The sequence below is a fragment of the Kineosporia babensis genome (assembly GCF_021129305.1).
GTDB lineage: Bacteria > Actinomycetota > Actinomycetes > Actinomycetales > Kineosporiaceae > Kineosporia > Kineosporia babensis.
Genome location: NZ_JAJOMB010000005.1, coordinates 1 through 115,343, shown reverse-complemented (window position 1 = coordinate 115,343; position 115,343 = coordinate 1). Strand labels below are relative to the sequence as shown.

98 protein-coding genes and 1 pseudogene (1 of these 99 running past the window's edge) are annotated in these 115,343 nt (G+C 70.4%); 69 read left to right on the top strand and 30 right to left on the bottom strand.

Translation table 11 applies throughout. The features are described 5' to 3' along the window. The 6 genes from LR394_RS11515 to LR394_RS11490 form a co-directional block, all read right to left on the bottom strand. Positions 1-41: the 5' end (the start) of a CpaF family protein gene (locus tag LR394_RS11515; protein WP_231440814.1), read on the bottom strand. The gene continues 1,348 nt to the left of window position 1, outside the view; 41 of the gene's 1,389 nt are visible here — the first part of the coding sequence; it begins with the start codon at positions 39-41; the stop codon falls past the left edge of the window. Continuing rightward, positions 38-1,201, bottom strand: coding sequence for an AAA family ATPase (locus tag LR394_RS11510; protein ID WP_231440812.1), 1,164 nt, complete (start codon positions 1,199-1,201; stop codon positions 38-40). The genes LR394_RS11515 and LR394_RS11510 overlap by 4 nt, the downstream gene beginning before the upstream one ends. Beyond that, positions 1,201-1,884, bottom strand: coding sequence for a Flp pilus assembly protein CpaB (cpaB, locus tag LR394_RS11505; RefSeq protein ID WP_231440810.1), 684 nt, complete (start codon positions 1,882-1,884; stop codon positions 1,201-1,203). Before cpaB ends, LR394_RS11510 begins: the two co-directional genes overlap by 1 nt. 130 nt (positions 1,885-2,014) lie before the next feature. Beyond that, positions 2,015-3,661 carry a TadE/TadG family type IV pilus assembly protein gene (locus tag LR394_RS11500; protein ID WP_231440808.1) on the bottom strand — a complete coding sequence of 549 codons (1,647 nt, stop codon included), beginning with the start codon at positions 3,659-3,661 and terminating at the stop codon, positions 2,015-2,017. After that, the gene (locus LR394_RS11495) at positions 3,661-4,149 is read right to left on the bottom strand and encodes a TadE/TadG family type IV pilus assembly protein (protein WP_231440806.1); all 489 of its coding nucleotides are present in this window, start codon (positions 4,147-4,149) and stop codon (positions 3,661-3,663) included. Before LR394_RS11495 ends, LR394_RS11500 begins: the two co-directional genes overlap by 1 nt. A 206-nt stretch (positions 4,150-4,355) precedes the next feature. Then, positions 4,356-6,140: an AMP-dependent synthetase/ligase gene (locus tag LR394_RS11490; RefSeq protein WP_231440804.1), complete on the bottom strand. Its 1,785-nt coding sequence runs from the start codon at positions 6,138-6,140 to the stop codon at positions 4,356-4,358. 211 nt (positions 6,141-6,351) lie between these two features. Between LR394_RS11490 and LR394_RS11485 the strand changes: the two genes are divergently transcribed. The 7 genes from LR394_RS11485 to LR394_RS11455 all read left to right on the top strand — a co-directional run bounded on the left by LR394_RS11485 (position 6,352) and on the right by LR394_RS11455 (position 11,606). Next, positions 6,352-6,762: a hypothetical protein gene (locus tag LR394_RS11485; protein WP_231440802.1), complete on the top strand. Its 411-nt coding sequence runs from the start codon at positions 6,352-6,354 to the stop codon at positions 6,760-6,762. A 126-nt stretch (positions 6,763-6,888) separates the two neighbouring features. Then, on the top strand, positions 6,889-7,335 hold the full coding sequence (locus LR394_RS11480; RefSeq protein WP_231440800.1) for an SRPBCC family protein: 447 nt from the start codon (positions 6,889-6,891) through the stop codon (positions 7,333-7,335). 2 nt (positions 7,336-7,337) lie between these two features. After that, positions 7,338-8,546, top strand: a complete 1,209-nt coding sequence (locus tag LR394_RS11475) for an ArsA family ATPase (protein ID WP_231440798.1) — start codon at positions 7,338-7,340, stop codon at positions 8,544-8,546. Next, positions 8,546-8,896 carry a hypothetical protein gene (locus LR394_RS11470; RefSeq protein ID WP_231440796.1) on the top strand — a complete coding sequence of 117 codons (351 nt, stop codon included), beginning with the start codon at positions 8,546-8,548 and terminating at the stop codon, positions 8,894-8,896. Before LR394_RS11475 ends, LR394_RS11470 begins: the two co-directional genes overlap by 1 nt. 91 nt (positions 8,897-8,987) lie before the next feature. Beyond that, complete coding sequence (locus tag LR394_RS11465; protein WP_231440795.1) at positions 8,988-9,935, top strand: ROK family glucokinase; 948 nt, start codon at positions 8,988-8,990, stop codon at positions 9,933-9,935. After that, on the top strand, positions 9,932-10,915 hold the full coding sequence (locus tag LR394_RS11460; RefSeq protein WP_231440793.1) for an ROK family glucokinase: 984 nt from the start codon (positions 9,932-9,934) through the stop codon (positions 10,913-10,915). Before LR394_RS11465 ends, LR394_RS11460 begins: the two co-directional genes overlap by 4 nt. Before the next feature lies 1 nt (position 10,916). Continuing rightward, the gene (locus LR394_RS11455) at positions 10,917-11,606 is read left to right on the top strand and encodes an endonuclease/exonuclease/phosphatase family protein (protein WP_231440791.1); all 690 of its coding nucleotides are present in this window, start codon (positions 10,917-10,919) and stop codon (positions 11,604-11,606) included. Here LR394_RS11455 and LR394_RS11450 read toward each other — a convergent pair. Next, positions 11,603-12,232 (bottom strand): hypothetical protein, encoded by a 630-nt coding sequence (locus tag LR394_RS11450; RefSeq protein ID WP_231440789.1) that lies wholly within the window; start codon positions 12,230-12,232, stop codon positions 11,603-11,605. The genes LR394_RS11455 and LR394_RS11450 overlap by 4 nt on opposite strands. After that, the gene (locus tag LR394_RS11445; protein ID WP_231440787.1) at positions 12,229-13,011 is read right to left on the bottom strand and encodes an alpha/beta hydrolase; all 783 of its coding nucleotides are present in this window, start codon (positions 13,009-13,011) and stop codon (positions 12,229-12,231) included. Before LR394_RS11445 ends, LR394_RS11450 begins: the two co-directional genes overlap by 4 nt. Positions 13,012-13,319: 308 nt before the next feature. On the opposite strand from LR394_RS11445, the gene LR394_RS11440 reads away from it, so the two are divergent. The 3 genes from LR394_RS11440 to LR394_RS11430 all read left to right on the top strand — a co-directional run bounded on the left by LR394_RS11440 (position 13,320) and on the right by LR394_RS11430 (position 16,751). Then, a complete protein-coding gene (locus LR394_RS11440; protein WP_231440785.1) occupies positions 13,320-14,180 on the top strand; it encodes a lysophospholipid acyltransferase family protein in 861 nt (286 codons plus the stop codon). Positions 14,181-14,325: 145 nt separating this feature from the next. Next, a complete protein-coding gene (locus LR394_RS11435; protein ID WP_407937033.1) occupies positions 14,326-15,693 on the top strand; it encodes a class II 3-deoxy-7-phosphoheptulonate synthase in 1,368 nt (455 codons plus the stop codon). Next, on the top strand, positions 15,690-16,751 hold the full coding sequence (locus LR394_RS11430) for a threonine aldolase family protein (protein WP_231440781.1): 1,062 nt from the start codon (positions 15,690-15,692) through the stop codon (positions 16,749-16,751). Before LR394_RS11435 ends, LR394_RS11430 begins: the two co-directional genes overlap by 4 nt. Before the next feature lie 401 nt (positions 16,752-17,152). Here the strand turns inward: LR394_RS11430 and LR394_RS11425 are convergent, their stop codons facing one another. The 3 genes from LR394_RS11425 to LR394_RS11415 form a co-directional block, all read right to left on the bottom strand. Next, positions 17,153-17,662 (bottom strand): GNAT family N-acetyltransferase, encoded by a 510-nt coding sequence (locus tag LR394_RS11425; RefSeq protein ID WP_231440779.1) that lies wholly within the window; start codon positions 17,660-17,662, stop codon positions 17,153-17,155. A gap of 5 nt (positions 17,663-17,667) precedes the next feature. After that, the gene (locus LR394_RS11420; protein ID WP_231441361.1) at positions 17,668-19,881 is read right to left on the bottom strand and encodes a Stk1 family PASTA domain-containing Ser/Thr kinase; all 2,214 of its coding nucleotides are present in this window, start codon (positions 19,879-19,881) and stop codon (positions 17,668-17,670) included. A 104-nt stretch (positions 19,882-19,985) separates the two neighbouring features. Further along, entirely contained in the window at positions 19,986-21,200 is a 1,215-nt protein-coding gene (locus LR394_RS11415) for a LysM peptidoglycan-binding domain-containing protein (protein WP_231440777.1), read from the bottom strand. A 261-nt stretch (positions 21,201-21,461) separates the two neighbouring features. Here LR394_RS11415 and LR394_RS42875 point away from each other — a divergent pair, with 261 nt between their 5' ends. Further along, entirely contained in the window at positions 21,462-21,776 is a 315-nt protein-coding gene (locus LR394_RS42875; RefSeq protein WP_407937032.1) for an Rv2175c family DNA-binding protein, read from the top strand. Here the strand turns inward: LR394_RS42875 and LR394_RS11405 are convergent. The 5 genes from LR394_RS11405 to LR394_RS11385 form a co-directional block, all read right to left on the bottom strand. Continuing rightward, positions 21,773-22,714 carry a phytoene/squalene synthase family protein gene (locus LR394_RS11405; protein ID WP_231440773.1) on the bottom strand — a complete coding sequence of 314 codons (942 nt, stop codon included), beginning with the start codon at positions 22,712-22,714 and terminating at the stop codon, positions 21,773-21,775. The genes LR394_RS42875 and LR394_RS11405 overlap by 4 nt on opposite strands. 63 nt (positions 22,715-22,777) lie before the next feature. Further along, positions 22,778-24,358: a polysaccharide pyruvyl transferase family protein gene (locus tag LR394_RS11400; protein WP_231440771.1), complete on the bottom strand. Its 1,581-nt coding sequence runs from the start codon at positions 24,356-24,358 to the stop codon at positions 22,778-22,780. Continuing rightward, on the bottom strand, positions 24,355-25,818 hold the full coding sequence (locus tag LR394_RS11395; protein ID WP_231440769.1) for a hypothetical protein: 1,464 nt from the start codon (positions 25,816-25,818) through the stop codon (positions 24,355-24,357). Before LR394_RS11395 ends, LR394_RS11400 begins: the two co-directional genes overlap by 4 nt. A 164-nt stretch (positions 25,819-25,982) precedes the next feature. Beyond that, positions 25,983-27,554 carry a phytoene desaturase family protein gene (gene crtI, locus LR394_RS11390; protein ID WP_231440767.1) on the bottom strand — a complete coding sequence of 524 codons (1,572 nt, stop codon included), beginning with the start codon at positions 27,552-27,554 and terminating at the stop codon, positions 25,983-25,985. A 5-nt stretch (positions 27,555-27,559) separates the two neighbouring features. Further along, positions 27,560-28,681, bottom strand: a complete 1,122-nt coding sequence (locus LR394_RS11385) for a polyprenyl synthetase family protein (RefSeq protein WP_231440765.1) — start codon at positions 28,679-28,681, stop codon at positions 27,560-27,562. Between the two features lie 255 nt (positions 28,682-28,936). Between LR394_RS11385 and metF the strand changes: the two genes are divergently transcribed. The 3 genes from metF to LR394_RS11370 all read left to right on the top strand — a co-directional run bounded on the left by metF (position 28,937) and on the right by LR394_RS11370 (position 31,573). Next, a complete protein-coding gene (gene metF, locus LR394_RS11380; RefSeq protein WP_231440763.1) occupies positions 28,937-29,842 on the top strand; it encodes a methylenetetrahydrofolate reductase [NAD(P)H] in 906 nt (301 codons plus the stop codon). 125 nt (positions 29,843-29,967) lie between these two features. Further along, complete coding sequence (locus LR394_RS11375; protein ID WP_231440761.1) at positions 29,968-30,609, top strand: CDP-alcohol phosphatidyltransferase family protein; 642 nt, start codon at positions 29,968-29,970, stop codon at positions 30,607-30,609. 91 nt (positions 30,610-30,700) lie between these two features. After that, positions 30,701-31,573: an RpnC/YadD family protein gene (locus LR394_RS11370; protein WP_231440759.1), complete on the top strand. Its 873-nt coding sequence runs from the start codon at positions 30,701-30,703 to the stop codon at positions 31,571-31,573. Positions 31,574-31,633: 60 nt separating this feature from the next. On the opposite strand, the gene LR394_RS11365 is transcribed toward LR394_RS11370, so the two are convergent. The 4 genes from LR394_RS11365 to LR394_RS11350 all read right to left on the bottom strand — a co-directional run bounded on the left by LR394_RS11365 (position 31,634) and on the right by LR394_RS11350 (position 36,218). After that, positions 31,634-33,133: a phytoene desaturase family protein gene (locus LR394_RS11365; RefSeq protein ID WP_231440757.1), complete on the bottom strand. Its 1,500-nt coding sequence runs from the start codon at positions 33,131-33,133 to the stop codon at positions 31,634-31,636. Between the two features lie 3 nt (positions 33,134-33,136). After that, entirely contained in the window at positions 33,137-34,222 is a 1,086-nt protein-coding gene (locus tag LR394_RS11360) for a glycosyltransferase (RefSeq protein ID WP_231440755.1), read from the bottom strand. Positions 34,223-34,398: 176 nt separating this feature from the next. Beyond that, positions 34,399-35,298, bottom strand: a complete 900-nt coding sequence (locus LR394_RS11355) for a carotenoid biosynthesis protein (protein ID WP_231440753.1) — start codon at positions 35,296-35,298, stop codon at positions 34,399-34,401. A 149-nt stretch (positions 35,299-35,447) separates the two neighbouring features. Next, complete coding sequence (locus LR394_RS11350; RefSeq protein WP_231440751.1) at positions 35,448-36,218, bottom strand: monooxygenase; 771 nt, start codon at positions 36,216-36,218, stop codon at positions 35,448-35,450. Between the two features lie 154 nt (positions 36,219-36,372). Here LR394_RS11350 and LR394_RS11345 point away from each other — a divergent pair, with 154 nt between their 5' ends. From LR394_RS11345 to LR394_RS11320, 6 genes are all read left to right on the top strand, one after another. After that, positions 36,373-37,341: an o-succinylbenzoate synthase gene (locus LR394_RS11345; protein WP_407937031.1), complete on the top strand. Its 969-nt coding sequence runs from the start codon at positions 36,373-36,375 to the stop codon at positions 37,339-37,341. 444 nt (positions 37,342-37,785) lie between these two features. Next, positions 37,786-38,388, top strand: a complete 603-nt coding sequence (locus LR394_RS11340) for a DUF6504 family protein (protein ID WP_231440747.1) — start codon at positions 37,786-37,788, stop codon at positions 38,386-38,388. 381 nt (positions 38,389-38,769) lie between these two features. Then, positions 38,770-39,204, top strand: a complete 435-nt coding sequence (locus tag LR394_RS11335; RefSeq protein WP_231440745.1) for an SAV_6107 family HEPN domain-containing protein — start codon at positions 38,770-38,772, stop codon at positions 39,202-39,204. Positions 39,205-39,211: 7 nt separating this feature from the next. Beyond that, positions 39,212-44,338: a DNA polymerase III subunit alpha gene (locus LR394_RS11330; RefSeq protein ID WP_231440743.1), complete on the top strand. Its 5,127-nt coding sequence runs from the start codon at positions 39,212-39,214 to the stop codon at positions 44,336-44,338. Next, positions 44,335-45,690, top strand: a complete 1,356-nt coding sequence (dinB, locus tag LR394_RS11325) for a DNA polymerase IV (RefSeq protein ID WP_231440740.1) — start codon at positions 44,335-44,337, stop codon at positions 45,688-45,690. Before LR394_RS11330 ends, dinB begins: the two co-directional genes overlap by 4 nt. Before the next feature lie 73 nt (positions 45,691-45,763). Continuing rightward, positions 45,764-46,153 (top strand): DUF3040 domain-containing protein, encoded by a 390-nt coding sequence (locus LR394_RS11320; protein ID WP_231440731.1) that lies wholly within the window; start codon positions 45,764-45,766, stop codon positions 46,151-46,153. Between the two features lie 628 nt (positions 46,154-46,781). Here the strand turns inward: LR394_RS11320 and LR394_RS11315 are convergent. Genes LR394_RS11315 through LR394_RS11305 form a run of 3 tightly spaced genes read right to left on the bottom strand, consistent with a single transcriptional unit; the run spans position 46,782 to position 51,504 of the window. Beyond that, entirely contained in the window at positions 46,782-49,151 is a 2,370-nt protein-coding gene (locus tag LR394_RS11315) for a transglutaminase family protein (protein WP_231440729.1), read from the bottom strand. Beyond that, positions 49,148-50,521: a DUF58 domain-containing protein gene (locus LR394_RS11310; RefSeq protein ID WP_231440727.1), complete on the bottom strand. Its 1,374-nt coding sequence runs from the start codon at positions 50,519-50,521 to the stop codon at positions 49,148-49,150. Before LR394_RS11310 ends, LR394_RS11315 begins: the two co-directional genes overlap by 4 nt. Further along, complete coding sequence (locus LR394_RS11305) at positions 50,518-51,504, bottom strand: AAA family ATPase (RefSeq protein WP_231441359.1); 987 nt, start codon at positions 51,502-51,504, stop codon at positions 50,518-50,520. Before LR394_RS11305 ends, LR394_RS11310 begins: the two co-directional genes overlap by 4 nt. A 652-nt stretch (positions 51,505-52,156) precedes the next feature. On the opposite strand from LR394_RS11305, the gene mraZ reads away from it, so the two are divergent. The 21 genes from mraZ (at position 52,157) to LR394_RS11200 (ending at position 76,896) form a co-directional block, all read left to right on the top strand. Next, a complete protein-coding gene (mraZ, locus tag LR394_RS11300) occupies positions 52,157-52,588 on the top strand; it encodes a division/cell wall cluster transcriptional repressor MraZ (protein WP_231440725.1) in 432 nt (143 codons plus the stop codon). 540 nt (positions 52,589-53,128) lie between these two features. Continuing rightward, positions 53,129-54,178, top strand: a complete 1,050-nt coding sequence (rsmH, locus tag LR394_RS11295; RefSeq protein ID WP_407937030.1) for a 16S rRNA (cytosine(1402)-N(4))-methyltransferase RsmH — start codon at positions 53,129-53,131, stop codon at positions 54,176-54,178. Next, positions 54,175-54,666: a hypothetical protein gene (locus LR394_RS11290; protein ID WP_231440720.1), complete on the top strand. Its 492-nt coding sequence runs from the start codon at positions 54,175-54,177 to the stop codon at positions 54,664-54,666. Before rsmH ends, LR394_RS11290 begins: the two co-directional genes overlap by 4 nt. A 107-nt stretch (positions 54,667-54,773) precedes the next feature. Continuing rightward, positions 54,774-56,792 carry a peptidoglycan D,D-transpeptidase FtsI family protein gene (locus tag LR394_RS11285; protein WP_231440718.1) on the top strand — a complete coding sequence of 673 codons (2,019 nt, stop codon included), beginning with the start codon at positions 54,774-54,776 and terminating at the stop codon, positions 56,790-56,792. 32 nt (positions 56,793-56,824) lie between these two features. Next, complete coding sequence (locus LR394_RS11280) at positions 56,825-58,405, top strand: UDP-N-acetylmuramoyl-L-alanyl-D-glutamate--2,6-diaminopimelate ligase (RefSeq protein ID WP_231440717.1); 1,581 nt, start codon at positions 56,825-56,827, stop codon at positions 58,403-58,405. A 183-nt stretch (positions 58,406-58,588) separates the two neighbouring features. Then, positions 58,589-59,674, top strand: a complete 1,086-nt coding sequence (gene mraY, locus LR394_RS11275; protein WP_231440715.1) for a phospho-N-acetylmuramoyl-pentapeptide-transferase — start codon at positions 58,589-58,591, stop codon at positions 59,672-59,674. After that, entirely contained in the window at positions 59,671-61,101 is a 1,431-nt protein-coding gene (gene murD, locus LR394_RS11270; RefSeq protein ID WP_231440713.1) for a UDP-N-acetylmuramoyl-L-alanine--D-glutamate ligase, read from the top strand. The genes mraY and murD overlap by 4 nt, the downstream gene beginning before the upstream one ends. Then, positions 61,098-62,360 (top strand): putative lipid II flippase FtsW, encoded by a 1,263-nt coding sequence (ftsW, locus tag LR394_RS11265; RefSeq protein ID WP_231440711.1) that lies wholly within the window; start codon positions 61,098-61,100, stop codon positions 62,358-62,360. The genes murD and ftsW overlap by 4 nt, the downstream gene beginning before the upstream one ends. A gap of 2 nt (positions 62,361-62,362) precedes the next feature. Continuing rightward, on the top strand, positions 62,363-63,448 hold the full coding sequence (gene murG / locus LR394_RS11260) for an undecaprenyldiphospho-muramoylpentapeptide beta-N-acetylglucosaminyltransferase (protein WP_407937029.1): 1,086 nt from the start codon (positions 62,363-62,365) through the stop codon (positions 63,446-63,448). 8 nt (positions 63,449-63,456) lie between these two features. After that, complete coding sequence (gene murC / locus LR394_RS11255; protein WP_231440708.1) at positions 63,457-64,992, top strand: UDP-N-acetylmuramate--L-alanine ligase; 1,536 nt, start codon at positions 63,457-63,459, stop codon at positions 64,990-64,992. 176 nt (positions 64,993-65,168) lie between these two features. Beyond that, a complete protein-coding gene (locus LR394_RS11250; RefSeq protein ID WP_231440706.1) occupies positions 65,169-66,041 on the top strand; it encodes a cell division protein FtsQ/DivIB in 873 nt (290 codons plus the stop codon). A 202-nt stretch (positions 66,042-66,243) separates the two neighbouring features. Further along, positions 66,244-67,644, top strand: a complete 1,401-nt coding sequence (gene ftsZ / locus LR394_RS11245) for a cell division protein FtsZ (RefSeq protein ID WP_231440704.1) — start codon at positions 66,244-66,246, stop codon at positions 67,642-67,644. A 399-nt stretch (positions 67,645-68,043) separates the two neighbouring features. Next, entirely contained in the window at positions 68,044-68,538 is a 495-nt protein-coding gene (locus LR394_RS11240; protein WP_231440703.1) for a cell division protein SepF, read from the top strand. A 473-nt stretch (positions 68,539-69,011) separates the two neighbouring features. Next, complete coding sequence (locus tag LR394_RS11235) at positions 69,012-69,293, top strand: YggT family protein (RefSeq protein ID WP_231440701.1); 282 nt, start codon at positions 69,012-69,014, stop codon at positions 69,291-69,293. A gap of 170 nt (positions 69,294-69,463) precedes the next feature. Beyond that, positions 69,464-70,231, top strand: a complete 768-nt coding sequence (locus LR394_RS11230; RefSeq protein WP_231440699.1) for a DivIVA domain-containing protein — start codon at positions 69,464-69,466, stop codon at positions 70,229-70,231. 140 nt (positions 70,232-70,371) lie between these two features. Continuing rightward, the gene (locus LR394_RS42870) at positions 70,372-70,884 is read left to right on the top strand and encodes a TraR/DksA family transcriptional regulator (RefSeq protein ID WP_231440698.1); all 513 of its coding nucleotides are present in this window, start codon (positions 70,372-70,374) and stop codon (positions 70,882-70,884) included. A 40-nt stretch (positions 70,885-70,924) separates the two neighbouring features. Continuing rightward, positions 70,925-71,524, top strand: coding sequence for a signal peptidase II (gene lspA, locus LR394_RS11220; protein ID WP_231440696.1), 600 nt, complete (start codon positions 70,925-70,927; stop codon positions 71,522-71,524). Continuing rightward, complete coding sequence (locus LR394_RS11215) at positions 71,517-72,446, top strand: RluA family pseudouridine synthase (protein ID WP_231440692.1); 930 nt, start codon at positions 71,517-71,519, stop codon at positions 72,444-72,446. Before lspA ends, LR394_RS11215 begins: the two co-directional genes overlap by 8 nt. 152 nt (positions 72,447-72,598) lie before the next feature. Further along, complete coding sequence (gene dnaE, locus LR394_RS11210) at positions 72,599-76,159, top strand: DNA polymerase III subunit alpha (protein WP_231440689.1); 3,561 nt, start codon at positions 72,599-72,601, stop codon at positions 76,157-76,159. After that, positions 76,156-76,446, top strand: coding sequence for a DUF6300 family protein (locus tag LR394_RS11205; protein ID WP_231440687.1), 291 nt, complete (start codon positions 76,156-76,158; stop codon positions 76,444-76,446). The genes dnaE and LR394_RS11205 overlap by 4 nt, the downstream gene beginning before the upstream one ends. A gap of 3 nt (positions 76,447-76,449) precedes the next feature. After that, a complete protein-coding gene (locus tag LR394_RS11200; RefSeq protein ID WP_231440686.1) occupies positions 76,450-76,896 on the top strand; it encodes a hypothetical protein in 447 nt (148 codons plus the stop codon). Here the strand turns inward: LR394_RS11200 and LR394_RS11195 are convergent. Further along, a complete protein-coding gene (locus LR394_RS11195) occupies positions 76,889-78,331 on the bottom strand; it encodes a helix-turn-helix domain-containing protein (RefSeq protein WP_231440684.1) in 1,443 nt (480 codons plus the stop codon). The genes LR394_RS11200 and LR394_RS11195 overlap by 8 nt on opposite strands. Before the next feature lie 73 nt (positions 78,332-78,404). Between LR394_RS11195 and LR394_RS11190 the strand changes: the two genes are divergently transcribed. Beyond that, on the top strand, positions 78,405-79,205 hold the full coding sequence (locus LR394_RS11190) for a siderophore-interacting protein (protein ID WP_231440682.1): 801 nt from the start codon (positions 78,405-78,407) through the stop codon (positions 79,203-79,205). Here the strand turns inward: LR394_RS11190 and ybaK are convergent. Continuing rightward, entirely contained in the window at positions 79,202-79,720 is a 519-nt protein-coding gene (gene ybaK, locus LR394_RS11185; protein WP_231440680.1) for a Cys-tRNA(Pro) deacylase, read from the bottom strand. The genes LR394_RS11190 and ybaK overlap by 4 nt on opposite strands. A 210-nt stretch (positions 79,721-79,930) precedes the next feature. Continuing rightward, positions 79,931-80,584: an LON peptidase substrate-binding domain-containing protein gene (locus tag LR394_RS11180; protein ID WP_231440678.1), complete on the bottom strand. Its 654-nt coding sequence runs from the start codon at positions 80,582-80,584 to the stop codon at positions 79,931-79,933. Positions 80,585-80,674: 90 nt separating this feature from the next. Here LR394_RS11180 and hisD point away from each other — a divergent pair, with 90 nt between their 5' ends. Both hisD and LR394_RS11170 read left to right on the top strand, forming a co-directional pair. After that, entirely contained in the window at positions 80,675-82,000 is a 1,326-nt protein-coding gene (gene hisD, locus LR394_RS11175; RefSeq protein ID WP_231440676.1) for a histidinol dehydrogenase, read from the top strand. After that, positions 82,000-82,518 (top strand): DUF1697 domain-containing protein, encoded by a 519-nt coding sequence (locus tag LR394_RS11170; protein ID WP_231440674.1) that lies wholly within the window; start codon positions 82,000-82,002, stop codon positions 82,516-82,518. Before hisD ends, LR394_RS11170 begins: the two co-directional genes overlap by 1 nt. On the opposite strand, the gene LR394_RS11165 is transcribed toward LR394_RS11170, so the two are convergent. Both LR394_RS11165 and LR394_RS11160 read right to left on the bottom strand, forming a co-directional pair. Further along, positions 82,495-83,073: a TetR/AcrR family transcriptional regulator gene (locus LR394_RS11165; protein ID WP_231440673.1), complete on the bottom strand. Its 579-nt coding sequence runs from the start codon at positions 83,071-83,073 to the stop codon at positions 82,495-82,497. The two genes, LR394_RS11170 and LR394_RS11165, sit on opposite strands and share 24 nt — an antisense overlap. A gap of 82 nt (positions 83,074-83,155) precedes the next feature. Then, on the bottom strand, positions 83,156-84,052 hold the full coding sequence (locus LR394_RS11160) for a hypothetical protein (RefSeq protein WP_231440670.1): 897 nt from the start codon (positions 84,050-84,052) through the stop codon (positions 83,156-83,158). Between the two features lie 178 nt (positions 84,053-84,230). On the opposite strand from LR394_RS11160, the gene LR394_RS11155 reads away from it, so the two are divergent. Then, positions 84,231-85,367: a histidinol-phosphate transaminase gene (locus tag LR394_RS11155; RefSeq protein WP_231440667.1), complete on the top strand. Its 1,137-nt coding sequence runs from the start codon at positions 84,231-84,233 to the stop codon at positions 85,365-85,367. 97 nt (positions 85,368-85,464) lie between these two features. Beyond that, entirely contained in the window at positions 85,465-86,064 is a 600-nt protein-coding gene (gene hisB / locus LR394_RS11150; protein WP_231440665.1) for an imidazoleglycerol-phosphate dehydratase HisB, read from the top strand. 1 nt (position 86,065) lies between these two features. Here the strand turns inward: hisB and LR394_RS11145 are convergent, their stop codons facing one another. After that, on the bottom strand, positions 86,066-87,004 hold the full coding sequence (locus LR394_RS11145) for a LysR family transcriptional regulator (RefSeq protein WP_231440663.1): 939 nt from the start codon (positions 87,002-87,004) through the stop codon (positions 86,066-86,068). 94 nt (positions 87,005-87,098) lie between these two features. On the opposite strand from LR394_RS11145, the gene LR394_RS11140 reads away from it, so the two are divergent. From LR394_RS11140 to LR394_RS11110, 7 genes are all read left to right on the top strand, one after another. Next, a complete protein-coding gene (locus tag LR394_RS11140) occupies positions 87,099-87,794 on the top strand; it encodes a succinate dehydrogenase cytochrome b subunit (RefSeq protein WP_231440661.1) in 696 nt (231 codons plus the stop codon). Between the two features lies 1 nt (position 87,795). Next, positions 87,796-89,775 (top strand): fumarate reductase/succinate dehydrogenase flavoprotein subunit, encoded by a 1,980-nt coding sequence (locus LR394_RS11135; RefSeq protein ID WP_231440659.1) that lies wholly within the window; start codon positions 87,796-87,798, stop codon positions 89,773-89,775. Between the two features lie 19 nt (positions 89,776-89,794). Next, positions 89,795-90,544, top strand: coding sequence for a succinate dehydrogenase/fumarate reductase iron-sulfur subunit (locus LR394_RS11130; protein WP_231440657.1), 750 nt, complete (start codon positions 89,795-89,797; stop codon positions 90,542-90,544). Between the two features lie 60 nt (positions 90,545-90,604). Next, positions 90,605-91,252 (top strand): imidazole glycerol phosphate synthase subunit HisH, encoded by a 648-nt coding sequence (gene hisH, locus LR394_RS11125; protein WP_231440655.1) that lies wholly within the window; start codon positions 90,605-90,607, stop codon positions 91,250-91,252. Positions 91,253-91,696: 444 nt separating this feature from the next. Next, positions 91,697-92,452, top strand: a complete 756-nt coding sequence (gene priA / locus LR394_RS11120) for a bifunctional 1-(5-phosphoribosyl)-5-((5-phosphoribosylamino)methylideneamino)imidazole-4-carboxamide isomerase/phosphoribosylanthranilate isomerase PriA (RefSeq protein ID WP_231440653.1) — start codon at positions 91,697-91,699, stop codon at positions 92,450-92,452. After that, on the top strand, positions 92,449-93,201 hold the full coding sequence (locus tag LR394_RS11115; protein ID WP_231440651.1) for an SseB family protein: 753 nt from the start codon (positions 92,449-92,451) through the stop codon (positions 93,199-93,201). Before priA ends, LR394_RS11115 begins: the two co-directional genes overlap by 4 nt. A gap of 83 nt (positions 93,202-93,284) precedes the next feature. Next, positions 93,285-95,966: an ATP-binding protein gene (locus tag LR394_RS11110; RefSeq protein WP_231440649.1), complete on the top strand. Its 2,682-nt coding sequence runs from the start codon at positions 93,285-93,287 to the stop codon at positions 95,964-95,966. Here the strand turns inward: LR394_RS11110 and LR394_RS11105 are convergent. Continuing rightward, entirely contained in the window at positions 95,944-97,005 is a 1,062-nt protein-coding gene (locus LR394_RS11105; protein ID WP_407937028.1) for a class I SAM-dependent methyltransferase, read from the bottom strand. The genes LR394_RS11110 and LR394_RS11105 overlap by 23 nt on opposite strands. Positions 97,006-97,484: 479 nt before the next feature. Between LR394_RS11105 and infC the strand changes: the two are divergent. The 16 genes and pseudogenes from infC to tyrS all read left to right on the top strand — a co-directional run. Continuing rightward, positions 97,485-98,111: pseudogene (gene infC / locus LR394_RS43600) on the top strand (translation initiation factor IF-3); the annotation flags it as partial. Between the two features lie 780 nt (positions 98,112-98,891). Then, the gene (gene rpmI, locus LR394_RS11095; protein ID WP_231440645.1) at positions 98,892-99,086 is read left to right on the top strand and encodes a 50S ribosomal protein L35; all 195 of its coding nucleotides are present in this window, start codon (positions 98,892-98,894) and stop codon (positions 99,084-99,086) included. Positions 99,087-99,153: 67 nt separating this feature from the next. Then, positions 99,154-99,534 (top strand): 50S ribosomal protein L20, encoded by a 381-nt coding sequence (rplT, locus tag LR394_RS11090; RefSeq protein WP_231440644.1) that lies wholly within the window; start codon positions 99,154-99,156, stop codon positions 99,532-99,534. Between the two features lie 47 nt (positions 99,535-99,581). Then, on the top strand, positions 99,582-100,580 hold the full coding sequence (locus LR394_RS11085; RefSeq protein WP_231440642.1) for a TrmH family RNA methyltransferase: 999 nt from the start codon (positions 99,582-99,584) through the stop codon (positions 100,578-100,580). Between the two features lie 102 nt (positions 100,581-100,682). After that, complete coding sequence (gene pheS, locus LR394_RS11080; RefSeq protein WP_231440640.1) at positions 100,683-101,771, top strand: phenylalanine--tRNA ligase subunit alpha; 1,089 nt, start codon at positions 100,683-100,685, stop codon at positions 101,769-101,771. Then, positions 101,771-104,284 carry a phenylalanine--tRNA ligase subunit beta gene (pheT, locus tag LR394_RS11075; protein ID WP_231440638.1) on the top strand — a complete coding sequence of 838 codons (2,514 nt, stop codon included), beginning with the start codon at positions 101,771-101,773 and terminating at the stop codon, positions 104,282-104,284. The genes pheS and pheT overlap by 1 nt, the downstream gene beginning before the upstream one ends. A gap of 201 nt (positions 104,285-104,485) precedes the next feature. Further along, positions 104,486-105,532 carry an N-acetyl-gamma-glutamyl-phosphate reductase gene (argC, locus tag LR394_RS11070; protein WP_231440636.1) on the top strand — a complete coding sequence of 349 codons (1,047 nt, stop codon included), beginning with the start codon at positions 104,486-104,488 and terminating at the stop codon, positions 105,530-105,532. A 16-nt stretch (positions 105,533-105,548) separates the two neighbouring features. Beyond that, positions 105,549-105,938: an ACT domain-containing protein gene (locus tag LR394_RS11065; protein WP_231440635.1), complete on the top strand. Its 390-nt coding sequence runs from the start codon at positions 105,549-105,551 to the stop codon at positions 105,936-105,938. Positions 105,939-105,964: 26 nt separating this feature from the next. Further along, positions 105,965-107,119, top strand: coding sequence for a bifunctional glutamate N-acetyltransferase/amino-acid acetyltransferase ArgJ (gene argJ / locus LR394_RS11060; RefSeq protein WP_231440633.1), 1,155 nt, complete (start codon positions 105,965-105,967; stop codon positions 107,117-107,119). Continuing rightward, the gene (gene argB / locus LR394_RS11055; protein WP_231440631.1) at positions 107,116-108,024 is read left to right on the top strand and encodes an acetylglutamate kinase; all 909 of its coding nucleotides are present in this window, start codon (positions 107,116-107,118) and stop codon (positions 108,022-108,024) included. The genes argJ and argB overlap by 4 nt, the downstream gene beginning before the upstream one ends. Beyond that, positions 108,021-109,253 carry an acetylornithine transaminase gene (locus tag LR394_RS11050; RefSeq protein WP_231440629.1) on the top strand — a complete coding sequence of 411 codons (1,233 nt, stop codon included), beginning with the start codon at positions 108,021-108,023 and terminating at the stop codon, positions 109,251-109,253. Before argB ends, LR394_RS11050 begins: the two co-directional genes overlap by 4 nt. After that, the gene (gene argF, locus LR394_RS11045) at positions 109,250-110,191 is read left to right on the top strand and encodes an ornithine carbamoyltransferase (protein ID WP_231440627.1); all 942 of its coding nucleotides are present in this window, start codon (positions 109,250-109,252) and stop codon (positions 110,189-110,191) included. Before LR394_RS11050 ends, argF begins: the two co-directional genes overlap by 4 nt. Beyond that, positions 110,188-110,703, top strand: coding sequence for an arginine repressor (locus LR394_RS11040; protein ID WP_231440624.1), 516 nt, complete (start codon positions 110,188-110,190; stop codon positions 110,701-110,703). The genes argF and LR394_RS11040 overlap by 4 nt, the downstream gene beginning before the upstream one ends. A gap of 48 nt (positions 110,704-110,751) precedes the next feature. Then, complete coding sequence (argH, locus tag LR394_RS11035; RefSeq protein ID WP_231440622.1) at positions 110,752-112,182, top strand: argininosuccinate lyase; 1,431 nt, start codon at positions 110,752-110,754, stop codon at positions 112,180-112,182. Positions 112,183-112,524: 342 nt separating this feature from the next. Beyond that, entirely contained in the window at positions 112,525-113,166 is a 642-nt protein-coding gene (locus LR394_RS11030; protein ID WP_231440620.1) for a DNA-3-methyladenine glycosylase, read from the top strand. A 31-nt stretch (positions 113,167-113,197) separates the two neighbouring features. Beyond that, the gene (gene tyrS / locus LR394_RS11025; protein WP_269328993.1) at positions 113,198-114,523 is read left to right on the top strand and encodes a tyrosine--tRNA ligase; all 1,326 of its coding nucleotides are present in this window, start codon (positions 113,198-113,200) and stop codon (positions 114,521-114,523) included. Positions 114,524-115,343 lie beyond the last annotated feature (820 nt).

Below are 115,343 nucleotides of genomic sequence, written 5' to 3'. Positions count from 1 at the left end.
CGCTCCAGCCGGGCCTGGGCGAGGCGGTCGGCCAGGCTCACGGCCGGAACCTCCGCCTCACCCGGCGCGGCCGGGCCAGATCGGGCCCGAGGCCGAGCACCTCGCTGCGGGCGAACTGCGTGATGCCCTCGCTGACCGGGTGCCGCGGGTCGTCCAGAACGATCGGCACCCCCCGGTTCACCGAACTCGGCACGTCCCGCGAGCTGGGCACCAGCCCGGCCAGCGGCATCAGCGCGGTCTTGGCCACCTCGGCGTGGCTGATCCCGACCCGGGCGTCGCTGCGGTTCAGCACCAGCCGCAGTCGCTCCTGCGGGCAGCCCAGCTCCAGCAGGGTCTCCACGGTGATCTTCAGGGTCTTCAGCGCCGGGACGTCCGGGGTGACCACCAGGGTGATCAGGTCGGAGACGTCCAGGGCGGCCAGCACCTGGTCGTCGAAGGCCGCGGCGGTGTCCACCACGACGTAGTCGAACTCCGCGCGCAGCACGTCCAGCAGGTGCGAGATCAGCCGGGGACTGACGGATTCGGCAACGCTGGGCTCGGTCGGGGCGACGATCGCGCTGAGCCCGGCCGAGTGCTGGGTCAGCAGGGCGGTCACTGCGGACGCGTCGATCTCACCGCCCAGCGGCACGGCGTCGGCGATGGTGTGCGCGGGGAAGAGTTGCATGGCGATGGCCACGTCGCCGAACGCCAGGTCCAGGTCGACGATGCAGACCTGCCGCTGGCCGTGGTCGGCCAGGACGGCGGCGAGGTTGACCGCCAGCATGGTCTTGCCGGAGCCTCCCTTGGCGGCGAACACGGTCAGCACCCGGCCACGCCGAGCGGGGGAGGGCGCCGCGGGCTCGGCTGAGGCGGCCCGGCCCAGGCTGCGTTTCAGTTCGGCCCGTAGCTGCAGGGGATCCTGGTGGTCGATCACAGCTGCCAGCCGGGTGCGCAGCGCTTCCTGCAGCAGGGGAGTGGTGATCTCCCGGCGCACCAGAATCACCTCTACCCCCGGCCGCTGCGTGCGTACCAGGCGCGTCACGTCGAACGCGGCCCGCTCGTCCAGGTCCGGCCCGAGCACCAGGGTGTCCTCGTCCGACATCTGGCCGAGATGCTCGTGCAGGTCCGCAACCTCGCTGAGCACCGTTCCCGCGCCGCCCGTCTCCACACAGAGCGCGGCCCCGACCGGCGGGTGCGGATCGAAGAAGACGGCCGCCCCCATCAGCGGCCCGCCGTGACGTCGCCGCTGGGGATGAGCGCGAAGTACATCGGCTGCTGCTGCATCTGCACCCGCATCAGGACCTCGGCCTGCTCCTGCGGCACCGACAGCCCGACCACGGCCTGGGGTACCGCGGGGGAGCCGACCCGGTGCTGCCCGTCCGGGCCGGGAGCCCCGGAGTCCTCCAGCGTGGCGCCGATCGAGATCACCCGGGCCTGCCGGACGATCTGCTGCACCTTCTCCTTCTTCAGGGTGAAGACCCTTACCTGCGAACCCACTCCGAGCAGACTCACCGCCCGGTTCGGGTCGGCCAGCTGCACGTTCACCCCAAGCTCGCCGGCCCGGACTGCGGCCGGGAGGTCGACGTCGGCCCCGGGCCGGCTCAGCACCCGCTCGTCGACGGTCGCCCCGGCCAGGATGCCGGCCACCGCTCGGCGGCCGATCACCGTGTCGAGACCGGTTGCGGTGGTGCCCGGTTGGTCGTCGGCCCGCATCGGCCGGGTGTGCACGTCCTCGGCCGTGATCGTCTCGCCCGCCGCGATCTCTCGGGTGGCCACCACGAATGTGCCCAGCGCCTGGCCCTGGGTGGCCCGGCTGTCGGCCCCGCGCACGTAGAGCGCGACGATCGCGGTGCCGGCCGCGGCCAGCAGGACCGAGCCGATCAGCGCCAGCGTGCGTCGTCCCATTGCGGTGCCGTCCTTGTCGAAAGTGGTTTCCCGGCCAGCCTGAGCTCCACCGAGGCCGGCGTGAGAAGTGTCTTTCGCACACCGCCAGGATGGCATTCTGTCGCATGTCGACTGCGCAGAGTGTTCGTTGTTATCCGATCGCTACATCGGGGGTCAGTACGGCTTCGCGGGGCATGTCGCTGCCCAGGAACGGCCCGACCACGGCCGAGCCGGACACCACGGCCGGCAGGTAACCGGGATCGACGACGTAGCCCTCGAGTCCGGTGAATCGGCCGTTCTCCCACAGCAGCCCCCGGTCCGGGCTGTCCGAGTCGATCCAGACGTACCGGAAAGAGGCGATGCGATAACCGTTCCCGTCGCCGAACGGTTCGTCCTCGATCACCGGCAGCACGGCCAGGCGGTGGCTGCGCACCGCGGCCGAGGTGATCCAGCCCTGCTCGTCCGGGGTGGCCGGTTTTCCTTGTTGCAGGAGTGTTTTGAGAGGTAGTCCGGAGCTGCCCGCGGAAAGTGGGTCGAGGAGATGCGGACTTTCGAACAGGTCGGTGGCGTCGATGGCGTATCCGTTGCTGTGGTGCACCCCGTTGCCCGTGCTGCCGATCAGCCGGCCGGTGCGGTGGCCGGACGATTCGAGCAGGCCCTTGCGCAGGGCCTCGGGAAAGTCGTTCGGCGGGGCGAGGTTCAGGCACCAGCTGGTCCGGGCGAAGATCTGTCCGGCGCAGTCCTTGGTCTGATCCCGGTCGGCCAGCAGATTCACCTCTGGCCCGGTGCGCACGTTCCGTTCAAGTGCGGCGGTTGGGTCGCCGGTGTCCTTGCGGGCCAGTTGTGCTACCCCGGGCGAATTTTCGCAGGGGAGGTCTGGTGCTCCCGGGGAGTAGGTGCTCGCGTAGGTCAATGAGAGGACGTTGGTGGTGAACGAGGAGGCACGGAGGAACCTTCCGGTCGCCCAGACTTCCAGCGTCGAGCCGGCCGATCCGGGTGGCAGGGTGAGGCGGTACGTCCGGTGTCTGGTGCGGGAGACAGACAGGGGAGTGACGGAGCCGTCGGCCGTCTTCAGATGGAATTTGATGTTGCGCAGAACCCGCCAGCGATTGGTAGTGCGCAAACCAAAGGACGCGTCTGCTCCCGTTTCCGGGAGACCCTGCGGAAATGCGGTGTTGAGCTTGAGCCGGACGGGACCATCGGGTGGCGGGTTCACCGATCCTGGGTCACGGACGCAGAACCGGCCCGCCGCCACGTCTTCTTGGGTGAGGGCGAACGGCAACAGGCCGGAGCCCAGCGGCGTGCCGATCCGGGCCGAGGCCGAGGCCTGGATCCGGGCCTGGCCGAAACCCAGCAGACCGGCCAGACCGAACTGCACGCTCGCGGGCGGCAGCCGCACGCGCAGGGCCTGACCAGGGGTGGACAGGCTGGAGACAGCATCGGCGCGGCTCACCTGGCCGTCGGAGTCGGTATCCGCGTAGAAGGTGAGCTCGCCGTTGCCGGGGTTGCCGTCGGTCCACTGCGCCGCATCGGTGCTGCACAGTTCCCCTTCCTCCTCGCCGGATGCACAGACCGCCGCGAGTGAGGTGGTGAGCTGGTCGATCGCGCCTTCCGGACCGGTGATCGTGGGCAGTCCCCGGGCCCCGGCCAGGGCCAGCCGGTCGGCCAGCGCCTGCAGATCGTTCTGCCGCAGGTAGGCCTGCCCGAGATCGACGGCCAGCGCGGCGATCCCGAGCAGGAACGTGGAGATGGCCAGGGTTGTCACGATCGTCACCACGCCGGCATCGCTGCGGCGCATCAGCCCGGGCTCGAGGCGGAGGCGCCGATCGGCAGGCAGCCGGCCAGGCCGGAGCTGAGCACGCCCTGCACGGCCGTGGTGGAACTGCGGGTGATCGTGTCCGGGAAGGGGACCAGGGGGATGCCGAGGTCGAAAGGCCGGTAGGTGGCGGTGATCCGGACCTGACCGAGCACCCGCTGCGGTGCTGAGGTGACCTGGCCGTCGGAGCCCAGCCACTCCAGCTTGGCGTCGGTGACCTCGGCCGGGCTGATCCCGTTCTGGCTGACCGCGGTGCCGAGCAGCCGGTCGAAGTCGGTGCAGTCGCCGATCCCGGTGGAGGCGCCGCGACTGACCTCGGTGAGCGCGGCGCCGAACGACTGGAGCTGGAACAGGCCGTACCCGTACTGGATCACGCCGAACAGGAACAGCATCAGCAGCGGCAGGACCAGCGCGAACTCGACGGCGACGGCCCCGCCGTCCGCCCCGCGCCCGGGATCGGCCGAACCCACCGTGATCCTCCCAGCAGCAAAGACATCTGCGGCCACCGGAAGCGGTGCTCACTGTGCGCACCCACCCGGTGTCGCACAGTCTGCACCATCTACGGATCAGTCAGGACCGCCGGAGCGGATCGACCGGTTTCCCCCACCACGAGCGCGACCGGGACGGACCGCACCGGTGCGCAGAAACGTCCCCAATTCCGCTCTTGAAGGTCTGCTCAGCTGTACAGCTTCTCCACCTCGGCGGCGTAGTCCTTCAGGATCACCGAACGCTTCAGGCTCTGCTTGGGCGTCAGATGCCCTGACTGCTCGGTGAAGTCGATGCTCAGCACGTCGAACTTGCGCACCGACTCGGCCCGGCTGACCAGGGTGTTGGCCTTGTCCACGGCGGTCTGCAGCTCGGCCCGCACCTCGGGGTCGGCGGCCGCGGTGCGCACGTCCATCGCCGGCTTGCCGCGGTTGGCCAGCCAGGTCGGCAGCATCTCGGCGTCCAGCGTGATCAGCGCGGCCACGAACGGTTTCTGGTCGCCGACCACGATGCACTGCGAGATCAGCGGGTGCCCGCGCATGCCGTCCTCCAGCACCGCCGGGATCACGTTCTTGCCGTTGGCGGTGACCAGGATCTCCTTCTTGCGCCCGGTGATCGACAGGAACCCGTCGTCGTCCAGCGAGCCCAGGTCCCCGGTGGCGAACCAGCCGTCGTGCAGCGCCTCGGCGGTGGCCTCGGGGTTGTTGGCGTACCCCCGCATCACGCCGACGCCGTAGGCCTCGATCTCGCCGTCCGCGTCGATCCGCACGCCCATGCCCTGCAACGGCCGGCCGACCGTACCGATCCGGTTGACCGCCAGGGTGTTGCAGCTGACCGGGGCGGTGGTCTCGGTCAGACCCCAGCCCTCCAGCACCGGCAGGCCGACCCCGCGGAAGAAGTGGCTCAGGTCTTTACCCAGCGGGGCGCCGCCGGAGACCGACGCGCGCAGCCGCCCACCCGTGGCGGTCCGCAGCTTGGCGTAGACCAGCCGGTCGAACACGGCGTGCTGAAGCTTCAGGGCCACGCCCGGACCGCCGGCGTCCAGCGCATGGCTGTACTGGACGGCCACCTGCGCGGCGCGGGCGAAGATCTTGCCCCGCCCGCCCGCCATCGCCTTGGCCTCGGCGCCGTTGTAGATCTTCTCGAACACCCGGGGCACGGCCAGCAGGAAGGTGGGCTTGAAGCTGTCCAGGTCGGCCAGCAGGTTCGTGGTGGTCGGGGTGTGCCCCAGGACCGAGCCGTTCACGATGCACAGCGCCTGGATGTAGCGCGCGAAAACGTGCGCCAGCGGCAGGAAGAGCAGAGTGCTGGCCTGGTCGTTCACCAGATCGCCGAAGCCCACCCCGGCGGAGCGGGCGCCGGCCACGAAGTTGCTGTGGGTGAGCTCGCAGCCCTTGGGCCGGCCGGTGGTGCCCGAGGTGTAGATCAGCGTGGCCACCGAGTCGCCCTGGGCGATCGCCCGGCGCTCGTGGATCTCCTCGTCGCCGATCTCGGCGCCCAGCTCGGCCAGCGTCGCCACCGCGCCGTCGTCGATGGTCAGGACCTCGCGCAGAGCGCTCAGCTCGCCCCGGATCTGGCCGATCGTCTCGCGGTGGGCGGCGGTCTCCACGACGATCGCCACGGCCTGGGAGTCGGCCAGGATCCAGCGGGCCTGCTCGGCCGAGGAGGTCTCGTACACCGGCACCGAGATCCCGCCGGCGAACCAGACGGCCACGTCCAGCAACGTCCACTCGTAACGGGTGCGGGCCATCAGGGCGACCCGGTCACCGGGCTGCACGCCCAGCGAGACCAGGCCCTTGGCGGTGGCCACCACCTCACCGAGGAACTCGGCCGCGGTGACGTCCTGCCAGCCGGCCGGGACCGGCCTCCGGAACGAGACGTGGTGGGGCCGGTTCTCGGCATTGGCCACCACGATGTCGCAGAGGCTCTCCTCGGCGTCGAGGGGAAAAGACCTGGGGACGATGATCTCGCGCACGAGTGCGAGCCTATGCTGGAGAGCGGATAAAACCGAGCGATCGGTCACAGTCGTGATGACCGGGTGGCGCAAAAACGGTGAAAAGCAGGGAAAATCCTCGAAAGTTGCGGTTGGCAACGATTGCCTGAGGCATTTTCCGCCTCACCCGTACGGCGCAGACCCTCACCCGGACGGCTCAAGGCCTTACGGATCCGGGCCGACAACCAGGGTCGTGACCCCACCTCCTCCGCAGAAGGCCGGCGGCTCACTGCGCTGCCGTCAGTGCGGTGCGCGCCTGAGCAGCGGCGACGAGTGGTGCTCGCTCTGCCTTACCCCCACCTCCGAACCGGAGCCTGAACCTGAACCCGTGGTCCAGGCGCCGAGCGAAACACCTCAGGGCCGGCATGCCCGGGCGGCGGACCCGCGTGATGCGGCCGCGGTCGAGGCGCGGGCCCAGGAGATGCTGGCCGGACTGGCCGCCGACGAGGCCGCCGTCACCGATCGCTCAGTGTTCGCGGTGATCAAGGCGCACTTGGCGCTTGGGCAGTTACCGGGGGGACGTTACGCCGTGGCCTTCGGGGCGACGCTGCTTCTTCTCGTTCTGTTGATGGGCGGGCTCACCGCGCTGGGGATGCTGCTGTGAATCCGGCCGCCGCGCTGGGGTGGAGCGGACGGACGCGGCGTCTGGTGCCGTAGGGGGTAGCCGGTAACGTTCGGCAGGTACCCCCTTACGCGAGACCCGCCCGAGCAGAGCCAGAGAGAGGCCCCCATGGCCGACCAGACCGAGTCGAGCGTCGTCATCGACTCCGCACCGGGCACCGTGCTCGACGTGATCGCCGACTTCGAGCGCTATCCGCAGTGGGCCGGGGCGGTGAAAGAGGCCACGGTGCTGGAGGAGCAGGCCGACGGCCGGGCCGCCCGGGTGCAGTTCACCCTTGACGCCGGAGCGGTCCGCGACACCTACTCCCTGGACTACACCTGGGACTTCGCCGACGACAGCACCGGCCAGCTCTCCTGGCAGCTGGGCGAGTCCGGGGTGATGCGGACGATGGACGGCAGTTACCGGCTGGCCTCCAGCGGGACCGGCACCAAGGTCACCTACACCCTGGCCATCGACCTGCGGATCCCGATGCTGGGGATGCTGCGGCGCAAGGCCGAGAAGACGATCATCGACACCGCCCTCACCGAGCTGAAGAAGCGCGCGGAGCAGCGCTGAGCATGCCCCGGCTCGTGCTGCTCACCGGCAAGGGCGGGGTGGGCAAGACCACCACGGCGGCCGCGACGGCGCTGCATGCAGCCGGGCAGGGGCGCAAAGTCCTTGTCGTTTCGGTGGATCCGGCGCACTCGCTGGGCGATGTGCTGGGTGTCTCGTTGGGGCCGGAGCCGGTCGAGGTGGGCGCCGGGCTCTGGGCGCTGCAGGCGGATCCGGCACTGACCGTGGCCCGGGCCTGGGCTCCGGTGCGTGAGCTGGCTCAGGACGCGCTGGAAGAGCTGGGCGTGGATCCGCTGGCGGCGGAGGATCTGACCGGGCTGCCAGGGCTGGACGATGTGTTCGCGTTGCTCTGTGTTCGCGACCAGGTGCGGGACGGGCCCTGGGATCTCGTGGTGGTGGACTGTTCGCCGTCGGCCCAGGCTTTTCGGCTCCTGTCGGCTCCGGATGTGCTGGGTCGGTTGCTGGAGCGCCTGTTGCCGATGGAGCGTCGGATCGGGCGTTTGCTGGACGAGGGGCGCGCGGCAGATCCCCTGGTGGCGGCGGTTGACCGGCTGAGCTCGGAATTGGCCACGGTGGGCACAATGTTGGCTGATCCTCTGGCTTCGGTACGGCTGGTGCTGACGCCGGAGGCGGCGGTGCTGGCGGGGACGCGGCGGCTCTACACGGCGCTGACCATGGGTGGGTTTGCGGTGGACGCGGTGGTGGTCAATCGGGTCATGCCAACTGTCGGGGCTCAATGGGAGACGTTTGTGCGCGAGCCAGCCACAACGTCTGCCATTGATTGGTTGCGTGAGCGAGAACGCTCGCAGGGGGCAGCGCTGGCCGAGATTGCCGAGTCATTCGCGCCGACGCCCGTCCTGCAGGCCGTTGACGTGGCGGGCGAACCGCGCGGGGTAGAACGACTGAGCGATCTGGGAGCGGAGATCTACGGCACGGATGTCGTCGAACCTCCCGCCGAAGTTCCGGCTTTCGAGGTCGAGCACACCGCTGGCAGCTTCACACTGCGCCTACGGATGCCGTTCGCCCAGCGCTCCGGACTGGATCTGGGCCGGCGAGGAGATGATCTGGTGGTGACCGTGGATGGCTACCGCCGGGTGATCTCGCTCCCCAGCGTCCTACGCCGCTGCGAGGTTTCCGGCGCCCGACTGCGCGACGGCGTCCTGGCTGTGGAATTCATGCCTGACCCCGCCGAGTTCCCCTCCCGGTGGCTCTGATGGAACACCACCGTCATCTCGACCCCGCGGCGCTCGCTGCCGGGTTGCCGAAGGAATGGGCCGAAGACGCTCGTCTTGCTTTGACCGCGCTGCAAGAAGCGCTCACCGCCGAGGAAGACGGTTCCTCCTGTCCGGTCTGCGTGGGCGTAGCGGCCGTCTGTGACCATGGGCCGGTCTTGCTCGACCGGGTCGCCGAAATGGCCTCCGGGCTGGCTCGGACGCTCCGGGAAATGGCGCCCGAGAACCAGGACGAGTCGGATGTCTCTGGGATTGAGGACCATAGCCGGGGTACCGCGCCGACCCGTCGCCCGCCGCCGCCCACTACGGTTCCGATCAACGTCTCGGACTGAAGCGCTCCCGGCCGGCCCGGAAGGCGCTCGACGGACGTAGCACTGACGAACGTCCCAACCAGGGACACAGAGGGGTAAGGGGATCCGCGCAGTGGAACTCACCATCGGGGTAGACGTTGGCGGCACCAAGATCGCCGCTGGTGTGGTTGACGCCGAAGGGCGGATTCTCGAGCGCCTGCGCGTGCCGACTCCCGAGACCGTCGACCAGATCGACGGGAGCATCGCCGAGGCCGTCGAGAAGCTGCTCAGCGCCCACACCGGCCAGATCTCGGCGGTAGGCGTGGCAGCTGCGGGGTTCGTCAACGAGCACCGCACCACCGTGCGCTTCGCCCCGAACATCGCCTGGCGCGAGCACCCCCTGGCCGATGCCGTAGGTAAGCGCGTCCAGCTGCCGGTGATCGTCGAGAACGACGCCAACGCCGCTGCCTGGGCCGAATACCGGTTCGGCGCCGGACAGGACGTCTCCGACGCCGTCACGGTCACCGTCGGCACCGGGGTAGGCGGCGGCATCGTCTTGGACGGGCAGCTGTTGCGGGGGGCCTTCGGCATCGCCGCGGAGATCGGCCACCTGAGGGTTGTGCCCAAGGGCCGTCCCTGCGGCTGCGGCCAGCTCGGCTGCTGGGAGCAGTACGCCTCCGGCCGTGCTCTGGTCCGCTCTGCCCGCGACCTGGCGATCAGCGACCCGGAGGCCGCCGAGCCGCTGCTGCAGGCCGCCGGGGGCAAGGTCGACCGACTGGTCGGCAGCATGATCACTGAGGTCGCGCTGGCCGGAGACCCCGCCGCGGTAGGCCTGTTCGCCGAACTCGGCCGCTGGCTCGGTGAGGGCGTGGCGTCGCTGGCCAACCTGCTCGACCCGGCCGTCGTGGTGATCGGCGGGGGTGTGGCCGACGCCGGTGACCTGCTGCTGCAGCCCGCGCGCGAGGCCTTCGCCAGCCATCTCTCCGGTGGGGCCAACCGCCCGCACCTGGAACTGCGCCTGGCCCAGATGGGCAACGACGCGGGCATCATCGGCGCCGCGGACCTGGCCCGGACGCGATGACCGCTTCCGGCCCTTCCGGCCTGGCCATCGGTGTGGACATCGGTGGCACCAAGGTCGCGGCCGGGGTGGTGGACCCCAGCGGCGCGGTGATCGCCCGGGCCCGCCGGGCCACCCCGTCGCGGCACGCCTCGGCCCGGGTGGTCGAGGCCACCATCGCCGAGGTGGTGGACGAGCTGCGCCAGGGCCGCGAGATCGTCGGGGTCGGGATCGGCGCGGCCGGTTTCGTCGACGCCGACCGCGCCCGGGTGCTCTTCGCCCCGCACCTGGCCTGGCGTAACGAGCCGCTGCGGGACGGCGTGGCGGCGGCCGTCGGGCTGCCGGTGATCGTCGAGAACGACGCCAACGCGGCGGCCTGGGCGGAGTGGCGGTTCGGGGCCGGGCGGGCCGAGTCACGGCTGGTGATGGTCACGCTCGGGACCGGGATCGGCGGCGGGATCGTCACCGACGGGGTGATCCAGCGCGGCCGCTACGGCATGGCCGGCGAGTTCGGGCACATGGTCGTGGTGCCGGACGGCCGGCGCTGCGAGTGCGGCAACCGGGGCTGCCTGGAGCAGTACGCCTCGGGCAACGTCCTGGGGCGCGAGGCCCGGGAGATGGCGGCGGCCGGTTCACCGGTCACCGTGCCGCTCGTGCAACGGGTCAAAGGCGATCACTCGGCGCTGGTCGGGCCGCTGATCACCGAGGCCGCGATGGACGGGGACCCGGCCGCGGTGGAGCTGTTCCACGAGGTCGGGCACTGGCTCGGGATCGGCCTGGCCAACCTGGCGGCGGCCCTGGACCCCGGGCTGTTCGTGATCGGCGGCGGGGTCTCGGACGCGGGCGATCTGCTGCTCGCCCCGGCCCGCGAGTCGTTCCGGCGCACGCTGACCGGGCGCGGGTTCCGTCCGTTCGCCTCGATCGTCAAGGCCGCCCTGGGGCCGGAGGCCGGTCTGGTCGGGGCGGCCGACCTGGCCCGAAGACAAGCCGCCCAGGAGATCTGAGATGCAGTCCCGGATCAGGGTGCTGAGCTGGAACATCCGGCATCTGCAGGGCGATCCGCTGGCCGTGCACCGGGTGGTCCGGGCGGCCGCGCCGGACGTGTTCTGTCTGCAGGAAGGCCCGCGGGTCCCGGGTTCGCACCGCCAGTTCGAGCGGCTGGCCCGGGCCTGCGGGCTGCACCATCTGGCCGGGGGCCGCTCGGCCGGCAGCAACGCGATGTTCGTTTCCGGGCGGATGCAGACCAAGGACGTGGCCGCGTTCACCTTCCCGCTGGGCCACTGGCGGGACAACCGGCGCGGCGCCGTTCTGGCCACGGTGCAGCCGGTGAGTGGCGGCCCGGCGCTGCGGATCGCCTCGGTGCACCTGCCGCTGGACCAGGCGCAGCGGCTGGCCCACGTGCGCACGCTGAGCCGCCAGCTGGGCGACTTCGGGCTGCCCGCGGTGCTGGCCGGCGATCTGAACGAGGCCCCCGGCGGGGCGTCCTGGCAAGCACTCGAGCCGCTGGTGGCCGACCCCGCTCCCGATGCGCCGGTGACCTTCTCGACGATCAACCCGCGCCGGCGGATCGACGCGATCCTCGTCGGGCGGGGGATCGAGGTGCTGGAATACGGCACCTGGGCACCGAGCCCGGCCGACGCCCGGCTGGCCAGTGACCACCTGCCGGTGGTCGCCGAACTGCGGGTGGTTGGTTAGATCACGGCGCCGTCGTCGTCCTCGTCGTCGCGGTGCTTGGGCATCCGGGCGACCAGGGTGACGAAGCCGCCGGCGAAGGCGGCCAGCGCGATCAGGATGAACAGCTGCGGCGGGCGCCAGATCAGCACCGACATCAGCATGAACAGCGGGCCGCCGATCACCGCGGCCCAGGCCAGCCGGCCGATCAGGTCACCGCGGGGCAGTGGCGGCGGCTCGGGCGGCTCGTACCCCTGCGGCTCGGGCTCAGCGGTGGGGGAGTAGTCCCGCGGGCCGGCGCTGCGCAGTTCCTCGGGCAGGTCGTCCGGGTCGTACTCGTCCAGCGGGCCCCGCGCCCCCGCGCCGCTGGGTACCGGCTCGTCACCGGCGAACTCCCAGTCGTTGCCCCACTCCGAGCCGCGCATCCGGCCCGGAGAAGGGGCGGCGTCCGGATCCTCGTCCTCGTAGTGCCGGCGGGCCTCGGCCGCCTCTTCCGGGGTGGGCCAGGCCGCGGCCGGCTCGTCACCCCAGTTGGCCACGATCGCCGCGAAGGTGGCGTCGATGTCCAGCCGGTCCGGCTCGTCTGGCTTGCCCTTGTGCTCGGCGTCGGTGTCGGGGTCCCGGTCCGGCGGGTCGCCTGCCGTCGTCATCGTGTTCTCCCGGCCGTGCCGACCGCCGGGGGCGCACCGGCCAGGTCGGTGAGGAAGCCCAGACTGCGCCGCAGGATCGCGCCGGCGTCGTTGTCGATCGTCGCCACGTGATAACTGTCTCGCAGGATCACCTCGTCGGCGCGGGAAGAGGTCACCCGGTCGAGGATGAGAGCACTGCTGCTGGCCGGCACGACGTGGTCCTCGGTTGAGCGGAAGAGCAGCACGGGCTGGCTCACCGCGGGCAGGTCCGCGACCACCGTGCGGTAGCCACGCAGCATCGAGTGTAAGGCGTGGGACGGGATCCGGTGATAGGCATCCTCGCTCACGCCGGGCCGTTTCACGTCGTTGCCGACCGGCGGTAGCCAGGGCACGACCCAGCGCAGCACCGGCAGCGCGAACAGGCCCCGGGCCTCCACCCGGACCGCCGGGTTGACGAGAATCACTCCGTCCACCCCGGACGGGTGTTTCTGGGCCAGGGCAAGGGCCAGGGCGCCGCCCATCGAGAGCCCGGCGACGACCACTACCCGGCACCGGGCGCGCAGTTCCCGGTAGGCGCCCTCGGCCTCGGCCAGCCAGTCCAGCCAGCCGGTGCGGGCCAGGTCGCGCACCGCGGTGCCGTGTCCGGGCAGCCGGGGCAGGCGCACCGTGAAACCCGCTGTGGCCAGGCCTTCGGCCCAGCTCCGCAGGCTGCTCGGGTTGCCGGTGAAGCCGTGCAGGAGCAGGACCCCGACGTCGTCGCCGTCCCGGGCGAAGGGCTCGGCTCCCGGGCGGACGGTCACGGCGGCTCCTGGTCCTCGGCGGCCAGCGGTGGGACTCCAGCGCCATCGTTACACGCCGCCGGGCAGTTATCGAGCGGAACTTCCGAATCCGGTCCAGGACGCACGCGACCGTTCACGTCAAGTCCGGCACGCCCACCGACTCCTCGGCGGTTCGCGGTCGTTTGCGGATGAACCGGACGCCCGGATGGTGCATCTTGGCGGTCGGGCCGCCGACAATGGATAGTGTGCGCGTCGGCCGCGCGGTGTTGGTGGCGGCCTCACAATCATTTCTGTTGCGCACCTGTGCGCGCGCGGTCAAGGAGGTGTCGATGCTCTACTGGCTGCTGCGGCGCATTCTGCTCGGACCACTCATCCGAGTGCTGTACAAGCCGTGGGTGAAAGGCCTGGAGAACATCCCGACGAAGGGCCCGGCCATCCTGGCCAGCAATCACCTGTCGTTCTCGGACCACTTCTTCCTACCGCTGCACGTGGACCGGAAGATCACCTTCCTGGCGAAGGCCGAGTACTTCAACGGCCGCGGGATCAAGGGCTGGCTGACCGCCTCGTTCTTCCGTGGCGTCGGGCAGATCCCGATCGAGCGCTCCGGCGGCCGGGCGTCCGAGGCGGCACTGCGGACCGGCATGAAGGTGCTGGACAAGGGTGAGCTGCTGGGCATCTACCCGGAGGGCACCCGCTCGCCGGACGGCCGGCTCTACCGCGGCCGCACCGGGGTGGCCCGGATGGCGCTGGAGTCCGGGATCCCGGTCATCCCGGTCGCGATGATCTCCACCTTCGAGGTGCAGCCGCCCGGCCGGCTGATCCCCCGCCTGCTGCCCAAGGGCCAGGTCGGCGTGGTGATCGGCGAGCCGCTGGACTTCTCCCGCTACGAGGGGATGAGCACCGACCGGTTCGTGCTGCGCTCGGTCACCGACGAGATCATGTACCAGCTCATGGTGCTGTCCAACCAGGAGTACGTGGACATCTACGCGGCCACCATGAAGGAGCGCCTGGCCTCGGCCCGGCGCAGCGGTGCGGAGACCGGGCTGCCGTCCGGGCACGCCGAGCTGTCGGTGACGCCCGGTGGGCACGCCGCCACCCCGTCGCCGGCCGGTGAGTCCGACGCGGTCAGCCCGGCCGAGGCGGACCCGGACAAGGGCAAGAAGAAAGCAGAGGACGGGGACGCGGCCTGAGTCGCCTCCTTCGGGCCCGGTACGTGGTTGCGTACCGGGCCCGCGCTTTGTCTGCCGGTCCGCGCGATCCGGCGGAAAGGGCTTGCGCAGTGCCCGTACTCTTGTCGTCGTGAGCGCCCCACTGCATCCCATCACCAGTGCCGATCTGTACCCGACGAGCACTCCGGACACGGCTGCCGCTGCTCTCGAGGCCGGTCTCGACCTGTGGCGGGACAAGCCCGCCGCGCAGCAGCCGGAGTGGCCGGACAAGGCCCAGCTGGAGGCCGTGGTGACCGAGCTCGCCTCGGTACCGCCGCTGGTCTTTGCGGGGGAGTGCGACCTGCTGCGCGGTCAGCTGGCCGCCGCCGCGCGGGGTGAGGCGTTTCTGCTCCAGGGCGGTGACTGCGCCGAGACCTTCGCCGAGGCCACGGCCGACCGGATCCGCAACAAGATCAAGACGATGCTGCAGATGGCCGTCGTCCTGACCTACGGCGCGAGCATGCCGGTGATCAAGCTGGGCCGGATGGCCGGGCAGTACTCCAAGCCGCGCAGCAGCACCACCGAGACCCGGCAGGGCGTCACGCTGCCCGCCTACCGGGGCGACGCGATCAACGGCTTCCCGTTCGACGAGGCCTCGCGCGTGCCCGACCCGCAGCGGCTGCTGAAGGCGTACCACACCTCCAGTTCCACCCTGAACCTGATCCGGGCGTTCACCAAGGGCGGCTTCGCCGACCTGCGCCAGGTGCACGAGTGGAACCGGGGCTTCGTGGCCAGCCCGGCCAACGCCCGCTACGAGGCGATCGCCCGGGACATCGACCGGGCGATGAAGTTCATGATCGCGGCCGGCGGCGACTCCGACGCGCTGCGCACCGTCGACTTCTGGTCCAGCCACGAGGGTCTGCTGCTGGACTACGAGCGCGCCCTGACCCGGATCGACTCGCGCACCGGCTCGCCGTACAACGTCTCCGGCCACTTCATCTGGATCGGTGAGCGCACCCGTCAGCTCGACGGCGCGCACGTCGACCTGATGTCCCGGGTGCGCAACCCGATCGGCGTCAAGATCGGTCCCAAGACCACCCCGGACGACCTGATGGCACTGGTCGACAAGCTCGACCCGGAGCGCGAGCCGGGCCGGCTGACCCTGGTCAGCCGGATGGGCGCGGGCAAGATCCGGGAGAACCTGCCCGCCCTGGCCGAGACCACGAAGCGGGAGGGCCTGCCGGCCCTGTGGATCTGCGACCCGATGCACGGCAACACCTTCGAGTCCGCGTCCGGCTACAAGACCCGCCGGTTCGACGACGTGATGGACGAGGTGCGCGGCTTCTTCGAGGTGCACAACGCGGTCGGGACCATCCCCGGTGGCCTGCACGTCGAGCTGACCGGTGACGACGTCACCGAGTGCCTGGGCGGCGCCGAGCACATCGACGACGCCGACCTGGCCACCCGCTACGAGACGCTGTGCGACCCGCGGCTGAACCACCAGCAGTCGCTGGAGATGGCCTACCTCGTCACCGAGATGCTGACCGGCCGATGAGCCCGGCCGGTTCCCCGGTGGTGGACCTGCGCAGCGACACGCTGACCAGGCCCACCCCGGGCATGCTGGAGGCGATGGTCACCGCCGAGGTCGGCGACGACGTCTACGGCGAGGACCCGGAGATCAACGCCCTCGAGGCCGAGGTCGCGGCGCTGTTCGGGCACGAGGCGGCGCTGTTCTGCCCGACCGGCTCGATGTCGAACGTGCTCGGGGTGCGCTCGCTGGTGCCGGCCGGCCAGGAGATCATCTGCGACTCCCTGGCCCACATCGTGCGCGCCGAGCTGGGTTCGCATGCGATGGTCGGTCAGGTCACCACCCGGACCTGGTCGTCCGAGCGCGGTGCCGTCGAGGCCGACGCGGCGCTGGCGATGGCGGTACCCGACGCCGGGCCGTACTTCGTCTCCACCGCGGCGATCGCGATCGAGGACACGCACAACTTCGGCGGCGGCACGGTGCAGGCGCCGGACGAGCTGCGCCGGTTGCGCGCCGGGGCTCAGGCCCTGGGGCTGTCGGTGCACCTGGACGGCGCCCGGTTGTGGAACGCGCACGTCGTCACCGGGGTCTCGTTCCAGGAGTACGGCTCGTTCGCGGACACGATCTCGGTCTGCCTGTCCAAGGGGCTGGGCGCGCCGGTCGGCTCGGTGCTGGTCAGCAGCGCCGAACGGATCGCCGAGGCCCGGATCTGGCGTAAGCGGCTGGGCGGCGGCATGCGCCAGGCCGGGGTGCTGGCCGCGGCCGGACGCTACGCGCTCAAGCACAACATCGAGCGCCTGGCCACCGACCACCAGCACGCCCAGTCGATCGCGGTGGCCCTCGCCGGGGTGGACTCCTCAATCGTCGAGCCCGAGCTGGTGCAGACCAACATCGTGGCCACCACCTGGCCCTCCGCCGCGGCGGCGAAAGCCTTCATCGCCGGGTGCACGGCGGCCGGGATCCGAGTTGGGGCGGTCGGCTCACGCGTGGTCCGGCTGGTGACCCATCTGGACATCGACGAGGCCTTGGCGGGGCGAGCGGTCGACGAATTGCCGGTCATCGCCAAGCAGGCCCTCACCGCCTGACGCTCTGCTCACTGCGCCGTGCCCCTCGTGGGGTGCGGCGCAGTTCTGCGTTTGGCCCGGGTCTGGCGGGCATCCTGCGGCGGCTGTCGATGCTCGGTGCGCGCGGCTGTTGGCACTGCCCATGTTCGAGCATGCCCGCTGGGAAGCCAGTTGGATGTTGCGGTGCAGCTGAATGTTGCAGTGCGCGGCTGGATGTCGCACCTGGCGGCGCTTGGTCGCAGTTGAAAGCTTTCGAAGGGCTGATTTTTGCGACTTCGGGCCGCGAGTTGCGACTTCGGGCCGCGAGGTGCGACATCCAGCCGCGAGGTGCGACATGGGCCGCGAGGTGCGGCAAGGCAGACTTGGGCGGGCCAGGCGGGCCAGGCGGGGAGCGTGGGCCAGGTGGGGAGCGCGGAGCGTGGTCAGTCGTGGCGCAGGCGGCTGTACTGGACCAGGTCGTGCCACTCGCCGCTGCGGAACTGGGCGCCGCGCAGGATGCCCTCACGGGTGAAGCCGGCCTTCTCCAGCGCCCGCTGGGCCGGCCGGTTCGTCACGTCGGTGCTCGCCTCGATCCGGTTGACCGTGGTGTGCCCGAAGAGCCAGGCGCAGGCCAGGCGGGGCGCGGCCGATCCGACCCCCTTTCCACGGGCCGCCGGGGCCAGGGCGATCCCCAGATTCAGGGCCTGACTGCCGCGGTTCGGGCCGTAGTGCACCGGATGCCAGCCGATCGTGCCCACCGGCTCGGCCTCTAGGCAGACCATCAGCAGTCCGTCGTCCTCACTGAGCAGTCCGTTGACCTCCCAGCGCTCGCGGTAGGAGTTCTGCCGCCGGATCATCGGCAGGAAGTCGCCGTAGACCGACTCGTGCTCCGGGTCGTTGCGCCAGCGGCCGAGGAGATCAAGGTCCTGCGCGCCGACGGCGCGCAGGCTCACGTCCTCTACCAAATCTTGATCACGATCTCGGTGCCGAGGTCGACCAGGCCGGAGTTCGGGGACTGCTCCTGCACGTGGTCGGCGAAGGGGTTGTAGCGCTCCTCCTTCACCCGCAGACCCAGACCCTCGAGCGTGGCCCGGGCCTGATCCTTGTGCTGGCCCTGGACGTTCGGCACCTCGACCTGCGGCGGCTGCTTGACCACGTACAGCTTCACCGTGCTGCCCTTGGCCACCTGCTGGCCGGTCGCCGCCGGATCCTGCGCGGTGACCGTGCCCGGAGCCGGTCCACCCTGCTGGTATTCCTGCTCCTCGACCTCCACGGTCAGCCCGCGGCTCTCGATCAGCGGCCGGGCCTGGTCGATGTGCTGGCCCACCACGTTGTCCAGCTGCACCGGCTCGATGCCCTTGCTGATCACCAGCTTGACCTCGCGGCCGGGGGAGACCTCGTTCTCGGCCTTGGGGGCGGTGGAGATGATCTTGCCCTCTTCCACATCGGCGCTGAACTTCTCCGACGTCTCGCCCACCTCCAGCCCGGCCGCCTCGAGCTCGGCGGTGGCCTCCTCGAGCGTCTTGCCCTTCAGCGCCGGCACCGCCACCATCTCGGGGCCCTTGCTGACGATCAGGGTGACCGTCCCGTCCTTCTTGACGTCGTCCCCGCCGGCCGGGTTGGAGCCCATCACCGTGCCGTTGGCGACGTCGGCGCTGAACTGCTCCTCCACCTTGCCCTCGAGGCCCTGCAGGGCGACCACACGCTGGGCGTCGGCCACGGGCATACCGGTGACCGAGGGGGTGCGGATGTACGAGCCCGGACCGCCGGTGAACCACCAGATGCCGGTGAAGACCACCGCCAGCACCAGCAGCACGGCGATCAGCGCGGTGATCGCGGTCCGGCGGCCGTTGCTGAAGAAGCCCGGCGGCGGCTCCTCCTCGTCGTGCACCCGCAGACGCGGGACCATCGACTCCTTGCTGGCCAGCCGGCCTTCCCGCCGCGACATGGCGCGGGTGGGCTGCGGACCGGTGGCCGGAGCCGGGGCCGGGCCGGGCTGGTACAGCGCCGTGGCCTGCTGATCCGTCGCCGGCGGGAAGAAGGCGGTGGCCTGCTCGTCCGTGACCGGCTGGTAGAGAGCGGTGGCCTGGTCGTCGCTGTGGTTCGGGTGCGACAGGGCCAGACCGGCGCTGTTCGGGGTGACGATCCGGGTGGGCCCGGCCGGGCTCAGGTCGGGCATGTCGGCCCGGGAGTAGACCGCGGTGGCGTTGATCGCCGCGGCGGGGGCGACCGCGCCCATCTCCTGCGTGCTGTCACCCATCGCCAGGGTCTGGGCGCTGCGCAGGTCGTCGGCGTCGGCGGCACGCTCGTCGAGCAGGTGCGCGGGCACCGAGGCCCGGGCCATCCGCACCTCGGTCAGGGCGGCGTCGCAGGTGGGCGGCCGGTTGTCCGGGTTCGGGTCGGTCAGCCGCCGGACCAGCGCGTCGAACGCGTCGGTGAGGTTGGGCGCGATCGAGCTGGGGGTGGGGACCCGTTCGTAAACATGCCGGTAGGCGACCTGCACCGGGTCCTCGCCGGTGTAGGGCTGACGGCCGGTGAGCAGCTCGAACAGGATGATGCCGGCCGCGTACACGTCGGCCCGGGCGTCGGCGTGCCCGTTGGCCACCAGCTCCGGGGGCAGGTAGGCGACGGTGCCGAGCAGTTCGTCGGTGGCGGCGCTGGCGATCGGCGCGGTGACCGCGGCGGCCAGGCCGAAGTCGGCGACCTTGATCCGGCCGTCGTCGGTGAGGATGACGTTCTCGGGCTTGACGTCGCGGTGCACGAAACCGGCCCGGTGAGCGGCGCCCAGCCCGCTGAGCACCGGCTCCAGCACCGAGACGCTCTCGCGCGGGGTGAGCGCACCGCGCTGCGACAGCACGTCGCGCAGCGTGCGCCCCGGCAGGTACTCCATGGCCAGGTACAGCACCCCGGACGTCTCGTCGGTGCCCTGGTCGAACACGCCGACCACGTTGGGGTGCGAGAGCTTCGCCGCCGACCGCGCCTCACGCACGAACCGGGAGACGAACTCGGGGTCGTCGGCCAGGTTGTCGTGCATGACCTTGAGAGCGACTTCCCGGTCGAGTCGCCGGTCAACCGCGAGGTAGACCGTTGCCATTCCACCGCGAGCGATCCGGGACCGGACCAGGTACCGCCCGTCGACCAGCCGGCCGACCAGTGGATCCTGGAGAGTCATGTCCACGATCGGCAGTCTAAGGCCGACCGAGAGGGCTCAGTCCACATACCGGGCGAACCTCAGGTCACAGGTGTATCGCAGACTGCCGGCGGCAGAATCTGTCATCAGCGGAAACGCAGTTTGAGCGTGCGGACGGTGGCCACGTAGCGCCGGGTGTCGGGAAAGGTGCCGTGCCGGCGCACCGAGGCCAGGCCCTGGTAGTAGCCGGCCAGGGCGGTCTGCTCGTCGGTGCGGTGCCCCAGCGCCAGCAACAGCACCACGCCCGCGGTGATGTTGTCCTTGGTGTCGAGCAGGTCCAGCGGGCGCCCGAGCAGCTCCCCGGCCCAGGCCCCGGCCGAGGGCAGCAGCTGCATCACGCCGATCGCGTTGGCCGGGGAGACCAGACGCTGGTCGAATCCGGACTCCATCGAGGCCACCGCCACCGCGAGGGCCGGATCCAGGCCGAAGTGCACGGCGGTTGCCCGGACCAGCCCTCGTACGGTGGCCCGATCGGGCACATCGGCGCGTTTGAGCGCATCCCGGTTGGTCACCGCGGCCCGGGTGACGGCGGCCGGATAGGAGCGGCGCGGCAGGTCGCCGGCCGGAATCACCTCGCCGCGGCGGGTTCTGCGCCGACGGGCGGCCTGTTCGCGGGTGGTGTCCGGCGACTCGAGCCGTCTTCGCCGGGCGGAGGGGGAGTCGGGCGCGAGCGCCGGCAGGCGGATCAGTTGCCCGGCCTTCAGGGTGGCCCCGGGGCGCATGCCGTTTGCGGCCAGTACCGCGCGCCCTGAACAGCCGGCCACCCGTGCCACGCTCTCCAGGTCATCCCCGGTCTTGACCCGGTAGGACAGTACGGGTGCACCGCTGGTGTCCACCGGGTGCAGCCCGGTCGCGGCTGCGCGCCTGCGGGCCAGGCTGCTCTCGTCCGGATCGGCGGCCACCAGCGCATCGAAGAGGACGCGCAGGCCAGCGGTGCGCAGAGCCGCAGTGGGCGCAAGCGGCGCAGCGGCCAGATGCGGAATGGAGTCCGGTGTGGTGCCGGGGCGGCCAAGCAGCACCAGGGGAGGCGTGGGTTGCGCCGGAGGCTGACCGACGATCGACGTCAGCCGGGTGCGACGCAGCAGCAACTGAATCCCCGGGCCCGGGCGCTGGGCGCGATGCCGGGCGGCGGCCGGGAGGACAACCGGTGGCGTCGCAGGGGCGACGCGCGAGACGTCCTCTGGTGTGAAAGCTCTTGAGACCGACGACGGGATCACCCCGGGGGCGCGCTCAGGAACCTGGGGCGAGGGTCGGGGCGCAGCGGCGGGGACGCCGAGAAAAGCTGCGTTGGGGTCGGTCATGAGCCGGGGCGTCCTCTCGGGTGTTGTCCTGCCCGGTGCTACGTCTGCTGCGTCCTCTGCGCTGGAACGGGCGGTGAAGCCGGTCCACCAGGGCACATTGTGCAACAGAGGGTAGGTGATTGGCGACGACCGGTGACATGGGCATGTCTTCGCCTGCCTCGAGGGCACCGGACGTGGCACTCTGGCCCGGTGTCAGACACACCCCAGGAAAACAACGACGTACTCAGCCACGGCCCCGAAGGCGAACGGGTCTGGCTTCCGCTGCCCGACGTGGCCGAACTGATCGGCACGGACTTCGGCAAGGTCCGCCGCATGCTGCAGGAGCGGGTCCTGATCGGGATGCGCCGCGGGGAGCGCAAGATCATGTGCGTGCCCGAGGAACTGATCAAGGACGGGGCCCCGCTGCCCGACCTGCAGGGCACACTGGTCGTGCTGGCCGACTCCGGCTACTCCGACGAAGAGGCGCTGCGCTGGCTCTTCACCGAGGACGACTACCCCGGCACTCCGGTCGACGCGCTGCGCTCCGGCCACCGCAAGACCGAGGTGCGGCGCCGGGCGCAGGCTCTCGCCTTCTAGACCCGCTCGGGGTCCTCCACCGGCAGCGCCACCTGCTGGTCCGCCTTCCGGGCCTTCTTGGCCCGGCGGGCGGCCGGCAGCGCCACCGAGAGCCGGCGCGGCAGCGACACCGAGGCCCGCCGGGTGAGCACCTGGTAGTCGATCTGCTCGACCGCGTCCAGGATCTCGCCGTACAGGGTGAACGCGGTGCGCATGCAGTCCTGCGAGGTCGGGTGCAGCATCGCGATCCCCGGCTCGGCGAAGGCGTAAAGCCGCCGGGTGCGCTCGATCTCGAACTTCAGCAGCTCGCGGATCATCGGCGTGACCACCCGGGCGTTCAGCGCCTCACGGGTCACCCCGAAGCTGTCCAGGTCCTCCTGCGGCAGGTAGACCCGGCCGCGCTGCAGGTCCTCACCCACGTCGCGGATGAAGTTCGACATCTGGAAGGCCTCACCCAGGGCCCGGGCCCGGGCGGTGGCCTCCGGGGTCTGCGGCTCCAGGATCGGCAGCATCTGCAGGCCGATCACCGCCGCCGACCCGTACATGTACTGCTCCAGGTCGGCGTACGTCTGGTAGCCGGTGATCGTGGCGTCCATCTGCATGGACTCCAGGAACGCCTCGATGTGGGTGCGCGGGATCGACCAGCGCCGCACGGTGTGCAGGGTGGCCACCGCGGCCGGGTCCTGCGGCACCGGGCCCCCGGACAGCGCCTCCAGGAACTCGTTGCCCCAGGCCTGCAGCGCGGCCGGGTCGGGCGCGGTCAGCGAGTCCACGAACTCGTCGGCGGAGCGGGCGAAGGCGTACAGCGCCCAGACGTACGGCCGCTTGGCCGGGGGCAGCAGCATCGACGCCAAGTAGTACGTCTTGCCGTGCTCGGCGTTCACCTTGCGGCACGCCTCGTAGGCCGCGCGCAGCTTCTGGTCGCCGATCTTCGCGGCATCCAGCGCCTGTTCGGTCATCCGTGGCATCCGTACCTCACCTGCCTCATCATTCCCCCGTGATCACTGTGGAGACTAACCGCCTCAGCCCCGCGGCACGACCCGCAACGGCTCGGGCAAGGAGGCGAGATTCTCCAGGGTGACCTGGAAGAGCCGCTGCTGCAGGCCGTCGATGTCGGCCACCACGGCGGCCCGGTCGTCCAGGATCTCGCCGGTCACCTCGCCCAGCCGGGCGGCCAGGTCGGGCTCGTCGACCGCGACCCCCCACTGCGGCCGCTCGATGTCGGCCAGGAAGTAGGTGAGCTTGGGGTGCGAGACCAGGCTGACGATCGGGGTGCCGCAGCCGAACGGGATCATCCCGGCGTGCCCCCGCATCCCGACCACCAGGGACGCCCGGCGGTAGGTGCTGTGGATCTGGGCCACCGTCATGTCGTACATCGGGATCACCGGCAGGCTCAGCCCGTGCTCGCGGCGCAGATCCACCACGAAGTTCTCGTCGTCCACGCAGTGCGCCGCGTACTGCACCTCGGCCCCGCGCCTGCGGGTGACCAGGATCCAGTCGCGCAGCCCGGTCAGGAACCGGCCGTAGCCGTCCCCGAAGCGCCGGTCGGAACGGTCGTAGGCGCAGTTCAGCAGGACCGGCCCGAACTCGCCCAGATCGCCGGGAATCTCCCAGGCCGGCCCGCCGAGCCGGGAGATCACCGTGGTCGGGCAGGGCTGCCAGCTGACCTTCTCGGCCAGTTCGGCGGGCAGCATCTCGCGCACCCGCTCGATCGAGCCGGAGTTGCGCAGCCCGACGAACGAGGCCTTCTCGACCAGGGTCCGCAGCGCCCCGGAGAACCGGTCGCCGTGGAAACCCTGACCCTGGAACGTGTTGTAGCCGACCGCCCAGACCACCAGCGGCACCCGGATCCGGCGCAGCATCTCGTCCGGCACGTTCCACTGCCAGCCCGAGTTACCGTTCGGTGCGGTGTCCGGCAGGAACAGGCCACCGCCGCCGAGCACCAGCCCGTCGCCGGCGTTCACCTCGGCCAGCCGCTGCTCGTCGAACAGCTGGTGCACGTGCACGTCCCACCAGCGCGGGAACGACTGCGGCTTCTTCAGCGCGCTCTTGGACAGCCCGGTGCGGGGTCTCGGTTCGTACTCCAGGTCGAAGCCCCGCCGCACCGAGTCGACCAGGCCCAGGTCACCGGCGTTGCCGTGCGGGTCGGCGTGAAAGGCCGCGTGCGCCACCATCCCGCTGGTGTCACCCAGCGCGTTGGCCGCCGTCTCGGCCCTTTCGTTGCGGCGCAGCTGGATCCGGTTGCCCCGGCTGGACGGGTCGAGAGCCAGGCCCTCCAGCGCGTAGTCCCGCCCGCGCACGTGGTCGTGCCGGACCCAGGCGATCTCGGAGAGCTTGGCCAGCGCGTTCGGGGCCTGCCCGGGGTCGATCGCGGCCAGCAGCAGGTGCGCGTTCGCCGCCTGGTAGTCCGAGACCGCGGCCAGGCAGAGACCGGCCTCCAGATGCAGCTGGGCCGGGACCTCGGCCGGCAGTTCGGCCCGCACCAGGTCGGCGGCCTCGGCGAACCGGCCCGCCTTGCGCAGCCGGCTCAGCCGGGTCCCCAGCGGGACCTCTTCCTCCACGGTGACCGGCTGCTCCAGGTCCTCGGCGGCGGGGGTGCTCATCGGACTCCGATCGCGTGCTCGTCGAGCCGTTCCAGTCGGGGGTTCAGCCAGGACCTCTCGGCGGCGCCGAAGTCCTCCTCGGGATGGAAACCGACCAGGTCGACGCGCTCGCACACGGCCAGCAGGTCGAGCAGCCGGATCAGCTGGTACGCGTCGCTGACCTCGTCCGTCGCCGGTTCCGAGGGATCGGCGTCGGCGATCAGGGCGGCGGTCTCACCGGGCTGGGGCGCGGCCGCCACCGGGTGCCGCAAGGGCCGGCGCAGCACCTTCTCGGCCACCGCGTGCTGCTTGCCGGGGACCAGGCGGGTGCGCAGCCCGGTGACCCAGTCACGCGGGTCGTCGGCCAGGATCAGCCGCAGCCAGGCCTGGACGTCCCAGCCGTCGATCGCGTCGTGCTGGATGACCTGCAGGTCGGTCCGGCTGCCGGCGTCGGCCGGGACGTTGCCCGAGGGCCCGAAGCGGACCACCACGTCGTACTCGTCCACCCGCTCGCCCAGGCCGGCGTCCAGCAGCCGGTGCCGCAACGGGGTGACCAGGCAGACCTTGCTGCCGGCGAGGCGCTGGCGCAGGTCGTTCAGCCGCAGCACGAGGAGTTCGCGAGCGTTGTCCTCGGTCAGCGGGGCAGGCTTCAGCCGGGCGTGACGCCGCCAGCGCACCGCCCCGTGCAGGACGTCCTGCAGATCCGGCCGGGCCAGCTCGGCCACCGGCAGCGCGGCCAGGGCCACGGCCAGCTTGGCCACCGCATCGTCCAGAACCCGCCGCGGGGTGGGCTGTTCGAGCATCTGCAGGGCCAGCGCGCCCTCGGCCGGCAGCGGGGCCCTGGCCTTGGTCGCGGTCCGGAGCGCGATGGCCAGCCGCAGCCGCCGGTCGTCGCGCTCGGTCAGCGCCTGGACCCGCTCGATCACGCCGAGCCGGTTGTTGTGGGTGATGTTCAGGTAGGACTGGTGGGCGTGGATCGCGGTGGGCAGATCACCGGTGTTCTCGGCCGCCAGGGCCCGCTGCCGCCAGGACGCGCGCGAGCCCGGCCGGGAGGCCAGGATCACCCCGGTGATCGCCACGCTCAGCCCGGGGGCCTTCGCCTTGGCCGCCTCCCCGCAGCTCAGCAGCTGCTCGACCATGCCGGGCAGCGCATCGGCCCAGGCCCGTTCGCCGGAGACGATCGCGGCCGAGCCGGGGCCGTTCATCACGGTCTGCACCTGCGCGGCGATCTGGTCGAGCTGCTCGCGCACCTCGGCCGGCAGGTCCGGCCAGGCGCCGGACTCGGTCCAGGCCGCCACCGCGGCCAGGAACGGGGCGTTCAGCTGCTCGGCGACGTGTTCCTGCAGCGCCCTGATCTCCGCCTGTTCGCGGGCGATCCGGGCGGCCTCGAGCTGGGCGGCCCGGCGTTCGGCCTGGGCCTCGGCCCGGGCCTGGCCGATCGCACGGGGCGTGAGGCTCTCGAGCTTGCCGAGGAGGTTCATCGGCGACCTCCGGAACGGGTCTGGAAGGGGCAGGCAGGCGGGCGCACACGCTGAGCGTACCGGTGTGGCCGAGTGGCTACGTGCGGTAGTACTTTTGGACGAGGGGACGCCCGCCGGCCGGCTTGGTCCCGATATCGGGACCAGGACTTCAACGTGCTGAGCCTTCAGCGCCAGGCCCGGGACGCGTACACCGGGTCCGGCCCGGTGATCCGCTCGGCCGCCAGCCGCCCGGAGACCAGAACCATCGGCACCCCGACGCCGGGCTGCGTCCCCGATCCGGTGAACACCACGTTCTCGCCCCACAGGTTGCCCGGCCGGAACGGGCCGGTCTGGAAGAACGAGTGGGCCGCCGCGAAAGGTGCCCCCCGTTCCATCCCGCGCTCGGCCCACTCGAGGGGAGTGGTGACGTCCTCAACCTCGATCGCGTCGCCGAAACCCGGGTAACCACGCGCGTCCAGCATCGACAGCACGTGCTCGCGGTACACCGGCCCGACCCGCTTCCAGTCGATCGGGGCGTCCAGGTTCGGGGTCGGGAACAACACGTAGTGGATGTGCCGGTTCGCCGGGGCGAGCCGGGCGTCCGAGATCGTCGGGTTGCTGACCAGGAACGACGGGTCGCTCATCAGCCGGCCCGAGGTCAGTTCCTCGAACGTGCCCTTCCAGGAGCCGCCGAAGTGCACGTTGTGGTGTGCTGCCCCCGCCCAGTTCTGCCGGGTGCCGGCCAGCATCAGGTAGCAGGAGGGGGAGTACTTCAGCCTGCGCACCCGCAGCGGGGTCTTGCCCAGCAGGTCACGGTAGGCCACCGGCAGGTCGGGGTTGAGCACCACGACGTCGGCGGGAATGCGCTCGCCCCCGGCGGTGATCACGGCGACCGCCCGGCCGCCCTTGTGCTCGACCTTGGTGACCTCGGTGCCGTACCGGAACTCGACCCCGTGCTTCTGAGCGGCGGCGGCCATCGCGTTGGGCACCGCGGCCATACCCCCGGCTGTGGTGAATACCCCGGCCACCGAGTCCATGTAGGCGATCACCGAGTACAGCGCCATTGCGTCGTACGGGGAGAGCCCGGCGTACAGCGCCTGGAACGAGTAGATCCGCTGGGTGCGGTCGTCCTTCAGGTACTGGGCCACCTTCGGCGCCATCCGGCGGAACCCGCCGATCGCGGCCAGCTTGGCCAGGTTCACGGTGAGCAGGTCCAGCGGGGAGTCGATGTTGCGGTCGATGAAGTCCCGCATCTCGTACTTGTACAGCCGGGAGACGAACTGCACGTAGCGCTGGAAGCCGGCCGCCTCGTCCGGGCCGATCTTGGTCTCGATCTCGTCGGTCATCCGGGCGACGTCGGCGTGCACGTCGATCGTGGTGCCGTCGGCGAAGCTGGTCCGGTACAGCGGGTCGATCGGGCGCAGGTTGAGCCAGTCGGCCATGTCCTCGCCGAGCGCGTCGAAACAGTCCGCGATCAGGTCGGGCATGGTCAGCACGGTCGGGCCCGGGTCGAACCGGTACTCGCCGTTGCCGCCGGGGGCGGGGATCGAGCGCACCGCGGCCCGGCCCCCGGGCACCAGATCACGTTCCAGGACGATCACCTGACGCCCGGAGCGGGCCAGGCGCATCGCCGCGGACAGCCCGGCCAGGCCGGCCCCGACGATGACCACGGTGTCGGTGGGGCCGGTGACAGTCCGCGGGCTCTTGCGCCCGGCCAGCAGGGCGGCGGGGGCCAGGCGCTGGGAAATTGCAGGCATCCGGTTCACTGCACCCGATCGGTAGCGGCCACCAGCAGTCCGGTGAGCACCTCGCGGGCGGGGCCCTCGGCCAGATCGGCGCCGGCCAGGGCGGCCTCGGCCCGGTCGATCGCCGCGCCGATCATCTTCTCGATCTCGGTGTCCGCGCCGGTGGCGACGATGATCTCGCGCAGCGTCTGCACCCCGTCCTGGTCCAGGTCCGGGTTGCCCAGCAGCCGGTGCACCGTCTCGGCCTGGGCCGGGGTGCTGTGCTGCAGGGTGCGGCCGATCAGCACGGTGCGCTTGCCCTCACGCAGGTCGTCGCCGGCCGGCTTGCCGGTGGTGGCCGGGTCGCCGAACACCCCCAGCACGTCGTCGCGCAGCTGGAAGGCCTCGCCGGTGGCCAGGCCGAACTCGGAGTAGACGGCCAGCAGCTTGTCGTCGGCCCCGGCCGCGCTCGCGCCGATCAGCAGCGGGTGCTCGACCGAGTACTTCGCGCTCTTGAACTTGATCACCCGCAGCGCCCGGTCCACCAGGGCCAGCGGATCGGCCTGGGGGGCGACCTGGCTGAGCACGTCCAGGTACTGCCCGCCGAGCAGTTCGGTGCGCATCCGGTCGAACATCGGCCGGGCCCGGCCCAGCTGCTCGGCGCTCAGGCCGCTGGCCGAGAACAGCTCCTCGGTCCAGACCAGACACAGGTCGCCGGTGAGCACCGCGCCGGCCAGCCCGAACGCCGCCTCGTCGCCCTGCCAGGACTGCTGGGAGTGCAGCGCCTCGAACTGCTTGTGCACCGCGGGCATCCCGCGCCGCAGGTCGGAGGCGTCGATCAGGTCGTCGTGGATCAGCGCGGCGGCCTGGAAGAGCTCCAGCGCGGCGGCGGCGTTGACCGCGGCCTGGCTGTTCTCCCCGCCCGCGCCGCGCCAGCCCCAGTACAGGAAGGCAGGCCGCAGGCGCTTGCCCGCGCTGGTCATCGACGTGATCCGGTCGACTATCTGGACGCACTCGGGGGCGACCTCGGCGAGCGCGGCGGAACGCAGCAGAAGGAACTCCTGCAGGGTCGTGTCGACCCGTTCCCGCAGACTCTCCGCCTGGAGGGGGTGGCGGGGGTGGCCTCGGTCGAGTCCCGTTACCGGGGCGAGCGACGTCATGCTGTCGGGACCTCGTTTCGTTCCTGCTGACGACCCGTCGTCACGGGTTCGCGGGGGCCGGCCGTCCGACGGCCGGGCACCCACCCTCTCAGGTCCGGTGAGCGGTTGCCCGTCGGTAGGGCCGAGCGACCGTGACCGGGGACCGTTTGACACTGGTTCCTCCTGCTTCGCACTGGTGACATGGCCGGGTGTTCCGGTCCGGGTTCGGGGCCGAGGCCACCACGGATTGGTCCGGGTGACCCCTAAACTCTTCGTATGCCTCAGGACCGACCGGCGCTGCACGAGCAGCTGCACGAACTCATCGCGACGAAGCGTCCTTCGATCTCGTTCGAGTTCTTCCCGCCGAAGACCGACGAGGCCGAGGCGATTCTCTGGCAGTCGATCCGCCGCCTCGAGCCGCTGAACCCGACCTTCGTCTCGGTCACCTACGGCGCCGGGGGTTCCAGCCGGGACCGCACCACCCGGGTCACCCAGCGCATCGCGCAGGACACCACGCTGACCCCGATGGCCCACCTGACCTGCGTCGGCGCGAGCACGGCGGAGCTGCGGGCGGTGGTCGCCGACTACGCGGCCGCCGGGGTCAAGAACGTCCTGGTGGTCCGGGGGGATCCGGCGGGCGGGCCGCGGGCGGAGTGGGTGCAGCACCCGGGCGGCCCGCGCTACGCGCTCGAGCTGGTCAAGCTGGTGCGTGAGCTGGGCAACTTCAGTGTCGGGGTGGCTGCCTTCCCCGACATCCACCCGGCCAGCGCCGACCTGGAGGCCGACGCCCGGGTGCTGGCGATGAAGGCCGAGGCGGGCGCGCAGTTCGCGATCACCCAGATGTTCTTCCGGCCGGAGACGTATTTCGAGCTGGTCGAGCGGGCGGCCGCGCTGGGCTGCACGATGCCGATCATTCCGGGGATCATGCCGGTCACGAACGTGCGCCAGGTCGAGCGGATCGCCGAACTGACCGGGGTGGCCCTGCCCGCCGAGGTGGTGCAGCGGTTGCATGCGGTGGCCGACGAGCCGGCGGCGGTGCGGCAGGTGGGCGTGGAGATCGCCACCGAGCTGAGCCAGGAACTGCTCGACGGCGGGGCGCCCGGGCTGCACTTCATCACGATGAACCGCTCCACGGCGACGCTCGAGGTCGCGGATGCCCTGGGGCTCACGGCGCGGGTCTGAGGAGTTCCCACGGGTTTGAAATGGCAGACGTTGTGGTCGGCTTCGGTCTGACCGCGTGGGTTCGTAGGTTCAAATGGCAGACGTCGGTGGTGGGCGTTCGCTGGTGACCGAGGGTTCGGTTCTCGATGAGTGAGCCCAAGGGCGACTTCGACGACTGGTCCGCGCTGCACGGCAACGCCGCTGCGACCGGGCTGGTCGGCGGCTGGCTGCGGTTCGTCTACTTCCTGGCCAAACCCCTGGTCCGGCTGGGCATCCCACCGAACGCCATCACTCTGGGCGGGCTGGCGGTGGGAGTTGCAGCTGTGTGGCCCGCGAGCGCAGGCGCCCGCTGGCCGTTGCTGGCTGCCGCGCTGATCGGCTTGTCGGCGCTGCTCGATGGGCTGGACGGAGCGGTTGCCGTTCTGGCGCAGCGAGTTTCTCGGTTGGGCGGACGTCTGGACCGGGTGTGCGACCGGGTGACGGAAGTATGTTTCGCGGCCTGTCTCTGGCTGGCCGGTGGTTCGCTGCTCTGGTGCCTGGCCGGGGGGATTGCCGGCTTGCTGCACGAGAGCGTCCGGTCGTGGGCGCGGGCTCGGGGGATGACCTCGATCGGGGTTGTCACGGTCTCCGAACGTCCTACTCGGGTGCTCGTTTCGGCGATGTTCGTGCTGTCCGCGGGGGTCTATCCCGAGTCCGCCCCGGATTGGGCGCTCGTGGGCGGCGTGGTGCTGACGGTGACCGGCGCGCTGGGGCTGCTGCAGTTACTGGTGGTCGTCCGGCGTTCTTAGGGCCTGTCCTGGGCCTGTGGATAGTGGGCTTTGCCCACAGGGCCGACCGCTGAGCTGATTCTGCGGGTCCGCTTCGGCCAGTGTCGGTTTCGTGAAGAAGGAACCCGATCGGCCCGGCCCGATCTACGACCGGGTGATGCGTCGCCTCGTCGAAGGTGATCTCCCGGCCTTCTGCGACTGGCTCGAAGTGAAGTGGGACATCGCGCCCAGGGTCCTGCCCGGCACCTTTCCGGCCGAGTCGCTCACCGCCGACCTGATGGCCAGGATCGGGCCGAAACACATGCTGCACGTCGAATACATGCGCCGCCCCACCCCAGACGTGGGCGGCCGGATGGTGGCCTACCGAGCTCAGGTCATGCGTCGGTATCCGGGGACGCAGCTCACCCAGGTCGCGATCGTCCTGGGTGAGGGAAGGCTTCAGTCGCCCGATGACCCGAAGAACGGATTCCAGCTCGGCCTTCGCACGATCTACCTGCGCGAGGCTGACCCGGACCGGCTCATTGCGGTGCCTGACCTCGCACCCCTGGCAGTGCTTGCCCGCGGCAGCGAGGGTGAGCGGAGCCGGCGGTTCGCCGACACGATCGAGCTGATCCGGAAGCAGCCTGAGGAACGGCAGGGCGGTCTCTACGAAGCCGCCGTGACGCTGGCCGGGATTACGCTCAGTCGCACTACCATCGACAACATCGGGAAGGAGCTGGGTGTGAGCATCGACGAGGTCGTGCACTTCTACGAGGGCACCGAGGTCGGCCGGGCGTTGCAGGAGCGGGGGCGCAGCCAGGGCCGTGAGGAGGGGGTGGCGCAGACTCTGATGGTGCTGCTCACCGGCCGCTTCGGGGATCGGCCCGGGCTGGTGGACCTGGCTGAGGAACTGGCCCGGGTGGGTTCGGTCGAGGCGGTGATCCGGGCGATCGGTACGGCCGAGACGCCGGACGATGTTGCTCTGGCGGTTCTGGGCCGGAGGTGATCTGACGTCGGGGGACCACACGGTGATTGAGTCGCCGAAGTTCGGCGGGTTTTGTGCTGCTCAGGCCTTGCCTACGAGATCGGCGACGATGGCGGCCGACAACCCGACCAGGGGTAGCCCGCCGCCCGGGTGCGATGATCCGCCGACCAGGAAGAGCCCGGGAATCGGGCTGCGGTTGGCCGGGCGCAGGAAGGCGGAGCGAGCACCGTTGCTGCTGGAGCCGTAGATCGCGCCTCCGGTCGAGCGGGTGTCGCGCTCCAGGTCGGCCGGGGTTCGGATCTCCTTCCAGAGCAGGCGTTCGCGCACGTCCAGGCCGCGGCGGGCCATGATGTCGAGGATCTTCGTGGCGTAGGACTCGGCGAGATCGGGGGCGTCCCAGTTCATCCCTGTGGCCGGGTCGTGACGAGGGGCGTTGACGAGGACGAACCAGGCCTCGTGATCATTGTCGGGGCGCAGTTGCGGATCGTCGGGCGCGCTGATGTACACGGTGGGATCCGTTACCGGTGCAGGGGTTCCGGCCTGAGCGCCGGTGCCGAAGACGTGGTCGAACTCGGCGTCATAGTCGCCGGGGAAGAGCACGGTGTGATGCCTCAGACCGGGGGTGCGCCCGCGCAACGCCAGAAGCATGACGAATCCGGACAGCGAGGGCGCTGCCTTGTCAATGACCCGGCGGCCTCCGCGGCCCTCGGGGCCGGGCAGCAGATCCCGGTAGAGATGGGCGGCTTCGACGCCGGACACGACGACGTCGGCCGGCAGCACCTCGCCACTTTCCAGCCGGACACCTTCGACCTTGGGATCGGCCAGCACCTTCGCGACCGGTTCCGAGGTCCGGATCTTGACGCCGTGCGAGAGCGCTCGGTCGGTGATGGCGGCGCCGAGCTGCCACAGCCCACCAGGGATGTACCAGGCGCCGAAAGAGTGCTCCACGAAAGGGATCGTGGCGAGCGCGGCCGGAGCCCGGCGAGGATCGGAACCGGTGTAGGTGGCGTAGCGATCCAGGAACATGCGTTGCTCGGGTGCGCTCAGGTACTTGCGGCCGAGCCCGCGAAGACTGAGCCAGGGCGCGACGGTGCGGACGTCGGCCGGGTTGCGGGCCAGGCCGAGCAGCGTGCGGACACCGTTCAGCGGTGACTCGAGAAACGGGTCACGGGTCAGGTCCCAGATCTGGGCGGCCCGGCGATGGAAGGCCGTCCAGTCCTGCCCGGCCTTGGCACCGAGCGCCGCGGACCAGGCGCGGGAGACCCCGGCCGGGCCGTCGTTCGGAATGTCGAGTTCGAGGCCGCTCGGGAACCGGTAGTGGCAGGTCGGATCGAGCGGAACCAGTTCGAGTTCGGTCTCCAGCGGCTTACCGGTCTTCAGGAACAGGTCCCGGTAGACGGCGGGCAGGGTGAGCAGACTGGGGCCGGTGTCGAAGCCGAAACCGTCGCGGCGCAGGAGCCCGAGCTTGCCCCCGACCTGCGCGGCCTGTTCGAGCACGGTGACCTGATGACCCAGCGCCCCGAGCCGGGCCGCGGCCGAGAGCCCGCCGAGGCCGGCCCCGACCACGATGATCCTGGCCACGTGTCAGCGCCCCTGAGCCGGGCCGGTGGGGTCCACCACGGCGGCCCCGATCGGCCTGCCCCGCCAGGTCAGCTGCCCGCGGCTGCGGGCGTTGACGGACCGGGCGACCAGCCAGCCGAACACCGCGATCGAGGCCGGGTGCGCGAAAGCGTCGGGCAGGGAACGGCCACCGGTGCGCTCGGCCACCAGGTAACGACCGAGCACCCCGGCCAGGTAGCCGCTGAGGCCGGTGAGCGAACCGGTGAGCGCGGCCACCGGGGGAACCAGGTAGACCACCCCGAGCCCGGCGACCACGGCACCGGCGCCGGCCTTGGAGCCGAAGGCCGACCAGAGCGACTTGGCGTAACCGTTGCTCAGCTGCGGCCAGTCGCCGTACATCCGGCAGACCGCGAGCTGCGTGCCGTCGACCACGCCACCCTTGCCGCCGGCGGCCTTCACCGCCCGCAGCAGAGCGATGTCTTCCAGCACCGCGCCGCGCACGGACTGCGCGGAATGCCCACCGCTGTTGCGGTAGGCATCGGCGTCGACCACCAGGAACTGGCCGTTCGCGGCGCTCAGGCTGGGCTTCGGCGAACGCTCGGCCAGATTCAGCGGCAGCGTGGTGAGCCAGGACCACTGCAGCAGAGGCTGGACCAGACGCTCGCCGGCGCTGACGGTGAGCTGCCGAGGGTAGGGCGAGACCAGTTGCAGCTGAGAAGTTCTGAGCAGGTCTACGGCGGCGGCCAGGGCGTGCGGCGCGAACCGGACGTCGGCATCCACGAAGACGAGTACCGATCCGGTGGCGGCCTGCGCCCCGGTGGCACAGGCGTGGGGCTTGCCCAGCCACCCGGCCGTAGGTTCGCCGGCCTCGATCAGCCGGACCCGGGGATCACCGGCGGCGGTCTGGCGCACGACTTCGGCCGTACCGTCGGTGGAACCGTCGTCGATGACGAGGATCTCCAGGTCGGGCACCCGGATCTGGTCGAGCAGAGAAGCCAGGCCGGGCGCGACCCGATCGGCCTCGTTCCGGACCGGGAGCAGCACGGTGACGCGTTCGCCGATCTCGGCCGGATCATGGCTGGGCCGGCGCAGAGCCCGCAGATTCAGCACGGAATGGATGGTCAGCCCGACCGCGGCCAGGCTTCCGGTGCGGACCAGTCCACGCCAGATGCGAGCGGCTGCTCCCCGTTCAGGGTGAGCTGTGTCCCGCCTGCGCCGGGCTGCTTCTCGGCCCGAACGTCCGGATCGTGCATCTGCCCGCATGGCTGCCGCGTTCCCCCGTCCGGTCACCGTTCCCCACCGTTCTGCGCCGATGCTGCGCCTACACCGTCCGGATCGTCCTGACCGCCCGGGGCCGGCCCGGAGGCGGCAGCGAGCGCATCCTGTTCCGCTCTGGTGGCCGCGGCCAGCCGACGCAGATAGGGGAGCACGGTGAGGCCCATCACCAGCCCGCCGTACAACGCCACCCAAGGACGTCCGAAGAACACCAGATTGCCTACCGCCGAACCGATCCAGGTCCAGGCCAGCACCGCGGCCGCAGGCCACTCCCAGTCGGCCCGGCGGGTGGGGCGGACCGGCAGCGCCCGGTCCAGTGCCGCGATCATCACCAGCGAGACCAGCACCCAGCCCGCATAGTTGGTCAGCGGGATGCCGGGAACACCGGGCAGGTTCGGCGTCGGATCGGCGAAACGCCAGGCGTCCTGGGCAATCATCTGCGGGTCGAGGTACAGGTCCCACGAAGCCAGGGTGATCCCGCCGAACAGGATCGTGCGCAACCGGTTCGGGGTGCCGTCGGCGCCGGTGGCCAGCCTCCGCCCGAGAAGGAGCGCGGGGTAGGCGATCATCGTCCAGGCGATCGGCACCAGCACCGGTACGCCGACGAGCTGCAGGCCCAGCCGCTCGGTGTAGAGGTACTCACCGAACGGGTAGCCGGTCTTCACGCCGACTGTCTCGGCCAGCAGCCCGATCCCACCGGCCACCAGGAACAGCACCATCGCCCGCGGGATGTTCCAGCGCAGGGCCGCGTGCAGCAGCCCGGCCGAGGTCAGCAGCAGCACGCTGATCACGGTGACCGCCCGCAGCGCCTCGCCGGAGGTGAGCGGATAGCTGATCTGAGTGAGGATACCGGCGGCCACCAGCACGATCACCGCGCGAGAAGGAAGATCGCGGTTCCTGGTGATGGCCACCTGCTCCGATCTGAGGACCGCGGTTGCGGCCCGGCCTTGCTGTCCGGCCCGGCCTTGCTGTCCGGCCCGGCCTTGCTGTCCGGCCCGGCCTTGCTGTCCGGACCGGACGGATGCCGCCTCGGCCGGGCTCGGCCCGGTCGGCTGTCTGCTCACTTCTCCCACCGCCTGCTCGGGTCTGCGGTCATCCTAGGGTGCGGCTCACCCGGAACCGGCGCCGTGACAAGCGCCGGATCGCTCCGGAACCTGCCGAGGGTGCCGGTGACCGAGTGCACGGCGAACCGGGCGAAAAGCTCTTCCGAGTACCAGCGCTCGGGGCCGGTGCGGCGTACGACGTCGACGTGAGCGGCCCGGCGATAGGCGAAATCGTTCAGGGCGGCGGACGATTCCCACAGCGAGAACGTTCCCTGCAGGCCGATCGGGGCTTCCCCGATGCCGAGCGCCAGTTGCAGGCCGTCGACCGTGGCCAGTTCGCCGGAGACCGGTGGTACCGCTCTCCAGAACGACAGTGCCCGGCTGGGCCGCAGGCGAGCCCGGGTGATCGAGGCCACCGCAGTGCCGGTTTCGGCCTTCGCAGCAGCCGGTGAGCCGAACGGTTCGGTCCGGGCCCAGCGTCCTCTGCTGGAAAGAGGGCTCATCGTGATCTCCAGGCGCTCGGAGGCGATGTCGTTCCACCTCCGGTGCACTCGGCTCGAGCTGAAGGCGGCTGCCTGATCAGGGTTTTCCCACACGGTGAGCAAACCCCAGTGACAGGGGTCGGCGTCGCGCAGGGTGAAGGTGCGGCCGTCACCGGTACCGAGCAGTTTGGCGAAGCGCAGACCCGGCACGGACCGCAGGAGAAAGCGGTCCAGCCCCATCCTGAGCAGGGCCGAGGGCACCCGGGCGAGTGACACGCCCCAGACGGTGAGCACTACATGGACCATGCCTGCTCCACCACCTGTTCTGCCGCAGCCTTCATCCTGCTCTCCTCACCACTGACCGCCACCCTACGCGGGCGCACCGACAGTCTTGCGGCGGGCGTAATCTGCCCAGGTGACGGCAGAGACGGACGTGCAGGTGGTGCCCTACGCGATCGGGATGACCGACCGGTTCCGAGGCATCACGGTCCGGGAGGGCGTCCTGCTCTCCGGCCCGGTCGGCTGGGGCGAGTTCTGCCCGTTCCCCGAGTACGACGACACGGTGGCCGCCCGCTGGCTGGCGACCGCGGTAGAGGCCTGCACCGTCGGCTGGCCGGCGCCGTTGCGGCAGGACATCCCGGTGAACTGCATCGTGCCCGCGGTCAGCCCCGAGCGGGCGGTCGAACTGGTGCTCGCCTCCGGCTGCGCCACCGCGAAGGTGAAGGTGGCGGAGCGGCCGGACTCTCTGGCCGAGGACGTGGCCCGGATCGAGGCGGTGCGCTCGGCGCTGGGCCCGGGCGGTGCGATCCGGGTGGACGCGAACACGCGCTGGGACGCGGATCAGGCGGTGCGGGCGCTCCGGCAGCTGGTCAGGGCCGCCGGCGAGCTGGAGTACGCGGAGCAGCCCTGCCGCACGGTGGAGGAACTGGCCGAGGTGCGCCGCCGGGTGGATGTGCGGATCGCCGCGGACGAGTCGATTCGGCAGGCGGCGGACCCGACCCGGGTGCCGCTGGGCGAGGCCGCCGACGTCGCGGTGATCAAGTGCACCCCACTGGGCGGTGTGCGCCGCGCGCTGGAGGTGGCCGAATCGACCGGGCTGCCCTGCGTGGTCTCGTCCGCGCTGGAGACCAGCGTGGGTCTGGCCGCCCAGGTGGCGCTGGCGGCAGCTCTTCCGGAACTACCGTTCGCCTGCGGGCTGGGCACCGTCTCGCTGTTCCGCGAGGACGTGGTTGCGCCCGGCGAATCGCTGCGCCCCCAAAAGGGTTTCATCCGGGTCCCGGGTGCAGCGCTGGTTCCCGACGCAGCTGCGCTGGCTTCGGTGCAGATGTCCGACCCGGTACGTCGTGCCTGGTGGCGGGCCCGGCTGGAACGCGCGGTGGACGGGCTGCCGCAGCCGTCGGCTGCTCCGATCGGATGGCGTCGCACCTAGGCCTGCCCTGGACCGGCCCTGCCGTTCCGGACCATGATCCGACCGCGGCCTGCAGCGCTCACTTTGTGTATCCGATCGAGTTCTCAGTGTCGCCGGAACGAGGGTCGCGTTGCGGTTGACGGACTCCCGGGAGGCCGGTGTACATTCGAACCGTTCGAACATCTGTTCGAACGGGCTCGCCAGGGATCACAGCGCGCCGGCTGCCCCGGGTGAGTAGGTCGACGACGAGGTGAACTCGACCCCACCTCGTCGTCGACCGTCCCGGTGTCATGTCTCGCCGGTCCGTGGAGCAGGGGGAGACCACGGATCGGTGAATCGCCCGCCTTCCCCCGGGCCCGGTCGCGTCGTAAGGGTTTTCGTGCGACGCACCGGTTCAGCGTCAGTTTCGGTCGGCACAACGGACTCCAGTCGGCAGCGGTAGCGGGAAGCGCAGGTGCAGAGCAGATGGCTCGTCGGGTGAGCGAATTGGTCGATGTCCGGGTTGTCCAGGAGGAGGGGGACGCGCCGATGGCCTTCCTCTGGCGCGGGCGTCTCTACGTGGTGCGTGGAGTGCTCGGGCACTGGCGGGAGCGGCGCGACTGGTGGTCCACCGCTGCGGCGCGCGCCCTGCACGGTGATGAATGGTCGGCCGAGCGGCCGGTGCGGTCCGAGGAGGAGCCCTCCTTCGCGGCCTGGTCCGCAGGCCCGGCCGGGGCCTGCGGTGAACTGCCCGGCGGGGTGTCCGGTGGTGCTCCGGGGGCGGTGGCCGAGCGGCGGGCGTCTTCGCACCGTTCGCACGAAAAGCACTACGGCGGAGGACATCGTCGCTCGCACGGCCGCTCGGTCGTGACTGAGCGCGGTGGGCGGTCCGGGCCGGGCGCGGTCGGCCCGGAAGGCTCCGGCGGCACCGAGTCGCCTCAGGAGTTCCTGCTGGACACCGAGTGCGAGGTCTGGCGGGTGGAGGCAAGCACCGGCCGGGCCTTCGGCAGCGGGGTGTATGACCTCTCCCGCACGCCGTCCACCACGCCGGCGACGGACTCCTGGCGCCTGCTCCAGGTCGCCGATTGAGTTCGCCGGGGACACGGGCCTGAGATGGCCGATCCCGGAAGCGGTTCGGGGCAGAAGGATTCTGCGCCCTCGCAGTCCGCGGCCAGGAAGGTCAGGAAGACCAGCAAGGCCGAGAAAGCCGAAGCAGCCAGGAAAACCAGAGGAGCCACCGGCTCCGGCGAGACCGGACCGGCCCGGGAGACCGAGCCGGCCGACGAAACCGGATCGGCCGCAGACGACGGGCCGACCGGGAAAGCCGGTAGCACCGGGCCGAACGAGGCAGTGCCGCAGCCGCCACTGTCTCGTCCGCCTTCCTTTCACCCAACCGGCTCCGGCTCCACGCCTGCTCCGCCCGTTCACCCGTTCGATCGTCCCGAAAGCTTTGACCATGAGGAGGCCGACATGTCGGCGACCACTCTGGCTCGGCCGCCCGTCTCCACCGCGGCCCGGATGCTGCTCGACCGTTCTCGCACCGGCCTGACCCAGGCCTGTGCCTCACGTACCCCGTCGGAGCGGTACGTCACCGCGCACCTTGCCGCTCTGCGGGCCGCCGCCGCGGTCCTGGCCGTACGCAGCCGTCCCGGCGGCCGAGGCGGGCCCCGCAGCGTCTGGGAAGTCATGCCCCGGGTGGCGCCCGAACTGGGGGAGTGGGCCTCGTACTTCGCCTCCACCGCCTCGCGTCGCGCCGCCATCGACGCCGGCCGCACCGGCGTGGTCAGCGCCGCCGAGGCCGACGACCTGCTCCGAGACGCCGAGGCGTTCCATCACCTGGTCGAGTCGACGCTCGGCCTGCCCTACCAGCAGGTGCTCCCGTTGAGCCTGCCGAGCTGCGAATGACCACGAGATGTCACACCGCTTCACCCACCTGCACGTCGCCTCCGGGTACTCGCTCCGGTACGGCGCATCGAGCCCGCTTCAGCTGGTCGAACAGGCCTGCGCCGAAGGCCTGACGTCACTTGCCCTCACCGATCGCGACGGCCTGTACGGCGCGATCAAGTTCGTCAAGGCCTGCAACGGCGCCGGCATCTCACCGGCACTCGGCGTGGACCTGGCCGTCGAGCCGATACTGCCGGGGGGCCGGCGCCGGCCCCCCGGATCAGGTGTACCGGAACCCGCTCGCCGGGCCCCGGTGCGGGGCGGCGCCAGCGTGGACCCTCGTCTTCCCCGGGTCACCGCGCTGGCGCTGGCCTCCGGCCCTGGCACCGGACTGCAGCCGGGCCAGGGCTGGGGACACCTGTGCCGTCTGGTCACGGCCACCCACCTGCGAGGGGAGCGCGGCCGCCCGGTCGCCACCATCGACCTCATCGCCGAGCACGCCATGATCAGGGAGAGCTTCGGGGAGGAAACCCCGCGATCGCTCGGAGAGCCGGCCCTCATCGTCCTGCTCGGGCCGGACTCGGAATACGGCCGGGCGGTGCTGGCCGGCCGAGCTGATCTGGCTCGCGCCGTACTGGAACGCTGGCAGGCCGTGCTGCCGCCCGCCGGCCTGGCTGTCGAGATCGTCTGTCACCGCGGACCACAAGGAGCTCCGGCCAGCCTCGGGCACGCGGCCCGGATGCTGAACCTGGCCCGGCAGATCGGCGTGCCCACCGTCCTCAGCAATGCGGTCCGGCACGCCACCCGTGACGGCGCCGTGACGGTCGACGTCCTCGACGCCGCCCGTCGGCTGGTCGCCATCGGCTCGCGCCACCTCGACCGCACCACCAGCGAGGGCTATCTCACCGGTGAGGCCGAGATGGCCTGCCGGGCACACGAGATCGCCGAGGCAGCAGGCGATCCCGCTCTGGCCGGGCAACTGCTGGCCATGACCGAGGCCCTGGCCGAGCGCTGTCTGCTGCCGCAACCCTTTCAGGAGCTCGACCTCAACAGCGCTCACCTGCCGGAACCCGAAGTGCTCGACCTGGTGGGTAAGGACCCCGACGCCGAGCTGGAACGACGCTGCCGCGAACAGATCCCCGCCAGGTACCCCCGCCCGGGTCGCGACGAGGCTCTCAAGATCGAGGAACGGCTTCACGAAGAGCTCGACCTCGTCCAGTTCTTCGGCATCCCCACCTACTTCCTCACCATCGCGAACGTCTGCGATCTGATCCGGGGCATGGGGGTGCGCGTGGCGGCCCGCGGCTCCGGGGCCGGCAGCCTGATCAACTACCTGCTGGGTATCTCCGGCGTCGATCCGCTCCGGCACGACCTCCTGATGGAGCGCTTCATCACCCGGCTGCGCTCCCAGCTGCCCGACGTCGACCTGGACGTCGAGTCCGACCGGCGCACCGAGGTGTACGAGAGACTGCTCGAGGTCTTCGGCGGCGACCGGGTCAGCTGCGTCTCGATGATGGACACCTACCGGGCCCGTCACGCTATCCGGGATGTCGGTGCCGTCCTGGGCATGCCACCGGGTGAGATCGACACCATCGCCAAGTCCTTCCCCCACATCCGGGCCCGGGATGTGCGCTCGGCCATCTCGGAACTGCCCGAGCTACGTGCTTCCGGCCTCGGTCACCCCCGGCTCGGCCTGTTCTTCGACCTGGTGGAACGGCTGGACGGGCTGCCCCGGCACATCGCCCTGCACCCGTGCGGGGTGCTGATCTCCGACAACGGCCTGCTCGATCGCACCCCGGTCGAGGCGAGCTGGATGGGCTTCCCGATGAGCCAGTTCGACAAGGACGACGTCGAGTTCCTCGGCCTGCTCAAGCTCGACATCCTCGGGATCCGGATGCAGTCGGCGATGTCCTACGCGATCACCGAGATCGCCCGGGTCGACGGCGCCGACACGATCACGGCCGGCCGGCACGACCGGGGCGCGGACTACTTCGACCCGAACGGCACGATCATTCTTGACGCGGTGCCGCACGACGACCCGGCCACCTTCGCCCTGATCCAGAGCACCCGCACGCTCGGCTGCTTCCAGATCGAATCGCCCGGCCAGCGGGAACTGGTGGGCAAATTCGCCCCGGAATCTTTTCACGACCTGATCATCGACATCTCGCTGTTTCGCCCCGGCCCGGTGAAGTCCGACATGATCACCCCTTTCCTGCGCGCCCGCCAGGGCTGGGACGAACCCGAATACCTCCATCCGATCCTCAAACCTGTACTCGAGGACACCTGGGGCGTAGTCGTTTTCCACGAGCAGGTCATGCAGATCGTCAGCGTCAGCACCGGCTGTGATCTGGCTACCGCAGACGGATTCCGGCGCGCCATGGGCGTGCCCGCCGAGGCCGAGAAGAACGAGAAATGGTTCCGGCACCACGCGGCCCGATTACGGTATTCCGACGGCAAACCGGTCTTCGACCAAGAGGCAATCGAGCGAATCTGGGATGTTCTCAAGGCTTTCGCCTCCTTCGGATTCTGTAAGGCCCACGCCGCCGCCTTCGCCCTGCCCACTTACCAGTCGGCCTGGCTCAAGGCGCACCATCCGGCGGCATTTCTGGCCGGTGTCCTCACTCACGATCCGGGTATGTACCCCAAGCGCCTGATCCTTGACGATGCACGCAATTTCGGCATCAGCGTGCTGCCGCTCGACGTGAATCATTCCGACAGCACATATCGAGTAGAGAAAATAGTGGACGAGTGTGCTCCGGAAAGCGCACCGGTGAAGTCGGGTGGCGGGTCCCGGCAAGACGAGACGGGCCCAGGTGAGAAGGATGTGAGCGGAACTGATTCGGCCTTGCAGGCCGAATCTGTCGGCCAGCAGGAAGAATCGATCGTCTGGGGGCAGGAGGGACGGCCCGTGGCCCAGGAGGAGTCGCGGGTCGCATTCTTGCCCTCCGAGACGGAGCTTGAGGCGTCGCTTTCGTCACCCCGAAACCTTCCGGACGGCAGCCCTTACGGCATCAGGATCGCCCTGGCCGAGGTGAAGGGAATCAGCGAGGCCGAAGTAGAGCGCATCGTCGCCAACCGCCCCTACCGTTCCCTGGCCGATTTCTGGCACCGGACAAGGATTTCCCGCCCGATCGCGGAGCGCCTCATCGTCACCGGCGCCTTCGACTCCATCTACGCACTGGGCGACGCGCTCGCTGTGCAACCCCGCGGCCACACCACCCGTCGTGACCTCCTGCTCCAGCTTGCCGACCTGGAACGTTGGAGCAAAGCCCTGGACAACAGCATCCCCAGGAAGAAGCGCACCCTTCGCAAGGAACTCCTCGGCGGGATCCATAACCGCGCAGGGCTGAACGACGCATCTCTGAACGGGGTGGCTCTGAACCGCACGGGCCTGAACAGCACACGTCTGAACCACAGAGATCCGATGAGCAGAAGCCTGGGTGCCGTTGGAGGCCCGGGACGCCGGGGTCCAGAGATCGAAGTCCAGGACCGCCGTGACCAGAGCGGCTGGGTTTCAGTTGGCGAGAACCAAGAAGACCAAGATCAGGACGGCCGGGATCGGGGCGGCCGGGATCGAGATGGCCGGGGCCAGGAAGACCGAGGTCGAAGTGACTGGGGGCAAGGCAACCGGGAACTGGGCAACTGGGAACTGGGCAACTGGGAGCAGAGCGGAGGAGGTCAAGGCCGCGACCAGAGTGGCTGGGGCCGAGACAACGTGGCGCGAGGCGGCCGGGACCGGGACGAGTTGACCCAAGACGACCGGGAACGAAGCAGCCGGGCCCCAAGCAGCCGGGGCAACCATGACCGGGACGCCCGGGACGCCCGGGACGCTCAGGACACCGAGAGCAGCCGTAACAGAGGCAGCACCGGCAGCAACCGGGACAGCAGCAACCGGGACAGCAGTGGAGTCCGATACGCCGCCGCCCTGCAGTCCCGCTCGGCCGCTCCGGTGCTCCCGGCCGATGAGCAGTCCGTCCAGCTCTCCCTCGACCTCGGAGACTCCCCGGACCAGATCATCCCCAGCGGACTGCCAGAAATGACCAACGCCGAACGCACCCGAGCCGAACTCGAAGTACTCGGGCTGGACGCCAGTCGTCACGTGCTCGAGTTCTACGAGCCGATGCTCGAGGCGCTCGCCGTAACCCGGGCCCGTGACGTACGCACCCGCCGCAGCCGCGCCGAGATCCTCATCGCAGGGGTCAAGGTGGCCACCCAGACCCCGCCGATCCGAACCGGGCGCCGGGTCGTCTTCCTCACCCTCGACGACTCGACCGGTCCGGTGGACGCCACCTTCTTCGAGGATGTTCAGGGGCCGTACGCGAGCACGGTATTCCACTCCTGGCTCCTCGTGGTTCGGGGAGTGCTGCGCAAGACCGGAAGACGTGGGGTGTCGCTACGGGCAACCGGAGCCTGGGAACTGCCGGTGCTCTGGGAAGTCTGGATGGAGTCCGGGCTGGACGGCGTGCTGGAGATCCTGCACGCCGACGAGCCCACCGAACGTCAGGCCCGGCGGCCGCTGCCCAGCAGACTGCCCGCCACCGCCTTCCACGCGGGCATGGTCCCGGCCGACGCAGGTGGACCGACACCTGGCCGGGTCCTGGGTATCAGCCGCGACGACGGTGCACTGCCCGGCGCCGAGCCCAGAGACTGGGAGGCCCAGACCGGTCTGCCCAGCGGTGACCGCGAAGGCACCGGTGTACGGATACCCGGCGCCCCGAACCGATCGGCGGGCAAGAGGCAGACCAGCGATGCGCCGAGCCCCGCCGCTGCCGGTAACGGCGGAACCGAAGAGATCAGGAGCCGGAGAGTGCTGGTGCACCCCAGCGGCTTCCGCCAGTCCCCGTACGCCGACCTCCGCCCGCCCGGCGGCGACACCAAGCAAACCCGGCAGATGCTGGCCGCCGAACATGAACGCCGCCGTGAGAGCCCGCCCGGCCGCGGGACCCAGTCCGGCCACGAGACTCAGCTTGGCAATGAGAGCCAGCCCAGCCGTGAAGACCAGTCTGGTCATGGAAGCCAACCCGGCCCCGGCGACCATCCCGATCAGCCCAACCAGGAGTCCCTCCAAAAACAACACCGCCAAGAAGCAGCCCGCCGCCGTCGTGAGCCACCCCGCAAGCTCTGGCACTCCAGCCCCGGAAGCTCCGGCCGTTGAGCCGCCACCCCTACCACCGCTCCGGCGCCGCACTCTCCGGCGACGATTCCGGCTGCCGGATCCTGCACGCCGACATGGACGCCTTCTACGCCTCGGTGGAGCTGATCGACCGTCCGGCGCTTCGTGGTCGCCCGGTCATCGTCGGCGGTGGCGGCCGCGCGGTCGTTCTCTCCGCCTCCTACGAAGCCCGGCGCAGCGGCATCCACGCCGCCATGCCGATGAGCCGGGCCCGACGCCTCTGCCCCGAGGCCGTCGTGATCGAGCCCGACCACGACCGCTATGCCGAGGTCTCGCACGGCGTGATGGAGGTATTCCGCTCCGTCACCCCGCTCGTCGAGCCGCTCAGCCTGGACGAGGCCTTCATCGACGTCTCCGGGGCGGTACGCCGGATGGGCAGTCCTTCCCGGATCGCCGCCCTGATCCGCGACCGGATCGCCGACGAGCAGCGGATCACCTGCTCGGTCGGGATCGCCACCACCAAGTTCGTGGCCAAGCTCGCCTCGGCCCAGGCCAAGCCGGACGGGATCCTGGTGATCCCGCGGGACGAGACGGTCACGTTCCTGCACGGTCTGCCGGCCGGCGCGCTGTGGGGCGTGGGGGAGAAGACCGAGCAGGCGCTCGGCCGGCTCGGGCTGCTCACCGTGGCCGACATCGCCCACACCCCGGCCGCCACCCTGCGCCGGGCGCTCGGTGACTCGGTGGGCCGCCAGCTCCACGACCTCTCCTGGGGACGTGATCCTCGTCCCGTGGTGCCCTGGCAACCCGAAAAGAGCATCGGCAACGAAGAGACTTTCGGCACAGACGTCGACGACCCAGAGGTGATCGGGCGCGAGCTGCTGCGGCTCAGCGAACGGGTCGCGGCCCGGGCCCGGGCCGCCGGGCTGATCGGCCGGACCGTGGTGATCAAGATCCGGTTCGCCGACTTCACCACGATCACCCGTTCGCGCACGCTGTCCGAGTACACCGATCTGGCGCGCGTGGTGCACGCCACGGCGCTCGGCCTGTACACCCGTCAGGGTTTCGACCGCGCTCGATTACGGCTGGTGGGGGTGCGTTTGGAGGGATTGGTGGAGGCCTCTGCGGGGCACCATCAGCTGACCTTGGACGAGCGCCCGCTCGGATGGCGGGAGGCCGAGCGAGCGATCGACCGGGCCAGCGCCCGCTTCGGCGCCGGGGCGGTCCGGCCCGCCAGCCTGGTGGCGCAGCCCACATCCGAGGAGGACACTACGCAGCAGCACCCCGCCCCCCGTTCCGGCCCCGCTCGGGGTCCCCTCCGGTATCAAGCCCCACCTTCGTATGGACGAGAATGGGGAGACCATCCGGGTGGGATAGCCGATCGGCTTTCGCGGTAGGCGAGTGCGACCTATTCTGTGACCATCGCCGGAACGCATGTGGAACGACCGGTGTGACCGTCAGGAGGTCGAAGTGCCGCTCTCCGATAACGAGCAGCGTCTGCTTGAGCAGATGGAGCGCGCGCTCTATGCCGAGGATCCGAAGTTTGCCTCGGCAATGCGTGGCGCCAACCGACGGCCAGGGGCCGGTCGGCGGCTTGCTATTGGGGGCACGGGTATCGTGCTCGGGCTCGTAGTGCTCGTCTTTGGCGTGGCCAACAACAACATCCCGATCGGGGTGCTCGGCTTCGTCTGCATGCTGGGTGGTACGGCCTATGCCGTGTCCAGCAAGCGCAGAGGTCCAGTAGGCGTGGTCAATGCGGCCGGCACGGTCCGTCCCCCGGTGAAACGCAACAACCGCAGCAAGGCGAGCTTCATGCAACGTCTGGAGCAGCGGTGGGATCGTCGCCGGGACGAACGCTGACCCGGCGCCGCAGCACGGCATGAAAGATGCTGGATAGCAGGTGGCCCCGCCTGGCGGGGCCGGCAAGCTGAATGCAGGTTCATGTAGGCGGTACCGCATCACGCGGTACCGCCTGGTGCTGTTTGCCGCTGTACGCAAGCGGGTCGTCGTACGCAAGCAGGCCGCCCGACACGAGCGAACCGCCCGGCGCAGGCTGGTCGAGCTGCAGGCGGGAGGCCTTCCACGCCAGATCATGCCCGATCGGCAGCCGGTGTGGGCGAAGCGCGCGTGATCCTGAGGCAAACAAGAAGACGTCCGTCGCGGACCTGACGAGCCCGGAACCGGCCCGGACAGCGACCTTTCGTGATCGCCCGGAACTCCTCGTGATCATGGTCGGGAGGGCCCGCTCCCACAGCCCGCTGTCGGCCGGCGACCGATGGTCCGGACATGCGGCTTTAGGACGTCTGTGGTCAAGGGCCAGACCAGCTCCACGGACGATGGTGGCTGAGGAGGACAACCGGACGCAGCCACTCACCAGCCAGCGCGCGACACCTGAGCTCACGGTGATCGAAAGCAAACCGATCGAGGCTGTCTCCAACCCCCACCAGCGCACCGAGCGCCCGACGCCCACAAACGTCTGTAAGCACTCCTAGGAACTCGCGCCGACCTTCGCCCGCGCAGCCGAATCCTCGTCGTCCGAGGAGCCAGACCCCCGCTGGAACTTCGACGTGACCCAAGCTCCCAGCCCAGCCAGAGCGCTCAGCCCGGATGCCGGCCACAACCGCGCCCGCCACCGCGTCTGCGAGGACTTCTGCACCGCCACGGCCCCAACGATCAGCGCCACATCCTGCTTCCGCTCCTCCGCCGACCGGCCGTCCAGATCCGAAGGCGGCGCGTAGAGCGCGTCTTCCAGCTCTGCCACCAGCCGGTCCAGCGCCTCGGCCTGTTCCGGCGCGAGCTGGTAATCGTCGTTCAACCGCTGCCGCACCGCTCGCGGCGTCCAGGAAGCAGCCCAGCGCACCCCGATATCGCTCAACCCCAGCCGCAGATCGTCCCAGGCGGCCGCCGCCAGCGCAGGCGGCGTCTTGGCCTGCTTCCAGCGCCGCCGGGCCGCCAGCGCAGAGGCCGTGCGGGGAGTGGCCAGGACGAGCAGAAGCACCAGCACCGCCACTACCGGCTGCCAGGGAACGCTGAATCCGCCCGACGACTGGGTGGCCGTGGCCGCAGCTTCCTCCTCCGGGGTCTGCGTCTCGGCGGCGGCGCCTTCGTCCTCCTGGCTGTCCTCCGGCGCGGTGGTCGTGCTGGTGTCTTCCTCGGTGGTGGTGCCGTCTTCCTCCGACTCCGGGACCGTCCACTCCGGCGCGGCCTGACCATCGCGCGGGGTGGGCTCGAAGCGCGTCCAGCCGACGCCCTGGAAGTACAGCTCGGGCCAGGCGTGGGCGTCGCGGGAGGAGATGATCCGGGTGTTCTCGCTCTGCACGCTGCCCGGCAGGAAGCCCACCGCGACCCGGGCCGGGATGCCGAGCTGACGGGCCATCACGGCCATCGTCGAGGCGTAGTGCACGCAGTAGCCGACCCGCTGGTCGAGGAAGTCCATGATCGCCGAGGCGCTGCCGTCGCCCTGCTCGTTCTGCGGCGCCCGGGTGTCGTAGCGGAAGCCACCGTCGCGCCGGAAGAAGTCCTGCAGCCGGACCGCCTGCTCGTACTGGCTGCCGCCGCCGGCCACGTCGCGGGTGATCTCCTCGATCGACTCCGGCATGTCGTCCGGCAGCTGGGTGTACTTCTCGACGATCTCCTGGGGCGGGCTGCCCGCGTTGGCCAGCTGCCGGGAGTTCGGGGTGACGTTGAGGAACGACACCCGGTACTCGGCCTGGGTGGTGTCCACCTTGTTGCCGATCACGTTCAGCGTGTCCGGGTCGTACAGCCACTCGCCGTCCAGACCGCTCACCTGGACGGTCGGGTAGGGCAGCGGCAGGTAGGTCTCGCGCAGCCGGTAGATCTGGATGTCGGAGGTGGCCGACTCGGTGGTGACCGCGGCGGTCAGGCCGGGGGCCGAGGGCATGCCGTCGTTGATGTTGTTGGCCCGCGGGATCTTCTTGCCGCTGGGCTTCCAGGTGCGCCCGTCGTACTCGTCGGCGGTGACGATCCGCAGCGGCTCCGGGTTGGCGACGGTGGTGGTGTACTGCAGCAGATCGGTGTCCACCGGGTCGTTCAGGTCGCGGCGCATGTCCAGGATCGGGTTGATCCGGGTGATCACGGTGCCGCCGGAGCCGTCCCCGTCTCCGGACCCGCCCAGCAACTGGTTGTCCAGGCCCGGGATCACCGCGGGGATGGCCACCGCGACGGCCACCGCGGCCAGGCCCACCCGGCGCCCACCTCGGGCCAGGGCGGTGTCGCCGCCCGGCCGGGCGGCGGTGCGTTGCCCGGCGGAGGCCAGGACCCGGCCCCAGGCGCGCACGCGGTCCCCGGCGTCGGCCGACAGCAGGAGCAGGAATCCGGCGGCGGCGACCAGGAACAGGTACCAGGGGAGGCCGTCCTCCAGCAGGGCGGCGGGCACGCAGTACATGGCCAGCAGCGGCAGCCCGGCCAGCGCGGGCTGGCGGAAGGTGGTGGCCAGGATGTCGACCGCGAGGGCCACCAGCCCGGCGCCGCCGGCGACCAGCAGCACGATGCCGCGCTCGGCGTCCACCGGGGGCGACTGGCTCTGGGTGACGTTCATCCCGGCCTGGAGCATCTCCTGCAGCGCCTGCACGGCCCCGGGCGGGTTGATCAGCTCACCCCGGGCGAACAGCACCACCACGGCCAGGAACAGCAGCACGGTCTGCAGCCCGACCACAGCCGGCCACCAGCCCCGGGCCAGCTGCCGCCCGACGATGCCGGAGACCATCACGGTGAGCACCATGATCGCCGCGGCGAACAGCCAGGTGCCCCCCTTGACCAGCGGGGCCAGGGTGAGCGCGGCGACCAGGCTGGCCGCCGCGGCGGTCACCGCCATCCGTTCGTCGGATCCGTTCGTCATGCCAGCAGCCGCCCAAAGCCGTCGCCAGAACCGTTCACATGGCCATTAGTAGACGCCGAAGCTGTGCCGGGGGGAATCCGCGGTGCAGTGATCTCGACGCCGGTGTCCACCGTCGTGCCGGCCGCCCCGCTCCAGACATCGGCGATGGTCTGCTGCGGTCCGGCCTCGACCACGGCCCAGCCGCCCTCGCGCAGCAGGTTGCGGGCGCGTTGCCGGTCCTCCTGCGAACCGCGGGCCGATCCGGCCGACCACTGCGGGGTGTTCAGCAGGACGGCGATCCCGGCCCGGCCGGCCAGCCCGAGCTCGCCCAGCTTCAGCGCCACCGTCTCGTCGATCTCGCCCAGCACCGCGATGATCAGCCCGTCGCCGCCGGCCCGGTGCAGCACGCCGATCGCGTCGTCCAGCACCTCGTCGTCGGCGGTGTGCACGGTGGCCAGCCGCTCCAGCAGCTCGCTGGAGGCCTCGCCGGAGTGCGGGTTGGACCAGTTCGCGGGGGAGCCGTCGGTCAGCAGGCGGATGCCGTGCTTCTCCTCGGCGAAGTGCACCGCCACCGACGCGGCCGCGCTGACCGCCCACTCGAACGACGAGGTCGGCCCCTCGCCGCGGTGTGAGCGAGCCCTGGTGTCCAGCAGCACCGTGGCGCGCATCTGCCGGGGCTGTTCCTCGCGGCGCACCATCAGCTCGCCGCGCTTGGCGGTGGAGCGCCAGTGCACCCGGCGCAGGTCGTCACCCTCGCGATACTCCCGGGTGGCGATGTCGTCCTCGCCGCTGACCGCGGCGGCTCGGGCCAGCGAGTCGCCGGCGCCGCCCCAGGTACCCCCGGCGGTGAGCGGGACCAGCGGGTACAGCCGGGGCACCACGGTGACGTGGTCGTTGCCGGTGAACGAGCGGGTGAGCTCGCACATCCCGAACGGATCGGTGACCCTCAGCCGCAACGGGCCGATCGGGTAGCGCCCGCGCATCGCGGCGGTGAGCGAGTAGGTGACGGCGGCGCGTTGCCCGCCGGGCATCCGGTCGAGCACAAATCGTGGGGGAGCCCCGAGCGCGGGCGGCACCCGGTCCTCGGCCAGCAGCACCCGGGTCCGGATCGAGGCCAGGTTCTGCAGCTCCAGCCGCACCCGCATCGGCGCCCCGACCGAGACCCGGGCCGGGGTGGTGGTCCGGGTCAGGCCGATCCGGTAGTGCGCCCGGGTGAGCATGTACACGCAGGCCAGCGGCAGCACCAGGAGCAGCACGGCGATCCGCAGCAGGTCCTGGCGGCCGAGCACGACCGCGCAGATGCCCGAGGCCACACCCGCCGAGAGGAAGGAACGGCCTCGGGTGGTCAGCCCGGACAGTGCCGCTCGGGCCCGGGTGACCATGGACCTCATGCCGGCCAGGCGGTGCTGGCGGTGGCGCGCGGGGCGGGCACCGGGACCTGGCCCAGGATCGAGCTCAGGACGTCGGCGGGGGTACGCCGGGCGAGCTGGGCCTCGGCGCTGGGCATCAGCCGGTGGGCCAGCACCAGCGGGGTCAGGGCCTGCACGTCGTCCGGGATGACGTGGCCGCGACCGCTCATCGCGGCCCGGGCCTTGCTGGCGCGCAGCAGCTGCAGCGCCGAGCGCGGGGAGGCACCCAGGCGCAGCTCCGGGTTCGAGCGGGTGGCCCGGACCAGGTTGACCACGTACTCCTTGATCCCGTCGGCGGCGTACACCGCGCGGCTGACCGCGATCAGCGAGCGCACAGTGTTGGCGTCGCAGGCCGGGCGGACCACGGCCAGCGGGTCGTGCTCGCCGTGGTGGCCGAGCATGTCCAGCTCGGCGTGGGCCGAGGGGTAGCCCATCGAGACCCGGGCCATGAACCGGTCGCGCTGCGCCTCGGGCAGCGGGAAGGTGCCCTCCATCTCGACCGGGTTCTGGGTGGCCACCACGATGAACGGGCTCTCCAGCCGGTGGGTGACGCCGTCCACCGTGACCTGATGCTCCTCCATGCACTCGAGCAGGGCGGACTGGGTCTTCGGGCTGGCCCGGTTGATCTCGTCGCCGACCACGATGTTCGCGAACACGGCGCCCGGCTTGAACTCGAAGTCGTGCCGTTCCTGCCGGTAGATGCTGACCCCGGTGACGTCGCTGGGCAGCAGGTCGGGAGTGAACTGGATGCGCTTGACCGAGCAGTCGACCGCCCGGGCCATCGCCTTGGCCAGCATCGTCTTGCCCACCCCGGGCACGTCCTCCACCAGCAGGTGCCCCTCGGCCAGCAGCACGGTGACAGCGAGGTCGACCACATCAGGTTTGCCCTCGATGACCGACTCGATCGCTGACTTGATAGCTCCGGTCACCCCGGCGAGGTACTCCAGTTCCCGCGGGCCGGCCATGGTCGTCACGTGTGCAGCCTCCGTGCCTCCCGGTCCGTGGCCGGGGGTACCTGTCGTCCGGGTAGGCCCGGCAGTCTCATGCAGTCTGATGCGCTTATCGGTGCAGTGCTTGGTGCCGATCAGTCTCTCAAACGCTGAGGCATCGTGCAGCGTCCCTGAGGGGTGCCCGCGGCCGGGCCGGTGGTCAGTTATAGAGCAGAACTTGAGGACGGTTACCCGCCCGGGTGCCGACGCTCACCCTGCGCAGTGGCCGGGTCACCGGGGGCTCTCGCCCCCACAACCCACCACCTGCGGGCGTTCGGGTACCCACCTTCCCCCACCGCGGGCGTCCTTCATCTTCCCGCACCCCCACTTCGCCCCACGACGGCCCGCCCGAACGGGCGCAAGGGCCTGCGAAGGGGACATATGACCGATCGGGTGGCTCTTGTCAAGGCTGTGGATGACACCCGGTCGGAAACCTTCCCCACTTCCGCCCCTGTGCCTGTGACCTGCACGTTCGTGCAGGTGGCGGCTGTGGAATCCGCCGTTCCGCCATTGCGTGTGGGGGGAAGTGGAGTAATGTGGAGGCCACTGGAGCGGAGAGGAGTTTCACGGATGACGCCTCACGCTCCAGCTGCTCTGAATAGGGAGGGGCGAGGAGAGGGGACCGCCGATGTTCCTCGGCACCCACACACCTCGCCTCGACGACAAGGGCCGGCTGATTCTTCCGGCCAAGTTCCGCGAGCAACTGGAGGCAGGGGTGATCGTGACCAGAGGGCAGGAGCGTTGTCTCTACGTCTTCCCGGTCGACGAGTTCTCCCGGATCGCCGGCCAGTTGCGTCAGGCTCCGGTGACCAGCAAACAGGCCCGCGACTACCTACGGGTGTTCCTCTCCGGAGCGTCCGACGAGGCGGTCGACAAGCAGGGCCGGGTCACCATCCCGGCCATGCTGCGGACCTATGCCGGTCTGAACCGCGACTGCGCCGTGATCGGCGCGGGGGAGCGGATCGAGATCTGGGACCTGGCGGCGTGGGAGTCGTACCTCAGCGAGCAGGAACAGGCGTTCGCCGAGCAGGCCGAGGAAGTCGTCCCCGGGTTGTTCTGATGCACATGTCACCCCGCAGGAGCACCAACCCGAGCGAGCGTCCGGCCGCTTCCCCGGCCGGCCCACCGAACCACCGACTGTCCCGACGACGTGCCGCGTGCACTCCTGACCTCAGCAGAACCGCCGAGCTCCTTCCGGCCGGCCCACGCCGGGCCGGATAGGGCACTGCGGACGACGAGCAGAACTCCAGTGCTGGACAACCGGCCGGTCCGACTCGCCGACGATGAGGTCTCCAGCCGCCCGAGGCGTCCTGACACACCTTCCCCGGTGTCAGGCCGCAGTTCGGTCGGAGCGGATGGAGACCTGATCGCCGGACGTCGGTCCCGGACCGGCTCCGGTGGCTGTCGAGTCCGGCCGGCGTCACCGGTACCCAGCCGGCGAGGGCGGAGGGCGATCAGCTCGAGCTTCTGACTCCCGCGTGGCTTCCTGCCCGAAGCCCACCAGCACCCGGCCACGGACGGCCGGGTGCCTTCCCGTCCCCGAGGGGAGGTCGCGATGACCCGCCCTGAGCGCCCCGAAAGCTCTGAGAACACCACGAAGATGCAGCACGAAGACACCGCCCAGGCGCACGAGCGCCACGTCCCCGTCATGCGCGATCGTTGCGTCGAGCTGCTGGCCCCGGCCCTGGCCGATCCCGGCTCGATCGTGGTGGACGCCACGCTCGGGATGGGCGGGCACAGCGAGGCCCTGCTGACCGCCTGCCCCCAGGTCACGCTGGTTGGGATCGACCGCGACCCGCAGGCCCTGGAGCTGGCGGGCCGCCGGCTGGCGCCCTTCGGCGAGCGGGTCCGGCTGGCTCACGCGGTCTACGACGACATCCCCCAGGTGCTCGAGGACCTGGGGATCGAGCAGGCCGACGGCGTCCTGATGGACCTGGGCGTCTCCTCACTGCAGCTGGACGAGGCGGACCGGGGGTTCGCCTACTCCGTCGACGCCCCGCTGGACATGCGGATGGACCAGAGCACGGGGATGTCCGCGGCCGAGGTCCTGAACACCTACGACGCCGGGGACCTGGTCCGGGTCCTGCGCGACTACGGCGAGGAACGGTTCGCCAAGCGCATCGTCTCGGCGATCGTCCGCGAACGCTCGCAGCGGCCCTTCACCACCAGCGCCCGGCTGGTCGATCTGATCCGGGACAACGTGCCCGCCGCCACCCGGCGGACCGGGGGCAACCCGGCCAAGCGCACCTTCCAGGCACTGCGGATCGAGGTCAACCAGGAGCTGGAGGTTCTGGAGCGGGCGGTTCCTGCGGCGGTGGACGCGCTTGCGGTCGGCGGCCGGATCGCGGTCCTGGCCTACCACTCGCTGGAGGACCGGATCGTCAAGCAGACGTTCGCCGAGCAGGTCCGCAGCACCACCCCGCCGGGGCTGCCGGTGGAACTGGCCGAGCACGCACCGCGGATGCAGCTGCTGACCCGGGGCGCCGAGGTGCCGCCGGAGACGGAGAACGCCGAGAACCCGCGGGCGGCCTCGGCCCGGCTGCGGGCGGCCGAGCGGTTGCGCCCGGCCCCGAAGTCCTCAGGATCGGGCAGGTTTTCGGCAGGTGACAAGGCGGGCTACCGCAGGCGACGGGGAGGGGACGCAGCATGAGCACCAACACCGCGACCGCAAGGGTTGCGACGGACCATCTTTCGGGGGCGGCCGCAGCCGCGGCCCGGGTTCGTCAACCCGCCCGGCCGCCGGTCCGTGCCGTCCGTCCCCGGCTGCGGGTGGTGCCCGCGCCGCGGCGCTCGGCTGCCGGGTTGGCGCTGTTCTGCGTGGGTCTGCTCGGGACCGGCCTGCTGATGCTCCTGCTGCTCACCATCAGCATCGGTGAAGGCGCCTACGAACTGCGGGAACTGAAAGACCAGCAGCGCGAGCTGGCGGAGCAGCGGCAGGCGCTGACCGAGCAGGTGCAGCAGCAGGCCGCGCCCGGCCGGCTGACCGCCGAGGCGCGCAAGCTGGGCATGGTGCCGGCGCCGAACCCGGTCTTCCTGAACCCGGACAACGGCAGTGTGAAGGGTGAGCCCGAGGCCGCTACCTCGCCGCCGACCCCGGAAAAGAGCGACGACACGCAGACGGGTGAGCCGTCGCGATGAGCCCCAGAGGTAGCGGCGCCGCCGCTCGGTCCGGGGCCGAGTACCCGCGAGGGGCGGGCCGTTCCGCTACCAGTTCCACTGCCAAGAAGACGGCGAAGAAGCCGGCGGTGAAGAAGCCGACGGTGAAAAAGGCTGCGGTGAAGAAGGCCGCGGCGAAGAAGCCGGTGGCCAAGAAGAAGGCCACGGCGAAACCGGTCGCCCGGAAAAGTGTTCCGCGGCGCCCGGTAGCGCGCAAACCGGTCAAGAAGGCCAAGGTGCTGACCCGGTCGGCGCTCGGCCCAGTGGCGAGAACTGCTCGGGCGCAGAAGAAGCGGCGCCGGTCGGGTTCAGGTGGTCCGCGGGGCCCGCGCGGGCCACTGCTGAACCTCGGCCCGCCGCGGGCCGGTGCCCCGGACGCCCGGCTGCGGCTGACCGCCGCCGTGGTGGTGCTGATCTTCGTGGTGCTCGCCGGAAGACTGGTGCAGCTGCAGACTTTCGAGTCGGAGAAACTCTCGGCCGAGGCGCTGGACAACCGGATGCGCACCGAGACCCTGTACGCCCACCGCGGCGACATCCTGGACACCGAGGGCACGGTGCTGGCCACCACGGTGGAGCGCCGGCACATCACCGTCGACCAGACCCTGGTGCCGCTGTACAACAAGTACGCCAAGGTGGCGGAGAGCGAGAAGGGCGTGGCGGCGGCCGCCCGGGCCCTGGCCCCGGTGCTCGATCTGCCGGTGGCCGACGTCCAGAAGTCGCTGGAGGGCACCAAGCGGTTCGGGTACGTGGCCAAGAGCGTGGAACCCACGGTCTGGCGCGATGTCTCGGCCCTGCGGATCCCCGGCGTGATCGGGGTGCAGGCCAGCCGGCGCACCTACCCGGCCGGTTCGGTGGCCTCCAACGTGCTCGGTTTCATCAACAGCGAGGGCAAGGCGGTCTCCGGGATCGAGAGCTCGCAGAACGAGCTGCTGCACGGCACCGACGGCGAGTCCAGCTACGAGCGCGGCTCGAACGGCCAGCCGATCGCCACCGGGGTGAGTTCGCAGACCGACCCGGTGGACGGCAAGCAGGTTCAGCTCACCCTCGACCGGGACCTGCAGTTCAAGGCGCAGGAAGCCCTGGAGAAGGTGGTGAAGAGCTCCAAGGCCGACTCCGCCCAGCTGGTGGTGATGAAGCGGACCGGCGAGATCCTGGCGCTGGCCGACGTGCCCACCTTCGACTCCAACTCGCCCGGCAGCTCCAAGGTCGAGAACCGCAACAACCGGGCCCTGCTGGACGTTTTCGAGCCCGGCTCGACCAGCAAGGTGATCACCGCCGCGGCCGCCCTCGAGGAGGGCGAGGTGGAGCCCACCACGCCGATGAAGGTGCCCTACCTGCTGGACCGGGGGGCGGCCGGGCAGATCCGGGACTCGCACGAGCACGAGACCGAGAAGCTCACTTTCGCCGGGGTTCTGGCCCAGTCCTCGAACACCGGCACGGTGATGGTCGGCGAGAAGATGAGCTCGCAGACCATGTACGACTACCTGACCAAGTTCGGCCTGGGCAGCAAGACCGGGGTGGGGCTGGCCGAGTCGGCCGGCATCCTCGGCACCCCGCAGGATTGGGACGGGCGGACCCGGCTGAACGTGATGTTCGGGCAGGGGCTCTCGGTCACCGCGCTGCAGTCGGCCAGTGTCTTCGCCACCGTCGCCAACGACGGGGTGCGGGTGCAGCCGAAGCTGATCAAGGCGGTCACCGGGGCCGACGGGCAGCTCGAGGCCGAGCCGGCCGGGGAGAAGACCAGAGTGATCAGCCAGAAGACGGCCGAGGACCTGAGGCTGATGCTGGAGAGCGTGGTCAGCGAGGACGGAACGGCGGTGGACGCCGAGATCCCGGGCTACCGGGTGGCCGGCAAGACCGGTACCGCTCAGCGCTACAGCGCGGAACTCGGCCGTTACGACGGGTACACGGCCAGTTTCGTGGGGATGGCCCCGGCCGACGACCCGGAGCTGGTGGTCGCGGTGTTCGTGCAGAACCCGACCAAGGGTCACTACGGCGGAACCGTGGCCGGGCCGGTGTTCCAGCGGATCATGACTGATGCGCTGATCTCGCAGGGGATCGAGCCGAGCGGGGCCAAGAAGCGCCAGTTCCCGCTCACGTGGTCCTGACCGGTAGCCAGAACCGGATAGCCTCGACCACCGTGCCGGTCCCGCCGCGCGATCCCGCGCCCGCTCAATCCTTAGCCGACGTCGCCGACGTCCTCGGTACCACCGTGCCGCAGGCCTGGAGTGACGTCACGATCACCGGTGTCTGCCTGGACTCCAGAGCGGTGCAGCCGGGCGACCTCTACGCCGCGCTGCCCGGTGCGCGTACCCACGGCGCGAAGTTCAGCGCCGGGGCCGCGCAACTGGGCGCCACCGCGGTGCTGACCGATCCGGAGGGCGCCGAGCTGGCCGCCGAGAGCGGTCTGCCCCTGGTGGTGGTGCCGAACCCCCGCGAGGTCCTGGGTGGCCTGGCGGCCTGGGTGTTCGGCCGGCCCGCCGAGCAGATGCTGATGTTCGGCGTCACCGGCACCAACGGCAAGACCACCACCACGTTCCTGCTGGACGGGGCGCTGCGGGCGGCCGGGCGGCGCTGCGGCCTGATCGGCACGGTGCTCACCCGGATCATCGACGAGCAGGTGGACAGCGTCCGTACCACCCCCGAGGCCCCCGATCTGGCCGCGCTGATGGCGCTGATGCTGGCCCGTGGGGTGGACGTCTGCTCGATGGAGGTCTCCAGCCACGCCCTCACCCTGGGCCGGGTCGACGGGATCCGGTTCGACGTGGCCGGCTTCACCAACCTCTCGCAGGACCACCTGGACTTCCATCCCACGATGGAGGACTACTTCGCGGCCAAGGCCGAGCTGTTCACCCCGCAGCGGGCCCGGCAGGGCGTGATCTGCGTGGACGACGAATGGGGGGTCCGGCTCGCCCGCGAGTCCGCCGTCCCGGTGGTGACTTTCGCCACTAAGCCCGGTGTCGAAGCCGACTGGAGGGTGGCCGAGGCCGATCCCCAGGAGGGCGGCACCGACTTCGTCCTGGTGGGCCCCGGTGGCGAGAAGGTGCTGGGGCACTGCCCGCTCCCGGGCGACTTCAACGTCGCGAACACCGTGCTGGCGCTGCTGATGCTGGTCGCTTCCGGCACTCCCGCCGTCGATGCGGCCCGTCAGCTGGCGGCCGCCCCGGCCGTTCCGGGGCGGATGGAGCAGGTCGCCAGCGCCCCTCTGGCGGTCGTGGACTACGCCCACACACCCGACGCCGTAGCCACCGCTCTGAAGGCCCTACGGCCCGCCCGTAAGGGCCTCCTGGTGATCGTTCTGGGTGCCGGGGGAGACCGCGACCGGGCCAAGCGCCCGAAGATGGGCGCCGAGGCTGCCTTCCACGCGGACGTGGTCGTGGTGACGGACGACAATCCCCGCTCCGAGGTACCGGCCGAGATCCGGGCTGCGGTGCTCGAAGGGGCACGAACGAACCTGGACGCCGGTTGCGGGCTCACCGAGGTCGTCGAGATCGCCGACCGGCGCCGGGCGATCGAGGCCGCCGTCGCGTACGCCGGCCCCGAGGGAACCGTCCTGGTGGCAGGCAAGGGGCACGAGCGAGGTCAGGACATCGCCGGGGTGGTGCACCCGTTCGACGACCGGGAGGTGCTCGCGGACGTGATCGCCCGGGCCGACCTGAGCCTGACCGGCCCGGCTGCGGACCGAGGTCCCGATCGGCTCCCGGAAGGGCGGAACCGGTGAAGCAGGCCCCGCCCCGGCTCGGTACGGTGAGCGCCGGACGATGCGCCCCCAGGACTTGCGGGGGTCCGTCCAGCTGATGTCCGGCATGCGCGCAATCCCCCGTTGCACCGCCCCGAAACACCGCACGTACCCGAAGCCGCCGATCCCCGGTCGGCGCCGAACGAGAGAGACCGAGGCAGCGTCGTGAGAACGGTCCTGATCGCCGCGGCCGTGTCGCTGATCTGTGCACTCTTCGGAACCCCGTTGTTCATCCGGTTCCTGGTGCGGCGGCGGTACGGCCAGTTCGTCCGGGACGACGGCCCGACCTCGCACCACGTCAAGCGCGGCACCCCGACCATGGGCGGCGCCGTGATCATCATGTCGGCGCTGATCGGCTACGTGGTGGCGCACGCGATCACGCTGAGCCCGCCGACCGCGTCCGGCCTGCTGGTGCTGTACCTGATCACCGGCATGGGCCTGGTCGGGTTCCTGGACGACTTCATCAAGATCAGCAAACAGCGCAGCCTCGGCCTGACCGCCGGCGGCAAGCTGGCCGGGCAGTCGTTCGTCTCGATCACCTTCGCGGTGCTCACCCTGCAGTTCCCGGACGACGGCTTCCGCACCCCGGGCTCGACCGCGATCTCGTTCATCCGTGACACCGCGGTCGACCTGGCCTTCGCCGGCCCGGTGATCGGCCTGATCCTGTACGTGGCCTGGACGTACATCATGATCGCGGGCGCCAGTAACGGGGTGAACCTGACCGACGGCCTGGACGGTCTGGCCACCGGCGCCAGCGTGATGGTGTTCGGCGCCTACGTGATCATCGGGATCTGGCAGTCCAACCAGTCCTGCCAGCTGGCCTCCGGGGCCGGCCCGCAGTGCTACGAGGTCCGCGATCCGCGCGACCTGGCGGTGGTCGCGGTCTGCATGGCCGGCGCCTGCTTCGGGTTCCTGTGGTGGAACGCCTCCCCGGCCAAGATCTTCATGGGTGACACCGGCTCGCTGGCGCTCGGCGGCGGCCTGGCCGGCCTGGCCATCACCACCCGCACCGAACTGCTGCTGGTGCCGCTGGCCGGCCTGTTCATCATGATCACGCTCTCGGTGATCATCCAGGTCGGCTCGTTCAAGCTGACCGGTAAACGGGTGTTCCGGATGGCCCCCCTGCAGCACCACTTCGAGCTGGTCGGGTGGGGCGAGGTGACCATCGTGATCCGGTTCTGGATCATCGCCGGACTGTTCGCCGCGCTCGGTCTGGGCGTGTTCTACGCCGAGTGGGTGGTGGGCATATGACGTCCTTGAAGTGGGACGGCCTCAAGGTCGTCGTCGCGGGGATCGGGATCTCGGGCTTCGCCTGTGCCGACGCGCTGCTGGAACGCGGCGCCCAGGTGACGATCATCGAGGCCGACGACTCCGGCAACCGGCGCGACCGGGGCACCGTGCTGGAGGTGCTGGGCGCGGACATCCGGTTCGGCGCCGAGCACGTGGCCGGGCTGCCCGATGTCGGGGCCGAGCTGCTGATCGTCTCCCCGGGCTGGGACTCCGAGCACCCGGTGGTCCGCGACGCCCTGGCCGCGGGCATCCCGGTCTGGGCCGAGGCCGAGCTGGCCTGGCAGCTGCGCCCGGCCGAGGAGCCCGCGCCCTGGCTGACCATCACCGGCACCCGGGGCAAGGCGACCACGGCCACGATGCTGGCCACCATGCTCTCGGCCCACGGCCGGCGGGCCACCTCGACCGGCCAGGCCGGCACCTCACTGCTGGAGTCGGTGCTGCACCCGCAGCCGTACGACGTCCTCGCCGTGCAGTTGTCGGCGCACCAGCTGCGCTGGTCGTCCTCGCTGCAGCCGCTGGCCTCGGTCTGCCTGAACGTCGGCCCGGCCGAACTCGCCCAGGACTACGGGCGGATCTACGAGAACACCGAGGTCGCCTGCGTGTACAACGTGGCCGACCCGGCCACCGAGGAACTGGTGCGCGAGGCCGACGTGATCGAGGGCGCCCGCGCCGTCGGTTTCTCCGGCGGCACGCCCGCGGTCTCGATGCTCGGCCTGGTCGAGGACGTGCTGTGCGACCGGGCTTTCGTGCCTCAGCGCACCACCTCGGCGGCCGAGCTGGGTACGACTGAGGACGTCCGCACCGCGGGCGCCGGGGTGCTGGCCGCCCACAACGTGCTCAACGCGCTGGCCGCGGCCTCGCTGGCGCGGGCCTACGGGGTGAACCCGTCGGCGGTGCGTGACGGCCTGCGGCACTACTACCCGCTGACCCACCGGCTGAACCTGCTCACCCGCAGCGCCGAGGTGGACTGGGTGGACGACTCCGCCGCCACCGACGCTTTCGCGGTTGCCGCAGGGCTTTCCAGCTTCGAGTCGGTGGTCTGGATCGCCGGTGGACACGGTCCGGCTCCGGTGGACCTGGACGCGACCGTGCAGAAGTACGCGGGCCGGCTGCGGGGCGTCGTGCTGCTGCCGGGCGAGGGCTCGGTCGCGATCCGTGAGGCGCTCGGTCGACACGCCCCTGATGTCCCGGTCTTCGACTCGGCGGTCCAGGAGACTGGTGAGGTGCCCCAGATCGAGCCCGTGATGCGTGCCGCGGTCGAGCAGGCCGAAGCGGTGGCCCGTGCCGGTGACACGGTGCTGCTCAGCCCGGCGTTCCCGGCGCCCGCGGGAGAAGCCTTCTCGGCCCGGGGGCAGGCCTTCGCCGCCGCAGTGAAGGACGTGGCGTGACCGTCACCGCCGATCCGCCCCGGGCCGGCGCCTCGCCGGGTCTGGGGCAGCGGGTGGCCGGCCGGCTGAACGCGCCGCTGACCTCGTACTACCTGGTGCTGGGGGCCACCGTCACGCTGACCTGCATCGGTCTGGTGATGGTGCTCTCCAGTTCCAGCGTCACCTCGATCGCCAGTGGGGCCTCGCCGTTCAGCGAGTTCTGGCGCCAGGCGATGTTCGCCGCCATCGGTTTCCCGGCCCTGGTGATCTGCTCGCGGATCCCGGTCCGCACCTGGCAGGTGCTGTCCTGGCCGCTGCTGCTGTTCTCGTTCGTCCTGCAGTTCCTCACCCTGATCCCGCCGTTCCGGGCCGGTACCAACGGCAACTACGGCTGGATCTCGATCGCCGGTTTCAACCTGCAGCCCGCCGAGGTGGGCAAGTTCGCGCTGATCGTCTGGTCCGCCACCGTGCTGGTGCGCAAGCGCTCGCTGATGGACCAGCCGCTGCACGCGCTGATCCCGGTGGTGCCGGGGGCCGGGGTGCTGCTCCTGCTGATCATGGGCGGCAAGGACCTGGGCACCGCGATGGTGGTGATGGCGATCGTGGCCGGGCTGCTGTTCGTGGCCGGGGCCCCGCTGCGGATCTTCGCCGCGGCGGCCGGCGCGCTGATGTTCGCGGTGCTGATGCTGGTGCTGGTCAGCGGGAACCGGCTGAGCCGGATCGGCACCTGGCTGCAGGGTTGCGACGCCTCCAGCGAGAGCGTGATGGACGGCTGCTTCCAGAGCGTGCACGGGCAGTGGGCGCTGGCCACCGGCGGCTGGGGCGGCGTCGGCCTGGGCGGCAGCCGGGAGAAGTGGGGCCTGCTGCCCGAGGCGCACAACGACTTCATCTTCGCCATCATCGGCGAGGAGCTCGGGCTCATCGGTACGTTGCTGGTGATCGGTCTGCTGCTGACCCTGTGTCTCAGCCTGGCCCGGATCGTGCTGCGCACCGAGGAGCTGTTCGTGAAGATCGCCACCGCAGGCGTTCTGGTCTGGGTGGTCACCCACTCGGTGATCAACATCGGCGGGGTCGTCGGCCTGCTCCCGATCGTCGGGATGCCGCTGCCGCTGGTCTCCAGCGGCGGTACGGCACTGGTCACGATGCTCGCCGCGATCGGCATGGTGCTGGGCTTCGCCCGGCGCGAATCAGGAGCGGCCGAGGCACTGGCCGCACGGGCCGGACTGGTACAGCGTTCCCTCGCTGTGCTGCCGGTACGCAGGGAAGGCAGGAGCCGATGAGTCTGTCCGTCGTACTGGCCGGGGGTGGCACCACCGGCCACATCGCCCCGCTTCTGGCACTGGCTGACTGCCTGCGCCGTCGCGACCCGGCCACGAAGATCACCGCGCTGGGCACCGCCGAGGGCCTGGAGGCCCGGCTGGTCCCGGCAGCGGGCTACGACCTGGAGCTGATGCCCCGGGTACCGCTACCGCGCAAGCCCTCGCCCGAGGTGTTCAAGCTGCCGGGCAAGCTGAAGGCTGCGATCGACGCGGCCGCCGCGGTGCTGCGTGACGCCGACGTGATGGTCGGTTTCGGCGGCTACGTGTCCTCGCCGGCCTACCTGGCCGCGCGCCGCCTCGGGGTGCCGATCGTGGTGCACGAGGCCAACGCCCGGCCCGGTCTGGCCAACCGCCTCGGTTCCTGGCTCACGCCGCACGTCGGTGTCACCTTCCCGGGTACCCCGCTGCGCAACGGCCAGGTGATCGGCCTGCCGCTGCGCCGGCAGATCACCACTCTGGACCGGTACTCGCAGCGTGAGACCGCCCGGGTGGCGCTGGGCCTGAAGCCCAACCAGACCACGCTGTTCGTGACCGGCGGCTCGCTCGGCGCGCAGCAGCTGAACGACACCTTCGGCAAGACCGCCTGGCTGCTGAACGGCGCCGGGATCCAGGTGCTGCACACCGCCGGCCGGGGCAAGAGCGTGCCGTTCGACGGTGAGCCGCCCGCCGGCTACGTGGTCACCGAGTACCTCGACCGGATGGACCTGGCCTTCGCCGCCGCCGACATGGTGGTCTGCCGCTCCGGCGCGGGCAACGTCAGCGAGGTCACCGCGCTGGGCCTGCCCGCCGCCTACGTGCCGCTGCCGATCGGCAACGGCGAGCAGCGGCACAACGCCGAGCCGGTGGTCGCGGCCGGTGGCGGGCTGCTGATCGACAACGCCGCCTGCACCCCCACCTGGGTCGCGAACGTGCTGGTCCCGCTGCTCAGCGACCCGGCCCGGCTGCACGCGATGGGCGATGCGGCGGCCCGGTTCGGCATCCGCGACGCCGACGAGCGGCTCGCGTCCATGGTCGAGGTGGCTGCGGCCCGCTCGCACGCAGGAAGGTAACAAGCCCGATGACGCAACCCGAGCAGGACGCCGAGCTGAGCGTGCCCACCATCGGTGGCCAGCGGGTCGGTGGCCGGATCTCCGGCGAGGCCACGGTGACCAGCGCCGACGGTGCGCCGCTGGTGGACGAACCGATCCTGGCCGCGCACCTGATCGGGATCGGCGGGGCCGGGATGTCCGGCATCGCCCGGCTGCTGCTGGCCCGCGGCGCCGTGGTCTCCGGCAGCGACAGCCGGGACAGCCCGGTGCTGACCGGGCTGCGGGCCGGGGGCGCCGCCGTGTTCATCGGGCACAGCGCCGACCAGGTGCCGGCCGGCTCCACCGTGGTGATCTCCACCGCGGTCCGGCCGGACAACCCGGAGCTCCTCGAGGCGCGGGAGAAGGGCCTGCGGGTGCTGCACCGTTCCGAGGCGCTGGCCGCGCTGATGACCGGCCGCCGCCCGGTGGCGATCGCCGGTACCCACGGCAAGACCACCACCACCGGCATGACCACGGTGCTGCTGCGCGAGTGCGGGCTGGACCCCTCGTTCGCGATCGGCGGCGAGCTCACCGAGGGTGGGCAGGGTGCGCACGACGGCTCCGGCGACATCTTCGTGGCCGAGGCGGACGAGTCGGACGGCTCGTTCCTGCTCTACCGGCCCGAGGTCGCGGTGATCACCAACGTCGAGCCCGACCACCTGGACCACTACGGCAGCGCCGAGGCGGTCGAGGCCGCCTTCGTCGAGTTCAGCCAGAAGGTGGTGCCCGGCGGCATGGTCGTGGGCTGCGGCGACGACCCGGGCGTGCGCCGGGTGCTGGAGCAGGCCCACGACGAGCTGGCCGGCCACGCCGTGCGGATCTGCCGTTACGGCCTGGGCGAGGACAACGACGTACGCCTGGTCGACCTCGAAGAGACGCCCGAGGGTGTGCAGTTCGCGATCGAGGCCCGGCCCGACGGCACCCGGATCGGCCCGGTCACGCTGCGGGTCCCGGGGGTGCACAACGCCCTGAACGCGGTGGCGGCCTGGTGCGTGGCCCGGCACTTCGGGGTCTCCGGCGCGCCTGCGCTGACCGCGGTCCGCAGCTTCGGCGGCACCCGCCGGCGGTTCGAGGACAAGGGCACCGAGCACGGGGTGCGGGTGGTCGACGACTACGCGCACCACCCGACCGAGGTGCGGGCGGTACTGAAGGCCGCCCGGGCCGTGGTGGGGGAGGGCCGGGTGCTGGCGGTGTTCCAGCCGCACCTGTTCAGCCGGACCCGGATCTTCGCCGACGACTTCGGCGCCGCCCTGTCGCTGGCCGACGAGGTGGTGGTGCTCGACGTGTACGCCGCCCGGGAGGATCCCGAGCCCGGCGTCACCGGCGAACTGGTCTCGAACGCGGTACGCCTGCCGCAGTCCCAGGTGGCCTACCGGGCCACGGCCGCGGCCGCGGTCGAGGAAGTGGTGGCCCGGGTGCAGAAGGGCGACCTGGTGCTGACCATCGGCGCCGGCGACATCACCACCCTGGGCCCGGCCATTCTGGCGGCCCTGCGCCACAGCGACGGCGAGCACCGGTCGGCATGAGCCGCAACGCTTCCAGCGGACCTGGCCGGCGACCGGGTCGAAGCGCCACGCCCCGCACGGCGACGGGCCGGGGATCCGCTCCCCGACGCAAGCCGGGCGGGGCCGCGTCCGCTGGTAAAAGCACTGCTCAGCCGAAGCCTGGGCCGAAGAAGAAGCCGACTCCGAAGAAGAAGCCGGTGGCCAAGGCCAAGGCGAAGCGCACGGTCACGGCCAGTCGCTCGGCCGGCCTGGCCGCGGCCCCGGTCCGGACCCGCTCGGTGGTGTCCAAGACCTCGGCCCAGCGGTTCGCCGCGCGGGCCCGGGCCCGCCGGCGTCGGCAGACCCTGATCGCGGTGACCACCGTGATCGCCGTCACCGCCGGTGTGTGGGCGGTGATCTTCTCGCCGTGGGCCACGGTCAACCAGGTGCAGATCGCCGGGCTGGACCGGGTCAGCGAGTCCGAGGTGCGCGCGGTCGCGGAGACCGAGCTGGGGCACTCACTCCTGCTGGCCCGTACCGGGGAGATCGGTGCGCAGGTCGGGAAGCTCCGGCTGGTCAAGGATGTCGAGGTCAGCCGGTCCTGGCCGGGTGTCCTGCAGGTCGAGGTGAACGAGCGGCGGCCGGTGGCGGCGCTGCCCTCGAGCCGGGTGGCGGGCAACTCCACCGCCGGGGAGTCGACCGGCCCGATGCTGATGATGCAGCTGGTCGACGACGAGGGCGTGGTGATCGAGACCCGCCCGGCCAAGAACGTCCCGGCCGGGGTGCCGCAGATCGAGGTCGAGCTCGGCCACAAGAACAGCGTCGCCAACCTGCGCGGGGTGCTGGCGGTGCGCGAGGGCCTGCCGGAGAACCTCAGCAGCCGGCTGAAGGCGATCGGCACCAGCTCCCCGGACGGGATCTGGCTGAGACTCTCCGCCCCGCTGAAGAACGCCGGGAACCGCACCGTGCTGGTGCAGTGGGGCGATGCGGAGCAGGGCGAGCAGAAGGCCACCGTGCTGACGGCCCTGCTCAAGCAGAAGGCGAAGAGCTACGACGTGCGGGCGCCGGAGATGCCGTCCACCGCTTCGTAGTTCCCCGCGAACGCAAGGTGATCGAAGGCTTCGGCCCGGTTGCCCGGCCAGGGGATTGACTCCGCCGGGCGACACACCCCCGAGGTCGTTGAAAGGCCCCGGGAGGACACCTACGTTCGCTTATCAGGACAGGCTGACATAACTATAACCCTCCAGTTGAGGGTGAGGGTCTACGGATCCGGCGAGCGAGAGGCACCCCGACGTGGCAGCTCCGCAGAACTACCTCGCGGTCATCAAGGTTGTAGGTATCGGTGGCGGCGGCGTCAACGCGGTCAACCGGATGATCGAGGTGGGACTCAAGGGCGTCGAGTTCATCGCGATCAACACCGACGCGCAGGCGCTGCTGATGAGCGACGCCGACGTCAAGCTCGACGTAGGCCGGGAGCTCACCCGTGGCCTGGGCGCCGGCGCCGATCCGGAGGTCGGCCGCAAGGCCGCCGAGGACCACGCCGAAGAGATCGAAGAAGTGATCAAGGGCGCCGACATGGTCTTCGTGACCGCCGGCGAGGGTGGTGGCACGGGCACCGGTGGTGCGCCGGTGGTCGCCCGGATCGCCCGCTCGCTCGGCGCCCTGACGATCGGTGTGGTCACCCGGCCGTTCACCTTCGAGGGCCGGCGCCGCTCCACCCAGGCCGACTCGGGCATCACCAGCCTGCGCGAAGAGGTCGACACCCTCATCACCATCCCGAACGACCGGCTGCTGTCGATCAGCGACCGGCACGTCAGCGTGCTCGACGCCTTCCGCTCGGCCGACCAGGTGCTGCTGTCCGGTGTCCAGGGCATCACCGACCTGATCACCACCCCCGGCCTGATCAACCTGGACTTCGCCGACGTGAAGTCGGTGATGCAGGGGGCCGGCAGCGCGCTGATGGGGATCGGCTCGGCCCGCGGTGAGGACCGGGCCATCCAGGCGGCCGAGACGGCGATCTCCTCGCCACTGCTGGAAGCCAGCGTGGACGGCGCGCACGGTGTGCTGCTGTCCATCCAGGGTGGCTCCGACCTGGGCCTCTTCGAGATCAACGAGGCGGCCCGGCTGGTCCAGGAGGCGGCCCACCCGGAGGCCAACATCATCTTCGGTGCGGTGATCGACGACGCCCTGGGCGACGAGGTGCGAGTCACCGTGATCGCGGCCGGCTTCGACGGCGGCAGCCCGGTGAAACGCTCCGACCAGAACGCGTTGGGGCAGGTCAGCGGGCGGCAACAGATACCTCCGAGCTCCGGCCAGCAACGCCCGGCGCACGTCCAGGCGGCTACCCCGCTGCCGGCCGGCGCTTCGGCGCCGAGCCAGTACGGCACCGGGCCGATCCCGCAGCAGCCGGTCACCGCGCCCACCCCGATCCCGATCGCCGGCAACGGCTACGGGCAGGGCGGCAACCACGGCTACGCCCAGCCGACGCCGCTGAACCCGCCGGCCCCCGAGCCGGAGGCCGAGAGCTGGCGGCACTCCGGCGAGGCCGAGTACGCCGAGCAGTCCGAGGTGCACAACGACCCGACGCCCACCCCGCCGCGGGTGATCGAGGTGACGGATCCGCGCCCGGCCCGCACCCCGCGGCCGATCGTGCTGGACGACGACGACCTGGATGTCCCTGATTTCCTGAAGTAGGACACCGGGACCGGGGCGACGAAGTGTGCTGCAGCTCACCTCGTCGCCCCGGTTTCGTTTGCCCGACGCGCCGAACGACACGAGCGAGACCAAGTCGTGATCTTCGGATTCGGCGAGCGGTCCGGTGACGGGCGTGATCACCGCCCGTGTCGGGTCCGTCGGCCCGCAGTTGTTGTGACTTGGGCCCCAGATCGGGGCGATTGCGAACTTTTGCGGCTCTTCCTGCATCTACTGATCAAGCACCCGGAGGCAACCGCCTTTTCCGGTGGCGAGACCGGGGAATTTGTGCAAGCGCTGAGTCACGGAGCAAGTCATCTGCGTGTCGGAAGCGTGGTCCCCGGTCCGGGGCCGCCCCTCGGGTAGCTTCGTCGCAGGGTGAGCGAACATGCGGAGGTTTCGATGAGCGGCGCACTGCGCAAGACCATGGTGTACCTGGGCCTTGCCGAGGACGACGACCGCTACTCGGCGTACGACGAGTACGAGGACGAGGACTTCGATCCGGTCGTGGACGACGAAGATGAGCGCGAGGAGCGCCGGGCGGCGGTCACGCCGATCGGCCGCGCCGCCGGCCAGGGGAACATCGCCCGGGTGGTCGCGCACCCCTCGGCCGAGATCCACCGGATCACCACGATCCATCCCCGGACGTACAACGAGGCCAAGACCATCGGCGAGAGCTTCCGCTCCGGTACGCCGGTGATCATGAACCTGACGGACATGGACGACGCGGACGCCAAGCGTCTGGTCGACTTCTCCGCCGGGCTGGTCTTCGGTCTGCACGGGTCGATCGAGAAGGTGACCGGCAAGGTCTTCCTGCTGTCCCCGGCGAACGTCGAGGTGGCGACCCCGGAGAAGCCCCGGCCGACCGAGCGCTCGGCGTTCTTCAACCAGTCCTGATCTTCCGGGGTACGGCAACCGCCCGCTGACCGGGCGGATCTGCACTCCCGTCGCACCTGCTTGGCGCAGGGGTGGACGGTTTCTTTCGTGTGTCCGGGCGGATCCGGGCATGCCAGTGGGCCCGCCGGGGCAGCCTTCGCTTGAAGCTTGCCTGCCCGTGCGGGCGGTGTTGCGCGGCCGATGGGCCGCCCGAGGTCGCTTTCCGCCGGACGGGCGAGTGTGGGCACCGCACGGCCAGCCGGTGCGTTGTACCGGCTGATGCATAGGACGACTGTTCCCGTCGAATCCGGCCGGTCGGGCCGCCGTGACGGGCAACATGGATCATCCTAGGCGATCCGGGCGGATACATCGATGCCCGGTTCGCTACGGTGAACGCCGTTCGACTGCAGCCGTCCTTCTCGGCCGGCCCGCCACGAGACGTGGTCCGGGCCGGACCGTTCCGAACCTTGAGTGCAAGCGGAGTCGTAACCGTCGTGGACGTGATCAGGTACCTGCTCTATTACGTCGTCTTCCTGTTCTTCATCATCCTGATCGGCCGGCTGGTGATCGACTGGATCCAGGTGTTCGCCCGGGACTGGCGCCCGCGGGGCGTGGTGCTGGTGATCGCCGAGGGGATCTACTCGGGCACCGATCCGCCGCTGAAGGCGCTGCGCCGGCTGCTCCCGCCGCTGCGCATCGGGGCGATCCAACTGGATCTCGCCTTCATCGTGTTGTTCCTCATAGTGAGCATCCTGATGCAGGTGCTGCGGCCGTAGCCTCGAATGGCGTACGTCGCACCTTTAGGTGACACAGCGTGCGTGACACATGACGGTCCGTTGCTCCGGAAGTGGTCTTCTGCTCCGACCTTGTGTAGCGTCAGCTTCCGGTACGGTGGCGTAGCAGCGGCTCCGCACTTCCGATTGAGTGACCAACGCGAGGTGACCAGATGGCGTTGACGCCCGAAGACGTTGTTAATAAGCGCTTCCAGGCGACAAAGTTTCGTGAGGGCTACGACCAGGACGAGGTAGACGACTTCCTGGACGAGGTCGTCAACGAGCTGCGTCGTCTCGGCGAGGAGAACGAGGAGCTGCGCGGCAAGCTGAGCTCCTGCGAGCGCCGCGTGGGCGAACTGTCCCGTGCCAACGTGGCCCGCGAGTCCGCCCCCGAACCGCCGGCGCCCGCCCCGATGCCGACCCCGCAGCCCGCACCGCAGCCGGTGGCCGCGGTCGCTCCGGAGCCGGTCCGGGTTCCCGCCGTCATGGAGTCGCCGGCCCAGGGCCCCGAGGCCGCAGCCGGCATGCTCGCCCTGGCCCAGAAGCTGCACGACGAGTACGTGCGCAACGGTGAGCAGACCCGCGACCGGATCGTGGGCGAGGCTCGCGAGCACTCCAACCGCCTGATCCGTGAGGCTGAGGAGAAGCAGCGTCAGACCCTCGGCTCGCTGGAGCAGGAGCGTTCGCTGCTCGAGCGCAAGATCGACGAGCTGCGGGCCTTCGAGCGGGAGTACCGCAGCCGCCTGAAGTCCTACCTGGAGGGCCAGCTGCGCGAGCTGGAGTCCAAGGCCGCCGTCGTGCCCACCCGGGGCCCGCAGCAGCCGCAGTCCCAGCCGGCCGGTGTCGGTGCTGCTCCCTACGGAGCGCCCCTGCCGACCCGGGGTGGTTACGACTCCGGTGCCGACGCCCCCGCGCAGTACCCCTTCGGCGGGCAGAACTGAACATCGGCTGGCCGTGACGGCTAGCCACCACGGCTCGGCGGGTTCAGACTTGTCTGAATCTGCCGCTAGCCGTTTTGCGAGCGGTGCCGGGTCCAGCCTCGACCCGGCGCCGCTTCGCGTTGCCGTAGGGGGATGGTTACGTGCCACGGGCCGAGCGCAAGAGTGTTGCCACCGCGACCACGCAGACGGGTAGAAGCCCGGCGAGCAAGAGCGCGAAGCCGGCCACCGCAGCCAAGGCGGCCAAGCGGACGGCACCGACCACCGGCTCACCCACCGCCGTCCGGAACAAGACCGGCCAGAACGGCCAGTACGAGGGCATCCGCGCCGAACTGCAGGCCGACCTGCTGCGGATGCAGGGCGAGCGGGAAGCCGGCCTGGCCGGTCTGGCCGAGGTGATCCGGGACAGCCAGGTGGGCTCGGGCGACGACCCGGCCGACGCCAGCGGCAAGACCTTCGAGCGCGAGCATGAGCAGGCGCTGCTGTCGCAGATCGACGAATCCATCCGGGACACCGAAGCGGCCCTGGGCCGGATCGAGGCCGGTACCTACGGCGTCTGCGAGTCCTGCGCCGAGCCGATCGCGCTACCCCGGCTGGAGGCCTTCCCCCGGGCGGCGCTGTGCGTGAGCTGCAAGCAGAAGCAGGAACGGCGCTAGGTGCATCGGCGCATGCCAGTCATGGCACCCTATGAGGACGATGACTGAGCCCACCCCGCCCACGCAGACTCCGGACGCCCCGGAGGACGGGCAGACCCCGCCGCCGCCCCGGCGCCGCCGCGCCTACTCCGCCGCCGTGCCGCTGATCGCCCTGATCGTGCTCGGGGTGGATCAGCTCACCAAGTACATCGCGGTGGAGGAGCTGGCCGGCCGCGGCCGGATCGACGTGGTCGGCGACCTGTTCGGCTTCTACCTGATCCGTAATCCGGGCGCCGCGTTCTCCATGGCCACCGGCGCCACCTGGATCTTCTCGGTGATCGCGATCGCCGTGGCGATCTTCATCATCCGGATGTCGCGCACCCTCGGGCACTGGGGCTGGGCGGTCGCGCTCGGCCTGCTCCTGGGCGGTGCGGTGGGCAACCTGACCGACCGGATCTTCCGTTCGCCCGGGGTGTTCCGCGGTCACGTGGTCGACTTCCTCGAGCTGCCGAACTGGCCGATCTTCAACTTCGCCGACGTCTCGATCACCTGCGCGGCGGTGCTGATCGCGGTGCTCAGCGTGATCGGCATCGGCCTGGACGGCCAGAAGGTGACCTCCGAGAAGCCGGAGAAGAAGAACGAGAAAGACGACGATGCCTGAGGTGCGCTCGATGCCGGTGCCGGACGGGCTGGCGGGGGAGCGCCTCGACGCCGGCCTGGCCCGGCTGTTCGGCCTGTCCCGCAATGCCGTGGCCGACCTGGCGACCGACGGGGCGGTACTGCTCGACGGCTCGGCGGTCGGCAAGTCCGAGCGCCTGCGGGCCGGGGCCTGGCTGGAGATCACTCTGCCGGGTGCCGAGAAGGACGAGCTACCCCCGCCGGAGCCGGTTCCAGGGATGCGGATCGTGCACGACGACGACGATCTGGTGGTCATCGACAAACCGGTCGGCGTGGCCGCGCACCCCAGCCCGGGCTGGACCGGTCCTACGGTCACCCAGGGTCTGGCCGCGGCCGGCTACTCGATCGCCACCTCGGGGGCGCCCGAGCGGCAGGGCATCGTGCACCGCCTCGACGTAGGTACCAGCGGCCTGATGGTGGTGGCCAAGAGCGAGTACGCGTACTCGGTGCTCAAGCAGGCCTTCCGCGACCGCACGGTGGACAAGACGTACCACGCGATCGTCCAGGGCCACCCCGACCCGCTGCGCGGCACCATCGACGCGCCGATCGGCCGCCACCCCACCCACGACTACAAGTGGGCCGTGGTCACTGGAGGCAAGGCGAGCGTCACCCATTACGAGACGCTGGAGGCGTTCCGCGCCGCGTCCCTGGTCGAGGTTCATCTGGAGACCGGGCGTACCCACCAGATCCGGGTGCACTTCTCCACCCTGCGTCACCCCTGCGTCGGCGATCCGATGTACGGCTGCGACCCCAAGCTGGCCGCCCGCCTGGGCCTCAGCCGGCAGTGGCTGCACGCCATGCGGCTGGGGTTCGACCACCCGGGCAGCGGCGAGTGGGTCGAGTTCGAGAGCGAGTACCCGGACGACCTGGCGGTTGCGCTGGAACGACTCCAGGCCGCCAGTTAGAACGACCGCGAGCCGCCGGCTGCAACCCCTGATTTGAGACGTCGGTCCCGCCTTGGGTGCGAATCGCGTGTTGGGTCTCGCGAGGCAACGGCGGGTGCCTAAACTGGCCACTTCGAGCCCCCCGACATCGAAGTGCAGGAGCAGCACCCGCCGTGAGCGACTTCGTCCATCTGCATGTCCACACCGAGTTCTCCATGCTGGACGGGGCGGCGAAGAACAAACGGCTGTTCGCCGAGGCGGAACGGCAGGGTGCGCCGGCCATCGCGATGAGCGACCACGGCAACATGTTCGGGGCGTACGAGTTCTACCAGACCGCCAAGAAGGGCCCGGTCAAGCCGATCATCGGGATCGAGGCCTACCTGGCCCCCGAGTCGCGCCACCACAAGCGCCAGGTGTTCTGGGGCAAGGGCGGCCAGCGCGGGGTGGCGGCCGACGGCTCCGAGGCCGGTAAGGACGTCTCCGGTGGTGGCCGCTTCACCCACATGACGATGTGGGCCAAGAACGCCACCGGCCTGCGCAACCTGTTCCGGCTCTCCTCGGTGGCCTCGTACGAGGGGCAGTTCCCGGCCGGCAAGCCGCGGATGGACATGGAGCTGATCTCCCAGCACGCCGAGGGGATCATCGGCACCACCGGCTGCCCGTCCGGCGCGATCCAGACCCGGCTGCGGCTGGGCCAGTGGGACGAGGCGGTCGCCGTCGCCTCCAGCTACCAGGACATCCTGGGCAAGGAGAACTACTTCCTCGAGCTGATGGACCACGGCCTGGACATCGAGCGCGAGGTCCGGATGGACCTGCTCAAGCTGGCCAAGCACCTGGACATCCCGTTGCTGGCCACCAACGACAGCCACTACGTGCTCGAGGAAGAGGCCGACGCGCACGACAGCCTGCTGTGCATCGGGGTGGGCAAGAACAAGGACGACCCGAACCGGTTCAAGTTCTCCGGCAGCGGCTACTACCTCAAGACCAGCGAGCAGATGCGCGAGCTGTTCTCCGAGCTGCCCGAGGCGTGCGACAACACGCTGCGGGTGGCCGAGATGGTCGAGGGCTACGACGAGGTGTTCACCTACGTCGACCGGATGCCGCAGTTCGACGTGCCGCCGGGCGAGACCCAGGAGTCGTACCTGCGCCAGCGGGTCGAGGTCGGGCTGAAGGCGCGTTACGGCGACCCGCTGCCCGAGCACGTGATCGAGCGGTACGAGACCGAGATGAAGGTCATCGGGCCGATGGGGTACTCCAGCTACTTCCTCATCGTCTCCGACATCTGCCAGTACGCCCGGGACAACGGCATCCCGGTGGGCCCGGGCCGTGGTTCGGCCACCGGCTCGATCATCGCCTACGCCACCCGGATCACCGAGCTGGATCCGCTGGAGCACCAGCTGCTGTTCGAGCGGTTCCTGAACCCGGACCGGATCAGCCCGCCCGATGTCGACCTCGACTTCGACGACCGCCAGCGCGACCGGATGGTCAAGTACGTCACCGAGAAGTACGGCGCCGAGTACACCGCCCAGGTGAACACCTTCGGCACGATCAAGGCCAAGGCCGCGATCAAGGACTCGAACCGGATCCTGGGCTACCCGTTCGCGATGGGTGACCGGATCACCAAGGCGATGCCGCCGGACGTGATGGGCAAGGGCGTCCCGCTCGGCGACCTGTTCAACAAGGACCACGGCCGGTACGCCGAGGGCGGCGAGATCCGCACGCTGATCGAGACCGACCCGGACGTCAAGAAGATCTACAACACCGGCCTGGGCGTCGAGGGCCTGATCCGCGGTACCGGCGTGCACGCGGCTGCGGTGATCCTTTCCTCCGCGCCGCTGCTCGACCTGGTCCCGATGCACAAGCGCGCCTCCGACGGAACCCTGCTCACAGGCTTCTCCTATCCTCAGTGCGAGGAAATGGGCCTGATGAAGATGGACTTCCTGGGCCTGCGCAACCTGGGCATCATCGATCACGCGATCAAGATCATCAAGGCCAACCGGGGGGTCGAGCTCGACACCCTGACCATGCCGCTGGACGACGAGAAGACGTACCAGCTGCTGGCCCGGGGCGAGACCCTGGGCGTGTTCCAGCTGGACGGCGGGCCGATGCGGGCGCTGCTGAAGCTGATGGAACCCACCCGGTTCGAGGACATCGCGGCCGTGCTGGCGCTGTACCGGCCGGGTCCGATGGCGGCCAACGCGCACATCAACTACGCGCTGCGCAAGAACGGCAAGCAGGACGTGGTGCCGATCCACCCCGACCTCGAGGAAGTGCTCGAGCCGATCCTCGGAACCACCTTCCACCTGCTGGTCTACCAAGAGCAGATCATGGCCACGGCCCGGGCGGTGGCCGGGTACACCCTGGGCCAGGCCGACCTGCTGCGCCGGGCGATGGGTAAGAAGAAGGTCGAGATCCTGGAGAAGGAGTTCAAGAACTTCGAGGCCGGGATGAAGAGCAACGGCTACCGCGACGAGGCGATCAAGGCGCTGTGGGACGTCATGCTCCCGTTCGCCGGGTACGCCTTCAACAAGTCGCACACCGCCGGTTACGGTCTGGTCGCCTACTGGACCGCCTACCTGAAGGCCAACTACCCGGCCGAGTACGCCGCCGCCCTGCTCACCTCGGTCGACGACAGCAAGGACAAGGCCGCGATCTACCTGGCCGACGCCCGCTCGATCGGGATCAAGGTGATGCAGCCGGACATCAACGAGTCGGTGGCCGACTTCACCGCCGTCGGCGAGAACGTCCGGTTCGGGATGAAGGCGATCCGCAACGTCGGGGTCAACGTGATCGAGTCGATCGTCGAGGCCCGCCAGGAGAAGGGCGCCTTCACCTCGTTCGCCGACTTCCTGGACAAGATCGACCTGCCCGCCTGCAACAAGCGGGCGATCGACTCGCTGATCCGCGGTGGTGCCTTCGACTCCCTCGGCCACACCCGCAAGGGCCTGGTCAAGGTGGCCGAGCCGGCGATCGACGCGGTGATGGGGGTGAAGCGGGCGGCCGGGATCGGCCAGGACGACCTGTTCGGCACCCTGGACACCGAGGCCGACGAGTCGTTCGGCCTGCAGCTGGATCTGGACGAGACCGAGTGGTCGCGCAAGGAGCTGCTGGCCTTCGAGCGGGACATGCTGGGCCTGTACGTCTCCAGCCACCCGCTGGACGGCACCGAGCGGATCCTGGCCCGCGAGCGGGACCTGACCATCGCCGAGCTGCACTCCCAGGACGGCGCCCCGCAGGGCAATGTCACGGTGTCCGGGCTGATCACCACGGTGGAGCGACGGATCTCGGCGAAGTCCGGCAACCCCTGGGGCAAGATCTTCGTCGAGGACAAGGACGCCTCGATCGAGGTCTCGTTCTTCGGCCAGTCGTACATGGCGATCGCCCCGGAACTGTCCGAGGACCTGGTGGTCTCGGTGACCGGGGTGATCCAGGACCGCGACGGCGTGTTCTCGATGATGGGCCGGGAGCTGAAGATCCTGGACGTGTCCGGGGTCTCGGGCGGGACCGCGCCGATCGTGCTGACCGTGCCCACCCACCGGGTGGTGCCGGAGCTGGCCGAGAAGATGCGCCAGATCCTGACCAGTCACCCCGGTGACACCCCCGTGCACCTGTGCCTGAAGTCGCACAACCGCCGGGAGACGGTGATGGAGCTGCCGGACTACCCGGTGGCGATCAGCGGGGCGTTGATGGGTGAGCTTAAGGCGCTGCTCGGCTCGACTGCGGTCGTGCTGTGACCGGGCGGTCCGGCGACGAGGTTCCGGTGACGGTGGAGACCACCCCGGAACCCGCCCCGGACTGCCCCGAATGCGGTACCCAGGGCATCCTTTCGGCCCTGGTCCCGGAACCGGGCGGCGAATCGCGAACCGTGGTGCTGTGCGAGGCGTGCGACATCGACGACCCGGACGGCGGGCCGCTGGTGACCTACTTCGCGGTGCACGGGGCGATCGGCGCCGACACCTTCGAGCAGGGCACCGCACTGCTGGCGAACTGGCTCGCGACGGCGCAGGAAAAGAACAGCTGAGAGATGAAGCAGAAACGATCCGGCGAGACCCCGGCTCTGGTGGTCCCGCTGTTGCTGGGCGTGCTGATCGCGGTGATCTGGCGGGTGATCCTGCCCTCGACCCAGAACCTGGGCGATGAGCAGGAGGTTCAGGCGGCGGTGGACGGAACGCTGGCCGGGCTGGGCCTGGTCGCCGGGGTGCTGACCGGCGTCTACCCCCTGGTCTGGCCCGGGCGTCGGCCGGTGGTGCGGGTGGTGGCGCTGCTTCTCACCTGCACGATCGGCGCTGCGATCGCCTGGCAGCTGGGCGACCGGCTGGACAATCCGGAGCTGCCCCTGCGGGCGATCGGCTCGGCGTTCATCTGGCCGGCCACCACTGCGGTGGTGATCATGATCGGCGCGATCATGCCCTGGACCTCGCGCCGGCTCGAGCTGGCCTCCCGATCTGACCTGCAGCCGGATTTCAACTGACCCGCGCCGGATGTGCGGGTACGGGCGGGATCTGAGCAGCGAAGCGTCGGGGCGAGATGCCGTAGGCGGCGCTGAAGGCCCGGCTGAACCCGGACAGATGGGCGTAGCCGACCTGGCGTGAGACGGCGCTGGGCGGCAGTCCGCGTAGCAGAAGTTCCCGGGCGAGCGTGAGCCGGGCCTGGCGGCGCCAGTTCGCAAAGTCCAAGCCGGTGGCCGCCCGGAACGCCTGGGCGTCCACGCCGGAAAAGTCGGCCAGACCCCCGTGCTCCAGCGGGTTCCGGGCGATTCGAACGGCCAGGTCGGCTGCCGGATCCAGGTTGGGCAGGATGGTCGTACGGGCGGCAACCAGATCGAAGACGTCGGTGCTGCGGTGTCCGCCTGGGCGCAACTGGGTGTACGTGGCGATGAGGTGGTGCAGCAGATAGTTCTCGTCGGCTGCGGAAAACCGCGTGGTGGTGAGCGAATCCACCGATAGGGGAGCGCCGCCTCCGGAGCGGAAGCCCAGCGGCAGCAAGAGAGAATCGGCAGCAACCCTTACCTGCGTGCTGATTCCGGCTGGCAGGATCAGAGCATCGCCTTGGGTCAACGCGAAAGCCCTCCCGCCGACGACTGCTTCGGCTGACCCCCGGTACATCCACACCGCAACATGCGATCCATTGACCCGGGGCCAGGTCTGCGACGGGGGAACGGCTTGCGGAACCGAGACCTGACTCGCCCCGCTCCCTGAGGTGGAGTTTCGGCGGAACTCGCGCGCCGACGTCCCCTGGTGTTCTCGAAAGGCTCGGGCGAAACCGCTCGCACTCCGAAAACCCACCTGCGCTGCCACCCAGCTCACCCCGCGTCCCTCTTGCAGGTGTTGCGCCGCGATCTGGACTCGCAGCCGGCTGCGCCACGTGGAGAACGAAAGCCCTGTCTCGTCGGCGAATCGGCGTTGCAGCGTGCGCTCGCTGATCCCCACGCGGGCGGCGAGCGCTGCGGGGGAATCTTCGCGCGTCGGGTTCTCCAACAACAGGCGAGCTACGGCGAACGCGTCCGGTGACCGGGGGAGCGAACCGGCGGGGACCGCGTTCGTCGGCTCAGGGAGATCGAGGTAGCCCAGGTTGCGGGCGAAAAGGTGGACCAGGCGGAGATACCAGTCGGGGGAGACATAGCTAGGGACGGGATCGGTGGTGCTGCGTAGGTCGGGCGGAAGGTCCTCCTCGTTCAGGCCGGCTGCCAGGCGGATCGGCAGGGCGACTGTGTCCGCTGCGGTGATGATCGTGTGACTGGTGCCGGGCGGGATCCGCAGCGCCTGGCCCGGACCCACCTTCACCGTGGCTGACGAGGCTCTGACCTTGGCCGATCCGGTCAGCACCACCAGCAGAACGCTCTCCGGCCCGGCCTCGGCGGTCAGCCTGCTCGGCGGGAGCACCTGTTGTCCGGGTGATAACACCATGGCGCCTCCCGCAAAGTCTCTGGCCAGGCAGAAGCCTAACTTGAGGTCTCAGAGCCACCGATCAGGAGCCGACATGACCGAGACCGCCCCACTGCGCAGCGCCGACCACAACCGCGCCATGCACGACGCCACCGCCACGATCACCGGGATCCACCACCCAACCCCACACCTCCTCCGGTTCACCGCCGAACTGCCGGCACCGGTAGCGGCCGATCCGACCTGGGGCACCCCGAACGTCACCCTGCGGCTGGAACTCAGCGCCGACGTCTCCAGGGTGTACACAGTCCGGCGATTCGACCCGACCGCCGCCACGATCGAGGTGGACGTGGTGCTGCATTCTGGCGAGAGCCCGATGATGCAATGGGCCGCGGGTCTCAGGCTCGGGCTGGAGGTAGCCTTTCGCGGTCCCCGTCAGCATTTCGTCATCCCGGACGAACCTGCTCGCCCGGTAGCGCTTTTCCTGGACGCGACAGCAATTCCCGCGCTGTACGCCATCCTCGCCCACTGGCCGGAACGTGTCGGGGGAGTGGGCTGGGTCCGGACCGAAGATGCCGCTGCCTTCGCCGAACTGCCGTCCGTCCCGGGCCTCGAACTGCACCGCATCGAAACCGGTCTCCTGGAGCGCGCCCACGTACTGCCCAACCCCGAGCAGTACGTGGTCTGGGGCGCCGGGGAACGCGAAGACATGCGGGCCCTGCGCTCACACTTCCGCAGCACGGTCGGTCTGGCCAAGGAACACGTGGCGCTGTACGGCTACTGGAAGCGCGGGCTCAGCAACACCGAGATCGACCAGTACCGGCTGGCCAACTACCAGCGGATCCTGGCCGACGGCGGGAACCTGGACGACATCGACGACCTGGCCATCACGATCTAGTTCGCGCGCCCGATCGGTGCGGTGCGGGCCCGGGTCAGCCGCACCAAGTCTTGCGGGGCGAGCTCCAGGTCCAGCCCGCGCCGGCCCCCGCTGACGAACACAGTGGGGTATTCCAGGGCGGAGGAGTCAACCACCGTGGGCAGAGCCTTGCGCTGACCGAGCGGGCTGATGCCTCCCACCACATAGCCACTGCTGCGCTCGGCCGCGGTGGGATCAGCCATCGCGGCCTTCTTACCGCTGGCGGCCGCGGCCAGAGCCTTTAGGTCGAGCTGCCCGTTCACCGGCACCACCGCCACCCACAGGGCGCCGTCCACGTCGGCCATCAGCGTCTTGAACACCCGGGATTCACTGACCCCCAGCGCGCTCGCCGCCTCGGCGCCGAACGACACCCGCGGCGAGGACGAGGACCGGCTGCGGTCTTCCGCCTCGAACGTGTGCGTCGTGAACTCAACCCCAGCACCGGTCAGAACCTTCACCGCCGGGGTCGACGCCCCCGCATCTTTCTTCTTGGCCACGCGAGGATTCTGGCCTACCCGAACAAACGAGAGATACGAACGTCTTGAGGGCCTGTCCTGTGGATCTTTGCCTACTGCGGGGCACCCGGGACGCCGTCTGGACGCGTCCGGCGTGGCCCCACGCAAAACCATTGCGAGGGGCCCCACCGGCCACGCCCAGCCAGCGCCCCGGGCACCTCCTCGCTACGGCACTGATCCACAGGACAGGCCCTAATTGGGAGTCGGAGGCTCTTTGGTCAGCTCCACCGCGGGCAGCGAGTTGAACGCGTTCAGCATCGCGATCTCCCGCCGCAGCAAACCCAGCTCCGCGGTCAGGCGCTCGTGCGTACTGGGCGCCTCGAGCAGCGCCTGCCGCTCCGGCAGCTCCAGGACAGCAGCAGCGGCGACCAGGTACGACAACACCCGGGGCTCGGTCGGGACCCCGGACTGCTCCACCCGCAACCGGTCTCGGTAGGCGGCGAAGCGCAGCCCCACCAGTTCGGCGGCGGCGTCGATGTCGCCCGGACCGTCCGGCTCACCGATGAAGTCCACCAGGCCGGTGTGGTACGGCGTGTCCGCCTCCTTGTCCAGACCCTGCAGCGAGAACCGCATCTGGCCCACCGTGACCAGGTCGTACCTGCCGTCGTCGTAGGGGGTGACTTCGCGGATCTGGGCGGTGCAGCCCACCGGGTACAGGCCCTCCAGGGTCTCCGGGTCCTTCCCCGGCCGGGTCGCGATCACCCCGAAGTGCCGGGGCGCTCCCTCCGGCAGGTCGAGCAGCGCACCAACCAGCAACCGGTAACGCTGCTCGAAGATGTGCAGCGGCAGCACGAGCCCCGGCACCAGCACGGTGCTGAGCGGAAAGAGGGGAAGCCGGGTCGCCACGGGACCAAACTAATCAAAGTTGCAGCGTTCGCGCCTGGGGTAGAGCGGACCTTCCGTCTGTCCCGATCGCCAGCCCCTAGGATTACTGCCGTGATCCGCCGACTTGACCTGCGTGGCCAGCAGCTGAGCTCCCGTGACCTCCGGGCCGTCGTGCCCCGCGCCGAGATGGACGTGGAGCATGCGCTGGAGACCGTGCGCCCGATCTGTGAACGGGTCCGCACCGAGGGCGTCCCCGCGCTGATCGAGCTCACGGAGAAGTTCGACGGCACCCGGATCGATTCCATCCGTGTTCCTGCAGAGGCGCTCACCCGGGCGCTGGCCCAGCTCGACCCCGACGTGCGGGCCGGCCTGGAGGAGTCCATCCGCCGCGCCCGCCTGGTGCACGCCGACCAGCGCCGCGAGGACAAGACCACCAAGGTGGTCAACGGCGGCACCGTCACTGAGCGCTGGGTGCCGGTGGACCGGGTCGGCCTGTACGTGCCGGGCGGCCGGGCGGTCTACCCCAGCAGCGTCGTGATGAATGTGGTGCCCGCGCAGGAAGCCGGTGTGCCGGGGATCGCGATCACCAGCCCCGCCCAGCGCGAGAACCCGGCCGGCTTCGAGGGCCTGCCCAACCCCACCATCCTGGCTGCCTGCGCCCTGCTCGGGGTGGACGAGGTCTACGCGATCGGCGGCGCTCAGGCCGTGGCGATGTTCGCCTACGGTGCCAAAGACGCCACCGGTGAATGGATCTGCGAGCCCACCGACCTGGTCACCGGCCCGGGCAACATCTGGGTCACCGCCGCCAAGCGGCTGCTGCGCGGCGTGATCGGGATCGACTCCGAGGCCGGGCCCACCGAGATCGCGGTGCTCGCCGACGACACGGCCGATCCGGACCACGTGGCCAGCGACCTGATCAGCCAGGCCGAGCACGACCCGATGGCCGCGGCGGTGCTGGTCACCGACTCCGTGGCGCTGGCCGAGGCGGTCGAGGAGGCCGTCGCGGTCCGGGTCGCCCAGACCAAGCACACCGAACGGGTCTCCACCGCGCTGTCCGGGCCGCAGTCGGCGATCGTCCTGGTCGACGGCATCGACCAGGGGCTGAAGGTGGTCGACGCCTACGCCGCCGAGCACCTGGAGATCCAGACCCGCGACGCGGATGCGGTGGCCGCCCGGGTGCGCAATGCCGGGGCGATCTTCGTCGGCCCGTATTCGCCGGTCAGCCTGGGCGACTACTGCGCCGGCTCGAACCACGTTCTGCCGACCGGCGGCTGCGCCTGCTTCTCCAGCGGGCTGAGCGTGCAGTCGTTCCTGCGCGGGATCCACGTGGTCAGTTACGACCGGGCGGCGTTGCAGGACGTGGCGCCACACGTGGTGGCGCTGGCCAACGCGGAGGATCTGCCGGCCCACGGCGAAGCCGTGACGGCCAGGTTCTGATGAGGCTGGCTCTGCTGCTGCGGGGTGTGAACCTGGGCGGCAGCCGGAAGCTGGCGATGGCCGACCTGCGCGCACTGCTGGCCGACCTGGGGCACACCGAGGTGAAGACGCTGATGGCCAGCGGTCAGGCGATCGTGGCCACCGAGCGTCCGCCGGCCGAGGTGGCTGCCGAATTGGAGACGCGTCTGCTCGCCGATGTGGGTCTGCGCACCGATGTGATGGTGCGCTCGGGCGCCGAACTGTCGGCGATCGTCGCGGCGAACCCCTTTCCCACTGCGGACGCGGACGGTTCCCGGCACGCGGTGGTGTTCCTCCGCGAGCCGCTCGAGGTCCAGATCGATGCGGCCGAGTACGCCCCGGACGAGCTGGTGGCGCACGGCACCGAGCTGTATCTGCGCCTGCCCAACGGCTTTGCCGACAGCAAGCTCTCGATCGCCGTGGGCAAGGTGAAGGGCTCGCCCGCCACCACCCGGAACTGGAACACGGTGAAGAAGCTAGAGGTCCTGACGAACCCGTAGCCCGTCCATCAGCAGGTCGAGCATCCGCCCGGCCTGCTCGCGCTGTTCGGGCTGGGCGGTGGCCATGGTGATCCCGCTGATCGAGAGCAGGACGTCTTCCGGCTGGGCGTCCTCGCGCAGGGTGCCCGCCGCGGCGCCCGCGTCCAGCAGCAGCTTCACCGCCGCCGTCATCCGGTCGCGGCTGGTGGCGTACGGGTTGCGGCCCGAGGCGATCACCGCCCGCAGCGCATCGGCCATCTCGCGCTTGGTGCTCATGTAGTCCACGAAGCGGTCCATCCACCGGCGCAGGGCCTGGTCGGTGGGCAGCACGGCGTGCAGTTCCTCGGCCGCGTCGCAGAGTTTGGCCAGCTCGTTGCGGTAGGCCGCCTCGACCAGCTCGTCCCGGCTCGGGAAGTGCCGGTACAGCGTGCCGATGCCCACGCCCGCGTCCTTGGCGATGCCCTCCAGCGAGGCCTCGGTGCCGTCCCGGCTGAACGCCCGCACCGCGGCCTGCAGCAGCCGTTCCCGGTTACGCCGGGCGTCGGCCCGCAACGGCCGGTCCGCGGAACCGCTCATCTACACCTCCTGCGCCGAAGCCCATTGTTACTCAGCAAGAAACCTGTCGTTCAACGCAGGGGTTCAGGTTCGGCCCGGCGGATCATCGGGGAGTCTTGCCGCGCACCACGGCCATGGCCGCCAGCGTGGAGCGATCCGGTACCCGGTTCTTCTCGAAGGCCCGCAGCGCCTCGTCGGGGGAGAATCCGGCGGCCCACCAGTCGGCCGGGTGAATGCCTTCCGGCCCGCCCAGCCGCGCGACCGGGCGCCAGCGTTCCCAGCGGGTGATCGGGTCCCGCTGCGAGTCCTGCACCGAGAACAGCAGCGCGGCCTGCGACGGGTGCGAGATCCAGCCCGCCGTCTCCCATTCCGGTACCTCGTGGATCCAGCGGCTGCCCAGCACCACGTCGATCCATTCGCCCGCCATGCCCGGGTCCGACGCCCCGCGGGCCTTCACTGCGGTCTCGAACAGGGTGAACGGCACATACCGGCGGGCCATGGCCAACGCCGTGCCGGGATCGATCTCCAGCGGGGAAGCCAGGTACGGCGCCAGCACTTCCATGATCCGGGAGAGCCCGAGCGAGCGGAGTTCGGTGCTGGTGATCCCGGTCAGCCAGGCGCGGTCCCGGGGGCGCAGCCGGGCCCAGGCCACCAGTTCGCCGAAGGGGAGTTCGTTGCGGCGGGGTAGGTCGGGCCGGGTCGGCGGTGGAGACCAGCGGCGTTCGGGGGCGTGCGGATCCGGGTGCTCCTCGCTGATCGCCTGCGGGTCGGGCATCAGCCGGCGGGGTCGCTCAAAACGCACCAGGCGGGCCAGATCTGCCGGAGTCCAGCCGAGTTGTGCCAGTTCCTCCGCCTCGGCCTGGGTAAGCACGCGGGACACCAGGTAGGCCTCGACCCGATCGCCGCCGGCCACTCGCTGGAGGGCAGCCGCCTGCGCCGGGCGACGAAACGCCCAACCGGCCGCAAGCACCGTGATCCGGCCGGTGCCGACCTCGTCCAAAGGTATTGCCCTCCTGCCACGTGAGTCCCCGCGCGACCCCTGCGGATCATGCCAGGTGCGGCGGCCTCCGGACACGGCCGGTACCTGCACCCCGTGCTCCCGGGCTCGCCGACTGTGACTGATGAGACCTACCGGCTCGCGGTCGGTCCTGTCGGTGGTGGTAGCTAGACTCGCGGCCGTGAACGAGTCCAGGAGCGACGTCCTCGCCCGGCTGCCCCTGCGGGAAGACCTGCGTGGCCGCACCCCTTACGGTGCGCCGCAGCTCGAGGTGCCGGTCCGGCTGAACACCAACGAGAACAGCTACGACGTGCCCGGCGAGGTGGTCGCGGCGATCCTGGACGCGGTGCGCCAGCAGGCCCGCCAGCTCAACCGCTACCCTGACCGCGAGTTCACCGGCCTGCGCGAGGACCTGGCCAACTACCTCGGCCACGACCTGGAGGCCGACCAGATCTGGGCCGCCAACGGCTCCAACGAGGTCATCCAGCAGCTGCTGCAGGCCTTCGCCGGGCACGGGCGCACGGTGCTGGGCTTCACCCCCACCTACTCGATGCACTCGATCATCACCGTCGGCACCGGCGCCACCTGGGTGGACGGCAAGCGCGGCCTGGGCACCGAGAACGCCGACGACCCGAACCAGTTCGACCTGCACGTCGAGCAGACCGTGGCGCAGATCGAGCAGCACCGGCCCGACGTCACGTTCCTGTGCTCGCCGAACAACCCCACCGGCACCGCGCTCGACCTCGAGGTGGTCAAGGCCGCGTACGAGGCCACCGACGGCCTGCTGATCGTGGACGAGGCCTACGCCGAGTTCGCCCGGCCCGGCACCCCCAGCGCCCTCACCCTGCTGCCCGGCCGCGAGCGCCTGGTGGTCAGCCGCACCATGAGCAAGGCCTTCGCCCTGGCCGGCGCCCGGCTCGGGTACTCGGCCGCGCACCCGGCCGTGCAGGACGCGATCCGCCTGGTCCGCCTGCCGTACCACCTGTCCTCGCTGACCCAGGCCGCCGCCCAGGCCGCGCTCTGGCACTCCGACGTGCTGCTGGACACGGTCGAGGCGATCAAGGCCGAGCGCGACCGGATCGTCACCTCCGCCCAGGAGCTCGGCCTGAAGCCGGCCCCGAGCGACGCCAACTTCGTGCTGATCGGCGGGTTCGCCGACGAGAAGGCGCTGTGGCGCTCGCTGCTCTCGCGCGGGGTGCTGATCCGCGACAACGGCCTGCCCGGCTTCCTGCGGGTCACCGCGGGCACCCCGGGGGAGACCACGACCTTCCTGGACGCCCTGGCCGACTCGCTGCTGGACGCCCCCGTGCCGGCCTGAACCTGCGTCCTCCGGACCGGGGAACGGCACCGCAGGTGCCGGTACCGGCGTTCGTGCCCCCAAACGTCTCAAATCAAAGCTTTTCGAAGGAGAATCCATGTCGCGCACTGCCCGGATCGAGCGGACGACCAAGGAGTCCAGCGTCGTCGTCGAGCTGGACCTGGACGGCACCGGCAAGGCGGAGATCTCCACCGGCGTGGGCTTCTACGACCACATGCTGAACAGCCTGTCCAAGCACTCGCTGATCGACCTGGCCGTGCGGGCCACCGGCGACCTGCACATCGACGCGCACCACACGGTCGAGGACGTGGCGATCGTGCTGGGCGACGCCCTGAAGATCGCGCTGGGCGACAAGGCCGGCATCCGCCGCTTCGGCGACGCGATGGTCCCGCTGGACGAGGCGCTGGTGCAGGCCGTGGTCGACGTGTCCGGCCGGCCCTACTGCGTGCACAGCGGCGAACCCGAGGGCCAGCAGTTCGTGCTGATCGGCGGCAACTACATCGGCTCGCTGACCCGGCACGTGTTCGAGACCATCTCGCACCACGCCGCGATCGCCATGCACATCCGGGTGATGGGCGGCCGCGACCCCCACCACATCGTCGAGGCCCAGTTCAAGGCCCTGGCCCGGGCCCTGCGCGTGGCCGTCGAGCCCGACCCCCGCGTCACCGGCATCCCCAGCACCAAGGGCTCGCTCTAGATCAGGCAGGCGCAATCAACTCGGTGCCGGGAGGCAGCGTCCCGTCCACCGAAGCCGAGCCCAGGTACCCCAGCAACTCGGCCCGCAACTCCTGCGCAGCCCGGGAGGGCTGAGCCCCTCGCCGATGTGCCAGCCCGATCGTCCGCGACAACCCCGGCGCAGCAATCGGCGTAACCCGGTGAGTGGACCGCCCGGCGACAACTGTGCTGGGCACAACCGCCAGCCCCAGCCCCGCCTCGACCATGCTCAGTACTGCGTCCATCTCCCCACCCTCAACCGCGAGGGACGGCGCGAAACCGGCTCTCCGGCAAGCCCCGACCGTCACGTCCCGCAGCTCGTACCCGTTGCGGAACATCACCAGGGGCCGGCCGCGCAACTGGGCAATGGCGATCGGCCGCCCGTCGGTGGGAGCCGGCTCACGGAAAGAAGAAACCACCACGAGGTCTTCGCGCAGCAGGGGAACGGTCTCCAGCGCGGGGTCGTCGGAGTGCAGCGGCAGTACCAGCAAGGCCAGATCGATCAGCCCCGAGGCGGTCTTGGCCACCAGATCGCGCGAGCCGCTTTCCTCCAGAACCAGCCGGATCGCGGGGTAACGCCGCCGGTACCGCCGGGCCACCTCCGGCACCAGACCGGTCAGCAGGCTCGGCGTGGCCCCCAGCCGAACCCGCCCGCTGCGCAACTGGATCAGCTCCCGCACCTCCTGCTGCGCGGTCTCCACGTCGGCGGTGATCCGCTGGGCGATCGGCAGCAGCGCCTCGCCGGCCGGGGTCAGGGTGATGTTGCCGCGCACCCGGTCGAAGAGTTCGGTACCGAGTGATGCTTCCAACGCCCGGATCTGTTGCGAGAGCGAAGGCTGGGCGATCTCCAGCAGCTGGGCCGCACGGGTGAAGTGCTTGGTCTCCGCGACCGTGAGGAAATACACGAGCTGCTGTAGTTGCACAAGCACAGGGTAACCAGGTCGATAGCCCCTGCCTATTGAGATCCAATGTGTCATCTCTTGGACCTAATCAGCCTCTAGGGAATACCTTTCCGCCGTGGTAGAGACGCTGAGCAAGAACCCGCGAGTGACGGGATTCGGCACCCTGCACCGCTCGACCATCGGGCGGAAAATGATCATGGCCGTCTCCGGGCTGGCCATGCTGGGGTTCGTCGTCGTGCACATGGTCGGGAACCTGAAGATCTTCTTCGGGGAGACCGAGTTCAACGAGTACGCGCACTGGCTGCGCACCATCGGTGAGCCCGCCCTGCACCACGAGTGGTTCCTCTGGATCATGCGGGTCGGCCTGATTGTCGCCCTGGTGGCGCACTTCTGGGCCGCCATCACGCTGTCCCGCCACGACGTCAAGGCCCGCCCGGTCAAGTACCAGGCCAAGCGCAAGGGCGGCTACGCCACCACCCTGATGCGCTGGGGCGGCGTCACGCTGGCGCTCTTCATCGTCTACCACATCCTCGACATGACCACCGGCACGGTGAACCCGGCGACCACCAACGAGCCCTACGACCGGATCACCTCCGGTTTCGGCGAGTGGTACAACGTCGTCTTCTACACCCTGGCGATGGGCGCCCTGTGCGCGCACATCTGGCACGGCCTCTGGAGCGCGGCCAACACGCTGGGCTGGAACCGGGCCACCACGGCCGGTTTCCGCACCTTCGCGGTGGTCTTCGCGCTCGCGGTCGCGTTCGGCTTCCTGCTCATTCCCTACAGCGTCGTCTTCGGGTTGGTGGACTGAAATGACAGACCAGACGATGGTCGGTGAAGGCGAGTTCTACAGCGTCGGCGGCCCGCTCGCCGACGACAAGGCTCCCGACGGCGAGATCCAGACCCGCTGGGAGCGGCGCAAGTTCGCCTCCAAGCTGGTCAACCCGGCCAACCGGCGCAAGCACAAGGTGATCGTGGTCGGCACCGGCCTGGCCGGCGGCGCGGCCGGCGCCAGCCTGGCCGAGCAGGGCTACCACGTGGTGCAGTTCTGCTTCCAGGACTCGCCCCGCCGGGCGCACTCGATCGCCGCCCAGGGTGGCATCAACGCCGCCAAGAACTATCGCAACGACGGCGACTCGATCTACCGGCTGTTCTACGACACGGTCAAGGGTGGTGACTTCCGCGGCCGCGAGTCGAACATCTACCGCCTGGCCGAGAACAGCGTGAAGATCATCGACCAGTGCGTGGCCCAGGGCGTGCCGTTCGCCCGCGAGTACAGCGGCCTGCTCGACACCCGCTCGTTCGGTGGCGTGCAGGTGCAGCGCACCTTCTACGCCCGCGGCCAGACGGGTCAGCAGCTGCTGATCGGCGCGTACCAGGCGCTGTCCAAGCAGATCGACGCGGGCAACGTGGAGATGCACGCCCGGCACGAGATGCTCGACCTGATCATCGTGGACGGCCGGGCCCGCGGCATCGTCGCCCGCAACCTGGTCACCGGCGAGCTCAGCACCCACCTGGGCGACGCCGTGGTCCTGGCCACCGGTGGCTACGGCAACGTCTTCTACCTCTCCACCAACGCCAAGGGCTCCAACACCAGCGCGATCTGGCGGGCCCACCGCCGGGGCGCGTACTTCGGCAACCCCTGCTACACCCAGATCCACCCCACCTGCATCCCGCGCTCGGGCGACCACCAGTCCAAGCTCACCCTGATGAGCGAGTCGCTGCGCAACGACGGCCGGATCTGGGTGCCGAAGAAGCACGGCGACAACCGCCCGGCCGCGCAGATCCCCGAGGACGAGCGCGACTACTACCTGGAGCGGATCTACCCGGCGTTCGGCAACCTGGTCCCGCGTGACATCGCCTCCCGGGCCGCCAAGAACGTCTGCGACGAGGGCCGCGGCGTCGGCCCCGGCGGTCAGGGCGTGTACCTGGACTTCGCCGACGCGATCAAGCGGATGGGCGAGCCGGCCGTGCGGGAGAAGTACGGCAACCTCTTCGACATGTACGCCCGGATCACCTCCGAGAACCCGTACAAGCAGCCGATGCGGATCTACCCGGCGGTGCACTACACCATGGGCGGCCTGTGGGTGGACTACGACCTGCAGACCACCATCCCGGGCCTGTTCGCGGCCGGCGAGGCCAACTTCTCCGACCACGGCGCCAACCGGCTCGGCGCGTCCGCGCTGATGCAGGGCCTCTCGGACGGCTACTTCATCCTGCCGACGGTGCTGAACAACTACATCGGCAGCCAGAAGTTCGCCCCCGTGGCCGCCGACGCCCCCGAGGTCACCGAGGTCGAGACCCTGGTGAAGGAGCGGATCGACAAGCTCCTGTCGATCAACGGCGACCGTACGGTGGACTCCTTCCACCGCGAGCTCGGCCAGATCATGTGGGACTACTGCGGCATGGCCCGCAACGACGCCGGCCTGCGCAAGGCGATCAGCGAGATCCGCCAGCTGCGCGAGGAGTTCTGGAAGCGGGTGCGGGTGCCCGGCACCGGCGCCGAGCTGAACCAGTCGCTGGAGAAGGCCAACCGGGTCGCCGACTTCATCGAGCTCGGCGAGCTGATGTGCATCGACGCGCTGATGCGGGAGGAGTCCTGCGGCGGGCACTTCCGGGAGGAGTCGCAGACCGCCGACGGCGAGGCCGAGCGCCAGGACGACAAGTTCTCGTTCGTCGCCGCCTGGGAGTACGCCGGCGAAGGACGTTTCGGGGGCACCCAGGAGCCGGTCCTGCACAAGGAGGACCTGATCTTCGACTACGTCCACCCGGCCCAGCGCACCTACGCCTGATCGTCCGAAAGGCAATTCGATGAAGCTCAAGCTGAAGATCTGGCGCCAGAAGAACGCGGTCGACGCCGGCGGCATGGTCTCCTACGACCTGGAGGGCGTGTCCACCGACATGTCCTTCCTGGAGATGCTCGACACCCTCAACGAGAAGCTGATCATGGAGGGCGAGGACCCGGTCGCCTTCGACCACGACTGCCGCGAGGGCATCTGCGGCAGCTGCGGTGTGGTGATCAACGGTGACGCACACGGCCCGGAGCAGACCACCACCTGCCAGCTGCACATGCGCTCGTTCAAGGACGGCGAGGAGATCATCATCGAGCCGTGGCGCGCGGCTCCGTTCCCGGTGATCAAGGACCTGGTGGTCGACCGCGGCGCGTTCGACCGGATCATCGGCGCCGGTGGCTACATCACCGCCCCGACCGGTTCCTCGCCCGAGGGCAACAGCACCCGGATCCCCAAGCCGGACGCCGACGCCGCCTTCGCCAACGCCACCTGCATCGGCTGCGGCGCCTGCGTGGCCGCCTGCCCGAACGGCTCGGCCTCGCTGTTCGTCTCGGCCAAGGTCACCCACCTGAACCTGCTGCCGCAGGGCCAGCCCGAGCGCACCACCCGGGTCCTGGACATGGTCGAGCAGATGGACGCGGAGGGCTTCGGCGGCTGCACCAACACCGGCATGTGCACGGTGTCGTGCCCGAAGGAGATCCCCTTCACCAGCATCGCCAACCTGAACAAGGAGTACCGGCGCGCGGTGCAGCAGTCCAACAAGGCGTAGTCCTGAGGGGGTACCCCGGCAGTGGCCGGGGTACCCCCTTCGCTCATTAGAATCGTCCGTATGACTTCACCCCACGTGGTTGTTCTCGACTACGGCTCCGGCAACGTCCGGTCGGCCGTGCGGGCGCTGGAGCGCGCCGGCGCCGAGGTGGAGCTGACCGCCGACTTCAAGCACGCGGTCGACTGCGACGGCCTGGTGGTCCCCGGCGTCGGGGCATTCGCCTCGGTGGTGGAACAGCTGCGCGCGGTCGGCGGGCACCGGATGATCGGCCGTCGGCTGGCCGGTGGCCGCCCGGTCCTGGGCATCTGCGTGGGCATGCAGGTGCTGTTCGAGCAGTCGGTGGAGTTCGGCCGCGACGACGTGGAAGGCCTGGGCGAATGGCCCGGCACCGTCGAGCGGCTGCCCGCCGCCGTGGTGCCGCACATGGGCTGGAACACCGTCGCGGTGCCGGAGAACACCGTGCTGTTCAAGGGCATCGAGGACGAGCGCTTCTACTTCGTGCACTCCTACGGCGTGCAGAAGTGGGAGCTGCTGGAGCCCGGCGACCCGCTCGCCACGCTCAAGCCGCCGCTGGTCACCTGGTCCGAGCACGGCGACCGGTTCGTCGCCGCGGTCGAGAACGGCGCTCTGATGGCCACCCAGTTCCACCCGGAGAAGTCCGGCGAGGCGGGGAGCCAGCTGCTGCGGAACTGGCTCAACACCTTGTAACTGGAGACGTTTGTGGTTGCGCCGGGCGCTCGCGTCCAGTTTTCGTAGCTGCTTACGGACGGGGTGCGCGCCTTGGGCGGCAGACCTCCAGCTGAGTGCCCGGTCCAGTCCCGCTCGACCCCACGTACCCGACTTCGCGGGGCCGGTGCACCTCGCGATCATCCCGCGATATCGGGAAGACAAAGCACGCACTGGCGTTGTTTTGTCTTCCCGATAGAAGTTTCGGCTACCGCGTGGGCGATAACAGGCTGTGGGCGGTTGGAGGTCTGAGGCCGGCGGGGCGATGGCAACGAGTCGCTCGGCGGCCGGGGCGCCGTCAGCGGGCGGCCGACGGTCGTGCCCACCCCTGCGCTCCGTGTCCGCACCGAGACCGCGATAGCGTGGCTGCCGACTTTTACCGCCGGTCTACTGCCCGACCGGCGCCTCGCTGGGAAGGGTTCCACCATGTCTGACACCGCCGTCGCACCGCCCGGCAAGCTCGAGCTGCTGCCCGCCGTGGACGTCGTCGACGGGCAGGCCGTGCGCCTGACCCAGGGCGAGGCCGGCAGCGAGACCGGTTACGGCGACCCGCTGGAGGCCGCCCGGTCCTGGCAGCAGGCCGGCGCCGAATGGCTGCACCTGGTCGACCTGGACGCGGCGTTCGGCCGGGGCAGCAACCGCGAGCTGATCACCCGGGTCTGCGCCGAGCTCAGCGAACTGGGCGTCAACGTCGAGATGTCCGGCGGGATCCGCGACGACGCCAGCCTGCAGGCCGCGATGGACACCGGCTGCCGCCGGATCAACCTGGGCACCGCCGCGCTGGAGCAGCCGGAGTGGACCCGCGACGCGATCGCCCAGTTCGGCGACCGGATCGCGGTGGGCCTGGACGTGCGCGGCACCACCCTGGCCGGCCGCGGCTGGACCAAGGAGGGCGGCGACCTCTGGGAGGTGCTGGAGCGCCTCGACGCCGACGGCTGCGCCCGCTACGTGGTCACCGACGTCACCAAGGACGGCACGCTGAAGGGCCCGAACCTGGACCTGCTGGCCGAGGTCTGCCGCCGCACGAGCAAGCCGGTGGTGGCCTCCGGCGGCATCTCCAACCTCGACGACATCGCCGCCCTGCGCGCCCTGACCCAGGTCGGGGTGGAGGGTGCGATCGTCGGGAAGGCGCTGTACAGCGGCGCTTTCACGCTCGAGCAGGCTCTGCACGTGGCCGGGTGAGCGCAGTGGCCCACGGAATCAACTCCAACCCCGAGGGCGACTCGGCCGGCGTGCCCTGGGCCGGCCGGACGCTGACCGCTCAGCCGTTCCCGGGCGACGACGGCTCCGCCGACCCGGCCTTGCTGGAGGCCCTGGCCGGCGGCGACCTGGCGGCGATCACCCGGGCCTGGGCGCCGACCCGGGCGATGGTCCCGATCGTCGCCGTGCTCGGCGAGGGCGACGACGACGCCGAGCTGGTGGCCGCGCAGGGCGACAAGAGTGCGGACATGGCCCTGGTCACGCTGGTGGGTGAGGACGAGGCCAAGGTGCTGCCGGTCTTCACCAGCGTGGCGGCCCTGCAGAACTGGAACCCGAAGGCCCGGCCGGTCCCGGTCGAGGCCGCGCGGGCGGCCCAGGCGGCGGTGGTCGAGGAGTGCCCCCGGATCGTGATCGACCCGGCCGGTGCCTCGGTCGAGCTGCCCCGGCCCGCGGTCTGGGCGGTGGCCCAGGGCCGGGACTGGGTACCTCCGGCCACCGACCCGGAGCTCCTGGCCGGTATCGCGGCGCTGGTCACGGCCGTGCCGGAGGTCAAGGCGCACCGCTGCGAACCGGACGGTGAGGCCGGCCTGATCGTGGTTCTCGGCCTGCCCCCGGGCCTGGAGCGTGAGCAGGTGCGGGCCACCACCACCCGGATCGGCGAACTGCTGCTGACCGACCAGATGGTCACCGAGCGCACCGATTCGGTCCGGCTGGCGGTCCGCTCGGTCTGAATCGTTCCGAACCAATCGGAACCGGCCTGAACCGATCTGGCCGTGGCCCGGCCTGACCGGGCGGTGAACGGCACAATCGGATCATGGCCGTCTCGGACCGGGAAAGTCAGGTGCTCGCGGCCCTGGGCGAGCACCTGACCAACGCCGAGATCGCCGCGCGGCTGTTCATCTCGATCCGCACGGTCGAGAGCCACGTCTCGTCGTTACTGCGCAAACTCGGCGCCGACGACCGCCGCGCCCTCGCCGCCCTGGCCCACACCCCATCCCGGGCGATGCCTACCCCGCTGACCCCCTTCATCGGCCGGCAGACCGAGCGGGAAGCTCTGAAAGCGGCACTGAGGCACCATCGCCTGGTCACCGCGGTCGGCCCGGGCGGGGTGGGCAAGACCCGGCTGGCGTTGAGCGTGGCCACCGACCTGAGCAGCGACTTCGCCGACGGCAGCGGCTACGTCGACCTGGTGCCGGTGCTCGACCCGCAGATGATCGCCCCGGCCATCGCCGAGGCACTGGGGATCGGCGAGCGCCCCGGCGGGTCGGCGGCCGACGGCGTGGCCGGATGGCTGGCCACCCGGGAAACCCTTCTGCTGCTGGACAACTGCGAGCATCTGCTCGACGGTGTGGTCGTTCTGGTGGAGCGCCTGCTGGCGAGCAGTCCGGGCCTGCGGGTGCTGGCGACCAGCCGGGCCCGTCTGCTGGTGCCGTTCGAGCAGGTGTTCCCGGTGCCAGGGCTGGCCGTGGAGACCGACGCCGTCGAACTGTTCAGCACCCGGGCCACAGCCGGCGGCAACCCGGTGGGCCACGAACAGACGCAGCGGGTGGTGGCACTGTGCCGGGCCCTGGACGGCATGGCCCTGGCCATCGAACTGGCCGCCGCCCGCTACGCCTCGCTCGGGCTGGACGGCCTGGAACTCGGCCTGGCCGACCGGTTCCGGCTGCTCACCGGCGGGCGCCGGATGGACGACCGGCACCGTTCGCTGCGCACCACCCTGGACTGGAGCCACGCTCTGCTCAGTCCGCCCGAGCAGACTGCGCTACGCCGAAGCTCGGTCTTCGCAGACCCTTTCCCGCTGCCGGCCGCCATTGCCGTGCTGCAGGACGAACTGCTCCCGCCCGAGAGGATCCCCGCCGCGCTGGCCGCGCTCGCCGATCAGAGCCTGCTGATCGCCGTCCCGGGCCCGGACGGGATGCGCTACCGGGTGCTGGAAACCGTTCGTCAGTACGGTGGCGAACTGCTCAACGAGACCGGCGAGACCGAAGCCGCTCACCGACGTCACCTGTTGTGGGTTCGAAGCCGGCTGGAAACCGACTGGTCCGACACCCTGATGAACGAGGCCCGCAGCGCCCTGACCTGGGCCTGCACCCAACCGGAAAGCCGCGCCGAGGCCTTCGCCCTGGCCATCACCACCGCCGAGCTGAGCTTCCGGCACGGACGGCCGGCCGAATCACAACGCCGCTACGAACAAGCCGCAAGCCTGGCCGAGAACGACGCCGTAGCCGCCGAGACCTGGCGCAGCGCAGCCGGCGCGGCGGTGGCCCGGCACGTCGGTCTGGATGCGCTCAGGCTCAGACTTCAGGCCTCGGAAGCCGCGCTGCGAGCCGGTGACCGGGCCGGTGCCGCAGCCGACCTCGCCGGCAACGCCGAGCTGATCAACCGAGGGCCGGGCCTGATGGCGACCGCCCCGCCCGAAGGGGAGGTGGCCCGGCTGATCGCCCGCGGCTGGGAACTGGCCGGCGACGACCCGAGCGCCCGGGCCCACCTGCTGATCGCCGAGGTGTCCGTGCACCCGATCGCCGAGCCCGGCAACCGGCAGCGCATCGAAGAGGCCATCGCCCTGGCCCAGCAGACCACCGATCCGCTGACCGAGAGTTCCGCTCTGGACCAGCTCACCGCCATGCAACTGAGCCAGGGCGACGTACGCGCGGCGGCCACCAGCGCGATCCGTCGTACCGAGATCCTGGCTCCGCTGCCGCCGACCTCGATGACTGCGCTCGAGATGTTCGACAGCCTGCAGATGGGAGCCGACTGTGCCGTCGCCGCCGGTGACCTGCCGACCGCCCGGGCCCTCGCCGTCCGTTTGCGCGCTCTGCCGTTCTACCGGGAAGAGCTGCACCTGGCCGCGTCCCGGCTGCTCATGGTCACGGTGTTCACGGGGGAGTGGGACCGGGCCGATGAGCTGGCCGGACAGTTCATCCAGGGGTGGGAACGAGCCGGGCAGCCGCAGGCAGGTAACTTCAGCCGGGCGGCCTGCGCGGCGGCCGGGATGTACGCCCTGCGCGCCGACGAGGCCCAGCACCAGGAATGGCTGCGGGTCATCGACGGCCTGGTGACTCCCGGGCGTCCGATCTCGCAGATCCATGTGGACGAGTTCTTCGACGCCCAGGTGCTCCTGCACCAGAACCGGCCGGACGAAGCAGTGCAGCGCCTGGCCACCCCGCCCGAGGAACTCGACCAGTGGTTCAGCGCCCTGTGGCGGCCCTGGTATGCGGCGTTGTGGGCCGAATCGGCGGTGCTGGCCGGGCTTTCCGACCCGCAAGAGCGCATTCGGCGGGCCCGGCGCTCGAGCGAGGGTAATCCGCTCGCGACGGCCATCGTCGAACGGGCTGCCGCCCTGGCCGAAGGTGGCGACCGCGGCCGATTACTGGCCACGGCCGCCACCTTGCGCCCCTGCCGCTACCAGTACGCCCGGACGCTGGTGCTGGCCGGGGAACCGGAAGGCGAGCAGGTGCTGGCGGAGCTGGGGGTCAGGGCCGCACCTGGAGAATGATGTTGAGCGGGGTTGCCGCCACCTGCCGAACGCTGGAGAACCCGGCCTCGGTCAGGAGAGCGGTGAGTACCCCCGGCCCGGCCTGAGCACCCAGGCCGAGTCCGACCTCCTGCGCCAGCGAGCCCGGGGTACAGATCGCCGTGGACAGGCCGTAGTAGGTCCGCCCCACCGGGTTCAGGTTGTTCTCCAGGCCGTCGTTGGCGTTCGGCTCGACCAGCAGCAGCGTGCCGTCCGGGGCGAGCGAGCGGTGGATCTGCCGGGCCGCGCCGACCGGGTCGCCCAGGTCGTGCAGCGCGTCGAACACGCAGACCAGGTCGTAGCCCTCGCCCGGGAAGTCCGTGGCCGCCGCCACCTCGAACCGGGCGCGGTGGCTCACCCCGGCCGCCTCGGCCGCCCGCCGGGCCTGCTCGATCGAAGGCTGGTGCAGGTCGAACCCGGCGAAGCTGGAGTGCTCGAACGCCTGCGCCATGATCACCGTGGCGGCGCCGAGCCCGCAGCCCACGTCGGCCACCGAGGCCCCGGCCCGCAGCTTGTCGGCCACCCCGTCGAGGGCGGGCAGCCAGCTCTGCACCAGGTGCGCGGCGTATCCGGGCGCAAAGAGCCGCTCGACGCCGGAGAAGAGCCGGTCGTCGTGCTCGTGCCAGCCGATCCCGCGGCCGGTCCGGAAGGCCCCGGCCAGCCGGTCGTGATCGGAGTAGCAGGAGGCCACCGCCTCGAACGCGCCGCCCAGGAACACCGGGCTGGTCTCGTCGGCGACCACCAGGCTCTGCTCCGCGGGCAGCTCGAAGGTGGCCTGGGCCGGGTCGTAGACCACGTAGCCCCCGGCCGCCTGGTTGGCCAGCCACTCGCGGACGTAACGCTCGGCCGTGCCGGTGCGCCGGGCCAGTTCGGCGGCGGTGATCGGGCCGGCTCCGGCCAGAGCCTTGTACAGGCCTAGCCGGTCACCCAGGTGCAGCATCAGCCCGGAGATGGCGGCGCCCAGGTCGGTGACGGCCTGGCCCACGAAGGCGTGCAGCTTGCTCTCGTCGACAGCGGTGATGGTCACGGTCTAACCCCTTCGGCTCGTGATCGGGTACGGGATCGAGCCTGGGCGAGGGCTGGTGCGCTGGCATCCGTGCTCACCACGGAACTCCCACTCAGTGGTCGCTACCTGCGGAGATCGCCGGTGCCGCCGGTCGCGGTCGCCGGTACGGCATCGGTACTGGTAGTCTGGCCTACTGACCGACCGAGTTCAGTCGTGGAGCCTGCCTCAACCGCAGAGTTCCCGGCCGGGTTCGGTGCGCCAAGTGGAGTCTCTCCCACCCGGCGTCAGAGTCCGGCCCCGGCCGGATCGCATGGCATCGGGTCCCGGTCCGCTCCTCCCGACCAGGAGGAGCTGTCCCGCCGTACCTGGGTGGGGCTGTACGGCAGTGGAATACCTGGCTGTCGTACGACCGTTGATGAGGCTCCCGAGCGCCTGCGACCGGGAGCCTTCTCCTGTTTGCCGGCGGTCTCCGTAACCGTACGAAGGAGTAACACATCAGCGAGCCCCGGATTAACGACCGTATCCGCGTCCCTGAGGTGCGGCTGGTCGGCCCCAACGGGGAGCAGGTCGGCATCGTCCGGGTCGAGGACGCGTTGCGTCTCGCCCAGGAGGCCGACCTCGACCTCGTCGAAGTCGCGCCCCAGGCGCGGCCGCCGGTCTGCAAGCTCATGGACTTCGGCAAGTTCAAGTACGAGTCCGCGATCAAGGACCGTGAGGCCCGCAAGAACCAGGCCCACACGATCCTCAAGGAGATCCGTCTCCGCCTGAAGATCGACCCGCACGACTACGAGACCAAGAAGGGTCACGTCGTCCGGTTCCTCGAGGGCGGCGACAAGGTCAAGGTCATGATCATGTTCCGGGGCCGCGAGCAGTCGCGCCCGGAGATGGGCTACCGCCTGCTGCAACGGATGGCTGCCGACGTCGCCGAGGACGGCTACGTCGAGAGCAACCCCAAGCAGGACGGCCGCAACATGGTCATGGTGATCGGCCCGAACAAGAAGAAGGCCGAGGCCAAGGCCGAGCAGAAGGACGTGCTGGACGAGGAGCGGGCCGCCCGCGCCGAGAAGCGTCGCCAGGAGGCTGCTGCCGCCGCGGAGAAGACCGCTGCTGCTGCCGCCGCTGCCGCCGAGGCGCTGAAGGCCGAGAACGACGACGAGCCGATCTTCATCAAGCGCGCGACGCCGCCTCCGGCTGCCGCTGCGCCCGCGTCGTCCGGTGCGCCGTCCTCGTACTCCTCCCGACCCTCCGGTGGCCCGGGTGGCCCGCGTGGCGATCGTCCGTCCTACGGCGACCGCCCGTCGGGTCCGCGGGGTGACCGTCCGTCCTACGGCGACCGTCCCTCGGGTCCGCGTGGCGATCGTCCGTCCTACGGCGACCGCCCGTCCGGTCCGCGTGGCGACCGCCCTGCGGGTCCGCCGCGTGGCGACCGTCCGTCCTACGGCGACCGTCCCGGTGGTCCGTCGTCGCGTCCGGCGCCCAGCAGCGCCCCGCGTCCGGCGGCTGCTGGTCCGTCCGGTCCGCGTCCGGCGGCTGCCGGTCCCGGCACCGGTACGCCGGCTTCGGGTCCGCGACCCACCCCGGTTCCCGGTGCGCGGCCCACGCCGCGCCCGATGCCGGGTCCGGGTCCGCGGCCCACACCGGGCTCCATCGGCCCGCGTCCGACCCCGGGCCCCGGCCCGCGCCCCGGTCCGCGTCCCACCCCGGGGCCTGCGGCCGAGGCGAAGCCCGCGGAGGAAGCCGCCAAGCCGGCTGCTTCCCCCGAGCAGCAAGCGGCCGCCGACGCCTGACGGCAGCCGCGTAAGCCCGGTGACCGGGCGAACTTCAGCACTGCAGTTCGCCCGGTCCCGACACACCTTCCGCGCGCGGATCACCCGCGCGCGGATCGATGAGGAGACACAGACGTGCCGAAGAACAAGACGCACAGCGGTGCGAAGAAGCGCTTCCGGGTGACCGGCAAGGGCAAGCTGATGCGTGAGCAGGCCAACCGTCGCCACCTGTTCGAGGGCAAGCCGTCCAGCCGCACCCGGCGCCTGGCCTCGGACGAGCCCGTCGCCGACGGCAACCTGAAGGCTGTCAAGCGCCTGCTCGGCCTCTGATTTCCCGCTTCCCGTAACCCCCGTCGCCGGTCGTGCCGACCGGTGATCAGAACCAAGGAGACTCCACGTGGCACGCGTCAAGCGGGCAGTCAACGCCCAGAAGAAGCGCCGCGAGGTCCTCGAGCGCGCCAGCGGTTACCGCGGCCAGCGCTCACGCCTCTACCGCAAGGCCAAAGAGCAGGTCACGCACTCGCTGGTCTACGCCTACCGCGACCGTCGGGCGCGCAAGGGTGACTTCCGCAAGCTGTGGATCCAGCGCATCAACGCCGCTGCCCGCGCGAACGGCATGACGTACAACCGCTTCATCCAGGGCCTGAAGGCCGCTGAGATCGAGGTCGACCGTCGCATGCTGGCCGAGCTGGCCGTGAACGACGAGGCCGCCTTCGCCGCCCTGGTCGTGCTGGCCAAGGCCGCCCTCCCGGCGACCGCCGAGACCTCTGCGGCCTGAGCCACACGCGCGCCCGGAAACGGGCCTGCGGCCAGCGGGAAACAGAAATGACCACGGAACGCCCGGCACTCGAGGCGCTGTCCAACCCCCGGTCCGACCGGGTGAAGGCGGTGGCCCGGTTGTCCGGGCGTTCCGCACGTCAGCGGGCCGGCCGGTTCCTGGCCGAGGGCCCGCAGGCGGTGCGTGAGGCCGTGACCGAGCACGCCGCCAACCACAGCGACGACGGCCGGCGCCGGACGGTGGACGCGCCGGGTGCGTTGCGCGAGCTGTACGCCACCCCCGAGGCGGCTGCCCGCTACCCCGAGATCATCGATCAGGCCATCGATTCCGGCATCTGGGCCCGCCTGGTCACCGACGAGGTGCTCGAGGCCATGCTGGCGGGGGCCGGAAGCACCACCCCGCAAGGGCTTCTCGCGGTCTGCGACCTGATCACCGTGCCGTTCGAGACCGTCCTGGAGCAGCAGCCCCGCCTGGTCGCTGTGCTGTCCCAGGTCCGAGACCCGGGCAACGCCGGCACCGTGATCCGCGCGGCCGACGCCGCCGGGGCCGATGCGGTGGTGCTCACCGAGTCCAGCGTCGACGTGCACAACCCCAAGTGCGTACGGTCCACTGCGGGCAGCCTTTTCCACCTCCCGGTGGTCACCGGCGTGCCCCTGGCCGACGCGGTGCAGGCGCTCAAGGCCCAGGGCATCACCGTGCTCGCCGCCGACGGTGTGGGGGAGCACGACCTGGACGTGCTCGGCGACGACGCGGAAGACCGCGCGAACGCGACCACCGACTCGTCCACGCCTGCCCGATCGGTGCCCACAACGTCCAAAAGCAGCCCGTATCTGGAGAACCCCGTTGCCTGGGTGTTCGGCAACGAGGCCTGGGGCCTGCCCGAGACGGACCGCGAACTCGCAGACGCGGTGGTCCGGGTACCGGTGCACGGCCGGGCCGAGAGCCTCAACCTGGGTACCGCCGCCACCGTGTGCCTCTACGCCACCGCGCGGGCCCAACGCCGCCAGGAGCGCCGATTTACCAAGGCGGACCCGGCAGCCGGCTGATCAGCCACCCGGGCTCCGCCGTCAACTCACTTCTGCCCGCAGGCCGGGGAGAACAATCCGCTGGCCGCTGTCTGAAAAGATGACGCACGTGAGGATCACATTGTGAGTACCAAGGACTACGACCCGAAGCAGGTCGCGGTGCTCTCCGAGGAGAAGCTGGCCGAGTTCGTCGCGCAGGCCCTGGCCGCCTTCGCCGCGGCGGGCGACCTGGACGAGCTGAAGCAGGCCCGGCTCGGCCACGCCGGCGACCGCAGCCCACTGGCCCTGGCCAACCGCGAGATCGGCGCCCTGCCCCCGGCCGCCAAGGCCGACGCCGGCAAGCGCGTCGGCAAGGCCCGCGGCCAGGTGAACAAGGCCCTGGCCACCCGCCAGGCCGAGCTCGAGGCCGAGCGCGACGAGCGGGTGCTCATCGAGGAGTCGGTGGACGTCACGCTGCCGGTCGACCGCCGGCCGGCCGGGGCCCGGCACCCGATCTCCACCATCTCCGAGCGGATCGCCGACGTGTTCGTGGCGATGGGCTGGGAGGTCGCCGAAGGCCCGGAGGTCGAGGCGGACTGGTACAACTTCGACGCCCTGAACTTCGGCCCGGACCACCCGGCCCGGCAGATGCAGGACACCTTCTTCGCCAACCCGGCCGACAGCAACCTGGTGCTGCGGACCCACACCTCCCCGGTGCAGGCGCGCACCCTGCTGGACCGGGAGCCGCCGATCTACATCGTCTGCCCCGGCAAGGTGTTCCGCACCGACGAGCTGGACGCCACCCACACCCCGGTCTTCCACCAGATCGAGGGCCTGGCCGTGGACAAGGGCCTGACCATGGCGAACCTGCGCGGCACCCTCGACCACTTCGTGTCGGAGATGTTCGGCCAGGGCACCGTCACCCGGTTGCGCCCCAACTTCTTCCCCTTCACCGAGCCGAGCGCCGAACTGGACCTGCGCTGCTTCGTCTGTGAGGGCAAGGACGCGAACTGCCGGGCCTGCAAGGGAACCGGCTGGATCGAGTGGGGCGGCTGCGGCATGGTCAACCCCAACGTGCTGCGTAACTGCGGCCTGGACCCGGAGGTCTACTCCGGCTTCGCGTTCGGCGTCGGGGTCGAGCGGGCCCTGATGTTCCGCAACGGCGTCGAGGACATGCGGGACATGGTCGAAGGCGATGTCCGGTTCAGCCTGCACTACGGAATGGAGGCCTGATGCGCGCCCCACTGTCATGGCTGGCCGAGTACGTCGAGCTGCCCAAGGGCGCAACGGCTCTCGAGGTGGCCGCCGACCTGGTCAAGGTCGGCCTGGAAGAGGAAGCGGTGCACGGCGGCGGGGTCACCGGCCCGCTGGTGGTCGCCCGGGTGCTCGAGTTCACCCCGGAGAAGCAGAAGAACGGCAAGACGATCCGCTGGTGCCAGGTGGACGTCGGTGAGGCCGAGCCGCGCGGGATCGTCTGCGGCGCAGGCAACTTCTTCGAGGGCGACCTGGTGGTCGCGGTGCTGCCGGGGGCCGAGCTGCCCGGCGGGTTCAAGATCGCCGCGCGCAAGACGTACGGCCACAAGTCCGACGGAATGATCTGCAGCGCGCTGGAACTCGGCCTCGGCGAGGACCACGACGGGATCATCCGGCTCACCGAGTGGGGCTTCGACGAGGTCAAGCCCGGCGACGACGCGATCGCGCTGCTCGGCCTGGCCGAGGAGACGGTCGAGGTCAACGTGACCCCCGACCGTGGCTACTGCTTCAGCCTGCGCGGGATCGCCCGGGAGTACTCGCACGCCACCGGCGCCGCCTTCACCGATCCGGCGCTGATCGAGGTACCGGCCCCGGCGGCGGACGGCTTCGAGGTCGAACTGGACGACCAGGCCCCGATCAACGGTGTGCTCGGCGGCGACCGGTTCGTTGCCCGGGTGGTCCGTGGGGTGGACGCCACCGCCTCCAGCCCGCGCTGGATGCAGCGTCGGCTGGAACAGGCCGGGATGCGCCCGATCTCGCTGGCCGTCGACGTCACGAACTACGTGATGCTGGCCGTGGGGCACCCGCTGCACGCCTTCGACCTGGACAAGCTGGTGGCGCCGATCGTGGTGCGCCGGGCGGTGCCGGGCGAGCAGCTGACCACGCTGGACGACGTGAAGCGCAAGCTCGACGCCGAGGACCTGCTGGTCACCGACTCGCCCGAGGGGCGCGGTTCGCGCGTGCTCAGCCTGGCCGGGGTGATGGGCGGGGCCAGCAGCGAGGTCTCCGCCGAGACCACGAACCTGCTGGTCGAGGCCGCGCACTGGGACCCGATCACGGTGGCCCGGACGATGCGCCGGCACAAGCTGTCCACCGAGGCGGGTAAGCGCTACGAGCGCGGGGTGGACACCCAGCTCGCCGATGTCGCGGCCGAACTCACCGTGCGGCTGCTGGTCGAGTACGGCGGCCCGGCGGTCGAGGTCGGCCCGGTCACCGATGTCGGCGTCGCCGCCGAAGGTGCGGTCATCGAGATGGCAGCGGACTTCCCGGCGCGCGTGGTCGGCCTGGACTACACCCGCGAAGAGGTGGTCTCCAGCCTCGAGCAGATCGGCTGCGAGGTCAGCGGTTCCGACGTGCTGACGGTGAAGGCGCCGAGCTGGCGGCCCGACCTCGGCGTGGGCGTGGACCTGGCCGAAGAGGTGGCGCGGCTGCGGGGGTACGACCAGATCCCGTCCGTGCTGCCGGTCGCTCCTCCTGGCGGCGGTCTGACCCACGGGCAGCGTCTGCGTCGTTCCGTGGCCCGGTCGCTGGCCGAGCACGGCATCGTCGAGGTTCTCACCTACCCGTTCATGAGCGGATCCGTTCACGACGCGTTCGGTCTGCCCAAGGACGACGAGCGGCGGCAGGCGCTGCGGCTGGCCAACCCCCTGTCGGACGAGCAGCCGTACATGCGTACCTCGCTGCTGGCCACGCTGGTGGATGCGGTCAAGCGCAATGTCAGCCGGGGCAACACCGATCTGGCCGTGTACGAGATCGGCTCGGTCACCCGGCCGAACGGTACGGAGGCGAAGGCCGGTCACCCCCAGGCCGGCAGCCGCCCCTCCGACGCCGAGCTCGAGCAGCTGGACCAGGCCATCCCGCACCAGCCGCTGCGCGCTGCGGTCGTGATGACTGGTCAGCGGGAACTGCAGGGCTGGAACAGCGCGGGCCGGGCGGCCGACTGGTCCGACGCCCTGGAGGCGGCGCTGCTGGTGGCGCGGGCGGCCAAGATCGAGCCGACTGTGGTCAAGGACCCGGATCACGCTCCCTGGCACCCGGGTCGCTGCGCGCGGCTGGAGATCGACGGCAAGCTCTTCGGTCACGCCGGTGAGCTGCACCCCAAGGTGGTCGCTGCCCTGGGGCTCCCGCCGCGTACGGTCGCGGCCGAGGTCGACCTGGACGTGCTGATCCAGGCGTCCGGCGGGATCGTCCCGGCACAGCCGATCTCGACCTTCCCCCTGGCGAAGGAAGACGTGGCGCTCGTGGTCAAGGACGAGGTCCAGGCGCAGGACGTGCACGCCGCTCTGGTCGCCGGGGCGGGGCAGTTGCTGGAGTCCGCGCGGCTGTTCGACGTCTACGTTCAGGCGCCGATCGAAGAGGGGCACAAGTCGCTCGCCTTCGCGCTGCGCTTCCGGGCGCCGGACCGCACGCTGACGGCGGAAGAAACCGCGGCTGCGCGCGATGCTGCTGTCGCGGTGGCGGCCGAGCGTACGGGTGCGGTGCAGCGGGGGTAACAACCCCAATGGTGGACGTCCCCGCTCAACTTGAGCGGGGACGTCCCTGTTTTGGCGGTTCGTGCGCGACTGGGGCAGGGGCGACGTCCCCTGATTGGAACCACGCTCTCGCCCGGCCAGTTCACCAGGGGTATCGTTCATGGTTCCCTGTGTCACACCGCACTATGCATACAATTACGTTGCTGTGTATAGTCATGCGCCATGGGCATCACGGCAGCAGTGGCAGGAGCAAGCGGGTACGCCGGCGGTGAGCTGCTGAGACTCCTTCTGCAGCACCCACAGATCGAGATCGGTGCGCTCACCGCGGGCAGTAACGCGGGCACCCGGCTGGCCGAGCATCAGCCGCATCTGCTGCCCCTGGCCGACCGCGTGCTCGGGCCCACCACGGCCGAGCAGCTCCAGGGCCACGACCTGGTCTTCCTCGCCCTGCCCCACGGCACCAGCGCGAAGATCGCCGCCGAGCTGCCGGCCGACACGGTGGTCATCGACTGCGGCGCCGACCACCGGCTCTCCAGCGCCGAGGCCTGGCAGGAGTTCTACGGTGGCGAGCACGCCGGCACCTGGGCCTACGGCTTACCTGAGCTGCCGCATCCCGGTGGTGAAAGACAACGTGAAACCTTGCGCGGCGCGCGGCGGATCGCGGTGCCCGGTTGCTACCCCACGGCTTCGAGCCTGGCCCTGGCCCCGGGCTTCGCAGCCGGACTGCTGCAGCCCGACGACGTGGTGGTGGTCGCCGCCAGCGGAACGTCCGGCGCCGGTAAGGCCGCCAAGACCAACATGATCGGCAGCGAAGTGATGGGCTCGATGAGCCCGTACGGCGTGGGCGGCGTGCACCGGCACACTCCGGAGATCGAGCAGAATCTGGGCCTGGCGGCGCAGGAGGCGGTGCGGGTCTCGTTCACCCCCACGCTCGCTCCGATGTCCCGCGGCATCCTGGCCACCTGCACCGCCAAGCTGAAGCCGGGGGTCAGTGCCGAGGCCGTACGTGAGGCCTGGGTCTCTACCTACGCGGACGAGGCGTTCGTCCACGTCCTGCCCGAGGGCCGCTGGCCCCGCACCGCCGACACGCTCGGCGCCAACACCGCGCTGATCCAGGTGGCGGTGGACGAGCGAGTCGGCCGGGTGATCGTGGTCAGCGCGATCGACAACCTGGCCAAGGGCACGGCCGGGGGCGCGATCCAGTCGGCCAATCTGGCGCTCGATCTGCCCGAAACCCTGGGGCTGCCGCTGGTCGGGGTTGCACCGTGAGCATGGAGGCGTTCTCGTGCATCTGATCCAGTACCGCCAGGCGATGGCCCTGGTCCGCCTCACCCCGGACAGCCCGGAGCCGGACTGGGCGGTCGGCGCCCCGCTGGTCAGCGTCTCCCGCACCGCCGACGAGATCAGCGTGGTCTGCCCGACCACCAGCCTGCCCGAGCCGGTCCCCGGGCCGGTGGAGGGGCCGTTCACCGTCACCCGGGCCGCCGGGGCGCTGGAGTTCTCGCAGATCGGCGTGCTCATGCGGTTGCTGAAACCGCTCGCCGACGCCGGGATCCCGGTGCTCAACGTCTCCACCTTCGACACCGACTGGGTGCTCGTGCCCGCCGCGCAGTCCGTGGTGGCCGCCTCGGTCTGGCGTCACGCCGGTTACACCGTGACCGAAGACGCCGAATAGCCCTTTCTGGAAAGAGGAAACAGATTATGAGCGTCACCGCGGCCAAGGGCTTTCGCGCCGCCGGGGTGGCCGCCGGGCTGAAGAGCACCGGGGCCCCCGACGTGGCACTGGTCCTGAACGAGGGACCGAACGACGCGGCGGCCGCCGTGTTCACCAGCAACCGCTGCAAGGCCAACCCGGTGCTGTGGAGCGAGCGCGCCGTCGTCGACGGCCGGCTGCGCGCCGTGGTGCTGAACTCGGCCGGCGCCAACTGCTACACCGGCCCGGAAGGGTTCCAGACCACGCACGCCACCGCCGAGGAGGTGGCCAAGCTCAACGGCATCGACGCGTTCGACGTGGTGGTCTGCTCCACCGGCCTGATCGGCCCGCTGCTGGAGCGCCCCAAGCTGCTGGCCGGGGTCGCCGACGCCACCTCGAAGCTGACCGCCGACGGTGGGGCGGACGCCGCGCAGGCGATCATGACCACTGACAGCGTCTCCAAGCAGGCCTCGGTCACCTCGCCGCAGGGCTGGACGGTGGGCGGGATGGCCAAGGGCGCAGGCATGCTCGCCCCGGCGCTGGCCACCATGCTGGTCGTGATCACCACCGACGCCCAGGTCGATCCGGCCGGGCTGGACTCCGCGCTGCGGGCCGCCACCCGGGTCACCTTCGACCGGCTGGACTCCGACGGCTGCCAGTCCACCAACGACACGGTGGCGCTGCTGTCGTCCGGCGCCTCGGGAGTCACCCCCTCGGCCGAGGAGTTCACCGCCGCCGTCACCGCGGTCTGCCACGACCTGGCCCAGCAGTTGCTGGCCGACGCCGAGGGCGCCGACCACGACATCGCGATCGAGGTGCTGCACGCCGTTTCTGAGGAAGAGGCGGTGGAGGTCGGCCGTTCGGTCGCCCGCAGCAACCTGTTCAAGGCCGCGATCTTCGGCAAGGACCCCAACTGGGGGCGGATCCTGGCCTCGGTCGGCACCACCACGGCGGCCTTCGACCCGGCCGACCTGGACGTCGCGCTGAACGGCGTGTGGGTCTGCCGCAAGAGCGAGCCCGGTGAGGACCCCTCCGGCATCGACCTGAACCCGCGTCAGGTCAGCGTCACCATCGACCTGAAGGCCGGCGACGCCACCGCCACGGTGTGGACCAACGACCTCACCCACGCGTACGTCCACGAGAACAGCGCGTACTCGTCGTGATCGGCCTCCCGCACCTCAGCGCCGGCCAGAAGGCCGAGGTCCTGGTCGAGGCGCTGCCCTGGCTGCGCCGCTTCCAGGGCGCGATCGCGGTGATCAAGTACGGCGGCAACGCGATGATCGACGACGAGCTCAAGCGCGCCTTCGCCGAGGACGTGGTGTTCCTGCGCGCGGCCGGCCTGAAACCCGTGGTGGTGCACGGCGGCGGCCCGCAGATCTCGGCCATGCTCAAGAAGCTCGGCATCGACAGCGAATTCCGCGGCGGCCTGCGGGTGACCACCCCGGAGACCATGGACGTGGTCCGGATGGTGCTCACCGGTCAGGTCGGGCGGGAACTGGTCGGGCTGATCAACCAGCACGGCCCGCTCGCGATCGGGATGTCCGGCGAGGACGGCGGGCTGTTCCTGGCCGAGAAGCGCGACGCCGTGGTGGACGGTGAGCAGGTGGACATCGGCCTGGTCGGCGACGTGGTCGAGGTCGACCCGGCGGCGGTGATCGACCTGATCGACGCGGGGCGGATCCCGGTCATCTCCACGGTCGCGCCGGACGACGACGGCCAGGTGCTCAACGTCAACGCCGACACCGCGGCCGCGGCCCTGGCGATCACCCTGCAGGCCCGTAAGTTCGTCGTGCTCACCGACGTCGAGGGGCTGTACGCGGACTGGCCGGACAAGTCCTCGCTGCTGTCCGAGATCACCGACGACGAACTCGAGACCATGCTGCCCAGCCTGCAGTCCGGAATGGTGCCGAAGATGGAGGCCTGCCTGCGGGCGGTGCGCGGCGGCGTGCCCACGGCCACCGTCATCGACGGCCGGGTGGCGCACAGCCTGCTGCTGGAGGTCTTCACCTCCGAAGGCGCGGGAACCATGGTCGTGCCCTCCTCCGCACAGAACGGAAGTCCTTCATGAGCGCCGACCTCAGTGCCCAGAGCAGCCCGCTGGTGGATCTGAACCAGGACGATTCGGCCGCCTGGCTGGCGCGCTACGGCCGTTCGGTGCTGGGCGTCTTCGGTACCCCGCAGCGGGTTCTGGTGCGCGGCGAGGGCTCGTACGTGTGGGACGCCGACGGCCGGCGCTACCTCGACCTGCTCGGCGGGATCGCGGTGAACGCCCTGGGGCACGCCCACCCGTTCCTGGTCTCGGCCGTCACCGCCCAGATGGCCACCCTCGGCCACGTCTCCAACTTCTTCACCCACCCCCTCCAGATCGCCCTGGCCGAGCGGATTCTCGAGCTCGCCGGCGCTCCCGAGGGCTCGGCCGTGTTCTTCTGCAACTCCGGTACCGAGGCCAACGAGGCGGCGTTCAAGCTGACCCGCCGCACCGGCCGCACCCGGATCATCGCGGCCGAGAAGGCCTTTCACGGCCGGACCATGGGCGCGCTGGCACTGACCCACAAGCAGGCCTACCGTGAGCCGTTCGCCCCGCTGCCGGGCGACGTCGAGCACGTGCCCTTCGGTTCGGTCGAGGCCCTGGAAGCAGCGGTGGACGACAGCACCGCCGCCGTTTTCCTCGAGCCGATCCAGGGCGAGGCCGGAGTACGGATCCCGCCGGCCGACTACCTGGCCGCGGCCCGCCGGATCACCCGGGCCCACGGCGCGCTGCTGATTCTCGACGAGGTGCAGACCGGAATCGGCCGCACCGGAACCTGGTTCGCTCACCAAGGCGTCACCCCTGACGCGATGACTCTGGCCAAGGGGCTGGGCGGCGGCATCCCGGTCGGTACGCTGGTGGTCTACGGCGCCGAGAACGCGGCCCTCCTGAGCCCGGGCCAGCACGGCACCACCTTCGGCGGCAACCCGATCGCGGCCGCCGCCGGCCTGGCCACGCTGCACGTGATCGAGCGGGACGGCCTGCTGGAGAACGCCGTCACGGTCGGGAACCAGCTGTCCGCCGGCGTCCTCGGGCACCCGCTGGTGGCCGGTGCGCGCGGGCAGGGCCTGCTGCAGGCGATCGAGCTCACCCAGCCGGTCGCCGCCTCGGTGGCGGCCCACCTGCTCGAGGCCGGGTTCATCGTCAACCCGGTCGCGCCGGACACGATCCGGCTGGCCCCGCCGCTGATCCTCACCGCCGAACAGGCGGAATCCTTCCTCGCGGCCCTGCCCGCCGCCCTTGACCTTGCTTCGCAGGAGATCTCATGACCGTCCGGCACTTCCTCAAGGACGACGACCTTTCCCCCGACGAGCTGATCGAGGTCCTCGACCTCGCCGACCAGCTCAAGGCCGACCGGGCCGCCGGCCGCCTGGACACCCGTCCGCTCGAAGGCCCCAAGGCCGTGGCGGTGCTGTTCGACAAGTCCTCCACCCGCACCCGGGTCTCCTTCAGCATCGGCATCGCCGAACTCGGCGGCTACCCGCTGATCATCGACTCCGGCAGCAGCCAGCTCGGGCGCGGCGAGCCGATCGAGGACACCGCCCGGGTGCTCACCCGCCAGGCCGCGGCGATCGTCTGGCGTACCGGCGACCAGAGCCGGATCGAGGCGATGGCCACGCACAGCACCGTGCCGGTGGTGAACGCGCTCACCGACCAGTACCACCCCTGCCAGCTGCTGGCCGACCTGCAGACCGTCCGTGAGCACAAGGGCAAGCTGGCCGGGCTGACCCTGTCCTACCTGGGCGACGGCGCCAACAACATGTCGCACTCGTACCTGCTGGCCGGGGCGAACGCCGGCATGCATGTGCGGATCGGCGCCCCGGAGGGTTTCCAGCCCGACCCCGCCGTGGTGGAACAGGCCGCGGCGCTGGCTTCGGACACCGGGGGATCGGTCTCGGTGTCCAAGGACACGGCGGTCGCGGTCAAGGGCGCCGACGTGGTGGTCACCGACACCTGGGTCTCGATGGGCCAGGAGGCCGAGAAGGCCGAGCGCTCCGCGATCTTCATTCCGTACCAGGTGAACGACGAGCTGATGGCGCACGCCGCACCGGACGCCATCGTGCTGCACTGCCTGCCCGCCTACCGCGGCCTGGAGATCTCCGCCTCGGTGATCGACGGCCCGCAGTCGGTGGTCTGGGACGAGGCGGAGAACCGGCTGCACGCCCAGAAAGCGCTGCTGACCTGGTTGCTGGAGCGCTCGGGATGAGTTCGCCGAGGACGGCCCACACCAAGGTCGCCCGGCATCACCGCATCGTCGAGCTGCTGCGCCTGAACCGGGTGCGCTCGCAGGTCGACCTGGCCCAGATGCTCGCGGAGGAGGGGGTGGCCGTCACCCAGGCCACGCTCTCGCGCGACCTGGTCGAGCTGAGCGCGGTCAAGGTCCGCCACCCCGAGGGCGGGCTGGTCTACGCCGTGCCCGCCGAGGGCGGCGACCGCACTCCGCAGGCCGGCCTGGAGCAGGAGATGCTGGTTTCCCGGCTGGCCCGGCTCTGCGAAGAACTGCTGGTCACCGCCGAGGCCTCGGCCAACCTGGTGGTCCTGCACACCCCGCCCGGCGCCGCCCAGTTCCTGGCCTCGGCGATCGACCATTCGGTCCTGCCCGACGTGCTGGGCACCATCGCCGGTGACGACACTGTCATGGTGGTCACCCGCGACCCGGTGGGCGGGGAGGCGGTCGCCGACCGTTTCCTCTCGCTCGCTGCCGGTACATCTGATTGAAGACGTCTGTGAGCCCGTTCGCGGGGTCCGTTCACTAAGGAGCACGTTGTGACCGCCGAGCCCAAGGTCCTGTGGGGTTCACGTTTCAGCGCCGGCCCGGCCGACGCCATGTTCGCCCTGTCCGTCTCGACCCATTTCGACTGGCGGCTGGCCCGTTACGACCTGGCCGGCTCACGGGCCCACGCCCGGGCGCTGAACCGGGCCGGGCTGCTCACCGACGAGGACCTGGCCGGGCTGCTGGCCGGGATCGAGGCCCTGGACGCCGACGTCGCCTCCGGTGTGGTCACCGCCGCGCCGCACGACGAGGACGTGCACTCGGCCCTGGAGCGCATCCTGATCGAGCGCCTCGGGCCGGAGCTCGGCGGCCGGCTGCGGGCCGGGCGCTCGCGCAACGATCAGATCGCCACCCTGCTGCGGATGTTCCTGCGCGATCACGCCCGGGTGGTGGCCAACCTGCTGCTCGACCTGGCCGAGGCCCTGGCCGCCCAGGCGGCCGCGCACCCCACCGCGCCGATGCCCGGCCGTACCCACATGCAGCACGCCCAGCCGGTGCTGCTGGCCCACCACCTGCTGGCCCGCGCCTGGCCCCTGGTGCGTGACGTCGACCGGCTGCGGGACTTCGACCGCCGCGCCGCCGTCTCGCCCTACGGTTCGGGCGCCCTGGCCGGTTCCACCCTCGGTCTCGACCCCGAAGCTGTGGCCGCCGACCTGGGTTTCGACTCCTCGGTGGCGAACTCGATCGACGGTACGGCCTCTCGCGACCTGGGCGCCGAATTCGCCTTCGTGGCCGCGATGGTCGGCGTGGACATCTCGGGCCTGGCCGAGGACATCATCATCTGGGCGACCAAGGAGTTCTCCTTCGTCACGCTGGCCGACGCCTGGTCCACCGGCTCCAGCATCATGCCGCAGAAGAAGAACCCCGACGTGGCCGAGCTGACCCGGGGCAAGGCCGGCCGGCTGATCGGCGACCTGGCCGGGCTGCTGGGCACGCTCAAGGCCCTGCCCCTGGCCTACAACCGCGACCTGCAGGAGGACAAGGAGCCGGTCTTCGACGCGGCCGACACCCTCGAGGTGCTCCTGCCCGCCCTCACCGGCCTGGTCTCCACCCTGACCTTCCACACCGAGCGGATGGCCGACCTGGCTCCCCAGGGCTTCGCGCTCGCCACCGACATCGCCGAGTGGCTGGTGCGGCAGCGGGTGCCCTTCCGTGACGCCCACGAGATCGCCGGGGCCTGTGTGCAGCGCTGCGAGGAGCGGGCGGCGGCCGAGGGCAAGCCGGTCGAGCTGTGGGACCTGACCGACGAGGACCTGGCCAAGGTGTCTTCGCACCTGACGCCGGCGGTGCGCGAGGTGCTGAACGTCGAGGGGGCCCTGGCTTCGCGGGACGGCCGGGGTGGCACCTCGCCGCGCCGGGTCGCCGAGCAGGCTTCTGAGCTTGCCGGGCAGATCAAGACCCTGCGAGAGTGGGCCGCCAACTGAGGCCGAACCGTGATCAAACCCGTTCCGGGGACGATGGATTCGCCTCGGGGGAGTGAGCGGTAAAACTGCGGGTTCGTGGCGGTTGCTGTGACAGCCGGTCAGGTTTGTTACGTAAAGCAACCGTCACGAACCGTCTGCGAAACATTTCTGAAATAGATAAAGCGCTGTGCCGCAGGGTTTTTGGTGTTGCGGGCAAAATTGGTGTCTTGTCGTCTGTGAGAGCAGGGGTAAGACTGAGCCGTGCGTGGGTCGCAATGGCGCGGTCCACGCATCAGAATTCCCCACCTCACACGAACAGCCGCCCATGGCGCGGGGTTACGACCTCCATGAGAGGCTCGCCCTGTGCTACCCGCCCCGCTGCCGCGCTCGTTCTTCGCCCGTGAACCCCTGGTCGTGGCGCCTGCCCTGCTGGGCGCGATCCTGCGGCATGAACGCGACGGGCAGACGGTCGAGGTCCGGCTGACCGAGGTGGAGGCGTACCTCGGCGAGGGCGAAGACCCGGCCTCGCACTCGCACAAGGGCCTCAGGCCCCGGAACAAGACGATGTGGGGCCCTCCCGGCCACCTGTACGTCTACTTCACCTACGGCATGCACTACTGCGCCAACCTGGTCTGCCGCCCGGAGGGCACTTCCGGCGGGGTACTGCTCCGGGCCGGCGAGGTGGTTTCCGGGCTGGACGTAGCTCGCTCCCGGCGTCCCTCCAGCAAACGCGACAGCGATCTGGCTCAGGGGCCCGCGCGGCTCGCCAGTGCGCTGGGCTTCGTGCGTGAGGACGATGGGCGCGACGTCTGCTCGGGAGGTTCCCTCGAGGTTCTGGCCGGCAAGGCGGTCCCGCAGCGGCGGTTGCGCAGCGGTCCCCGGGTGGGAGTGGCTGCCGGGGCGGAGTCTCCCTGGCGGTACTGGATCGACGGTGATCCCACGGTCTCCGCCTACCGACCCGCGGTCCCGCGCAAACGGCGACCACCGGCGTCCCCAGGTAGTTAATGCGGTTCCCATCCAGGGTGAGGTCGGCCCTATGTTTGGGCGCGTGACCGTGAGTACCGAAGAATCCGTGACCTCCGCGCCTGCGGCCAACGTCTGGGACGAGCTGACCTGGCGCAACCTGATCTCGGCGTCGACCGACGAGACGGCGCTGAAGCAGATGCTCGGAGCCGGGCCGGTCACCTATTACATCGGCTTCGACCCGACCGCCCCCAGCCTGCACATCGGCCACCTGGTCCAGATCCTCACCATGCGCCGCCTGCAGCAGGCCGGGCACAGGCCGCTGGCCCTGGTCGGCGGCGCCACCGGCCTGATCGGCGACCCGCGGCCCACCGCCGAGCGGGTCCTGAACTCGCCCGAGGTGGTGGCCGGCTGGGTGGACAAGCTGCGCGCCCAGATCGAGCCCTTCCTCGACTTCACCGGCCCCAACGCCGCGACCATGGTGAACAACCTGGACTGGACCTCGGGGATGAGCGCCATCGAGTTCCTGCGCGACATGGGCAAGCACTTCCGGGTCGGCAAGATGCTGTCCAAGGACGCGGTCAGCGCCCGGCTGAACTCCGACGCCGGCATCAGCTACACCGAGTTCAGCTACCAGATCCTGCAGTCCATGGACTACCTGGAGCTGAACCGGCGCCACGGCTGCACCCTGCAGCTGGGCGGCTCGGACCAGTGGGGCAACCTGACCGCGGGTATCGACCTGATCCACCGGGTGCGCCCCGAGCAGAGCGTGCACGCCATGTCCACGCCGCTGATCACCAAGGCCGACGGCTCCAAGTTCGGCAAGAGCGAGGGCGGCGCGATCTGGCTGGACCCGACGATGACCTCGCCCTACGCGTTCTTCCAGTTCTGGGTCAACGCCGAGGACGCGAAGATCGTCGACTACCTCAAGGTGTTCACCTTCCGCACCGCCGAGGAGATCGCCGAGCTGGCCGAGTCCGCGGCCACCCGCCCGCAGGCCCGCGAGGCCCAGCGCGCCCTGGCCCGGGAGATGACCACCCTGGTGCACGGCGAACTGGCGGCCACCCGCGTCGAGGAGGCCAGCAAGGCCCTGTTCGGCGGGGGCGACCTGTCCGGCCTCGACGAGGGCACCCTGGGTGACGCGCTCGCCGAACTGCCCAAGGCCCAGCTGCCGCGCGGCGAGCACTCGGTGATCGACCTCCTGGTGGCCACCGGCCTGTCCAAGAGCAAGTCCGAAGCCCGGCGCACTCTGTCCGACGGCGGCGGCTACGTGAACAACGCCAAGGTGACCGGGGGAGAGGCCGCCACGGTCAGCACCTCGGACCTGCTGCACGACCGCTGGATCCTGGTCCGCCGAGGCCGCCGCCAGCTCGCCGCGGTAGAGCTGGTCGGCGAGTAAGGCAGTTCGTCCCGCAGGGCCCGCACACCTCACCGTGTGCGGGCCCTGTCATCGTTTGCGCCCAGAAATCAGCTTGTCCGCCGGACATTTCAACTCAGCCCGTGACCTGAGCTGCCACCCGGGCCGGCGCCCAGTCGCTGAAGATCCGTCACCGGCGACCGCAGAGGTTCTGGCTTTTCTGCGGGTCCGCGACAACGCGTAAACCAAGCGCGATCTGGCCACACTTCGTTTACGTGATTCGGCGAATCTTCGCCGACCTGGACGAACGACTCGGCCCATCCTGCTCCGCCTGGCAAGGTCACAGGTCAAGCGGTCATTCCGCCGGGGGCTCTCTTGGGATGCGACCTGGCCGGGCAGACCTGCGCGCCCGAATGAGCCATCAGGGTCATCTCCCACTTCTCAACTTCCACCACGGGCCTGGGCTCTGTGCCTGCGGGGAGGGAACCGAACTGTGTACACACGGCACGCCCGGTACGCGATGTACATGCGTGGAGTTGGTGTCCACCGGAGGCTCGCCGACACGCCGTGGCTGCATGTGCTCGGGCGATTCCGGTGCGTCATATAGCCTGGTCGAGTGGTGCTTGACACCAGGATTTGACCTGCCCGTTGGCCATCCGTAAAGTTCTACGTGTTGGCAGCGCGGGAGCGACGGACACGAAAGTGGCCGGTCCCGGAGCCAGCTCCCCCGGAAGTCTCAGCAGCTCTAGCCTCGCGGCTCGAGTCGCTGAAGTTCGCTCGGGGTCGGATGGAAAAAGCAGTGAAAATCTTCTGGTAAGGTTTACACCGCTGGACCAGCCGGGTAGGTTGGAAAGGTTGCCCT

Excerpts from the sequence above, each read along its gene's own strand:
- LR394_RS11510 (WP_231440812.1), bottom strand. The coding sequence starts at position 1,201 with ATGGGGGCGGCCGTCTTCTTCGATCCGCACCCGCCGGTCGGGGCCGCG.
- cpaB (WP_231440810.1), bottom strand. The coding sequence starts at position 1,884 with ATGGGACGACGCACGCTGGCGCTGATCGGCTCGGTCCTGCTGGCCGCG.
- LR394_RS11500 (WP_231440808.1), bottom strand. The coding sequence starts at position 3,661 with ATGCGCCGCAGCGATGCCGGCGTGGTGACGATCGTGACAACCCTGGCC.
- LR394_RS11480 (WP_231440800.1), top strand. The coding sequence starts at position 6,889 with ATGGCCGACCAGACCGAGTCGAGCGTCGTCATCGACTCCGCACCGGGC.
- LR394_RS11475 (WP_231440798.1), top strand. The coding sequence starts at position 7,338 with ATGCCCCGGCTCGTGCTGCTCACCGGCAAGGGCGGGGTGGGCAAGACC.
- LR394_RS11470 (WP_231440796.1), top strand. The coding sequence starts at position 8,546 with ATGGAACACCACCGTCATCTCGACCCCGCGGCGCTCGCTGCCGGGTTG.
- LR394_RS11460 (WP_231440793.1), top strand. The coding sequence starts at position 9,932 with ATGACCGCTTCCGGCCCTTCCGGCCTGGCCATCGGTGTGGACATCGGT.
- LR394_RS11455 (WP_231440791.1), top strand. The coding sequence starts at position 10,917 with ATGCAGTCCCGGATCAGGGTGCTGAGCTGGAACATCCGGCATCTGCAG.
- LR394_RS11450 (WP_231440789.1), bottom strand. The coding sequence starts at position 12,232 with ATGACGACGGCAGGCGACCCGCCGGACCGGGACCCCGACACCGACGCC.
- LR394_RS11440 (WP_231440785.1), top strand. The coding sequence starts at position 13,320 with ATGCTCTACTGGCTGCTGCGGCGCATTCTGCTCGGACCACTCATCCGA.
- LR394_RS11430 (WP_231440781.1), top strand. The coding sequence starts at position 15,690 with ATGAGCCCGGCCGGTTCCCCGGTGGTGGACCTGCGCAGCGACACGCTG.
- LR394_RS11420 (WP_231441361.1), bottom strand. The coding sequence starts at position 19,881 with ATGACTCTCCAGGATCCACTGGTCGGCCGGCTGGTCGACGGGCGGTAC.
- LR394_RS11415 (WP_231440777.1), bottom strand. The coding sequence starts at position 21,200 with ATGACCGACCCCAACGCAGCTTTTCTCGGCGTCCCCGCCGCTGCGCCC.
- LR394_RS11405 (WP_231440773.1), bottom strand. The coding sequence starts at position 22,714 with ATGACCGAACAGGCGCTGGATGCCGCGAAGATCGGCGACCAGAAGCTG.
- LR394_RS11400 (WP_231440771.1), bottom strand. The coding sequence starts at position 24,358 with ATGAGCACCCCCGCCGCCGAGGACCTGGAGCAGCCGGTCACCGTGGAG.
- LR394_RS11395 (WP_231440769.1), bottom strand. The coding sequence starts at position 25,818 with ATGAACCTCCTCGGCAAGCTCGAGAGCCTCACGCCCCGTGCGATCGGC.
- crtI (WP_231440767.1), bottom strand. The coding sequence starts at position 27,554 with ATGCCTGCAATTTCCCAGCGCCTGGCCCCCGCCGCCCTGCTGGCCGGG.
- LR394_RS11385 (WP_231440765.1), bottom strand. The coding sequence starts at position 28,681 with ATGACGTCGCTCGCCCCGGTAACGGGACTCGACCGAGGCCACCCCCGC.
- metF (WP_231440763.1), top strand. The coding sequence starts at position 28,937 with ATGCCTCAGGACCGACCGGCGCTGCACGAGCAGCTGCACGAACTCATC.
- LR394_RS11375 (WP_231440761.1), top strand. The coding sequence starts at position 29,968 with ATGAGTGAGCCCAAGGGCGACTTCGACGACTGGTCCGCGCTGCACGGC.
- LR394_RS11350 (WP_231440751.1), bottom strand. The coding sequence starts at position 36,218 with ATGGTCCATGTAGTGCTCACCGTCTGGGGCGTGTCACTCGCCCGGGTG.
- LR394_RS11345 (WP_407937031.1), top strand. The coding sequence starts at position 36,373 with ATGACCGACCGGTTCCGAGGCATCACGGTCCGGGAGGGCGTCCTGCTC.
- LR394_RS11340 (WP_231440747.1), top strand. The coding sequence starts at position 37,786 with ATGGCTCGTCGGGTGAGCGAATTGGTCGATGTCCGGGTTGTCCAGGAG.
- LR394_RS11335 (WP_231440745.1), top strand. The coding sequence starts at position 38,770 with ATGTCGGCGACCACTCTGGCTCGGCCGCCCGTCTCCACCGCGGCCCGG.
- LR394_RS11330 (WP_231440743.1), top strand. The coding sequence starts at position 39,212 with ATGTCACACCGCTTCACCCACCTGCACGTCGCCTCCGGGTACTCGCTC.
- LR394_RS11315 (WP_231440729.1), bottom strand. The coding sequence starts at position 49,151 with ATGACGAACGGATCCGACGAACGGATGGCGGTGACCGCCGCGGCGGCC.
- LR394_RS11310 (WP_231440727.1), bottom strand. The coding sequence starts at position 50,521 with ATGAGGTCCATGGTCACCCGGGCCCGAGCGGCACTGTCCGGGCTGACC.
- LR394_RS11305 (WP_231441359.1), bottom strand. The coding sequence starts at position 51,504 with ATGGCCGGCCCGCGGGAACTGGAGTACCTCGCCGGGGTGACCGGAGCT.
- mraZ (WP_231440725.1), top strand. The coding sequence starts at position 52,157 with ATGTTCCTCGGCACCCACACACCTCGCCTCGACGACAAGGGCCGGCTG.
- rsmH (WP_407937030.1), top strand. The coding sequence starts at position 53,129 with ATGCAGCACGAAGACACCGCCCAGGCGCACGAGCGCCACGTCCCCGTC.
- LR394_RS11290 (WP_231440720.1), top strand. The coding sequence starts at position 54,175 with ATGAGCACCAACACCGCGACCGCAAGGGTTGCGACGGACCATCTTTCG.
- murD (WP_231440713.1), top strand. The coding sequence starts at position 59,671 with ATGACGTCCTTGAAGTGGGACGGCCTCAAGGTCGTCGTCGCGGGGATC.
- murC (WP_231440708.1), top strand. The coding sequence starts at position 63,457 with ATGACGCAACCCGAGCAGGACGCCGAGCTGAGCGTGCCCACCATCGGT.
- LR394_RS11240 (WP_231440703.1), top strand. The coding sequence starts at position 68,044 with ATGAGCGGCGCACTGCGCAAGACCATGGTGTACCTGGGCCTTGCCGAG.
- LR394_RS11230 (WP_231440699.1), top strand. The coding sequence starts at position 69,464 with ATGGCGTTGACGCCCGAAGACGTTGTTAATAAGCGCTTCCAGGCGACA.
- lspA (WP_231440696.1), top strand. The coding sequence starts at position 70,925 with ATGACTGAGCCCACCCCGCCCACGCAGACTCCGGACGCCCCGGAGGAC.
- LR394_RS11215 (WP_231440692.1), top strand. The coding sequence starts at position 71,517 with ATGCCTGAGGTGCGCTCGATGCCGGTGCCGGACGGGCTGGCGGGGGAG.
- LR394_RS11200 (WP_231440686.1), top strand. The coding sequence starts at position 76,450 with ATGAAGCAGAAACGATCCGGCGAGACCCCGGCTCTGGTGGTCCCGCTG.
- LR394_RS11195 (WP_231440684.1), bottom strand. The coding sequence starts at position 78,331 with ATGGTGTTATCACCCGGACAACAGGTGCTCCCGCCGAGCAGGCTGACC.
- LR394_RS11190 (WP_231440682.1), top strand. The coding sequence starts at position 78,405 with ATGACCGAGACCGCCCCACTGCGCAGCGCCGACCACAACCGCGCCATG.
- LR394_RS11170 (WP_231440674.1), top strand. The coding sequence starts at position 82,000 with ATGAGGCTGGCTCTGCTGCTGCGGGGTGTGAACCTGGGCGGCAGCCGG.
- LR394_RS11165 (WP_231440673.1), bottom strand. The coding sequence starts at position 83,073 with ATGAGCGGTTCCGCGGACCGGCCGTTGCGGGCCGACGCCCGGCGTAAC.
- hisB (WP_231440665.1), top strand. The coding sequence starts at position 85,465 with ATGTCGCGCACTGCCCGGATCGAGCGGACGACCAAGGAGTCCAGCGTC.
- LR394_RS11135 (WP_231440659.1), top strand. The coding sequence starts at position 87,796 with ATGACAGACCAGACGATGGTCGGTGAAGGCGAGTTCTACAGCGTCGGC.
- LR394_RS11130 (WP_231440657.1), top strand. The coding sequence starts at position 89,795 with ATGAAGCTCAAGCTGAAGATCTGGCGCCAGAAGAACGCGGTCGACGCC.
- hisH (WP_231440655.1), top strand. The coding sequence starts at position 90,605 with ATGACTTCACCCCACGTGGTTGTTCTCGACTACGGCTCCGGCAACGTC.
- priA (WP_231440653.1), top strand. The coding sequence starts at position 91,697 with ATGTCTGACACCGCCGTCGCACCGCCCGGCAAGCTCGAGCTGCTGCCC.
- LR394_RS11110 (WP_231440649.1), top strand. The coding sequence starts at position 93,285 with ATGGCCGTCTCGGACCGGGAAAGTCAGGTGCTCGCGGCCCTGGGCGAG.
- LR394_RS11085 (WP_231440642.1), top strand. The coding sequence starts at position 99,582 with ATGACCACGGAACGCCCGGCACTCGAGGCGCTGTCCAACCCCCGGTCC.
- pheT (WP_231440638.1), top strand. The coding sequence starts at position 101,771 with ATGCGCGCCCCACTGTCATGGCTGGCCGAGTACGTCGAGCTGCCCAAG.
- argC (WP_231440636.1), top strand. The coding sequence starts at position 104,486 with ATGGGCATCACGGCAGCAGTGGCAGGAGCAAGCGGGTACGCCGGCGGT.
- argJ (WP_231440633.1), top strand. The coding sequence starts at position 105,965 with ATGAGCGTCACCGCGGCCAAGGGCTTTCGCGCCGCCGGGGTGGCCGCC.
- LR394_RS11050 (WP_231440629.1), top strand. The coding sequence starts at position 108,021 with ATGAGCGCCGACCTCAGTGCCCAGAGCAGCCCGCTGGTGGATCTGAAC.
- argF (WP_231440627.1), top strand. The coding sequence starts at position 109,250 with ATGACCGTCCGGCACTTCCTCAAGGACGACGACCTTTCCCCCGACGAG.
- LR394_RS11040 (WP_231440624.1), top strand. The coding sequence starts at position 110,188 with ATGAGTTCGCCGAGGACGGCCCACACCAAGGTCGCCCGGCATCACCGC.
- tyrS (WP_269328993.1), top strand. The coding sequence starts at position 113,198 with ATGTTTGGGCGCGTGACCGTGAGTACCGAAGAATCCGTGACCTCCGCG.